Annotated in this window: 108 protein-coding genes and 2 tRNA genes (1 of these 110 cut by a window edge); 70 read left to right on the top strand and 40 right to left on the bottom strand. The window is 44.4% G+C overall.

Features of this window, described 5'->3' with window-relative positions:
* Positions 1-37: 37 nt before the first annotated feature.
* The 3 genes from coaD to MARME_RS18580 all read left to right on the top strand — a co-directional run bounded on the left by coaD (position 38) and on the right by MARME_RS18580 (position 1,497).
* The gene (coaD, locus tag MARME_RS18590) at positions 38-526 is read left to right on the top strand and encodes a pantetheine-phosphate adenylyltransferase (protein WP_013662809.1); all 489 of its coding nucleotides are present in this window, start codon (positions 38-40) and stop codon (positions 524-526) included.
* 59 nt (positions 527-585) lie between these two features.
* Complete coding sequence (locus MARME_RS18585) at positions 586-837, top strand: YfhL family 4Fe-4S dicluster ferredoxin (protein ID WP_013662808.1); 252 nt, start codon at positions 586-588, stop codon at positions 835-837.
* 120 nt (positions 838-957) lie between these two features.
* Positions 958-1,497 carry a DUF924 family protein gene (locus tag MARME_RS18580; protein WP_013662807.1) on the top strand — a complete coding sequence of 180 codons (540 nt, stop codon included), beginning with the start codon at positions 958-960 and terminating at the stop codon, positions 1,495-1,497.
* Positions 1,498-1,589: 92 nt separating this feature from the next.
* Here the strand turns inward: MARME_RS18580 and MARME_RS18575 are convergent, their stop codons facing one another.
* Positions 1,590-2,690, bottom strand: coding sequence for a potassium channel protein (locus tag MARME_RS18575; RefSeq protein WP_013662806.1), 1,101 nt, complete (start codon positions 2,688-2,690; stop codon positions 1,590-1,592).
* A gap of 8 nt (positions 2,691-2,698) precedes the next feature.
* Entirely contained in the window at positions 2,699-3,172 is a 474-nt protein-coding gene (gene trmL / locus MARME_RS18570) for a tRNA (uridine(34)/cytosine(34)/5-carboxymethylaminomethyluridine(34)-2'-O)-methyltransferase TrmL (RefSeq protein WP_013662805.1), read from the bottom strand.
* A 176-nt stretch (positions 3,173-3,348) separates the two neighbouring features.
* Between trmL and MARME_RS18565 the strand changes: the two genes are divergently transcribed.
* A tRNA-Phe gene (locus MARME_RS18565) sits at positions 3,349-3,424 on the top strand.
* A gap of 71 nt (positions 3,425-3,495) precedes the next feature.
* Positions 3,496-3,571 (top strand) — tRNA-Phe (locus MARME_RS18560).
* Between the two features lie 175 nt (positions 3,572-3,746).
* On the opposite strand, the gene MARME_RS21650 is transcribed toward MARME_RS18560, so the two are convergent.
* The 3 genes from MARME_RS21650 to MARME_RS18545 form a co-directional block, all read right to left on the bottom strand.
* Positions 3,747-4,148, bottom strand: a complete 402-nt coding sequence (locus MARME_RS21650) for a tyrosine-type recombinase/integrase (RefSeq protein WP_083799816.1) — start codon at positions 4,146-4,148, stop codon at positions 3,747-3,749.
* A 249-nt stretch (positions 4,149-4,397) separates the two neighbouring features.
* Positions 4,398-4,940: a hypothetical protein gene (locus MARME_RS18550; protein ID WP_013662804.1), complete on the bottom strand. Its 543-nt coding sequence runs from the start codon at positions 4,938-4,940 to the stop codon at positions 4,398-4,400.
* Between the two features lie 41 nt (positions 4,941-4,981).
* On the bottom strand, positions 4,982-6,064 hold the full coding sequence (locus tag MARME_RS18545; protein ID WP_013662803.1) for a hypothetical protein: 1,083 nt from the start codon (positions 6,062-6,064) through the stop codon (positions 4,982-4,984).
* Between the two features lie 128 nt (positions 6,065-6,192).
* Here MARME_RS18545 and MARME_RS21645 point away from each other — a divergent pair, with 128 nt between their 5' ends.
* Both MARME_RS21645 and MARME_RS18535 read left to right on the top strand, forming a co-directional pair.
* Positions 6,193-7,242 (top strand): pentapeptide repeat-containing protein, encoded by a 1,050-nt coding sequence (locus tag MARME_RS21645; RefSeq protein ID WP_013662802.1) that lies wholly within the window; start codon positions 6,193-6,195, stop codon positions 7,240-7,242.
* A gap of 18 nt (positions 7,243-7,260) precedes the next feature.
* Positions 7,261-8,211 carry a hypothetical protein gene (locus MARME_RS18535; RefSeq protein WP_013662801.1) on the top strand — a complete coding sequence of 317 codons (951 nt, stop codon included), beginning with the start codon at positions 7,261-7,263 and terminating at the stop codon, positions 8,209-8,211.
* 124 nt (positions 8,212-8,335) lie between these two features.
* Here the strand turns inward: MARME_RS18535 and MARME_RS18530 are convergent, their stop codons facing one another.
* Complete coding sequence (locus MARME_RS18530) at positions 8,336-8,842, bottom strand: DUF4875 domain-containing protein (protein WP_013662800.1); 507 nt, start codon at positions 8,840-8,842, stop codon at positions 8,336-8,338.
* 279 nt (positions 8,843-9,121) lie between these two features.
* On the opposite strand from MARME_RS18530, the gene MARME_RS22200 reads away from it, so the two are divergent.
* Together MARME_RS22200 and MARME_RS22335 are read left to right on the top strand one after the other, a co-directional pair.
* On the top strand, positions 9,122-9,349 hold the full coding sequence (locus tag MARME_RS22200; protein WP_148231056.1) for a hypothetical protein: 228 nt from the start codon (positions 9,122-9,124) through the stop codon (positions 9,347-9,349).
* Entirely contained in the window at positions 9,327-9,476 is a 150-nt protein-coding gene (locus MARME_RS22335; protein WP_013662799.1) for a hypothetical protein, read from the top strand. The genes MARME_RS22200 and MARME_RS22335 overlap by 23 nt, the downstream gene beginning before the upstream one ends.
* A gap of 58 nt (positions 9,477-9,534) precedes the next feature.
* Here MARME_RS22335 and MARME_RS18525 read toward each other — a convergent pair whose 3' ends face one another.
* The 6 genes from MARME_RS18525 to MARME_RS22915 form a co-directional block, all read right to left on the bottom strand.
* A complete protein-coding gene (locus MARME_RS18525) occupies positions 9,535-9,939 on the bottom strand; it encodes a hypothetical protein (RefSeq protein ID WP_013662798.1) in 405 nt (134 codons plus the stop codon).
* A 9-nt stretch (positions 9,940-9,948) separates the two neighbouring features.
* A complete protein-coding gene (locus tag MARME_RS18520; protein WP_013662797.1) occupies positions 9,949-10,572 on the bottom strand; it encodes a hypothetical protein in 624 nt (207 codons plus the stop codon).
* Between the two features lie 38 nt (positions 10,573-10,610).
* Positions 10,611-11,474, bottom strand: a complete 864-nt coding sequence (locus MARME_RS18515) for a hypothetical protein (protein WP_013662796.1) — start codon at positions 11,472-11,474, stop codon at positions 10,611-10,613.
* Positions 11,475-11,674: 200 nt separating this feature from the next.
* Positions 11,675-12,286: a DUF7217 family protein gene (locus MARME_RS18510; protein WP_418954018.1), complete on the bottom strand. Its 612-nt coding sequence runs from the start codon at positions 12,284-12,286 to the stop codon at positions 11,675-11,677.
* Positions 12,267-12,389: a hypothetical protein gene (locus MARME_RS22740; RefSeq protein WP_263053290.1), complete on the bottom strand. Its 123-nt coding sequence runs from the start codon at positions 12,387-12,389 to the stop codon at positions 12,267-12,269. Before MARME_RS22740 ends, MARME_RS18510 begins: the two co-directional genes overlap by 20 nt.
* Positions 12,390-12,391: 2 nt before the next feature.
* On the bottom strand, positions 12,392-12,706 hold the full coding sequence (locus MARME_RS22915; RefSeq protein WP_148231054.1) for an ogr/Delta-like zinc finger family protein: 315 nt from the start codon (positions 12,704-12,706) through the stop codon (positions 12,392-12,394).
* 352 nt (positions 12,707-13,058) lie between these two features.
* On the opposite strand from MARME_RS22915, the gene MARME_RS22735 reads away from it, so the two are divergent.
* The 32 genes from MARME_RS22735 to MARME_RS18350 all read left to right on the top strand — a co-directional run bounded on the left by MARME_RS22735 (position 13,059) and on the right by MARME_RS18350 (position 52,831).
* Complete coding sequence (locus MARME_RS22735; RefSeq protein WP_013662793.1) at positions 13,059-13,172, top strand: type II toxin-antitoxin system HicA family toxin; 114 nt, start codon at positions 13,059-13,061, stop codon at positions 13,170-13,172.
* A gap of 2 nt (positions 13,173-13,174) precedes the next feature.
* Positions 13,175-13,246: a type II toxin-antitoxin system HicA family toxin gene (locus MARME_RS22730; protein ID WP_263053310.1), complete on the top strand. Its 72-nt coding sequence runs from the start codon at positions 13,175-13,177 to the stop codon at positions 13,244-13,246.
* Between the two features lie 90 nt (positions 13,247-13,336).
* Positions 13,337-13,741: a type II toxin-antitoxin system HicB family antitoxin gene (locus tag MARME_RS18500; protein ID WP_013662792.1), complete on the top strand. Its 405-nt coding sequence runs from the start codon at positions 13,337-13,339 to the stop codon at positions 13,739-13,741.
* 401 nt (positions 13,742-14,142) lie between these two features.
* The gene (gene tssJ / locus MARME_RS18490; protein ID WP_013662791.1) at positions 14,143-14,601 is read left to right on the top strand and encodes a type VI secretion system lipoprotein TssJ; all 459 of its coding nucleotides are present in this window, start codon (positions 14,143-14,145) and stop codon (positions 14,599-14,601) included.
* A 121-nt stretch (positions 14,602-14,722) separates the two neighbouring features.
* Positions 14,723-16,060, top strand: coding sequence for a type VI secretion system baseplate subunit TssK (tssK, locus tag MARME_RS18485; protein ID WP_013662790.1), 1,338 nt, complete (start codon positions 14,723-14,725; stop codon positions 16,058-16,060).
* A 4-nt stretch (positions 16,061-16,064) separates the two neighbouring features.
* On the top strand, positions 16,065-16,838 hold the full coding sequence (locus tag MARME_RS18480) for a DotU family type IV/VI secretion system protein (RefSeq protein ID WP_013662789.1): 774 nt from the start codon (positions 16,065-16,067) through the stop codon (positions 16,836-16,838).
* A gap of 25 nt (positions 16,839-16,863) precedes the next feature.
* Positions 16,864-20,616, top strand: coding sequence for a type VI secretion system membrane subunit TssM (gene tssM / locus MARME_RS18475; protein WP_013662788.1), 3,753 nt, complete (start codon positions 16,864-16,866; stop codon positions 20,614-20,616).
* Entirely contained in the window at positions 20,616-21,671 is a 1,056-nt protein-coding gene (gene tagF / locus MARME_RS18470; RefSeq protein WP_013662787.1) for a type VI secretion system-associated protein TagF, read from the top strand. Before tssM ends, tagF begins: the two co-directional genes overlap by 1 nt.
* On the top strand, positions 21,668-23,230 hold the full coding sequence (locus MARME_RS18465) for a TssA family type VI secretion system protein (RefSeq protein WP_013662786.1): 1,563 nt from the start codon (positions 21,668-21,670) through the stop codon (positions 23,228-23,230). Before tagF ends, MARME_RS18465 begins: the two co-directional genes overlap by 4 nt.
* A gap of 56 nt (positions 23,231-23,286) precedes the next feature.
* Positions 23,287-23,808 (top strand): type VI secretion system contractile sheath small subunit, encoded by a 522-nt coding sequence (tssB, locus tag MARME_RS18460; protein ID WP_013662785.1) that lies wholly within the window; start codon positions 23,287-23,289, stop codon positions 23,806-23,808.
* Positions 23,808-25,331 (top strand): type VI secretion system contractile sheath large subunit, encoded by a 1,524-nt coding sequence (tssC, locus tag MARME_RS18455; protein ID WP_013662784.1) that lies wholly within the window; start codon positions 23,808-23,810, stop codon positions 25,329-25,331. The genes tssB and tssC overlap by 1 nt, the downstream gene beginning before the upstream one ends.
* A 176-nt stretch (positions 25,332-25,507) precedes the next feature.
* Positions 25,508-25,993 carry an Hcp family type VI secretion system effector gene (locus MARME_RS18450; protein WP_013662783.1) on the top strand — a complete coding sequence of 162 codons (486 nt, stop codon included), beginning with the start codon at positions 25,508-25,510 and terminating at the stop codon, positions 25,991-25,993.
* 103 nt (positions 25,994-26,096) lie between these two features.
* A complete protein-coding gene (tssE, locus tag MARME_RS21640; RefSeq protein ID WP_013662782.1) occupies positions 26,097-26,528 on the top strand; it encodes a type VI secretion system baseplate subunit TssE in 432 nt (143 codons plus the stop codon).
* A gap of 27 nt (positions 26,529-26,555) precedes the next feature.
* Complete coding sequence (gene tssF, locus MARME_RS18440) at positions 26,556-28,256, top strand: type VI secretion system baseplate subunit TssF (protein ID WP_013662781.1); 1,701 nt, start codon at positions 26,556-26,558, stop codon at positions 28,254-28,256.
* Positions 28,241-29,230, top strand: coding sequence for a type VI secretion system baseplate subunit TssG (locus MARME_RS18435; protein WP_013662780.1), 990 nt, complete (start codon positions 28,241-28,243; stop codon positions 29,228-29,230). Before tssF ends, MARME_RS18435 begins: the two co-directional genes overlap by 16 nt.
* Before the next feature lie 59 nt (positions 29,231-29,289).
* A complete protein-coding gene (gene tssH, locus MARME_RS18430) occupies positions 29,290-32,214 on the top strand; it encodes a type VI secretion system ATPase TssH (protein WP_013662779.1) in 2,925 nt (974 codons plus the stop codon).
* A gap of 2 nt (positions 32,215-32,216) precedes the next feature.
* A complete protein-coding gene (locus MARME_RS18425) occupies positions 32,217-34,283 on the top strand; it encodes a type VI secretion system Vgr family protein (RefSeq protein WP_013662778.1) in 2,067 nt (688 codons plus the stop codon).
* 131 nt (positions 34,284-34,414) lie between these two features.
* Positions 34,415-37,600, top strand: coding sequence for an ATP-binding protein (locus MARME_RS18420; RefSeq protein WP_013662777.1), 3,186 nt, complete (start codon positions 34,415-34,417; stop codon positions 37,598-37,600).
* The gene (locus MARME_RS21635) at positions 37,597-37,947 is read left to right on the top strand and encodes an Hpt domain-containing protein (protein WP_013662776.1); all 351 of its coding nucleotides are present in this window, start codon (positions 37,597-37,599) and stop codon (positions 37,945-37,947) included. The genes MARME_RS18420 and MARME_RS21635 overlap by 4 nt, the downstream gene beginning before the upstream one ends.
* A gap of 176 nt (positions 37,948-38,123) precedes the next feature.
* Positions 38,124-39,422, top strand: a complete 1,299-nt coding sequence (gene ugpB, locus MARME_RS18410) for a sn-glycerol-3-phosphate ABC transporter substrate-binding protein UgpB (RefSeq protein ID WP_013662775.1) — start codon at positions 38,124-38,126, stop codon at positions 39,420-39,422.
* Positions 39,423-39,524: 102 nt separating this feature from the next.
* On the top strand, positions 39,525-40,400 hold the full coding sequence (gene ugpA / locus MARME_RS18405; RefSeq protein ID WP_013662774.1) for a sn-glycerol-3-phosphate ABC transporter permease UgpA: 876 nt from the start codon (positions 39,525-39,527) through the stop codon (positions 40,398-40,400).
* A complete protein-coding gene (gene ugpE / locus MARME_RS18400) occupies positions 40,400-41,248 on the top strand; it encodes a sn-glycerol-3-phosphate ABC transporter permease UgpE (protein WP_013662773.1) in 849 nt (282 codons plus the stop codon). The genes ugpA and ugpE overlap by 1 nt, the downstream gene beginning before the upstream one ends.
* A gap of 1 nt (position 41,249) precedes the next feature.
* Positions 41,250-42,317 (top strand): sn-glycerol-3-phosphate import ATP-binding protein UgpC, encoded by a 1,068-nt coding sequence (locus MARME_RS18395; RefSeq protein WP_013662772.1) that lies wholly within the window; start codon positions 41,250-41,252, stop codon positions 42,315-42,317.
* A gap of 2 nt (positions 42,318-42,319) precedes the next feature.
* Positions 42,320-43,048, top strand: coding sequence for a glycerophosphoryl diester phosphodiesterase (locus MARME_RS18390; protein ID WP_013662771.1), 729 nt, complete (start codon positions 42,320-42,322; stop codon positions 43,046-43,048).
* Between the two features lie 2 nt (positions 43,049-43,050).
* A complete protein-coding gene (locus MARME_RS18385) occupies positions 43,051-43,818 on the top strand; it encodes a DeoR/GlpR family DNA-binding transcription regulator (RefSeq protein WP_013662770.1) in 768 nt (255 codons plus the stop codon).
* Between the two features lie 58 nt (positions 43,819-43,876).
* Positions 43,877-44,674, top strand: a complete 798-nt coding sequence (locus MARME_RS18380; protein ID WP_013662769.1) for an HAD-IIB family hydrolase — start codon at positions 43,877-43,879, stop codon at positions 44,672-44,674.
* A gap of 244 nt (positions 44,675-44,918) precedes the next feature.
* Positions 44,919-46,433 carry a bifunctional metallophosphatase/5'-nucleotidase gene (locus MARME_RS18375; RefSeq protein WP_013662768.1) on the top strand — a complete coding sequence of 505 codons (1,515 nt, stop codon included), beginning with the start codon at positions 44,919-44,921 and terminating at the stop codon, positions 46,431-46,433.
* Complete coding sequence (locus MARME_RS21630) at positions 46,430-48,373, top strand: GGDEF domain-containing protein (protein WP_013662767.1); 1,944 nt, start codon at positions 46,430-46,432, stop codon at positions 48,371-48,373. Before MARME_RS18375 ends, MARME_RS21630 begins: the two co-directional genes overlap by 4 nt.
* 55 nt (positions 48,374-48,428) lie before the next feature.
* Entirely contained in the window at positions 48,429-49,592 is a 1,164-nt protein-coding gene (locus tag MARME_RS18365; RefSeq protein WP_013662766.1) for a GAK system CofD-like protein, read from the top strand.
* 210 nt (positions 49,593-49,802) lie between these two features.
* Positions 49,803-50,813 (top strand): response regulator, encoded by a 1,011-nt coding sequence (locus MARME_RS18360; RefSeq protein ID WP_013662765.1) that lies wholly within the window; start codon positions 49,803-49,805, stop codon positions 50,811-50,813.
* A 12-nt stretch (positions 50,814-50,825) separates the two neighbouring features.
* On the top strand, positions 50,826-51,779 hold the full coding sequence (locus MARME_RS18355; protein ID WP_013662764.1) for a GGDEF domain-containing protein: 954 nt from the start codon (positions 50,826-50,828) through the stop codon (positions 51,777-51,779).
* A gap of 143 nt (positions 51,780-51,922) precedes the next feature.
* On the top strand, positions 51,923-52,831 hold the full coding sequence (locus MARME_RS18350) for a D-hexose-6-phosphate mutarotase (protein WP_013662763.1): 909 nt from the start codon (positions 51,923-51,925) through the stop codon (positions 52,829-52,831).
* Positions 52,832-52,935: 104 nt separating this feature from the next.
* On the opposite strand, the gene MARME_RS18345 is transcribed toward MARME_RS18350, so the two are convergent.
* Together MARME_RS18345 and MARME_RS18340 are read right to left on the bottom strand one after the other, a co-directional pair.
* Positions 52,936-53,748 (bottom strand): amino acid ABC transporter permease, encoded by an 813-nt coding sequence (locus MARME_RS18345; RefSeq protein WP_013662762.1) that lies wholly within the window; start codon positions 53,746-53,748, stop codon positions 52,936-52,938.
* A 152-nt stretch (positions 53,749-53,900) separates the two neighbouring features.
* Positions 53,901-54,695, bottom strand: a complete 795-nt coding sequence (locus MARME_RS18340) for a transporter substrate-binding domain-containing protein (RefSeq protein ID WP_013662761.1) — start codon at positions 54,693-54,695, stop codon at positions 53,901-53,903.
* A gap of 211 nt (positions 54,696-54,906) precedes the next feature.
* Here MARME_RS18340 and MARME_RS18335 point away from each other — a divergent pair, with 211 nt between their 5' ends.
* The 9 genes from MARME_RS18335 (at position 54,907) to MARME_RS21615 (ending at position 65,348) form a co-directional block, all read left to right on the top strand.
* Positions 54,907-55,812 carry a hypothetical protein gene (locus tag MARME_RS18335; protein WP_148231052.1) on the top strand — a complete coding sequence of 302 codons (906 nt, stop codon included), beginning with the start codon at positions 54,907-54,909 and terminating at the stop codon, positions 55,810-55,812.
* Positions 55,813-55,816: 4 nt separating this feature from the next.
* Positions 55,817-56,278: a GNAT family N-acetyltransferase gene (locus tag MARME_RS18330; RefSeq protein ID WP_013662759.1), complete on the top strand. Its 462-nt coding sequence runs from the start codon at positions 55,817-55,819 to the stop codon at positions 56,276-56,278.
* Between the two features lie 37 nt (positions 56,279-56,315).
* Positions 56,316-56,867 (top strand): DJ-1 family glyoxalase III, encoded by a 552-nt coding sequence (locus tag MARME_RS18325; RefSeq protein ID WP_013662758.1) that lies wholly within the window; start codon positions 56,316-56,318, stop codon positions 56,865-56,867.
* Between the two features lie 274 nt (positions 56,868-57,141).
* Positions 57,142-58,272: a glutamine-hydrolyzing carbamoyl-phosphate synthase small subunit gene (gene carA / locus MARME_RS18320; RefSeq protein WP_013662757.1), complete on the top strand. Its 1,131-nt coding sequence runs from the start codon at positions 57,142-57,144 to the stop codon at positions 58,270-58,272.
* Between the two features lie 17 nt (positions 58,273-58,289).
* Complete coding sequence (gene carB / locus MARME_RS18315) at positions 58,290-61,505, top strand: carbamoyl-phosphate synthase large subunit (protein WP_013662756.1); 3,216 nt, start codon at positions 58,290-58,292, stop codon at positions 61,503-61,505.
* Positions 61,505-61,981 (top strand): transcription elongation factor GreA, encoded by a 477-nt coding sequence (gene greA / locus MARME_RS18310; RefSeq protein ID WP_013662755.1) that lies wholly within the window; start codon positions 61,505-61,507, stop codon positions 61,979-61,981. Before carB ends, greA begins: the two co-directional genes overlap by 1 nt.
* 171 nt (positions 61,982-62,152) lie before the next feature.
* Positions 62,153-63,415 carry an Lcl C-terminal domain-containing protein gene (locus tag MARME_RS21625; protein WP_013662754.1) on the top strand — a complete coding sequence of 421 codons (1,263 nt, stop codon included), beginning with the start codon at positions 62,153-62,155 and terminating at the stop codon, positions 63,413-63,415.
* Complete coding sequence (locus MARME_RS21620) at positions 63,408-63,980, top strand: Lcl C-terminal domain-containing protein (protein ID WP_013662753.1); 573 nt, start codon at positions 63,408-63,410, stop codon at positions 63,978-63,980. Before MARME_RS21625 ends, MARME_RS21620 begins: the two co-directional genes overlap by 8 nt.
* A gap of 135 nt (positions 63,981-64,115) precedes the next feature.
* On the top strand, positions 64,116-65,348 hold the full coding sequence (locus tag MARME_RS21615; RefSeq protein WP_013662752.1) for a response regulator: 1,233 nt from the start codon (positions 64,116-64,118) through the stop codon (positions 65,346-65,348).
* Between the two features lie 22 nt (positions 65,349-65,370).
* Here the strand turns inward: MARME_RS21615 and MARME_RS22910 are convergent, their stop codons facing one another.
* The 6 genes from MARME_RS22910 to MARME_RS18270 form a co-directional block, all read right to left on the bottom strand.
* Positions 65,371-65,595: a helix-turn-helix domain-containing protein gene (locus tag MARME_RS22910; protein ID WP_083799810.1), complete on the bottom strand. Its 225-nt coding sequence runs from the start codon at positions 65,593-65,595 to the stop codon at positions 65,371-65,373.
* Between the two features lie 13 nt (positions 65,596-65,608).
* Complete coding sequence (locus MARME_RS18290; protein ID WP_148231051.1) at positions 65,609-66,100, bottom strand: DUF6597 domain-containing transcriptional factor; 492 nt, start codon at positions 66,098-66,100, stop codon at positions 65,609-65,611.
* Between the two features lie 228 nt (positions 66,101-66,328).
* The gene (locus MARME_RS18285; RefSeq protein WP_013662751.1) at positions 66,329-67,111 is read right to left on the bottom strand and encodes an alpha/beta fold hydrolase; all 783 of its coding nucleotides are present in this window, start codon (positions 67,109-67,111) and stop codon (positions 66,329-66,331) included.
* Positions 67,111-68,322 carry a 3-oxoadipyl-CoA thiolase gene (gene pcaF / locus MARME_RS18280; protein WP_013662750.1) on the bottom strand — a complete coding sequence of 404 codons (1,212 nt, stop codon included), beginning with the start codon at positions 68,320-68,322 and terminating at the stop codon, positions 67,111-67,113. The genes MARME_RS18285 and pcaF overlap by 1 nt, the downstream gene beginning before the upstream one ends.
* Positions 68,323-68,330: 8 nt before the next feature.
* Positions 68,331-69,149 carry a CoA-transferase subunit beta gene (locus MARME_RS18275; protein ID WP_013662749.1) on the bottom strand — a complete coding sequence of 273 codons (819 nt, stop codon included), beginning with the start codon at positions 69,147-69,149 and terminating at the stop codon, positions 68,331-68,333.
* Position 69,150: 1 nt separating this feature from the next.
* Positions 69,151-69,966, bottom strand: coding sequence for a CoA transferase subunit A (locus MARME_RS18270; protein ID WP_013662748.1), 816 nt, complete (start codon positions 69,964-69,966; stop codon positions 69,151-69,153).
* Positions 69,967-70,209: 243 nt separating this feature from the next.
* Here MARME_RS18270 and MARME_RS18265 point away from each other — a divergent pair, with 243 nt between their 5' ends.
* Positions 70,210-70,989 (top strand): IclR family transcriptional regulator domain-containing protein, encoded by a 780-nt coding sequence (locus tag MARME_RS18265; protein WP_013662747.1) that lies wholly within the window; start codon positions 70,210-70,212, stop codon positions 70,987-70,989.
* 70 nt (positions 70,990-71,059) lie between these two features.
* On the opposite strand, the gene MARME_RS18260 is transcribed toward MARME_RS18265, so the two are convergent.
* Positions 71,060-71,965 (bottom strand): LysR family transcriptional regulator, encoded by a 906-nt coding sequence (locus MARME_RS18260; protein WP_013662746.1) that lies wholly within the window; start codon positions 71,963-71,965, stop codon positions 71,060-71,062.
* A 96-nt stretch (positions 71,966-72,061) separates the two neighbouring features.
* Here MARME_RS18260 and MARME_RS18255 point away from each other — a divergent pair, with 96 nt between their 5' ends.
* The 3 genes from MARME_RS18255 (at position 72,062) to catA (ending at position 74,517) form a co-directional block, all read left to right on the top strand.
* Positions 72,062-73,189: a muconate/chloromuconate family cycloisomerase gene (locus MARME_RS18255; protein ID WP_013662745.1), complete on the top strand. Its 1,128-nt coding sequence runs from the start codon at positions 72,062-72,064 to the stop codon at positions 73,187-73,189.
* 11 nt (positions 73,190-73,200) lie between these two features.
* Entirely contained in the window at positions 73,201-73,479 is a 279-nt protein-coding gene (gene catC, locus MARME_RS18250; RefSeq protein ID WP_013662744.1) for a muconolactone Delta-isomerase, read from the top strand.
* 111 nt (positions 73,480-73,590) lie between these two features.
* A complete protein-coding gene (catA, locus tag MARME_RS18245; RefSeq protein ID WP_013662743.1) occupies positions 73,591-74,517 on the top strand; it encodes a catechol 1,2-dioxygenase in 927 nt (308 codons plus the stop codon).
* 69 nt (positions 74,518-74,586) lie between these two features.
* Here the strand turns inward: catA and MARME_RS18240 are convergent, their stop codons facing one another.
* The 7 genes from MARME_RS18240 to MARME_RS18210 all read right to left on the bottom strand — a co-directional run bounded on the left by MARME_RS18240 (position 74,587) and on the right by MARME_RS18210 (position 81,937).
* Positions 74,587-75,072, bottom strand: a complete 486-nt coding sequence (locus MARME_RS18240) for a MarR family winged helix-turn-helix transcriptional regulator (RefSeq protein WP_013662742.1) — start codon at positions 75,070-75,072, stop codon at positions 74,587-74,589.
* A 189-nt stretch (positions 75,073-75,261) separates the two neighbouring features.
* Positions 75,262-76,023, bottom strand: a complete 762-nt coding sequence (locus MARME_RS18235; RefSeq protein WP_013662741.1) for a class II aldolase/adducin family protein — start codon at positions 76,021-76,023, stop codon at positions 75,262-75,264.
* A 9-nt stretch (positions 76,024-76,032) separates the two neighbouring features.
* Complete coding sequence (locus MARME_RS18230) at positions 76,033-77,010, bottom strand: ketopantoate reductase family protein (RefSeq protein ID WP_013662740.1); 978 nt, start codon at positions 77,008-77,010, stop codon at positions 76,033-76,035.
* Between the two features lie 12 nt (positions 77,011-77,022).
* The gene (locus tag MARME_RS18225; RefSeq protein WP_013662739.1) at positions 77,023-77,802 is read right to left on the bottom strand and encodes an ABC transporter ATP-binding protein; all 780 of its coding nucleotides are present in this window, start codon (positions 77,800-77,802) and stop codon (positions 77,023-77,025) included.
* A complete protein-coding gene (locus tag MARME_RS18220; RefSeq protein WP_013662738.1) occupies positions 77,799-79,598 on the bottom strand; it encodes a branched-chain amino acid ABC transporter ATP-binding protein/permease in 1,800 nt (599 codons plus the stop codon). Before MARME_RS18220 ends, MARME_RS18225 begins: the two co-directional genes overlap by 4 nt.
* On the bottom strand, positions 79,598-80,632 hold the full coding sequence (locus MARME_RS18215) for a branched-chain amino acid ABC transporter permease (RefSeq protein WP_013662737.1): 1,035 nt from the start codon (positions 80,630-80,632) through the stop codon (positions 79,598-79,600). Before MARME_RS18215 ends, MARME_RS18220 begins: the two co-directional genes overlap by 1 nt.
* Positions 80,633-80,788: 156 nt before the next feature.
* Positions 80,789-81,937, bottom strand: coding sequence for an ABC transporter substrate-binding protein (locus tag MARME_RS18210; RefSeq protein WP_013662736.1), 1,149 nt, complete (start codon positions 81,935-81,937; stop codon positions 80,789-80,791).
* 783 nt (positions 81,938-82,720) lie between these two features.
* Between MARME_RS18210 and MARME_RS18205 the strand changes: the two genes are divergently transcribed.
* The 9 genes from MARME_RS18205 (at position 82,721) to MARME_RS18165 (ending at position 90,483) form a co-directional block, all read left to right on the top strand.
* On the top strand, positions 82,721-83,896 hold the full coding sequence (locus MARME_RS18205; protein ID WP_013662735.1) for an acyl-CoA dehydrogenase family protein: 1,176 nt from the start codon (positions 82,721-82,723) through the stop codon (positions 83,894-83,896).
* 27 nt (positions 83,897-83,923) lie between these two features.
* Positions 83,924-84,286, top strand: a complete 363-nt coding sequence (locus MARME_RS18200) for a hypothetical protein (protein ID WP_013662734.1) — start codon at positions 83,924-83,926, stop codon at positions 84,284-84,286.
* Position 84,287: 1 nt separating this feature from the next.
* The gene (locus MARME_RS18195) at positions 84,288-84,806 is read left to right on the top strand and encodes a nuclear transport factor 2 family protein (protein ID WP_013662733.1); all 519 of its coding nucleotides are present in this window, start codon (positions 84,288-84,290) and stop codon (positions 84,804-84,806) included.
* A 90-nt stretch (positions 84,807-84,896) separates the two neighbouring features.
* Complete coding sequence (locus tag MARME_RS18190) at positions 84,897-86,186, top strand: aromatic ring-hydroxylating oxygenase subunit alpha (protein ID WP_013662732.1); 1,290 nt, start codon at positions 84,897-84,899, stop codon at positions 86,184-86,186.
* A 2-nt stretch (positions 86,187-86,188) separates the two neighbouring features.
* Positions 86,189-86,671 (top strand): aromatic-ring-hydroxylating dioxygenase subunit beta, encoded by a 483-nt coding sequence (locus MARME_RS18185; RefSeq protein WP_013662731.1) that lies wholly within the window; start codon positions 86,189-86,191, stop codon positions 86,669-86,671.
* Between the two features lie 51 nt (positions 86,672-86,722).
* Positions 86,723-87,478 (top strand): SDR family NAD(P)-dependent oxidoreductase, encoded by a 756-nt coding sequence (locus tag MARME_RS18180; RefSeq protein ID WP_013662730.1) that lies wholly within the window; start codon positions 86,723-86,725, stop codon positions 87,476-87,478.
* Between the two features lie 169 nt (positions 87,479-87,647).
* On the top strand, positions 87,648-88,607 hold the full coding sequence (locus MARME_RS18175) for a PDR/VanB family oxidoreductase (protein WP_013662729.1): 960 nt from the start codon (positions 87,648-87,650) through the stop codon (positions 88,605-88,607).
* Positions 88,608-88,657: 50 nt separating this feature from the next.
* Positions 88,658-89,155 carry a flavin reductase gene (locus MARME_RS18170; RefSeq protein WP_013662728.1) on the top strand — a complete coding sequence of 166 codons (498 nt, stop codon included), beginning with the start codon at positions 88,658-88,660 and terminating at the stop codon, positions 89,153-89,155.
* A gap of 38 nt (positions 89,156-89,193) precedes the next feature.
* Positions 89,194-90,483 carry an amidase gene (locus MARME_RS18165; protein WP_013662727.1) on the top strand — a complete coding sequence of 430 codons (1,290 nt, stop codon included), beginning with the start codon at positions 89,194-89,196 and terminating at the stop codon, positions 90,481-90,483.
* A 154-nt stretch (positions 90,484-90,637) separates the two neighbouring features.
* On the opposite strand, the gene pgi is transcribed toward MARME_RS18165, so the two are convergent.
* The 8 genes from pgi to dksA all read right to left on the bottom strand — a co-directional run bounded on the left by pgi (position 90,638) and on the right by dksA (position 99,409).
* Positions 90,638-92,284: a glucose-6-phosphate isomerase gene (pgi, locus tag MARME_RS18160; protein WP_013662726.1), complete on the bottom strand. Its 1,647-nt coding sequence runs from the start codon at positions 92,282-92,284 to the stop codon at positions 90,638-90,640.
* Between the two features lie 26 nt (positions 92,285-92,310).
* Positions 92,311-93,162 (bottom strand): pantoate--beta-alanine ligase, encoded by an 852-nt coding sequence (gene panC, locus MARME_RS18155; protein ID WP_013662725.1) that lies wholly within the window; start codon positions 93,160-93,162, stop codon positions 92,311-92,313.
* Positions 93,163-93,165: 3 nt separating this feature from the next.
* On the bottom strand, positions 93,166-93,984 hold the full coding sequence (gene panB, locus MARME_RS18150; RefSeq protein WP_013662724.1) for a 3-methyl-2-oxobutanoate hydroxymethyltransferase: 819 nt from the start codon (positions 93,982-93,984) through the stop codon (positions 93,166-93,168).
* Positions 93,985-93,987: 3 nt separating this feature from the next.
* Positions 93,988-94,479 carry a 2-amino-4-hydroxy-6-hydroxymethyldihydropteridine diphosphokinase gene (folK, locus tag MARME_RS18145; protein WP_013662723.1) on the bottom strand — a complete coding sequence of 164 codons (492 nt, stop codon included), beginning with the start codon at positions 94,477-94,479 and terminating at the stop codon, positions 93,988-93,990.
* A 2-nt stretch (positions 94,480-94,481) separates the two neighbouring features.
* Positions 94,482-95,921, bottom strand: a complete 1,440-nt coding sequence (gene pcnB / locus MARME_RS18140; protein ID WP_013662722.1) for a polynucleotide adenylyltransferase PcnB — start codon at positions 95,919-95,921, stop codon at positions 94,482-94,484.
* 541 nt (positions 95,922-96,462) lie between these two features.
* Complete coding sequence (locus tag MARME_RS18135; RefSeq protein WP_013662721.1) at positions 96,463-97,866, bottom strand: sigma-54-dependent transcriptional regulator; 1,404 nt, start codon at positions 97,864-97,866, stop codon at positions 96,463-96,465.
* A 201-nt stretch (positions 97,867-98,067) separates the two neighbouring features.
* Positions 98,068-98,967 (bottom strand): tRNA glutamyl-Q(34) synthetase GluQRS, encoded by a 900-nt coding sequence (gene gluQRS, locus MARME_RS18130; protein WP_013662720.1) that lies wholly within the window; start codon positions 98,965-98,967, stop codon positions 98,068-98,070.
* Between the two features lie 7 nt (positions 98,968-98,974).
* Positions 98,975-99,409: an RNA polymerase-binding protein DksA gene (dksA, locus tag MARME_RS18125; RefSeq protein ID WP_013662719.1), complete on the bottom strand. Its 435-nt coding sequence runs from the start codon at positions 99,407-99,409 to the stop codon at positions 98,975-98,977.
* A gap of 165 nt (positions 99,410-99,574) precedes the next feature.
* Here dksA and MARME_RS18120 point away from each other — a divergent pair, with 165 nt between their 5' ends.
* Complete coding sequence (locus MARME_RS18120; protein WP_013662718.1) at positions 99,575-100,735, top strand: aminotransferase class I/II-fold pyridoxal phosphate-dependent enzyme; 1,161 nt, start codon at positions 99,575-99,577, stop codon at positions 100,733-100,735.
* Positions 100,736-100,788: 53 nt separating this feature from the next.
* Here MARME_RS18120 and MARME_RS18115 read toward each other — a convergent pair whose 3' ends face one another.
* The 3 genes from MARME_RS18115 to lptF are packed head-to-tail and all read right to left on the bottom strand — an operon-like array spanning position 100,789 to position 104,820.
* Positions 100,789-102,630, bottom strand: a complete 1,842-nt coding sequence (locus MARME_RS18115) for a sulfatase-like hydrolase/transferase (RefSeq protein WP_013662717.1) — start codon at positions 102,628-102,630, stop codon at positions 100,789-100,791.
* A 13-nt stretch (positions 102,631-102,643) separates the two neighbouring features.
* Positions 102,644-103,705, bottom strand: coding sequence for an LPS export ABC transporter permease LptG (gene lptG, locus MARME_RS18110; RefSeq protein WP_013662716.1), 1,062 nt, complete (start codon positions 103,703-103,705; stop codon positions 102,644-102,646).
* Positions 103,705-104,820 (bottom strand): LPS export ABC transporter permease LptF, encoded by a 1,116-nt coding sequence (gene lptF, locus MARME_RS18105; protein WP_148231050.1) that lies wholly within the window; start codon positions 104,818-104,820, stop codon positions 103,705-103,707. Before lptF ends, lptG begins: the two co-directional genes overlap by 1 nt.
* Positions 104,821-104,940: 120 nt before the next feature.
* Here lptF and MARME_RS18100 point away from each other — a divergent pair, with 120 nt between their 5' ends.
* The 4 genes from MARME_RS18100 to MARME_RS18085 all read left to right on the top strand — a co-directional run bounded on the left by MARME_RS18100 (position 104,941) and on the right by MARME_RS18085 (position 110,610).
* Positions 104,941-106,401 (top strand): leucyl aminopeptidase, encoded by a 1,461-nt coding sequence (locus tag MARME_RS18100; RefSeq protein WP_013662714.1) that lies wholly within the window; start codon positions 104,941-104,943, stop codon positions 106,399-106,401.
* Between the two features lies 1 nt (position 106,402).
* Entirely contained in the window at positions 106,403-107,188 is a 786-nt protein-coding gene (locus MARME_RS21610) for a phosphatase PAP2 family protein (RefSeq protein ID WP_013662713.1), read from the top strand.
* A 16-nt stretch (positions 107,189-107,204) separates the two neighbouring features.
* Positions 107,205-107,636, top strand: a complete 432-nt coding sequence (locus MARME_RS18090) for a hypothetical protein (protein ID WP_013662712.1) — start codon at positions 107,205-107,207, stop codon at positions 107,634-107,636.
* Between the two features lie 190 nt (positions 107,637-107,826).
* Positions 107,827-110,610, top strand: a complete 2,784-nt coding sequence (locus MARME_RS18085; RefSeq protein ID WP_013662711.1) for a valine--tRNA ligase — start codon at positions 107,827-107,829, stop codon at positions 110,608-110,610.
* A gap of 152 nt (positions 110,611-110,762) precedes the next feature.
* Here the strand turns inward: MARME_RS18085 and MARME_RS18080 are convergent, their stop codons facing one another.
* Complete coding sequence (locus tag MARME_RS18080) at positions 110,763-111,182, bottom strand: CBS domain-containing protein (protein WP_013662710.1); 420 nt, start codon at positions 111,180-111,182, stop codon at positions 110,763-110,765.
* A 205-nt stretch (positions 111,183-111,387) separates the two neighbouring features.
* Between MARME_RS18080 and tadA the strand changes: the two genes are divergently transcribed.
* Together tadA and purL are read left to right on the top strand one after the other, a co-directional pair.
* Positions 111,388-111,867 (top strand): tRNA adenosine(34) deaminase TadA, encoded by a 480-nt coding sequence (gene tadA / locus MARME_RS18075; protein ID WP_013662709.1) that lies wholly within the window; start codon positions 111,388-111,390, stop codon positions 111,865-111,867.
* 100 nt (positions 111,868-111,967) lie between these two features.
* Positions 111,968-115,343 carry the 5' portion of a phosphoribosylformylglycinamidine synthase gene (gene purL, locus MARME_RS18070; protein ID WP_013662708.1) on the top strand. Its footprint extends 524 nt past the window's final position, so 3,376 of the gene's 3,900 nt are visible here — the first part of the coding sequence; it begins with the start codon at positions 111,968-111,970; the stop codon falls past the right edge of the window.

Raw genomic sequence — 115,343 nt, 5'->3', positions numbered from 1 at the left:
CTCAACTTTCTTATTTATAATAATTCGGATGAGAGTTATGAGTACGATTGCGGTTTATCCTGGCACATTTGATCCTATTACCAATGGCCATGCAGATTTAGTAGAACGCGCTGCCAAGCTGTTTTCTAAAGTCATTGTTGCTGTCGCAGCGAGCCCCAAGAAGCGCCCAGCGCTCTCCCATGATCTACGTATTGAACTGGCTGAAAACGTGCTTGGTCACTTGCATAACGTCGAAGTGGTTGGCTTCGATAATTTGCTAACGGAGTTTACTCGCTCTGTAAATGGGCAAGTAGTGGTACGTGGCCTGAGGGCAGTATCTGACTTTGAATACGAGTTTCAGCTTGCGAATATGAACCGCGTTATTGCCCCTGACGTAGAAAGTTTGTTCTTAACACCTTCAGAAAAACACTCCTATATCTCATCGACACTTGTGCGTGAGATCGCCTCATTAGACGGTGACTTTGGGCAGTTTGTTCATCCAGAAGTGGAAAAAGTGTTAAAAGAGCATTATCAGAATGCTAAGTAAGAACGACTTTCAGTAAGTTTATGATAGGCTAGCGCCAGTTCAAATTTGAGGGGAGTATCATGTCTCTAATCATTACCGATGAATGCATAAACTGCGACGTCTGTGAGCCTGAATGTCCAAATGAGGCAATCAGTCAGGGTGAAGAAATTTATGTAATCGATCCTGCCAAATGTACTGAATGTGTAGGCCATTATGATGAGCCACAATGTGTGCAAGTGTGCCCAGTTGATTGTATACCTAAAGACAAAGATTACGTCGAAACAGAAGAAGAGCTCATGGAAAAGTATTTGGTATTAACGGGTCAGCTCTAACCGAACTTCGAAAAGCCATCTATAATTACGATCAAGCCAGACAGTAGTCTGGCTTTTTTGTGCCTACTGGTTTTGTGGTACTTTCGTTTAAAACCAACTTTACCGATAAAAGGTGACGCCATGTTAGCAAATGATGTGATTGAGTTGTGGTTCGAGTCTTGTACACCAGAGCAATGGTATAAAAAAGACGTTGAATTTGATCGTAAACTCACGGAATTGTTTGGTGAAGTGCTAGAAAAAGCCGCGAAAGGTGAACTTTATCTATGGCGGAGTTCTGCTATTGGTCGTCTGGCGGAGATCATAGTGCTTGATCAGTTTTCCAGAAACATTTACCGAGATACACCGCGTGCTTTTTCACAGGACCCGATGGCGCTGGTGCTGGCGCAAGAGGCGGTCTCATTGGCGTTAGACCAGCAGTTACCCCTAATACAGCGAAGTTTTCTATATATGCCCTATATGCACAGCGAGTCGCTGGTCATTCACGATGAGGCGATGAGGCTTTTCAGTCAACCGGGGCTGGAGCATAACTATGAGTTTGAATTGAAGCATAAAGTGATCATTGAGCGTTTTGGACGGTATCCGCATCGGAATGCGCTTTTGGGGCGACCAAGTAGCCTAGAAGAAGCGGCCTTCTTGAGCGAGCCTGATTCGTCTTTTTAAAAATAACAGCTTGGGGTTACGTGATTTTATGGGCTTAAAGCATACTTACTGCTCTATCGCTTAAACGAGCAGTAAGTATGTCAGAGCAATATTTAAAACAGGGCTTTTATCTTGGATCCTGATGGTAGGTTTGTATCGTCACCCACGAGTACAATTAGTGATCGTGCGGTAATGGAAGCATGTGTATCTGGATGCGTGACGATGTTGCCAAATTCATTTTCGTAGCCTAGAGCGGTACCGATATTCTCCTGAATTAACCGAGTCACGATTTCCGCCCAAGTGACATTGGATAAATTTACATCGATGCGAACCGTATGGTCTCCCTGATATCGAAATAAGTTCTCCAGAACTTGTTCGGTGCCAGGTGCGATTAAAGACCTTACCAACATCTCAGGGTATGCTCTGATAGGGCGTATAACCGCGTTTGCTCCCGCTTTTCTAAATCGATCTCTATTAAGGTCATTGACCGCTTCTGCTAGTAGAAAGGCGCTAGCGCCCGTTTCGTGAACTCTATGAAGTGTATCAAAGACGATACTGTCGCTGTGGTCGTTCTGACTGTCTGGTGATAAGACGATAATGTATTTGGCTTTGTCTACGCCAGCTGATTCAAGTTTCCCAGGTTCCGTTGCATCTCCAGTATGATGCACCACACCCATTTCACGTAGCTCTTCTGGGAGTCCGTCGGGGAAGTGCGGGGTCAAAATTTGGATGGGCGTATCTTCTAGCTCAGGAGTATTGCTTATTTGTGTTATGAGCAGTTTTAGATAACGCTCTGTATGTAATGCTGGGGTATTAATAATAAGTAAATGATCGCGCATAGTGCTCCACTCCATTTTGCCTTTGACACGCATATCGCGCTGAATCAAACGTAGTTCAACGTAATCACTGGCGATTTGGGCCAGCAGTGTGATGCCTAAACCATATATAAGAACAATGGTGGTCAGTTGCCCCCAGAATGTCGCCGCAGAGATGTCGCCATACCCTGTCGTACTGGCGGAGGTCATCGTTAGCCAAAAGGCTTGCCACCAATTTAAGTCTTCGAAGAAGACCATTGCGATGCTATGTATTACGATGATCGCTGCTAACATGACAAAGCGTCGTCGTAAGTCTTTTATTGCATGCTGATACACAATTTTTTTATAGCGTTGTCGGCCATGACTTTTCTTTTTTAAGAATAATCCGAGAGAATTCATACCATTGATTAATCCGTAGAAGACATTTTATAGTCAAGTTGACGCCAAGACTCGTACACCATAACAGCAACGGTATTGGAAAGGTTTAAGCTTCGCGAGTCCGCTTGCATTGGAAGTCTTAGGCGCTGAGGCTTAGGAAGCGCTTCAATAAACTCAGCAGGCAGGCCGCGCGTTTCTGGCCCAAACACCAACACGTCGTTCTCTTTAAACTCGGCCTCGCTATGGGTACGACTTCCTTTCGTGGTGAGTGCGTATAGAGTACCAATGTTCTCGTTTTGGGCGATAAAGGCGTCCCAATTAGCGTACTTTTTAACATGAGTGAACTCATGATAATCAAGCCCCGCTCTTCTTAATTTTTTATCGTCTAGATCGAACCCAAATGGTTCGATCAAATGTAGCTGATAGCCAGTGTTGGCGCATAGGCGAATGACGTTTCCTGTATTGGGCGGAATTTCTGGCTGGTACAGTACAATATGAAGCATGAATTAACTCTCTATAAAATTCATAGCATCATACCAGAGGGGATATAGGCTGCGAATAGTCAAGCTAAGAAAGCACGATGAAGACAGGCAGATTGCTTATTATTCCTAAGTGATTGTTAAAAAAATCGAAAAAAGTATTGACCCTGATAAAACCTTGTTTATAATACGCCGCACTTGCCCAGATAGCTCAGTCGGTAGAGCAGAGGATTGAAAATCCTCGTGTCGGTGGTTCGATTCCGCCTCTGGGCACCATTATTTAAAATCCAGCAAATTGCTGGTTTTTTTATGTGTGCTTTTTCACTAAGTAAGTGCATATCTTTTTTGCCCAGATAGCTCAGTCGGTAGAGCAGAGGATTGAAAATCCTCGTGTCGGTGGTTCGATTCCGCCTCTGGGCACCATTATTAGAAGCTCTAAAGCCTATATATAGTATGGCATTAGGGCTTTTTTTATGTCTAAAATTTATTACCCTTCCTGTCTGCAACTTGTGCCAGTGTCCACAAAGTGTCCATGAATTTTTGTCTACTTTGGTGCAACTTTCGTAAAGTGGCCATGATAGTTCATTTCTAAGCTAGTCTAAGAAAGAGAGATAATCACACGCAAAACATTTTTTTCAGAACCGCTCCGAGAATGAGCGGTGTCCAAAAGTGTCCATATTATTAAACTGCGATTTCGATCCCGTCTCGCTGCATTAAAGCGAGTCGGGTTCTTGTGAATAGCATCAGTGAGATAGTCTGGGTGGAACTTCGCATAGCGCAAAGTCATCTTTAGCGTTTTGTGGCCAAGAATCTTCTGTAGATCAAAGATCGAGCCTTTGTCTCGCATAAAATGCACAGCAAAGGTGTGGCGCATAACGTGAGTTAGCTGGCCTCTTGGCAAAAATATTTCAGCATCGGCGATCGCAGATCGAAATGCCCGCGAGCAGCTTCCTGCAAACATGTGACCAAAATTCGGGCGTGATCGGTCGCTTTTTATCATAAGCTCAAGCGCGACTGAAACTGGTACAGCACGAGCGTGTGAATTCTTCGTCTTGGTAAAGTGAATCAGTCCATTTGCGACTTGTCTGCGTCAAGCCCCATTGTCTCGCCAACTCGAACTACTCCGAGGTTCATTATTTATCCTTTAACTTTGTTTAGATTTTTTCACTATAGTGTATAAAATATTGATAGGGCGAGTTTAAGCGCAATGAGGGCTTTGTTGTGATTCAACTTTGTAAAAAAGTTAGCTTTAATCCCTTTCATCTTCTAGCTGATCTTTTAAGGAATAAAGATCAAGCACATGATCAACACCGCTCCACATAATGGCAATCAGTAATCTTATTTGAATACCTCCAAGAAACACCAATACTGAGAGCGACAAGCCTTTTAATTCAGACTTTATAGATTGAAAGAACGCGTAGTTCGAGAAAACATAGTAGGCAAAATTATAGATGATACAGATAAATAGAATCACACAGCTTGTTGTGATAATACCGCTTAAGTTCTCTGCTTTGTTGAGGATATCTTGCACGTTTTCGCGTTTAGGGACCTTTTCTTTGATTTGTTCTCGGTATTCGACTTTGACCAAAGATAACCACGCACCCATTATTCCAAAAATGATGGCAGATATAGTGATCATACTATTTGAAATGGAAATAAGATCCATTGCCTGAACATCCATGCCTGGCAGAAAGGAAAGGATAGCTGCGCCGAAAATCACAACCCAAGAAAGGCCAGATAGCCAAGCTACTCCTTTCTCACTTGCTAATAGCTGGACAATGAAATTCGTCATAGTACACCTCAATCTTCCCTGTTCATTATAGTGTTTTTTGACTAGCTCGCTAAGAAATTCTCCAGCTCGCTGAAGAGCTTTTGATGTAAATCTTTCAAAATAGGGAAGTCATTATTTTTAGGCTGCACCATAACCATCAATCGTCCATCTTTCTTTCGGTAGGTTTTGTCGAGCCAGTATTCGCGACTGTCTTTTTGCAGTTTGAAACCGACGTTGAAAGCTTGTGTTTTGTCGTATTCTTCGAAGTCTCGAACAAGCTCGTCTAATTCTTGTTTGCTGATGCCAGTAACAGGAATAATCATTTCAATCTCTCTACGGGGGTCTAGGTGTTTATCGTGATCTTTAACGTCTTGAACCGCTTGCTTTATACTAAATAAACGTTTGTTTGCTTTACTCTTAATTTTGTCTGGTTGATTGAATTTGTAAGTCAATTTGGTGACTGAACTTGCGTTGGCAAATACGGTTTCTAAGTCTGCATCATCTTTGACTTTCGTCCAATCTAGGCGAGGTGTTAAAGAACTGTGAGGCAGGCGATTTTTCGTACCTCGTGGTTTGTCTGAGAAAGTGTAACTGCCATTTTCAGACTTTATACGATATTCAGAATGGTCGCGAATATAATTGAGTAAGTATTGCTTCATGTTTGAGGTTGCTAGATTGTTCGCCGTTTCGCCAGGTTGACGTAGCTTGATTGGCAAGAACATATTGTTGTATTTGGGAGCGAATAAGAAATAGGTCATGTAACCTGGAATGTCGGACGGTGATATTTTTGCGTTGCTTGGTACTTGGTCTTTTACTGGCTTATCTTTAGGTAAAGTACCCACGCCACGCTTTCCTTTTGGTACTTCATTCCAAAAAGCTGCGAGATAGGTGCCATTGTACTCCGTAATGTCATAGCAAAAAACACGATTAGAAAGGCTCATCCCGTTAGGGCAGGTGTTGCCAAAGGCTTTGCCTGAATCAATCGCCCATTTCTTAATTTCAGCAAGCAGCTCTTTTATATCAAGGCAAAGAGGGCTAGAGTTACGAACCATCACTTGTTGTTCACCTTGATAAACAGATTCATAAAGCCCACATTTATCGACTAAGTAACGAATCGCTTCGTACTCAAAATTTGCTTGTGCCATAATCCGAGAACCCTCCTTGAGCACGTACACACAAAGTTGATTGTCTTTTATACCATAAACCAATCAGCCCTTGACAATATTTGATCAATTCAGTGATATAGGAAGTCTCCATAGATCAAGGACGTACCATGCCACGCTACACAAAAGAGCATCCATTTCTAAAAAGGCGCCAAGAGCAGTTGGCTCCGACTAAGGTGCAGAAAGTTTGCATTACGGAAGAAGAGCCGGAGAAAGGAAAGCTTCACCGCTTTGCCGATTGGTTAGACAGCTGGCACTTTACCCGCATATTCCAAGCCCTGAGTTCTTTTCTACTGATTGTGACATTAGTTGGCATAATCTTCGATTACCAAGATCGCCAGCGAAACATCGAGGCTCTAAAACTGGCTCGTGATGACATGAAGCTTTCTAAAGAGAGTGCGGAGCAAGGTCGCAAGGTGGCGGCGTGGCAACTTCTTACGACTAAGGCTCCTGGTAACAGCGGCAAAAAAGAAGCGCTAGAATATTTGAACAATATTAATGAACCGTTAACAGGGATAGACCTTTCGGTAGAAGAAGACCAGCAAGGAGCCTATTTGCGTGGGGTGGAACTCCAAAAGGCTAAGTTAAGAGGTTCTGATTTGTCTCATGCGAATTTGATGTATGCGGATTTGTCCGAGGCGAATTTGTATAGAGCGAATTTATCTGGTGCGGGTTTGTCTAGAGCGAATTTACCTGGTGCGGATTTGTCTTTTGCGAATTTATCTGGTGCGGCATTGTTTGGTGCGGATTTGTCTGGTGCTAGCTTTATGGTAGCAAATTTATCTGGCGCGTATTTGTCTAAAGCGGATTTGACTGGCGCGAATTTGTCTGGTGCTAGGTTTATGGCAGCAAATTTTTCTGGCGCGTATTTGTCTGAAGCGGATTTGATTGGCGCGAATTTGTCTAAAGCGAATTTGTTGTTAGCGCGTTTGTTTGAGGTAAAGTTGGGATCTGAGGTTGTGTCTGATGAAAATGTAGATCAGCTTTGCTCGAATCTTAAAAAAGCCAAAAACTGGTACCTAACTTACCGAGATAAAGAGCTAGCCTGTGGCAAACCTATTCTTGATCTAATGAAGTCTACGCAGAATAGACGCGCAGCTGTGAACTTACTAAACGGCGAAACTCCCGCTTTCCACTTTCTCCCAGAAACAATCAATTAACCCAACCAAGGATGCAGTATGGCGCACGATAAGACTCTTACGGAACTAAAGTGGTTCAAGTGGGCGCTATGGGGGCCGATAGGCACTGGTGTTTTAGTTGCAACTGCTATCGGCATTGCGGACTTTACTAATGAAGACTTGCGGGTGTGCTTCACATCGGCCTGTGTAAACGATGCTATTGGTCGTTTAAAGTTTCCTCTTGCTATTGCTTCGCTTGCTTTCCCTCTAGTGGCCCTTGTCGCCTCTCATCACCGCTCGGTTCAAACGGCTGCTCAGATCAGTCGTTCTGACAAACAAATAGAAGCAACAGATAAGAAGAACTCATTTGAAAATTGCATAAAACATCGCGGAATTTTTATGGATTTTTTATCTGATATAGAGAAGAGAGAAAAAATAAAATTCATATCAAAAGAGCATATTTACACAGATATATTCGCTCAAAATGATTATACGTATTTCTCATATTATTGTGATGATATGCAAGCTTCAGGTGATCCATCTATTCTTGATGATGGGCTAGTATCGTACGAAAATTTTTTCCATAAAATTTATTTTCATTTAGTAAGTTTAAATGATTTTTGGGATGAGGATTACATAATGCCTGATAGGAAACCCTATGCCTTTAAAGACAATATGTATAGCTTTTCTAGGCTTGTTTTTCCTGATTATTATGTGGGTGAAAGGCTGTCCTTTGACTATAGCTCTATAGAAGGCAGGTTGCAGAATGACTATTACCTTATGCTTTCAATACTAGATACTTTAGAATATTTTTGTTTGTCGAAAAAATATCTAGATGATAAATGTAATGTATTTAATAAGTTAAAGTCTGATTTCTATGACAGGCTTCACGGATATTCTCAACACCTTACAACAGAAAGAGTGAAAGTGAGGGCCATTCTGAATGATAAAGGTGAGACTACTGGATTTGAGCAAATTTTAGATGACGATGACGAGCTCATTCCTTTCTAAATTGTCTATTACCCCGCAGCTAAAAGTGTGAGCATCCTGCGAAATCTGAATTAGACTCCGTTGAAATACAAGTGACGCATCGTTGCGCCACGCGCTTTTTTGTGTGTTTGCCTTATGCCTAGCTTTATTTCTTTAGGTACGATTTTACGGCCATGTATTTGAGCGGATAAAGCTTACCATCTTCTTCTAACTGACCATCTATGATCTTGTTCGGGCTGGCGGTTACATTCCAAATGTATTCTTTCTTATTGCCCCAAGTGTCTTCTTTATGAGGGTGATAATTTATCAATCCGGCATGAATATATTTGGGTTTAATAGAGGGTAACGCGGAAAGCCTAATGACAACTTCGTATAGGTCTTTATCTTCCAATAAATCGTAAGCGGCCTTTATGAGTGTTTGGCCTCGTTTTTCGAAGGTATAAGAGTCTTCGGAATAGATTGTGAATTTCAGTCCTTTTTTGTCAGACGGCGTGGCGTATTCTTCAGAAGCTAATACAACGTAATCTTGAGCATTGGGCGCTAAGCTTTCAACTAACTCTTCTTGAGAGTCTCCGCCGCATGACTTCATGAACAATAGAACGATCGCAGCTAATACGATAAAGACTAAGCAACCTCCAGCGGCTTCGCGCATGCTTTTTCCCGGTTTTTCGATACCGCAATGAGGGCATGTTTTCGCTTTTGAAGATACTTTCTTTTTACATTCCTTACATGGTTTTAGAGCTATTTTGTTTCCTTAATATTATGAATCCTAGTTTGGTTAAAATTATCATAAGCTCACCAGCCCTTGACAGTAATCTAAAAAGACCCTACAAGCAGCCAGCAAAATCTGGATAAGGTTTCGAAGCCTGTCTTGGTACTAACGCCCATTTTTCGAACGGTGGAGGTAGCAGTAAGCTAAAAATACAAGCCCGTGTTACGAGGCGAACTGCGCCGCTCTGCATTGGACAGCCGCTGCCGTGCGGTACAGATCAACCTAGAGTATTACAGCACTGAGTGGATGGTGTGCGAACTACTCCGTCGTGACTGGCGATTGGTAGAGCACAACGGCGAAACGCTGGGGCCAACTTGCCCAGCATGCGTTCAACAACATAAGGAAGAGCTACAGGAGGCACCCCATGTTCAAGACGAAACCCATTGATAAAGACGCGGTCTTTCGACAAATGCGCATCGTCATTGTCTGCGAAGAGTGCCACACAGAAGGCTACTTTTACGACGCGGAAGGCGACGTGTTGTGTCCGCATTGTATTAAGAAGTTGGTGAGTTGATAAAAAAAGCCGCTAGGTATTGTCCATACCTAGCGGCTCTTATACAAGCGAGCGTCATTTAACTAATATCAGAGCTCTTATTGGTCTTTTCCTCCGATAGCATTTCTGCTTCCAAGTTGCTCTTTTTTATGTCTTTTAGGTGCTCTCTTAATGGTTCTTCTGTTTTCTCTTGGTTTTTATGTAGTTCATACCTTCTTAGTATGTCCATAGAGCCTGACGCAACTTTGGAAAGAAACTTGTAAGCAAGCGGTGCTAGACTTATTGAAGGAGGAGTTTGATTGTAGATCTCCTTCCTAAATAAGATCGAAAACACCACTTTAATTAGATATGCAGACCAAATTATAATATTGCAGCCAAGGATAAATGCTACCTCGAAAAAGCTCAATATAAGCATGAACTTAAAAAAGAGACTAAACTTTATGTTTGAGTCAATATATAATGATAGATCTGCGATGGTTTCCATTTTGATATCCTATGTTTGAAGAATGCTCTTGTAATTGTAGGCGAATAAATTTCTATCTTCTTCTCTTAATAATGACGTGAAAATGACGATCAAGTTTATAGACGCTTCATGAGCATCTGAGTAATCAAAAAAATCACTTAACAAATCGAATTTAATTTTTTCATACTTATTTAGTTTGTATGTGGTTGGTTTGTTTGTGGACGGGAAAAGCTCTTTGATATCTCCTCTCCGCAAACGTGAACAGTTTACGAACCTGTTTGTTTTGTTTTTACTGTTCATTTCAAATAGTTCTATATTATACAAGGTGTGCTTTTTTCGTTTATTTATTTTTTGATCTAGAATTGCTTTTTTGAATTCTGCTAATTCAAAGATTTTGTGGATCGATGTTTTAAATAGATCGGAGTCCTTTACCGAAGAAAATGTAGAGTTTCGCCTTAGATACGTTTGGCAAATTTCTAGCGCTTCACAATGATAATACCTTATTGATATATCGCCTTTGATTGGAATTACATTATTACTTCTTTGAATGTGTTCAAACGTCTCCTTTAATCCAGATGTAGTGCTGCTATCTGAGAAGGAACGTCTGCGACTCAGGTAAACAGGTTTATTCTCTGAACAATGCGTGTCTAACATTTCAAATCCCCTTACTATGTAAATTTTTAAAGAGCTTTTCAACGGTCTTTTATAACTACCTTGAATGGGTAGTAATCCAAGGGTGTCATGCTCGTATCGTGATACGAAACCATGAAACACGATAAATTTTTGTCTGGCATTTCGAGTTCCACATGAACAGCTCTAGGGTCGCTAGCCATGATAGTCTTGTTCGACTGTAGGATATCGAGGATATCCCTCTCCATGTTCTTTTGTTGTGTTGCTCCCATTAACTGCAACGCATTGACATTTGAGATGCGTATATCGTCAATAAGGTGGATGGTGTTCTCTCTCTTTAGTATATTAGACGTGTGACCTTTCTTTGTTTTTATGGCAACGTCTGCACTCAATTTTAACTCATTTCGCGTATCGAGATAGCTCGGGCATTTCGAAAGTATCGAGAGTAATGCAGAAGAATATAGTAATTGGTCTTCGCCAATGAAATCCATGGTAATTAGTTCTTTAGAAATCGATTTAGCTAATAGATGTCTAATTAATTCTATCTTTTTTTTGGATTCTTTTTCTGCAACTCTGATAGGGGCTTTTCTAATTATAGCGTCCGTAAAAAAAATTTTCTCGATAATGGATAGAAAGATTTGGTGCGTCGAATGGTGTTTATAAGTACATTTTGTGTCTTGGAATGAGTGCGTGATTATTTGTTGGTGCTTACGTGCAATTCTCATTATGCTTTTGGGAAATAACCTACTATCTAGATCGTCTTCGCTCAAAATGCTTAAAGGGTATTTAGAATGTAGTCGCTTGTGGATCAAAGTATTATGAACTACTTCATTAATGAAATGTTCTATATCTTTGATACTATCCATAGCATTAAAATTATCAAAAATGAATTTGGTTGCAGTGTTAGTGTTTTTACGTGAGTTCATGTTATCCCCCAAGAAATAATATAAGTGTCTTCGGTTAACTCAAGTACTACATGCAATATCCTTTGCGTCCTTTGAAATAAAGATTAGTAGGTATATTAAATATACGCAATAAAAATATTGTTTTTTTGTCTTTTTATATAAGTCTATGTTTTTCTTTATATTTTTCTACTTTTTGATAGACTTGTTTGAAAAATAAAATATCAAAAAAATTTCATTTCGTCTGTTAATAATGGAATGAGCTCAGCCCCCGCCACTCTCACTAACAACGGTCTAATACAGTCATCCTTAATCAAGGCAGGAACCGCCATGACCATCGCCATCTTTTTATGGGTTTCGTACATTTTGGCAAGTTCTTGGGTTTCGTTTGAGATGGTGCCGAGAATGGTCGCGGCATTGGCTTCTAATGTATTGGATACGCGATCCAACAGCGCTTCAAACTTATTCAAGGGTAAGGTACTGGCATCGTAGTTCGTTATGCCCTGGTCTAGCTCGGTTAATAGATCGTTGGTTGAATCCAACAGGGTATCGGTTGCACCGGCTAATGACCCCGCGATTGTATTGATGTTCACACAACTCGCAGGCGTTCCACTTATGTACGAATCAATCATCTTTGCTGTGCTGGCGATTTGCATGTCCTCCATAAAGCTGGCTAGGCGGCTTTGTACATGGGCATTCAGCACGTTTGCTCCTTCGCCGTAGTTGTCCAGCGCGGTCATGCATCGTTGTACCTTGGCTTCGTCAGGGAGGATGGTGGTGGCAGGGGAATCGTCCACGGGCTCAATAGGCAGGTACTTATTGAGTTTTATCTGCAACTGGGTTGCATAGCCGCCCGTCTGCGAGGCTTTTGTTGTTGTCGCGCTCTGTAGCATTTCCCGCACCGAATACCTCAAACAGGTTCTTGTCGAAGTTAAACACGCTTATATCCCTCCTAACTCAAGCTGTTCTTCATGTTTCTTTACCAAGGCTTTTGCCATGTCTAAGACGGAATTACGTGGCGGTTGTAGGTAATGCGTGTGCGCTGCACGCACGACAAACGACGCACAACAATCGGGATTATGACAGTGACAATAAAGATCCTTCACAAATAAGCCGTCGATGCCTCCAGAGACATCATTGCTGTGAGCGATCACGCATTTACTGTTGCAGTGTGGGCAGTTTATTCGAAAAATGTAGACTTCTCCGTCAAAGATGGAGAAACGATGTCTTGACCAATTATGAATTTTCTCGGACATCGTCTAACAACAATTGAAGAGCAGCTTAGAAATGAGACACCTTACATAGCGGATATGATTCAAGCAGAACTTACAAAGCAATCGTAAGATGAGCCTCTATCATAGAGAACGCTTGTTTTCTAAAGACCTTTTTCTCGATCGACAGTGGTGTTAAAGAAAGCTGCCTTTAAAGGAAAAGTTGGTGTTTATGTTAATTATAAGATCTGGAGTTATTGGGGTTATAGTTTCTGGTTTGAAGATTGCAGTGGATGATAGAATATTTTAATTCGATAGATGGGGTTATTAGGGTTGTATTTTTGTAATGGCATGGACTGCTTCTTTCTAAGATCAAGTGTTCATACGGGAGCTAAATATGAGAAGCCGTGAGGTGATCAAGGAATTAGAAAGGGATGGATGGTATGAAGTTGCGACTAAGGGTAGTCATGTTCAATTTAAGCACCCTGCTAAAAAGGGACGCGACGCGTAACGGTGCCACATCCGAAATCGGATATATCTATTGGAACCTTAAAAAGCATCATGAAACAAGCTCAACTCGATTGAGTTTGTTTTTTAATCATACAAAAACTGTTAAACCAAGCAGCTATTACGCATCTTAGAAATAGGCACTAGTAGCTGATTAGGAGTGGCATAATGAAATATCCGATCGTACTGCACACTGACGATGGTGACAGTTACAGCGTAACTGTACCTGATGTTCCTGGTTGTTTTTCTGCTGGTACCACGCTTAATGAAGCAATTGATATGGCGGAAGAAGCGATTTTTTTTCATTTGGAAGGAATGCTTGAAGACGGCGAAGATGTTCCCGTCGCAAGCGAAATTGCAGTTTATAAGGATAACCCTGATTTTGCTGATGGTATTTGGGCGGTGGCTAGTGTAGATATCACGCCTCTATTGGGTAAGAGTGAGAAAATTAATGTCACTCTTCCGCATTTATTGATTTCGAAAATTGATAAAGCGGTCGCGTCTAATCCTCAGTACAAAAATCGTTCTGCCTTTCTAGCTCAAGTATCCAGAAAAGAGTTGAAGTTGGCTTAGAGTATTAATCACCTAGGCTCTTTAAAAAATACCCGCCCTCGTGCGGGTATTTTTTCGTTTAGTGCCAGCCAAACTTTCTGTGCGACAGAGGGCTTCTGTGTCGTAGTAGATTCTCTTATGTTTTGCATATCCCCGAACCCGCCTGCGTTCATGGGCATGATGCTGGCCAGCGGCGCTAGTACTCGGTGCATGTTTAGCATGTCTTTCACTATCACCGCTTTGATCTTTTAGCATTTGTCGTTGCTGCTTTTATGTTCGTTGTAAAAAGTGATTTATAGCGTAATTCCGTCAGCAATTTTTACATTTTTTAAACAAAAAGCTTGACCTGACCGGAAAAATGCGCAAAATATCGCCGCGTTGATACTTATTCACTAACACGATGTTGGTTCAGGAAGGCTAGGATGCTCCCCATTCAAATCTGCAAATCTGCTGTCGCTATTTTATTGGTTTTTACTTTATTTGGCTGCTCTACTACCCGTTTGTCCTTAGATGTAAATGCTTCTAGTCGTTTAAATCCTGATGCCTTTGGTAATGTTTACTCCGTCATTGTACGTGTCTACCAACTCAGTGATGCCCGACTGTTTGAAGAAGCGAGTTACGATGAACTTTGGAAATCATCTGAGTCGGCGTTGCAAGACTCCGTTCTTTCAGTAGAAGAATATACGATTTCTCCCGACTACCACGGCGAGCTGGTTTTCGAACGGCTTGAAGCGGCTAAACACGTTGGGGTGATGGCGTTCTTTCGTTCAAGAGAGGGTGTCTGGAAAGTATATGACAAAATTCAATCTGGCTTGCTTAGCAAGACCGCAAAACTCGAAGTGAATATCGCAGGATATGATATTGAGATGGTGCCTCGTTAGGGTGTTGTCTATGTAATGTTGTGTTTTTGCAAGTAACAGGCAGTTCTAGTAAGAGGATACTGACTAGAAAATGCTGCCGTTACTCTATGTTTGAGTTATTTATCGGTCAGGGAAGATAGTTATGGGCGTTCAGGGTCTAAGGAAAGTCGTTTGGGCTGAAGGTGTCTTTTTGGGGCAGCAGCATTTTCAAGCATGGGATGCTTACCAAGAAAAAATTCAGTCTCTCAGAACCAAAATTTACGAGCCTCACTTTTGGGGTGTGAAAGATGTTAGCTGGGATAAAGCTGCTCTGGAGAATGGGCGTCTTGTTCTAACGCAGTGTTTAGCGGTTCTGCCAAATGGCCAGATCATTGATTACGACCGAAATAGAGATACGCCAGTCCACCTAGAGTTAGGTGACCTTTCCCGTCTTGAGCTTGATGTTCAGTTAACGATTGCCGACAGTGATAATGTTGACACTATTACTGGTTATAATGCGCAAGGCAATGCTGCTTGGAATTCCGAATATGTAGACGTCGCGGATTGTTTTGATAGCAATCGTAAGCGGGAGGTTCTACTTGCTCAACCGAATTTGAATCTTATCGAAAGTGGTACCCAATCTAATCGCGTTATTTCTCTTAATATTGCTCGATTAAAAAAAGACATGGGTGGTAGTTATACCTTAGATTCTGACTACATCCCACCGTTGGTAAGTGTTCATGCCGCCAGTGGATTGATGAATTCGCTTCGCAGTTTGACTGAACTTTTGACGGTACGTTTTAAAGAAATTAACGCTCGTCGTACCAATGTATCCGATGTTGGCAGTTACACGCCCTCAGAAATGGCAGACTTTTTGTTTGTGTCTGATATCAGTGACATACTCAGTGAATTGCGTATTGTTGAGCAAAATCCAAGCGCTTCTTCGCTTCAGCTCTATTCTACCTTGTGTCGCGCGCATGATAAGTTAGCGTTACACACGCAGCCAGATAAGGTGCCTTATACACAGCCTTATCAGCACGATAACCTTTCTACTACCTTCTCAGAGTTGTATGGTGCGATTCGCGATATCTTCGGACTAAGCAATGTCCGAATGGAAGCGTCTATCCAGTTTAATATGAAAGCACCGGGCCTTTACGAGTCCTCTGTTATAAATTCAGCGAGTTTAGAAAATTGTGATTTCTATCTTGCTGTTTATCTAGAACGTTCTGATTCTTCATGGGTAGACCAGTTACCCAGTTTGGTTAAATTGTCTTCTCCTTCCGATATACAAAACTTGGTGGCGAGTGGTATGTCGGGGCTGCCACTGCAGCACATTCAACGAGTTCCTTCCAAGATACGTATTAAATCGGGCTATGAGTATTTTCTGATTGATAAGCGTAGTGCGCTTTGGGAGCGAGTTCAAAGTACAAAAAAAATATCAGGGATTTTGTTCGGTGAGTTTGCGGATGCCGATGTTGAACTAATACCGATAGATGAGTAACAAGATGGACAATCAATTAAATATTCTTGATGCGACGCTGGTTGAAGGCGCAGCACCGATTTTTAGTTTGGTCGAAGCGCGGATCGCTAGCGCAAACAGCAAGGGAATCGAGCCAAATTCAACAGAGGTTAATCTGCAAATGCAGGACGTTGGGCAAGAGGCCGGTTCAGCTCAAGACAGTATCAGTTTTCGGAAATCCATAGAGCAAGCGTTTACAGATTTAGAGCGGCGCGCGTTTGAAATGGAGTGGGTTGCCTCTATGACAAGAGACGTTAAGTTTGCTCTTGCCGCGTATGTTGATGAAGCGGTTATGTCTTCTAATTTAGAAGAAAAATTAGAATGGATGAGCAAGCCTCTTTGCATTGAGTATTTTGGTGAAAGTAATGCTGGGGAAGCTTTTTTCACCAAGTTAGATCGACTCAGAGAAGATCTGAAAGATAATCAGGTCACCGTCAGTTTATATTATGTTTGTTTGCAATTGGGTTATCAGGGGATGTATCGAATCAAAGGATACGAACGTCTGCAAGCCTACTTAGCAACGTTTAGGGGGCAGCTAGATGATACGTTTTCCGCTGCGCCACGCACGTTAGGCGAAGCCGCAATACCAGAAAATAAGCTGATTTATAAAATCGGAACTCGGCAACCCTATTGGGTCATGCTGTCAGTAGGCGGTGCCGTTTTAGTCTCTATGGTGTTGGCGTACGGCGCGGTTATGAAATATTCGCTTAATGAAAGCGCTCACAGAATGGAGCAGGCTGAGTACGTTTTAGCTCAGTAGGTTTACTCTAAATAAGGTAACAAGGATGTTTAAAAATTCCATTGGCAAGCTGCTAAAGGGCTTGCTGCTATCTCGCTTGTTTGGCATGTCGGTTGGTATTGGCGCGATACTGCTTTTGATTTGGGTACTAGGAGGCAAAATTGGCCTTACTAGCGAAAAACTAAAGCTTCAAGTGATGGCTGCTATTCTAGCGTGCTTTCTACTTGGTTGCCTTATTCGCAAACTCGTATTCTTTTTACGTACTAAAAAGCTTAAGAGCCAATTAGATAATGCCGGTGGGAGTGAGAGCTCTGGCCTGTTTCAGGACAAAATTTCTGATGTGTTAAAGGCGCTTAAGTCATCGCAATTGGGCGCGCAGTACCGAGGTGATAAGGCCTTGTATGCGCTTCCTTGGTACATGGTGATTGGCCCATCTGGCGCAGGAAAAAGTACCTTATTTGCCCGTTCGGGCCTCGATTTTCCGTTGAAAGACGATCAGCGTTTCCACTTTCAGGGTATTGGTGGAACACGTGATTGTGATTGGTGGTTTTCTGATAAAGCGATCCTTATTGATACAGCAGGTCGCTACACACAAGATGAAAACAACGACGAATGGATTAACTTCTTAAGAGTGTTAAAAAGCAGCCGTTCCAAAGCGCCAATCAACGGTTTGATTTTGGCTTTACCGCTTGATGAAATTTTGACGACAGAGCGTGAAGCGCTAGAAGCGCATGTGAAGTATCTTAAAAATCGTCTGCATGAGCTGATTTCAGAATTAGGTGTGACGTTCCCTATTTATATTGTTGTTACGAAAGCCGATAAGCTGAAAGGCTTTGAGGCATTTTTTGATGACCTAAGTCCTAACGAAACTAAAAATCCGTGGGGGATATACACGCTAGAGGAAACTGAAAATAAGAACGTTAATATCGCGGAGGTTGTCGAAACGCGTTTGAATGAGCTGTATGAGCGGTTGCTAGAACAAACGATACAAAAAGTGAATTTGGCGACTGACACGACTAATAAGGTAGAAGCTTTTCAGTTTCCAAACCAGTTCTCAGGTGCCGTAGATAAGCTAAACGAACTGTTAAGGTTGTTGTTTAAAGACAACCCATATCACGAATCACCGTGGTTTGCGGGCGTCTATTTTACATCTGGCACGCAGGAAGGTGACACATTAGAACGCAGCTCCAATGCGCTAAAAAGTGTCTTTGCGAAAGTGGGCCGACGCTTTTCAAAAACCAAAAATAATGAACAGAGCTATTTCATTGATAGGTTGTTTTCAGACGTGATTTTCCCGTTAAAAGATGCGGTTCGTGGTAACCGTAAACGTCAAAGGATAGGACGTCTAGCCAAAACGGCGACAGTACTTTCAACGCTTACAATTTTGATTTTTTCAGGTATTGGCTTATTCACAACGTACACCGCCAATCAGTTGCTTATCTCAGATTATGAAGAGAAAGTGAAAACCTTGATGCTTCGTGTCAACGATAGTCGTTCCTCTGAATTGGATCGATTGAATGCGATAGTCGGAATGTACCAGCAGTATCAAAAGCTTGATAATATTCAAACGTACTCGCCACTTCAACTCGTGCATCAATATAGTTTTGTTGAGTCCCACGGCGAAGCCATTAAAAGGTTACTAGAGAACACGATAGCCGATACGATTCATCAAAAAGCGGTTCCTACATTATTGTCGTCATTAGATGAATACGTCACTGCTTGGCCTGAATTGGATGCGGCTAAGCGTAAAGAGATCCAAGATGACTACTATGTGTCGTTAAAAACGTATCTTATGTTGACGAGCAATCAAGATAAGTTTGACATGGCGTTTGTTAGTCAAGCGATTGGTAATCTATGGTATCGCTCGTATGAGGAAGCCGAAGTACGTTTGAATTTTAAAGAACGTCAGGCGTTATTCTCAGACATGGCTAACTTATACCTAAGCGAAAGCATGTCTGAAGCAGGAGAGGTCCGTTTTATTGGCCACCGCGATAACGTTTCTAACCATGAATCGCCAGGCTATAAGAACCCATGGCTATTACTAGAACCTTCTGATGGTTCAAAAGATATTGTGGCGACAGCTCAGGCGCAGTTAACCACGAAAGCAGATCCCGAAGCTCTATATCGCCGCTTGATTGCAGAAGCGAAAAATCGCTTTGAAGCAGTCGCATTATCGGATGTCTTGAGTCAATCCGGGCTTTCAGTGATGTACTCTGATGCGTCAGTCGATGGTATTTTCACACAGAAAGCGTGGTTCGATTATGTCTCTGAAAGGATTGATGAAGTTTCAGACATTGCGAGTAAGGGTGATTGGGTATTAGGGATTTCAGAAGCAGACTCTAACGACGTTGATGAATCCGTTTTATTGACACTTCGTAAAGATATTCGTAAACGTTACTTTCATCAATATACGCAGGAATGGTCGCGTTTCTTAAGTTCTGTCAAAGTGTCTTCGTTCAAAAACTTAGCGGAAGCGACACAAGGCCTTAAAGCACTGGGTATTGATCATTCGCCTTGGAAAGTTCTTTTCGATCGTGTTGCGACAGAGATTACACTTGTTGAGCCAGAGTATAAGGTGCAACTTTTAGCTCAATTTGCAAAAGATGAAACGCCAGAAGAGGCGCCGACAGGCCTGCTCGATAACGCTGGAAATGCGTTGGATCAATTGCCAATCGACATACCTTTGATTCCTAATTTTGAAATTGCAGCAACTGACTTGTTAGCACTTGTACAACCCGTAAAAGGCGCGTCTGCAAACGTAAACCTATCGTTATATCAAAATGCGATGCGAGCGCTGAGTGAGGAATTTGAATATATCTTAGCGTCTGCTGACATCAACCTAGAAGCGAAGTCTTATGCGCGATCTTTGATAACGGGTGATACGGCAGGCAAGCGTCAGCTGTACAGTACATGGATCGAAGTGAATAACATTTTATTAGAGATGTCTCCTCGGGAAAGTAAAGCGCTTAGCAAACCTTTCAAGGCGCCACTTAGCTATGCTTGGCGAACGATTCTGGCAAGCACCAGAACGGCTATTCAGCAAGATTGGGAAAGACGTGTCTACGGTTCTTATTTAGAGAAAGTGCATGGTCGTTTTCCTTTCAAAGACAATGTCGTTGACGCTGCACCACTTGATGTTCAGGGATTGCTACTACCGGAATCGGGTGATTTTTGGATGTTCTTTAAAGATGAAATTGAGCCATTTCTTCGCTACTCAAACAACAAATGGCGTAACCGCACTTGGTTAAAGCAAGGTCTTGGGGTTAACCGCCAATTTATTGAGTCTTTAGCGGGGGCGGGCCGTATTTCACAGGCGTTGTTTAAACAAGGCACAGCGGAGATGAAAATGTCCTATGCGGTATATCCGATCCCCGTTCCAGGGGTGACTGAATCTCTCTTTGAAGTGAATGGTGAAGGTTATCGATACCGCAACGAGCCACAGGAATGGCGCGAATTTGTATGGCGACCTGTCGATAATCAAGGTGGTGCGAAGGTTAGGGTGAAAACGGCGTATGAGGCCAATCCAGAGCTACTTGAAGAGTCAGGGCAGTGGGCGTTACTTCGACTATTGAAAAAGGCCATAGTTCATCATATTCGCGGAACGGAATTCGAATTAGAGTGGCCCATGAACGACGTTTCGAGCGCAGAGCTAAACGCTGACTTTGAAGGTGACACCACGGCGAATGCTTCTGGAACATCGGTAAAATATCGTATCAGAGCGGACCGTGAAGGAAGTGTTCTAAATACCAGTATTATCGGCGACTTTGAACTTCCTAAACGCTTATTTGGGGCGCGCTAATGTTCGGCTTTCGTTCAGATAAATCTAAAGCCAAGGCCGCTGCGAAAGGCGCACAGAAAGACAGCTTAGAAAAAAACAGCCTTGGTGCGGTATCTGTTGGCTTTCTTGGAAAGCTGCCAAGCGATCCTGATTTTTTAAGTCAAAACGTCGCTTCGCGAGAGGTTCAGGAGTTAGACGATTGTTTAAAGCAATGGGTGACAGAGTTAGATCAGAAGGTCAATGAAAACGATCCGAGTAAAAAGTTAAACAGTGTGGGCTTCGCTTTAGTCGGCGGGCACGGTCGACAAACGATAGTAGGGTCCATATACGACAGCTCTGATCGACTAGGACGACGCTACCCTTTTAGTTATTTTGTTCGATTAACGCTCTCTGACTTATATTTTCGTCCTGCATTGGCGTGGTTTGCTGGCGAGCAAGTGCTATCGAATGTACATGCTAGTGATCAGACTTCTTTAGATGCCGTATCTGATCACGATTCTGATGCGTTGGTGCGTTCTAAGTTGCCCTTTGATCTGCCAAATAGCAAGGTGTTGGATCGACTTAAGCAATTAGAGAGCATTGATGTTTCCGTTTCTGTGAAGCAACTTAAGTCAGCCACAATGGAAAACATGGTGTCGACGGCATTTACAGACTGGGCGAGCTTGATCTTCGATAGCGACGTTAATAGTCGTAAAGTGACGAAGTTAGCCATGCTACGTGGTGCGGTTGAGCGTTATATAGATCAGGGGGCAAATGGTGAATTAGTACTTCCTTTGGGGCCAGCTTCGACTGCGAAACTAAGTCTCTTATTTTGGTCTCATTTGCTTTCTCTTCTACTGGTAGGTAAGGAGTGGCGACCTGACTTAATTTGGTCCATGAACGAAAACGCTTGTTACCTCTATATCTTAGATCGGCCACTGACACCGAGCCGTCTAAATAAAGCCTTTATCGGTGAGAATTACATTGAGCCGGTGCCTTTTTCTCATAATGACTATCTTAGTTGGGCAGAAAAAATGCTGTCAGAGCCATCATTATTATTGCTTGATGCGGTCATTACATGGGGACATGGTAAGTGAGTGAAAATATCACTTCTGAAGACTCTGAGGTGAGATCTTGGGCTAAACAACTATGTGCGCCTATCGAAGGTCATGACTCATCGTCAGGGCAAGATCCACGTTACGAGGATCTTTTTATCGAATTAAAGGCAGAAGTAGAAAAGAAGCAAGATGTTGACTACAAAAAAATTGCAGATTTAGCGGAACGAGTTATCGCTGAAATCGGCAAAGATGTTAGAGCCGCTGGGTATTATTTACTCGCAGCGAGCAAGCTTGAGGGCATATTTGGCGTATATAAGGGCATGTTGTTACTTCTAACACTGCTTGAAAGCTATGGAGAGACGCTTTTCCCTTTGAAGGAGAAAGCCCGACGTATGGCCTTGACCTGGCCTCTCCAAAAGAAGGTGTTGTCATTCGCGCAAAATAATGGCGATGCACCGTCGCTGGTGTTAATACAAAATTTACAGCAAGTATTCGAAACACTCTGTGAGCAGGCAAGAAAACAGACCGAAGATTTCGGGTGGCCTGAACTATCAACTTGGTTGTCAAAAACGGAAAAGCAGCTTGCTGAGAAAGAAAGTAAGTCCAGCGGAGCGCCGAATACAGGAAAATCTGCTCCTGCTTCAATCGAGCAGAGTAAGACCCAGAATAACGCTGGTCAGCAGTCGGGAAATGCAAGACAGAATAGTTTACATGTAGAGGCCATCAGTTCTGATTCACAGCTTGCTCAAGTACATAGACAATTGCTTAAGCATTATCGTGGGAAGCAAGAGTACGGTGCGATGGTGAGTCTTGCTCGAGCGGTTAAATGGGGAGACCTTAAATTACCGACGAATGAGAATAATAAAACACGTGTGCCTGCGCCAAGGGATGCAAGCCTTAATAAAATTCGTGTGGCTTACGATAGCGAAAACTGGATAGAAGCATTTTTAGCGGCCGAAGATGCGTTTATGGAGCCGGGAGGCTTGTTCAGTTTCGACCTTCAGCGTTGGAGTGCTGTGAGTGCGCAAAAAGCGGGTTTGAAATCTGTGTTTATGAATATCGAGTCAATGTCACATTCATTGCTAAGTCGGTTACCAAATTTAAAAAAACTGAGCTTTGAAAATGGTGTGAGCTTTTTCTCTGGTTCGGGCGCGGCTTGGTACGAGCAAGTTGAAACTAAGTTTAAAGCCAGCTCAAGCAATACCGAGCAAGTAGATTATTTAGCGAAGGCGCGATCGATAAAGGAAGAAAAGGGATTGGCGTCGTCGCTTAGTTGGTTAAAGCAAGAGCAAAGTTCAGAGATTGCACAACAGATCTCAGTACAACTTGCGCAGGCATGTTTATGTCATGAGGAAGGTCTATTAGACGCGGCGCTTGCGTTACTAGAGGCTCTCGATAAGCAAACAGAAGAGACGAATGTCTCCGTTGTGTTACCCCATTTAGCGATGGGGGTATGGCGACAAAAGTATTTGGTTTTGAAAGATACGATTGCAAAGGCATCGGATCACGAGGCCATGTCGCGTATTGAAAAAGAGCGCTTGCGTTTACAGTCGCGTATGTGTGCGACGGACGTTGCTCTGGCAGTAGAGTGGTTATGATAGGCGGCTATTGAGCCCCAATTTGTTCAATGGATTATCATTAAAAGGAAGGGAAAATGTCGGATAGTTTTCAAAGCGAAATACCTCGTGCTCGCGTTAATATCGCGCTTGATTTAGACAGCGGTAGTGGCAAAAAGAAAAAGGAATTGCCAATGAAATTACTCGTTATGGGTGATTTCAGTAACGGACAATCTGAAGGAGAATTGTCAGAGCGAGAGCGGGTTAACATCAATGGCAATAACCTAGAAAAGGTGATTGCGAATATGGCTCCCAAAATGGAATTTGCGGTACCAAACAGAATAAAAGAAGGGGCAGGCGATATTGCCGTAAGCCTTACCGCAAAACGCTTTGATTCTTTCCACCCTGAGCAAGTTGCTGCCCAGATCCCTGAGCTAAGTGATCTTTTGTCTATGCGAAACCTGCTAAAGGATCTCAAGTCAAACTTGTTAGACAACGCGACATTACGCAAAGAAGTCGAACGCATTTTAAACACTCAACCCGATATGGATGCATTGAAAACGGAATTAAAAGCGTTGGTTGAAGAGCGCTCTTTGGAAACTGCTGAGGAGACTCAATAATGTCTGTACAAGAAAGTGTATCTACAAGCGCTGCGAGTGTTGAGTTTGCAGAAGATTCTGTCTATCAACGATTGTGCGGCTTGATTCAAATGGAACCTGTTGACGCGCCAGTTGATATCAACAAATTTCAAAACCCGAAACATATGGCTGAAGTGGAGACAAACGAGCGAATCACTGCGGCGTTGAAGGTGTTTTTTGAACTTGCGCTAGAGTCTGGCACACAGATAGAGAGAATTGATAAAACACTTCTTGATCAATATATCGCAACGATTGATGACGTTATTAGTGCACAACTTGATGAAGTCTTGCATCACAAAGACTTCCAGAAAGTGGAATCGTCATGGCGTGGTCTTAAGTTTTTAGTCGACCGTACTGACTTTAAAGCCAATATGAAAATTGAGCTACTGGACTGTACGAAAGAGGCGCTACGAGAAGATTTTGAAGAGTCTCCAGACACGACTCAGTCAGGATTGTTTGATCAGATTTACACACAGGAATACGACACACCGGGTGGCGAACCTGTGACATCTATGATTGCCAACTTCGAATTCGACCGTACTGGTGCGGATGTGGAGTTGCTAACAGAAGTATCGAAAGTGGCGAGTGCCGCCCACTGTCCGTTTATCAGCGCAATTGGCCCAGAATTCTTTGACAAAGAAAGCATAGAAGATATTCCAAAAATTCAAGATATCGGCACGTACATGGATCGCGCTGAGTACATTCGTTGGAAAGGTTTCCGAGAAACGGAAGATTCTCGTTACGTTGGTCTTGTTTTCCCTCGTTTTCTTTTACGCTTACCTTATGGTGAAGAGAACCCTATTCGCTCATTTAACTACCGTGAGGGCGTGACGGGTGAACAACACAATCGTTATTTGTGGGGTAACTCTGCTTTTGCTTTCGCCGCGAATATGACGCGCAGCTTTAAGAAAAATGGTTGGACAGTCAATATACGTGGTCCAGAGTCAGGCGGTAAACTGGATAAACTACCAATCCACTTCTATCAATCGGGGCGTGGAACAGAATCTAAAATTCCAACGGAAGTTCTGATTTCAGAGACGAAAGAGCTGGAACTAGCAGACCATGGTTTTATTCCACTGAGTTACTACAAAAACAGTGACTATGCTTGTTTCTTCTCTGCGAACTCCACTCAACGCCCATTAGAGTGCGATGAGGATGCAGACACAGCGAACGCAAGAATCAACTCAAGATTACCTTATATTTTCTTGGTGTCTCGTATCGCTCAATACCTGAAAATTTTGCAACGTGAAAACATTGGTTCATTAAAGTCGCGTCAAGATTTAGAGAACGAATTGAATGCGTGGTTGCAGAGTCTTGTGACTAAAATGAACAACCCTGAACCAGAACTAGCGGCGACACACCCTCTAAAAGATGGACGTGTGTTTGTTAGCGAGTCCGAAGACAACCCAGGCTATTACTTTGTGAACATGCACGTGCAACCGCACTTTCAAGTTGAAGGTGTTGATGTGAAGCTTTCGCTTGTGTCTCAAATGCCAGAAGTTTAATGGATTAAATGTTTTGAGTACCGCGGCGTGACCTTGTGAGCACATGAGCGCACGCCCTTTACTCACCAAAGAATTCTCACTCGTTGGCGCGCAGCTTAGGCTTGCGCGTTGGGAATGTGTCTCTATTCGAGATACGCAACATACTTTTTTGGAAATTAATATAAGGAGATATTTAAATGGCAATTCCTGCTTACATGTGGCTAACCGATGATCAAGGTAACGACGTACAGGGTTCTGTAACGGTTGCTGGTCGTGAAGGATCTATCGAAATTCTGGCATTTGACCACGAGCTTCGTATTCCTACGGACCGAGATACAGGGGAACTAACAGGCACTCGTAAACACGAACCTTTGATTATCACAAAGGCGTACGACGCAGCGACTCCATACCTTTATAAGGCATGTAGTAACGGTCAAACGCTAAATAGCCTCGTGCTTAGCTGGTACAAAATCGATGAAACAGGTACAGAAGTCGAGTACTTCCGCCACACTCTTGAGGGTGTAAAAGTGACATCGGTTAGCCCAACTATGGCGAACGTTAAAGATCTAGATAAAGAGCGTTACCCTCACCTAGAGGAAATCGCAATTCGTTATCAGAAGATTACTTGGACGTTCCTAGACGGTAACATCGAGTTCTCTGATTCATGGATTGAAGGTCGATAAGATTCGACGTTCTTTTCCTTGAGTCCATTGCTTGGGGGTGCGTGAAAACGCACCCCTTTTGCACGTTAAGATAAACACAGAGTTCTTATTACAGGGATGTAGTATGTTGTCATTGTATGAAGTATTGAGCCAGCAACATATGGGTGGGGCGCAGTTAAGTGATTTTCCTACTTACGAAGATTATTTAATGAGCATTCACGATCATCTTGTTAGGCTCTTGAACGCTAGGCAGGGAGGTTTGTCCCACTTACCCGATTACGGGATGCCTGACTTAAATAAGCTTTATCAGGCGTTACCTTACTCAGAAGATGACATTGCGATTGCGGTTAAGAAAATCGTTGAAAAGTACGAACCTAGGCTGACGGGCGTCCATGTTATTCCTCTTCCAAGAGATCTAAATTCCGGTGTGGTGTCGATTCGAATAACTGGAAAAACACATAACGGTAATGCGATTTCTTTTAAAACGAACTTTAAAAGTAGCGGAACCGCAGAGGTCGCTGGACCATCGAGTGCCTCAAATCAATATGGATATTAATGTAAATGTTTCATCGCAGGAGGCGTTGTGAAGGAATATTTTGAGGCGGAACTGCGCCTGTTAAAAGAAGAGTCGCAAGAGTTCGCAAAAGCGTATCCAGAACAAGCGGCTATGTTGAACCTCAATGCGGTTCGAGATCGCGACCCGTATGTGGAACGACTGCTTGAAGGGATGGCGTTTTTAACGTCAAAAATACGCGAACGATTAGATGATTCGGTTCCTGAACTTAGTCAAAGCTTACTAGACCAGTTGGCGCCATCGTTATGTCGGCCCTTTCCATCGCATCTCGTCTTAGAGTTTTCTCCGTCTGCGCTTTCGGGCGGCCTAACGAACATCCCAAAAGGAACGGTTGTCTCTTCTCCTTACAAAGGGCCAGACTCGATCAAGTGTCATTTTCAAACCACATCCAACATTGAATTGTTGCCTCTACACGTTCACGACATTTCTGCGACGGACGTGCTTGGTCGAGGGACGAAAGTGACCATAGAGTTAGAAAAAAGTGCGGACATCGCCTGGGCCGATTTACAGAATCAGAGCCTTCCTATTTTCTTAAATTGCGATCGCTCTCTTGCCTATGTGCTTTATGAAGCATTAACAAACTCGACTGCCACCTACGCCACCAATCTAGATGGTACGTTAGGTAAAGCAAAAATTGATCCTTGCAGAATAAAGGTAGAGGCGAATACATTGCCCGCCTTCGAGCAGGGGCATGATGCCTACAACATTCTTTTTGACTACTTCAATGCTCGTGATCGTTTTATGTTTGTTGAGCTTTGCGATATTGATTATTCCTTGCTCTCTGAAAACGCTCAAAGGCTGTCCATTACGATAGAGACGGCATTATTTTTACCACCTACTCATAAAGTGGATAGTAAAACTCTTCGTATCAACAGTGTTGTCGGAATTAATACTTTTCCAGCTGAGTCAGAACCGATTAAGGCCAGTTCAAAATATCCAGATTTTTTAGTGAAAGTGGATAGTGAGTACGGTAATCAAGCAAGTTCTTACTGGATATCGGAGGTTGCCAGTCGGGACTTAAAAAACGGTGATGTGACAGAGTATAAGTCGCTTCATAAGCTTGATTATCGCTCTGAGTCTGATCCCACGTTTATGGCACAACTGAAGAGAAGTCCAACTGGAAAGTGGCAGCATTATCTCTCGTTGAATGGCTCAAAAGACATAGATGAGCAGACGTTGAGTGTTGGCCTGATTGCAACGAATAATAACTATCCAAGAAAATACTTGGACTTTGGCGATGTGTGCGAGTTGCCATCGGAGATAGAGCAAACAATATCGGTTCGTAATATTTCAAGACCAAGTAAGGTTTCATTACCGCCCTCAAATCAAGACTTTGGTTGGCAGTTGGTTTCTATGCTCTCTCAAAATCTGACGGTGTTGGACAGTGCGAATAAACTTCGCGCTCTGCTGGGTTTGTTCGATTGGAGTGGGCTTGAAGAAAATAAGAATAGAATTCTATCGATCGATAGTGTGACACAAAGCCGCCAACAGAAGATAAAGAAAGGTGTTTTATTTAATATTATTCAATTTGATTTGACGGTCAGTGAGACGGGCTTTAGTTCAACGGCAGATATTTACTTTTTCGGCTCTATTCTCTATGCCTTTTTGGGCGCGTATGCGGACATATCAGAGCGTATTGAGATGAAAATCATGACTCTACCATCAAATAAAGAGTGGTTCTGGGAAGCAAATTTATGCACAGAGAGTTAGATACTCATTCCCTTAAAGCGTCCGCCTGTGAGTACCACTATCATCAGTTGCTAAACGTACTGCTAAAGATGAAGGATCAAACGCAAGTCAGGGACAAACCTTCTTGGCTTACGTTGAAACCATCTGACTGGTTATCCTTTCCTGCCTCTGATGTTCATAAGTTAACTCAAGGTCATAATGACAATTGGCAGTTAGAGGCGACTTTTTTTGGTCTTTATGGGGTGGATGCTCCGACACCCCATTACTTTCTTCAAGATGTGACGCAGAACTCAGAAGCCGGAAAGTGTATTGCGGCTTTCTTAGATATTTTTAATCAAAATGCCTATTGGTTGTTGCACAAGAGCTGGCAAAAATTCCAGCCTCTCGCGAATGCAGGAAACGATAACCTCTTTATTAAAATGTGCTTGGCAATATCCGGTCGATTGCCTCTTCCACGCAGTGAATATAACAAAGGCAGTGATGGCGATGCGCCTTCAACAGTAGGGCAAAAAGGTTTTTCGGTTGGGGCGCTTTCTAACCGGAAAAAAAGCCTATGTGTTGTCGAGAATATGCTTAGGCACGCTTTGTCTCTACCTAATTTAATGGTTTCTTCTAATTTAGTGAAAACCGTCGATACGCATCAAGCGTTGCCTTTAGGGGAGTTGTTATCGTTAGGTGACAATACCTTACTTGGAAGCAAAGTCTCGGTCGTTGGGCAGGCTATAAAGATCAACCTAGGTGTGATTAGTTTAGAACACTTGGAAGACTTTAAGCCTGGGGGAGAGAAGGCGCGCTATTTGGCGTCTTTATTGGAAGATTACTTGCCGACTCTCGTTTCATACCGGATAGGGGCGAGTGTGGTGGTTGAAGGAATGCCGCCAATGGAACTAAGCACCAAAGGGCAAGCGCTTAAACTAGGCGCGCCATTGGTGTTAGGGGAAGCGGGGCAAAATATAGAGTATGAGTTCAGCGATCAAAGTTACCAGAATTTTTAATAACCTATTCAAGTAAAAAATTAACGCTAAGTTTGGGAAGATAGAAGGAATAATAAGCTATGGACAGTCAAACACTGAAAGTCTTGATCGACAAGTTAAGCCCATTATGTGGTCGAGCGCTGGAAGCCGCCGCCGGTTTTGCAAACTCTAGAGGACACAGAGAAATCGTTCCGGAACACCTGTTGCTAAAGCTACTAGAAGAAAGCGAAGTAAAGGGCGAAGCCAGTCATCTATCGTGTGTATTGAGCTACTTTTCAGTCGATCAAAATACGTTATGGCAGCAGCTTGTTGATAATGTGAATCAGCAAAGAGTGCTTCATGACAGTAAAGCCGTTTTGTCTTCCGAGCTATATGAACTACTCGAACGCGCTTGTTTGAATTTTACACTGCGCATGCCATCAAAAGCTTCTTGGGTTCGCCAAAGCGATACCGTCGGTATTGATTCATTGAGCATTCTTGAAAGCTTTATTCAAATCTCCTCTAACTGGCCTCACTATAGAAGTTACGATGCGCTGAGAAGCATTAACCTAGATATTCTGAAAGCAAATGTCAGTGAGATCACTGTACGCTCAAACGAATACGAGGTGGACCATTTCGATCAAAGTATCTCTAACAGTAACGATGTGGGGAATGTGAGTTTAACCGAACATGGTCAGGGCGTAGGTTCGGGTTCTGCTCACTCTCCAAGAGCCATCGATCGATTTACAACAGACCTGACGATCAAGGCTAAAAACGGTGAATTAGATCCCATCAGCGGCCGCCATAAAGAGATTCGAAAAGCCATTGATATCCTCTGTCGTAGGCGAAAAAATAACCCTATTTTGGTTGGTGAGCCGGGTGTCGGTAAAACGGCGGTCGTTGAAGGGCTAGCGCAACGCATTGTCGACGGAGATGTGCCTGAGTTCTTAAAAGGTAAGCATATCCACGTACTTGATTTAGGTTTGTTGCAAGCGGGTGCAAGCGTTAAAGGAGAGTTCGAAAAGCGTCTAAAGCAAGTGATTGACGAAGTGGGAAGCTCCGATGAGATCATGTTATTCATCGATGAAGCTCATACTTTGGTGGGAGCCGGCGGTGAAGCTGGGCTTGCCGATGCCGCAAATCTATTAAAGCCAGCCTTAGCTCGCGGTGAGTTGAGAACCGTTGCGGCGACGACGTGGTCTGAATATAAGCAGTACTTTGAACGAGATCCCGCTCTGGCGCGCCGCTTCCAGATGGTTAAAGTGGAAGAACCCACATTGGATGCTGCCAAGCACATGCTGACGCAAATTAAAGAGAAGTACGAGCAGCATCATGATGTCAGCATTACAGACGAAGCAATTGAGGCGGCAGTCGAACTGTCAGATCGTTATGTGAGTGGACGTTTTCTTCCAGATAAAGCGATCGATTTAATTGATACTGCCGCTGCCCGTGTGAAAATGGGTCAGGCCGTTTTGCCTCAAACCCTAGAAGGACTTCAAGCAAAAGCGCTTTATATTGAAGACCGAATAGCAGGGCTAGAGAAGGAGCTCGACCAAGGGCTCGAAAGCAATATGGATTTACACCACGAGTTAAAAGATGAACAACAGCAAGTCCTGTTGGAAATATCCGATCTAAAAGAAAGTTGGGATAAGCAAAACCACCTTGTCGAAGAAATTCAACGCTCAGTTGAAAATGCGGAAAACGACGAGGAAAGTAAGCATCGTGCATACTCTTTGAGAAAGCTGTTACAGGAAGAACAAGAGTCGTCATCGGCAGGCTTATGTATACAGGCGGAAGTCAATGCGACGTCCATTGCGGATGTAATTGCCGACTGGACTGGAATCCCTGTCGGTAGCATGGTGCGAGATGACCTTCAAAATCTACTGACCTTTGACGCGGCTTTGGGTGAAGACATTATTGGGCAAGACGGTGCGATCAGAGCGATTGGTCAGAGCCTTAGAGCGAATAAAGCGAAGCTTCGATTTACGGAAGGGCCGCAAGGTGTCTTTTTATTGGCTGGCCCCAGTGGTGTTGGTAAAACGGAAACCGCCAAAAAAATTGCAAAACACTTGTTTGGTAGTGAACGCTCACTTATCACGATTAATATGAGTGAGTACCAAGAAGCTCATACTGTTTCTCAATTAAAAGGCTCGCCTCCAGGCTATGTCGGTTATGGACAAGGTGGTTTGTTAACGGAAGCGGTGCGTCAAAAGCCATATTCTGTCGTTTTACTCGACGAGGTAGAAAAAGCACACGTTGATGTTATGAACGTCTTCTACCAAGTGTTTGATCAGGGCATTATGCGTGATGGTGAAGGAAGGGAAATCGACTTTAAAAACACCATTATACTCATGACTTCTAACTTAGGCTCTGAGCTTATTATGGAGGCAATGTCAGACAGAAACGAGAATTCAGAGAGCGATGATGTGGATTTGAGTTTCTCTGAAAATGAGACGCTAAAATCCGACGATTCAGTTGCTAATTCAGCAATCACTGACGTGAGTGGCGGTGGCAACGAACGCGATAGCTCTGACGATGACAAAGGTGAGAATGATGACGGAAAAATAGAATACACACCACCTTCAACGTTGGAACTGGAAGCACTGATTCAACCTACTGTTGCTCAACACTTTGCTCCCGCATTAGCTGCTCGAATGCAGATCGTGCCCTTTGTTTCGCTTAATGAAGAGTCATTAAAAGCCATTGTGACGCACAAGCTCGATAAGCTTGCTGAACGCTTAATGTCAGAGTACAAAATGGAATTGCGTTGTGACGAGTCTGCGCTCGATATGTTGTTGTCTTTGTGTCAGGAAAGTCACGCAGGGGCGCGTTTAATCAACCAACGTATTGAATCCCTCTTATCCTCACGAATCGCCAATGAAATACTTCATTATCTAGTCGAATCCGATTTGCCAGACATTCTACAAATGACGGCATCAGAAAATGGCACGATCGATGTGGTGTTTCTCGATAAGCAAGCTGGTGGTCAACAAAACGCCTTGCTTGATGATTCAATAGAGGCATAAAAATGGACTTTTCTGTTTCCGATATAAGGCAAAAATTTAAAGAGTATGGTGCTGCTGATGCGAGTCAATACTTCTTGTCTCTTGCAGACCTTCCACAAGATCAGTTTATGGTGTTGTCATTTGCACTTGATGAGTGGGGGTTTAATCAGGGCTACCAAATTACGGTAAAGGTCGTGAGTGTTGAGGCGATTGATGTCGCGCTGGTGATGAATAAAAAGGCTAGGTTCCACGTTTTCAGTAATGGGATGTTACGTCCTGTTCATGGCCTAGTGTCCGCGTGTCGGCTGACGGGAACTTTAACGACAGGGTTTACGGAATATACTCTGACTATCTCATCGGTCTTATCGTTATTGGCGGAACAACAGCACAACCGAGTCTTTACTGACAAGAGTGCATTAAACATCGCGAAAGACGTTCTAAAGCAAGATTTAAATGGCGTTGCTCAGGTCGAGGCGCAATGCTCTGATACAGAGGTTTTGTCACTTTGTATTCAGTATCAAGAAAGCGATCTAGACTTTGTTATCCGAATTTTAGCGAAAGAAGGCGTGTTTCTGAATGTCATACAAGGAGAAGGGCTAACGCAAGTTCAGTTGTGTGACCGAGTGACGCAAACGTCGCAAAGTGACAGCGCATTAGTCTTGCCGCTATTAGAAAATATCGGCGCAGCAAAAGAGCGTGATCACATCTATAAGTTAGACAGCCATGCTAGAAGAATGCCGACTAGCCTAGAGTTGAATGATTCCTACCCTTGGCATAGTCAGAATCTCCTTGTGAACGAATCGGTCAACGCTCATTCGTCGGATGAGAGCAGCTCGCTTAAAACGGAACTTTGGGCGTTGAACTATTCGACGCCGAATAAAGGCAAGCAACTTGCTAAACGTTTTTTAATGGCAAAAGAGAGCCAGCATAATTACTTTCTGTTTGAATCAAATTGCCGAACCATTGCTCCAGGCGTCTTGGTCGATGTACTAAGCCCATCGGGAGACGCCGCAGGTCAATACCGCGTTTTGGAAGTGTCGCTTTCAGGTTCTCAAGGTGATTTGATTGCCAACGGTTCTGATTCCAATTCAAAAGGGTTTCGCTGTCGATTCATTGCCGTCAAGGCAGATTCAGAATTCACACCTGAATTTGTTCCTCGTGCACCAGTGCACTTAGCGCTGAGTGCGATGACAACCAGTGAGCTTGACGACAAAGGTTGTTACCGAATTCGATTTGGGTTTGATCGACGATCAGAGTCAGAGGGCGCATCAAGTCCCCCAATACGGCTCGCTCAGCCGCTGGGTGGGAAAGAGCAGGGGATGCATTTCCCTCTTGCTATTGGCACCCTTGTTTCTGTGCAGTTTGAGAATGGAGACATAGAGCGCCCAATCATTCAAGGTTGTATTCAATCGCAGGACTCGGTTGTGTTGGTGAACAGTGAGAATGCCAATCACAATATGATCCAAACTCGTGGGGGACACTCTCTACTATTTGACGATAGTAGCGACAATGAAAAAATTCAGTTGGCCACACCCGACCAGAAAAATTCGCTCGTACTCGATGCTTCGAGCAACGGTCATCGCGTTTCTCTTGATTCGAGCGAGGGAGATATCCAGCTCAGTGCTGGCAAATCTACATTGATTAAAAGTGGAGAGGCGCAGACCTATGAAGCAGGACAAAACTTCTCTATTAATGCTAACACCACGTTTGAAGTGATGACGCAAGAGTCCGACGTTGTGATCCAATCCGCCACGACGCTCGAACAAACATCCGCTCAAAGTATGCGATTGCAAAGCCGTGAAGGTGCTGTATCCATTACCAGTGAAGGTGCCATGTCGATGCAAACTGCGAATGGTTTAAATCAAATTGTGGACGAAGGTAATTATCAAATCCAAGTTCAAGATGGCAGTTATCAGCTCTCAACGGAAAATGGCATCACGCTAAATAGCCAAGGCTCGACGATTAGCTTAACCCAAGGCGACGCTGCTATTGAGCTGAATGGCTCGGGTAGTCTTGTCTTAAGTGGCTCTCAAATTGAAATAAGTGCCGACAGTGTGTCAGTCAAAGGGGGAAGCATCGCCAACAATTAACGGGCAGTAAGAGAATCGAATACGCCATGTATTAACAAAATTCAAACGAGAAAAATTGGCGCTTTTGGCATTTACCCACTTAGCTAATAAAGAGTGGACGTAGATCTCAATATAAGGGTATTTCTCAAAGGATGTTAAAGACGTTACGAGTTGTTCTCGCTTCTTCTGTACTGTATTTCTTGCTGGGTTTTCTCGGGCAGTATTTTTCAATATCGCCTGAGTACGCAGCTATTGTGTGGCCAGCCACTGGCTTTGCTGTCATTGCCGTATTGATGTTTGGCAACCGAGCACTATTTGGATTAGTGCTCGGTGACTTTTTATTGAACTTGTATGTTTCTGCCATTAACTATGGGAGCAGTTCTGTTGGGTTGTCGTTGTGTATCGCCTTGGGTGTGCTCGTTCAAGCTAAGGTCGCGCAGCACTTCACAAAGAACTTTTACAAAAGAGCGTTTTCGGATGCACGCTATACGCTCAAATTCATTGTCATTGCTGGCCCTATTTCTTGTCTCATCAGTTCTCTGGTGGCCACCTTTTCTTTGCGCTTTTTTGGTTTCATTGAACCTCAGTCTCTTTTTATCAACTGGTTCCAGTGGTGGTTGGGAGAGGTTATTGGGGTTGCATTTTTAGTACCTTGGGTCGCGATTTCTTTTTCTAAATTTTCGGGGACGCGTTTTTCTAATCCAAGGCAAATTGCCAGTGCGTTTGTTTTTATTACGGTCTTAACGGTCTTTGCCTCGTATTTGATTTATGAGGCGGAATACACCAAGCAACAAACTGAGTTCAATGACAATGCGAAATTTTCAGCGGCGACGTTAAAGAGACGAGCGGAAGGTTCTATTAGCGCCATTAGCTCGATAGCGAGTTATGTTAAAGGCAGTGAAAATGTTACTCCTGACGAGTTCGAAACGTTTGCTCGGGAAACCCTAAAATACGAAAATTCAATGCAAGGTCTGTCGTTGAATTTAGTGATCAGTGGCGATGAAATTGAGGCTTTAGAGGCGCGATTCTCCCCATATTACGACAATACATCATTTATTGTGACGCGACGCAGTGCGTCAGGAAATCTCGTTCCGGTTACGCCGTCAGAGCGGCATGTTGTTGTGTCTTATATTTATCCTTTACAAGAGAACCAACGAGCGTTGGGATACGATGTGTACTCTCAAGCCGACCGACGGTATGCGTTGGATAAAGCGAGAGAGATCGATACAGCATTTCCAACGCCTGCTTTGGATCTGGTGCAAAATGACTTGGCTGTGTTGCTATTTTTCCCCATCTTCTTGAAAAATGAGCAAAATGAAGCGTTTCTTTATGCTTATGCGACGGCGGCGCTTAGGGTAAAAGAACTAACAGAATTGGCGATTACGCAAAGTCAGCTGGTAAGTTCTGAATTCTATTTAGTGGATCGAAAAGCGGATGGTTCACCCTATATTTTAATCCGTCAGGGAGAGAGCTATTCAGATGCAAGTAAGCTGTTGGAGGATGAAAAGAACGGTCTGATCCAAACGGTTTATTCTGCCGATATTCCGATTGGTGGTCATACGTGGCGAATGATCAAAATTAATAGGAATTCCTTTATTCACCCTCCTTGGAATTTACATACGGCCATTGCAGGCGGTTTTCTTATTTCTGGCCTTGTCGCTTGGCTGATTATCTTAATTTACAGTCATACCGCCCAAATTGAGCACCAAGTTTTAGAACGGACTAGAGCTTTAAGTAAAAGCAATGAATCCTTGAGTCAATCACGTGAAAAACTAAGGCTCGCAAAGGCGGAAGCGGAAGAGGCGAATCGTGCTAAAAGTGATTTCTTAGCGAATATGAGCCATGAAATCCGTACTCCCCTCAATGGCGTCATAGGGTCTCTTACCCTTGTTCTTCAAAGCGCTTCAATTGCTAAAGAGCAAAGAGGGTTATTGGACATATCGCGACAAAGTGCATTGACCTTGTTGGAGATCATTAATGACATATTAGATTTGTCGAAGATAGAGGCGGGTAACCTTATTTTGGATCGGAAACCTGTTTCTCTCACGGAGCTTACTAAAGAAACGGGCGAGCTACTTAGAGCAAAAGCGCTTGAAAAAGGTCTTGTGTTTAATATTCCTTCTACTCCGCTTCCTGCGATCGAAGTGATTGGTGATCCGCTTCGGATTCGACAAATCCTTCTTAACTTGCTGGGCAATGCGTTGAAGTTTACCCATGAAGGGGAAGTCAATTTAGCCATTCGCGCCAGATTTGAAAACGAGAAATATTGGCTCTCTATGGCCGTTTCTGACACTGGCATTGGGCTCTCAGAGGAGCAAAAGAGGCAACTTTTTCAACGTTTTAAACAGGCTGATAGTTCTACCACTCGACTGTATGGTGGCACAGGGTTGGGTTTATCGATTTGTAAGGAAATTGCGGCCTTGATGGACGGAGAAATACATGTAGAGAGTGAACTTGGTAGCGGTTCAACGTTTACCTTTGAAGCCCCTTTTGATGGGCGAGTTCTTTTTGAACCCGTGCGATCACTGAACTATCAGTCGGTTGTTGTTTGTGTGTCTAACAATACGCTGGCGAATTACCTTGCCAGTATTTTTGAGTATTGGAAAGCGCCCAATATTCGTGTCGAAGTTCAGCCTGAACTTGAAAACATTCTTTCGAAAGGGTCTACACTGATTGTTATCGATGAAGAAATATGGGGGCAATGGCAAGGTGATTGGTCGAGTCTAGCGACACCTGATTTGTCTGAAGGCACGGATAAGTTGGCTGGGGTAATTGTGCTTTGTGCCAAAGAGCTGAAAACAACCAATACGATAGGGGTTAATCAGATGTCACTGTTAAAGCCAGTGCAAGAAAGTGTACTTTGGGACAGCATTTGTTTATTAGACCGTAAAGATCAATCGACGCGTTCTCAGAGCAGCGAAAGTATGAAGCGCACCGAGTTAAGTGGAGATGTATTGTTAGTAGAGGATAACCATACGAATCAAATCGTAGGTAAGGGAATTATTGGCTTGTTTGGAGTATCAGTCGATATCGCCCAGAATGGTCAAGAGGCGTTGGAAAAAGTGCAGGATAAAAAATATCAGCTTATTTTTATGGATTGTCAGATGCCCGTGATGGATGGATACGAAGCCACAAGGGAGATCAGAAAGCTACCAGTAGACAGCGCTACAAGTGCGTCCGTCCCCATCGTAGCATTGAGTGCTAATGCGATGAAAGGAGACGATGAGAAGTGCATTCAGGCAGGAATGAATGGTCACGTAGCTAAGCCAATTTCGAAAACGAGAATAGAGGAAGTACTAGAGCAATGGCTACGATCTGGCGATGAGGAGCAGGTATGACGAGCACAGCAAAACAATTTGATTACCATGATTTTAAGTGGAGGTTAGGCGAAAATACCGAACTAATGAAAGTGGTTGTCTCCGAATTTTTGAATGAGGCTTATTCTTTTCTGGAGGCGATTGAAGACGAGGTAACCGCGAAAAATTGGAATCAGGTCGCTCCTCTTGCCCATAAAGTAAAAGGTGCGAGCTCTGAGGTATCGAGCCTTTATCTGCCTAGTTTAGCAAAAAAGTTAGAGCTTGCAGCCAGAGACGAGTTGGTTGACGAGGTACTATTGTACAAGGCAGATTTAAAGAAACACTTTGACGCACTTGCAGAGGAAATGCGGGTAGAGTTCGACCTTTAAGTAAGGTTGCGTAGACTTGTTTCGTTATGCCTTTTCTATATAAACGAAACCTTCTTTGTATTTTATTCACAATAATTTGTTTCAAATGAAATAAATAAAACACAAAAATGAAACATCCGTTCATTAAAGTAGCTGTGTTTTCCAACAACTCAGCTACTTTAATGAAGGAACCTCTCATGCGTAAATCAACATTGGTGTCGATCGCAGTTGGTATGGCAGTATCAGGCTCAAGTATCGCAGCTACTCAAATTGAGTGGTGGCATGCTATGGGTGGTGCAAATGGCGAAAAAGTAAATGAAATTGCGGCTGGCTTTAATGCTGCGCAAGATGCATACGAAGTGAAGCCTGTCTATAAAGGTAACTACTCAGAAACGATGACGTCTGCGATTGCTGCGTTCCGTGCGAAAAAACAACCTCATATTGTGCAAGTATTTGAAGTGGGCACAGCAAGTATGATGGCTGCGGAAGGCGCGGTGTACCCAGTTTATAAATTGATGCGTGAGAATGGTCAAGCATTCAATAAAGATGACTACCTAAGCTCGGTAACAGGCTACTACTCAGATGAAGAAGGCAACATGCTTTCTATGCCTTTCAACAGCTCAACGCCTGTTTTGTACTATAACAAAGAGTTGTTTGCTAAAGCGGGTGTTCAGGCGCCTTCTACTTGGGAGCAAGTTGAAGCGACCTCTAAGAAGCTTATGGATAATGGCGTGAAGTGTGGCTTTACGACCTCTTGGCAGTCTTGGGTTCAACTTGAGAACTTCAGCGCTCGACATAACGTTCCTTTTGCTTCTAAAGCGAATGGTTTCGCGGGTACGGATACAGAGTTGATGTTGAATGGCCCTGTTCAAGTAGCGCACATCTCTAAATTAGGTGAATGGCAGCAAAATGGTATTTTCAGCTATGGTGGACGCCGTAGTGATTCAGCTCCTAAGTTTTACAGTCAAGAATGTGCGATGTTTATGCAGTCTTCTGCAGGTTACGCAGGTATCCGCCGTAACGCCAAATTTGAATTTGGTGTAGCACCGCTTCCATACTGGAAAAAAGACATTTCGACGCCTAAGAATACCATCATAGGCGGCGCGTCTCTTTGGGTTCTTCAAGGTAAGAAAACGGAAGAATACAAAGGCGTAGCATCATTCTTAAGCTACTTATCTCGTGCTGATGTTCAAGCGGATTGGCACCAATTCTCTGGTTACTTGCCGATCACTCATGCGGCCTACGATCTAACTAAGGGTCAGGGTTTCTATACTGCAAATCCAGGTACTGAAACAGGTGTTATTCAGATGACGTCTGGTAAACCAACTGAGAACTCGAAAGGTCTTCGTTTGGGTAACTTCGTTCAAATTCGCGATATTATTAACGAAGAACTTGAAGGCGTTTGGTCTGGTCAGAAAGACGCTCAGACAGCATTGGATGATGCGAAAAAACGCGGTGATGTATTGCTACGTAAGTTTGAAAAAGCCACTAAATAAGCTTTTTCGGTAGATCTCAGTTGGGCTGGGGCAGCGGTGAAAAGTTTTCTCCGTTTTCCTAGGCCTGACTGAGATATTTTACGTTTCTATTAGAGCAATACTATGACCGTATCTTTCCCTCAAAAAAAATTGCCGTACCTACTCTTATTGCCTCAGTTGGTCGTAACCTTCATCTTTTTCTTGTGGCCTGCTGAGCAAGCTTTTGAGCAAGCGCTCTATCAAGAAGATGCCTTTGGGTTAAGTCGAGAATTTGTCGGCTTAGACAACTTTATTTATATTTTTAATGACCCTCAGTATTACACATCGATTGGCGTCACCATGGTGTTCAGTTTTTCGGTCGCCTTTTTGGGCATCGCGATTGCCTTGTGGTTAGCCGTCATGGCTGATCGAGTTATACGTGGCCAAATTGTGTATCAAACGCTGTTGGTTTGGCCATATGCCGTGGCGCCGGCGCTTGCGGGTGTGCTGTGGTGGATTCTACTTGATCCAAGTATCGGCCCGGTCGCATTGTGGCTGAAGACCATTGGTGTTCAATGGAATCACTTTCTAAATGGTAATCAGGCGATGACGCTTGTGGTGCTGTCCGCCACATGGAAGCAAATTAGTTACAACTTCTTATTTTTCCTCGCAGGCTTGCAAGCGATTCCTCGCTCTTTGATTGAAGCTGCTGCGATCGACGGAGCGAGTCCATTGAAACGATTCTGGACCATTGTCTTTCCGTTGTTATCTCCAACCAGCTTTTTCTTACTGGTGGTGAATTTAGTGTACGCCTTCTTCGATACCTTTGGGATTATTGATGCCACGACACAAGGCGGCCCTGGTGTGAGTACGGCAACTATGGTTTATAAAGTATTTAATGACGGCTTTATCGGCCTAGACCTTGGCAGTTCAGCCGCTCAATCTGTGGTCCTGATGGCACTGGTCGGAGTTATGACCGTGATTCAATTTCGATACATTGAACGTAAGGTGGAGTACTAATGATTGAGAACCGTCCTTGGTTGACTTTTGTTAGCCACCTTTCGTTGTTATTGGGTATTGCTATGGTGGCATTGCCTGTCTGGGTGGCGCTTGTCGCGTCGACGCATGCTTCTGATGCCTTTGGGGCTGGCCACATACCTCTTTGGTTTGGGGATCAGGGGCATGAAAATTGGTCACAGGTTTTATTTTCTAAAGCTGGTAACGGAATTGATGTGCCCGTTTGGTACATGATGATCAACTCTTTCATCATGGCGTTAGGCATTACGATTGGTAAGCTGGCGATTTCTATTATTTCTGCCTACGCGATCGTATTTTTTCGATTTCCGTTTAGAGGATTAGCCTTCTGGACGATCTTCATTACCCTCATGTTACCTGTTGAAGTACGCATCGTTCCGACTTACGAGGTCATTGCGAAACTCGATATGCTAGACAGTTATACGGGATTGATTTTGCCGTTGATTGCGAGTGCGACTGCTACCTTCTTATTCAGACAGTGCTTTATGACGGTGCCGGGTGAGTTGGTCGAAGCGGCAAGAATAGACGGTGCCGGGCCGATACGATTTTTCTTCGATATTTTATTGCCGCTGTCACGAACAAACATCGCAGCACTGTTCGTGATTATGTTTATTTATGGTTGGAACCAGTATTTGTGGCCGTTAATTGTGACGACAGACGATGCGTATTATACCTTGGTCATGAGTATTAAGCGTATGTTGTCGGTGGAGCAGGGCGAGGTGGAGTGGAATAAGGTCATGGTGACAACCTTGTTGGCTATGTTACCTCCTATTTTGGTGGTTGTGGGTATGCAAAAATTATTTGTTAAAGGCTTGGTAGACGCGGAGAAGTAATATGTCGGACGTTGTATTAAATAATATCGGTAAAACGTACCCTAACGGCTATCAGGCGATACCCAGTGTGGATCTTACTATCGAGGAAGGTGAGTTTATTGTGCTCGTCGGCCCCTCAGGTTGTGGAAAGTCAACCTTGCTTCGTATGGTGGCAGGACTTGAAACGATTACGCAAGGCGACTTGTTGATTAAAGGGAAACGTGTAAACGAGAAGGAGCCTGCTGATCGCGATATTGCCATGGTATTTCAAAACTATGCGTTATATCCGCACATGACCGTGTACGGCAATATGGCTTATGGTTTGAAGAACCGAGGTGTTTCTAAAAGTGAAATAGAGACCAAGGTCAATAACGTTGCAACCATGCTGGGGCTGGAAGCCTTGTTAGAGCGTAAACCTCGCCAATTATCTGGCGGGCAAAGACAACGTGTGGCGATGGGAAGGGCGATGGTGCGTAACCCTGCTGCGTTCTTATTCGATGAACCCTTGTCAAACCTTGACGCTAAGCTGCGTGTGCAAATGCGCGTCGAAATTCGTGAATTGCAACGTAAGTTAGGTACAACTACGCTATACGTGACCCATGACCAAGTGGAAGCGATGACATTAGCCGATCGTTTGGTGGTACTGAACAAGGGGAAGGCAGAGCAAATTGGGTCACCAATGGAGTTGTATGAAGCGCCGCAAACAACGTTTGTTGCGTCATTTATTGGCTCTCCATCCATGAATTTGATTCCAGCAACGATGGAAGAGGGGCGATTGCGAGTAAATGATCAGGTGTCATTACCTTGCCCTTTTCACTATCAAGGTAGTGTGATTTGGGGCATTCGACCAGAACATCTCGCATGGGTATCTGAAGAGGAAGCAAGTTTTAGTGCTACGGTGAAAGCGATCGAATCCTTGGGTGCTGAAACGCTTATTTATGCGAATTTGGAGACTCATTCGGGCGGAGAAACACTGGTGATTCGAATGCCGGGCGCGCATAATCCACACATTGGCGAACGTATCTGGTTAAAAGCACCGACTGAAAAATGGCATGCGTTCGATTCGCTTACTCAACAACGTGTGGAATAACTATGCAGTTAACAAAGGTTATCGGGCATCGCGGTGCTGCGATGCTTGCGCCAGAAAATACTCTTGCTTCTATTAAAGCGGCCGCAGAAGCGGGGGCAAAATGGGTCGAAATCGACGTGTCTCTGATTGCCGATGGCGGTTTGATTATATTTCATGATGAGACACTAGATCGCTGTACAACGGGATCAGGGAAGTTGAGGTTGGCGAGTCCGTCATTGGTCGCCAGTTTAGATGCAGGTCGCTGGTTTTCTTCGGAATACGAAGGCGAAAAAGTACCGACACTCGTTCAAGCGTTAGATTATATTCAATCGCTTGGCTTAGGACTAAACCTAGAAATAAAACACGATGCCGATGATGTTGAAAACATTGTCCCCGACGTTTTAGAGGCGTTAAAAGAGCATTGGCAAGACAATGAAAAACTGATTATTTCGAGCTTTAACCACGCGGCGCTCGCACTCTGTTATCAAATGGACTCTAGTCGCTACCTTGGGCAATTGTATGAAGACATCCCTGCTGAGTGGCAAGCTCAGTTAGCTGCGATCGAGGCGTACAGTTTACATTGTGATTATGAGCGTTTGACACAAGCTCAAGCGACAGCGATTAAACAAGCGGGCTACAAGCTTCTATGCTACACCGTTAATGAGGCTCAGTTAGTGGAATCCCATTGGCGCTGGGGGATGGACGCTGTTATTACGGATGATCCCAACTTATTTGTGCATTTGGAGAAGTAAGCGTGTCATTAAATGCTCGTCAGAATGAGATTCTAAATTGGGTTCAACAGTGCGATTTGCTTAAAGTTGAGGAAATGGTCGATCGTTTCGGTGTCTCTTCTCAGACGATAAGAAAAGATGTGAATCAATTGGCTGAACGTAACCTTGTGCGACGACAGCACGGTGGCATTGCGCCAGTGTCTACCGCTGAGAACATACCTTTCTCGCAGCGCCAGCATTTAAATGGACTTGCTAAAGAGCAGATCGCGAAGAGAGTCGCAAACGCGATTCCTAATGGCAGCTCAATTTTTTTGGGCATTGGCACAACGGTTGAGTATGTTGCAAAGGCATTGCAAAAACATCAGGGTTTGCAAGTGTTTACTAACAATATTACCGTGGCGACCATTCTTGGGCAATGTGATGGCATTGCCGTAAGGATGACAGCAGGTAAGCTTCGTCACCAACATCATGATCTAGTAGGTGATGAGACTCTTGAATCAATACGTCGGTATTATTTCGATTACGGCGTGGTTGGGTGTGGGGGGTTAAGTGAAACTCAAGGCGTGCTCGATTTTGATCCAGATGAAGCGACCGTGAGCCGAACTATCATTGATCAAAGTCGCCATGTTTTTTTAGTCGCGGATCAGCATAAATGGTGTCGAAAGGCGGTCGCGGTAGTCACGCCTTTTTCAAGAATTGAGCGGTTGTTTACAGATCATCTTTCCGATACAAGCTCTGCTTGTCTTGTGTCTAATCAAGTGTCGGTTGAACTGTGCACTTCGTCTCTATAGCTCGTTTTTATTGGTGTTAAGCTAGTAAAGACGGCTCTATGAGTAAGCGAGTATTTTCATGTTACCCATTTCAAGTTTAAGTCAGAAAGCGCTAGCGGATATCCAATTTATTCTTTCTGATTTTGATGACACCCTAACGTTCAACGGCGGACTGCTTTCGACCACCTTAAAAGCTTTGGAAGAGCTAAATGCAGTGGGTGTTAAGGTTATTCCAGTTACCGGAGGTTGTGCAGGTTGGTCGGATATGATGGCGCGTACGCTGCCCGTATCTGGAGTGATTAGTGAAGGTGGATCGATTTTTATAGAGAAGAAAACGAACGGTAGAACACAATACCACTTTTGCGTTCCTGAACATGAAATTCGTGCGTTTCAGAAAGCGACGCTTGAAACCGTTCAGCGAGCATTAGGCGAAGGAAGCACCTTAAAATTGGCAAGCGATCAAGAATTCCGAATTTCGGATGTCGCGATCGATTTTGCGCAAGATGTCGTTCCGCCTGCTCACAAAGAAAAGACGCAATTGTTGGATAGGCTAAAACGCAGTGGCCTCAATGCAAAAGTGTCATCTATTCACATTAATATTACTCACCCTGAGGCGGATAAGTGGCGAATGTCGAAAAGAGTCTTAACGGATTTTTACTGCCTTGCTGAAAGCGATTTTAGTAACGACGTTTTGGCTGTTGGCGATGCACCGAATGATCAAGCACTGTTTGAACGGTTTTCAAAAAGTGTGGGAGTGGCCAACATTGTACGCTATGAAAAAGAACTGATTACACCTCCTAGATACGTCACCCAATTCGAAGGGGGTCATGGGTTTGCTGAATTGAGTAAACTTATAATCGCAGCCAAGAGTACATAGCGCCGCTTTTTAGCAACGAGCTCAGCATTGGAAGGTGAAGCTTGCCTCGAATAAAAGCTTGTCCCGAATAATAGGAAGTGATCCACATTCTGTCACTCGAGGATGTGTTTACGCCTTTCTAAGTAACGCAGTGAAATAACCTATAATAATTACAATAGTTTACCGAGTGTTTCCTGTCTGTTGTTTTAATAGGCAAATAGGCGGTTTAAACTGGTGTCTAAGTCAGCTCAGTTAGGGGGCGCACATGATACGCTGTTTAAAAGACATTAAACGTACCACGCTAGTGATCTCGCTCCTCTTAGGTGTATTGGTCTCTTCAAAGAGTTTTTCGCTGACTATTCTCTTCACTTCCAATATTCCTAATGTATTCGAAACTGATGGTGCTTACTCCATTGGCAAGCTCGGATCTTATATAAAGTCCTACCGTCGCGATTCTGATGAAACGGTCATATTTGTGCATGGCGGCGACAGTCTCTTTCCTAATGCGCTCTCTGTTTATGACAGCGGCGTACATATGGTGGATATGTTGAACACGATTGGCACCGACATTTTTGCGGTTAATCAACGTGAGTTTCAGCAAGGGATTGATCAGCTCACGTTGCGTACATTTGAAGCAGGCTTTCCTATGCTACAAAGTAATCTTATTGATGAGCGCACGGGAGAACACATTGAAGGCACTGTGGATAAGTATTTGCACCCAACTCAGGAGGGCATGATTGGTTTTGTGTCTGTCTTAGATGAATCAATTACCGATATTTATTTAACTCGCGATGTGGCGGTAAAGCCGCCAATGGAAACGGCGAAGAAGCTCGCTCTCGATTTAAAGCGTCGGGGTGCACAAGCGGTGGTGCTGATTACCGAGCGTTCCGCATTGCCTGATGATCTTTCTGAACTCAGTGATACGATCGATTTAATCTTAGTCGCTGCTGAAGTAAAGGACAGTGTTGAGGACGCAGAGACGTTGATGGTATCAAGTGGTGGCGCGGACGGAGAGATTGCCGTGATTTCGTGGCAGCTTGGTCAAAAACCATCGGCTAAAATTGATTCGGTTTCCTCATATGAAGAAGATACAGCAATACGAGTCTCGTTAGATAAATATCTTGGTCGATTGGAATTAATACTAGAGCGTGAGCTGGTCACCTTGCAGGTTGATGCGAATACCACAAAATCTAAAATACGTTCGGGAGAGTCTGCGTTAGGGAACGTATTTGCTGACGCCATTAAAGAAGAAGTACAAACCGATTTTGCGGCAATAAACAGTGGGGCGATCCGAGGGAATAGAGAGTATCGAGCAGGTGACATAATAAAGTATAAAGATATACAAACAGAGTTACCGTTCGGTGGCAGCCTATATGTGATAAACGTGATAAAAAAAGAGCTCAGTGCGCTGATGGAGCATTCGGTTAGTCGAGTAAACAAACTCCACGGTGCGTTCTTTCAAATTTCAGGTTTTGAAGTTTTGTATGATTTGTCGAAGCCTGTTGGCAAGCGGATCGTTCGTTTAACCAAAAATGGAAACGAACTTGAGCCTGGAAAAAGCTATACCTTGGCCATACCAGACTATATACGTTATGGTGGTGATGGTTATCAGATCCGCGAAGAACAGGTTGTGAACAAGGTGTCTGTACGCGAAAGATTAATGTGGAACGTTGTATCCGAGTATCTAGATAGAAAAGGTCAGGTTACACCAAAGTTAGAAGGGCGGTTAGTGGATATTTCCACTCCCTTAAGGTCGAATATTAAGGCAAGTACCGAATGACTCAGGAGAAGCGCTTTTTTCACAGCCTCAGATGGCTTATTGGTTTTGTTTTTTCAGTGATCTTGTTGTTCCTTGTGGCGATAAGCGGCTTGCTTATTTATCAGATGGAGAAGTTCAATACGGTCGCGCGGGAGCATGCTGAGTCCCATATCCCTATTCTTGAAGTGCTGACAACCACTCAATTATCTATCACACGCCTGTCTTCGATTGGTGTTGAACTGGTTGCCAGTACCTCGGGCGCTAAATCGAGAACGTTAATTACCCACGCCAATGAACTAATTGCTGAAATTGCATACAATTTAAGCCTGCTGGAAGAGAGTAAGGAGGTTTACGAGCTTCGAGAGATTCTAGACAGTGTGCGACCCGGTATTCAGTTATTGATTGATAAAAAGCAGCAAACCTTTGAACTAAAAGAGCGATTTGATGCGGATATTTTACTTGTTAAACATTTGCTTACTGGTGCCTTTGTTGATGAAGCGAATATGGAAGAAGGCAATTTATGGCGACAACTTCTTTTAGAGGTGTCTAATCTTCAATCGGTCGGGAAGGTTTATGAGCTTAAGCGTGGTCTAGGGAAAATTCATTTCTACCTCGAACAGTTGGACGATATTGTTTCTCCATCTGGTGTGACGCTACTGGATGATGTGGAGCTTATTTTAGCTGGCGAAGACGGCTTGGAGAGTATAATCAAGCAGCGAGAAATACTACAAACTGAGCTTGTGAGTTTAGATACGCAAAACCGAATATTAATGGGAAGCATTGTTGATTATGGTCAAAGAATTTATAGCCAGCGAGAAAAAAGAGTCGCTCAACAAGCCCAAGAGTTACAAAGCAGTGCAGGCTTATCACGAAATATTTTGATTTTGGCGATCGTGGCTATGATCGTTATTACGTTTGCTTCTTACTTAGTGTTAAAACGGCGTTTATTTTCGAAGTTAGTCAATCTACAAGGCATCGTCTCGTCTAAAGACTCGATTACTGACGAAGACCTTCTTTCATTTGATGAGCGAAATGAGATCGGTAGTTTGGTCTATCAGCTCAAGGACTATCTAGATACGATTGAGCTGCAAAAAGCCCAACTTGCACAAACAGGCAGCCAGTTGGAGTCGATGCTTCGTTATTCCCGTCTTTGTGTCGCGGTAGTCAAGCGAGATAAGATTCTCTTCCATAATGATATGTTCGCGGATCTCTTTCATATCAGTCAACTGACATTCTTGAGTGAACTGCCTCATAACGTCGCTAAATTGGCGAAAGAGCCTCGTAAGTTGAGTGAGGGTAGTGTTGTTTTGTTAAGTGGATATCACGACATTGTGCGAGACAAATGGTTTGATATGCGTGCTGCCAATATTTTATGGGACGGTGAAAACTGCAACTTTATTATGTTCCTGGATGTCACCGACCGCGAAAAAGCAACGCAAGCGTTTGAAAGAAGTTTGTCCGATGCGGAGAAAAAAGCACAAATCGATGGCTTAACCGGACTGTATAACCGCAATTACTTTGACGCTGTGATGAGAGATTTAAACTCAGAATCTGACGGAGTTTCCTATGCGTTTGTGGTCATCGATATCGATCAGTTTAAAGAATACAATGATGCTTTCGGGCACTTAAAAGGCGACGCGGTTTTGTCTAAGGTTGCTGAAACCATTCAATATTGTGTGAGTGAAAACGCCAACGCGATTCGTTATGGTGGAGAAGAGTTTGTTATTATTATCCGAGATGCGGATCAGGCGTCGACAAGACAATTAACAAACCAGATACTTCAACGTGTGTTAGAGTTGGATATCGCCCATCCTGCTTCAGCACACAAAGTAGTGACAGTAAGTGCGGGAGGTGCGATTAGTCAGGTGGATTCAAATAGAACGCCTATTGCGTACTTTGAAGAAGCGGATAAGAAGTTGTATCAAGCGAAAGCGGCGGGAAGAAACTGCTCGGTTTTTTAGCTCCTTGAATACCTTCGGGCCTTAATAAAGAAAATCTAAGGAAGATCGCGATAATATGAACATTACAAGACGTTTGAAGTTACCTGATTCTGTGAGGCTTCATCGTTATAAAAGCCTGCCGGAGCAAGGCCCTAAACTTCTGTTTTTTAGTGGCGGTTCCGCGTTAAATAAAATTAGTCGCGTCCTTAAATCCTATACACACAACTCTGTTCATTTAGTGACCCCTTTTGATTCCGGTGGCAGCTCAGCCCATCTTCGAAATGAGTTTGATATGCCTGCAGTAGGAGATTTGCGCAGTCGACTCATGGCCTTGGCGGATGAAACTGTGCTGGGGCAGCCTGAAGTATATGAACTATTTACCTATCGATTTTCGAAGTGTGCTAATCAAGAGGACCTAGAAGACGAATTTAATAATCTTGTAAGTGGCACTCATGCTCTTATAGTGCCCATTACCGATCCAATGCGGTCGCTAATTCAAACTCAGTTGGCGGTGACGAAACGAAGAATTGGCGCCCAGTTTGAACTTAGAGGGGCGAGTATTGGTAATTTGATTATTGCTGGCGGTTACCTGAATAACCAACAACAGCTTGATCCCATCGTCTTTTTGTTTTCTCGACTTGTTAAAACGTTGGGACAGGTGAAAACAGTCGTAGATACGTCATTGCATTTGGGGACCCACCTTGAAAGCGGTGAAACCATTCTGGGGCAGCATAACCTGACAGGCAAAGAAACCGACCCGTTGCAAAGTCCTATTCAGAATATCTGGTTAAACGATGGTCTCGATGACGTCTGTCACGCGTCGGTGAGTCTGTCTCCAGATAGGGAAGCTGATATTTTGGACGCGGATCTAATATGTTTCCCTCCGGGCAGTTTTTTTTCTAGCTTGGTAGCTAATTTGCTTCCTGATGGCGTTGCAACGGCTATACGAAGTAATCCCAACCCTAAAGTCTATATTCCTAATTTAGGCATCGACCCTGAGCAACTAGGTTGGCCTCTCATGAAGCGTGTGAGTTGGCTGGCGTCATTGCAAGACAAGCGAGAAATTAATGAAAAAGCCCTAGATATCCTCTTGTTAGATGAGCATCATAATTACGGAGAGTTGGATATCGCGCGACTGGAAAGGCTTGGCGTCGAGGTCATCAAAACACGATTGATTTCCTCTAATGCGAATAGATATGATGAGATACTGGTAAATGAAGCGTTGCTCTCGATGACCTAATGTAATGATAAATTTGTTACAATAAATAACGGCACTCTTGGGCGGATAAAGGTAACCTTGCGCAATTAGAGTTTTAATCTTGAAAGGTAAGCTGGAATTTTACCTTGGAAAGTGACGGATTAGTCCATCAGATTCAGTGTTTGGATAGCGTTTTTATTCTAGTGAATTCCGGCAGTTGTACCTTTGATCAAATTTCCAGAGAGATAATTCATGAGCGTCAATATATTGATTTGCGATGATTCCAGTTTAGCGAGAAAACAGCTAGCGCGAGCGCTGCCTAAGGACTGGGATGCAAATGTGACATATGCGCAACATGGCCAGGAAGCCCTTGACATCATCAACAGTTCCTCTGTTGATATTATGTTTCTCGATCTCAATATGCCTGTTTTAGATGGCTATCAGACCCTTCAGGGGCTTCAGGGTAAGGCGAATGCTCCTGTTGTTGTAGTTGTTTCGGGTGATGTTCAGCCACTGGCGATTAAGCGTGTATCGGACCTTGGCGCACTCGATTTTCTGAAGAAGCCTGTGTCCTCGGATATATTGCTTGATACCTTGTCGGATCTGTCTATTTTTAAAGACAGAACGTCAGACGGGAATAACGGTCTGAATCTTGGTGATTTAAAAGAAAAGTTGACGCTTACAAGTGGCCTGCAGGAAGTCGCGAATGTATCAATGGGGCGAGCCGCTAGCGTGCTTGCTGACATGCTGAATGTCTTTATAAAACTGCCTGTTCCACAAGTGAATGTTTTAGAAGTCAGTGAATTGCAAATGGCATTGTCTTACGGAGGGAAAGAGCAGGGACAATGTTCAGCAGTGACTCAAGGCTTTGTGGGTGCCGGTATATCAATCGAAACCCTGTTGATTTTCTCGGATTCCAGCTTTCCTGACATGGCGAAGTTATTGGGTATGTCGGAAACCATTGATCATACGATGGAACTTGAGTTACTGATGGATATTTCATCGGTGTTGGTTGGCCCTTTTATGGCGGCATTGAGTCAGCAGCTTAATATTGAATTTAGTCGGAGCCATCCCGCGGTACTTGGTCAGCACATTAAAGTGCAAGACTTAGTTGGAGTGAAAAAGAGCTCCTTGAAGCAAACGCTCGCTGTCGAAATTGTTTATGAGGTTGAAAACTATAAAATAAGTTGTGACCTACTGTTACTATTCACTGAAGATTCGCTCGAACCGTTAGAGCGCCTACTTTCCTATCTTATTGATTAGAGCTTAAAGAATATGTCTACTGAATCGTCGGAATTAGCTGAACTGCATTGGCTTTTTGATATGTTGCAACATATCGATGTGGGTCTTGTTGTCCTGGACAGCCAATACCAAGTTTCTCTTTGGAATGGTTTTATGGAGAATCACAGTGGAAAAAGCTCGACGACAGCGAAAGGCAAGTCTCTTTTTGAACTGTTCCCAGATATCAATGCAGATTGGCTAAAAAAGAAAGTCGATACCGTCCTTGCGCTTAATACACCGATTTATATCGCGTGGGAGCAACGACCTTACGTTTTTAAGTTTAAACCGTATCGTTCCATAACAGGAACATCCGAACACATGTATCAGAATGTGGTCTTAAGGCCCATTACTGACGTTCGTGGAAATGTAAGTCATGTATGTGTCGTCGTGTACGATGTCACGCCTGTTGCCATGAACAAGCTATCATTGGTCGAAGCGAACCGTAAATTAGACCAAATGAGCAAAACGGATGGATTAACGGATCTCAATAACCGAGCTAATCTAGATCGCGCATTAGGAATGATTTTTTCGTCTTATACCAAGAATAAAGGCACGCATTGTTTGGTCATGGCTGACATAGACCATTTCAAAAAGGTCAACGACACCTATGGTCATCCTGTAGGAGACGAAGTGCTGAAAGATGTTGCAAAAATATTGGGAGGCTCTTCTAGACGAGGTGATTTTGTTGGACGCTTTGGCGGTGAAGAGTTTGCCATATTGTTGCCTAATACGGGCAAAGAAGGCGCGTTTAAATATTGCGAAAAAATTCGTGAAACCATCGCTAAGCGCGATATAAAAACGGCTCAAGGGTCGATTAACATTACGATTAGCTTAGGCGTTTGTGAGTTAAGCGATGCCGAAAAAGACGTATCTGCGTGGCTATCTAAAGCGGATGATGCCTTGTATAGAGCAAAATCTGAAGGCCGAAATAAAACCTGTACCGCTTAGCCTGCCCTAAAAAACACTTCTTTTTTCTTCTTATTCAGGCTGCTTTACAAAGTAGCCTGAATACTCATCATAAAAACAAACTATTGTAATCATCTCATCTGAGGCTAATATGTTCCTATTATTATTGGATTCTGGAGTGATGAATGAACGGCCAACTAATTAAAGAGTTGGAAGAAGTCGGTGGCGAAATACTGCCTTCTAATATACGAGATTGTGATGAGATTGTGATTAATCAACCAAGCTTTACTGCTCGTATCGCCTTATGGGGAGGTCATTTAGTTAGCTTTACCCCCACTGGCCAAGAAGACTGGCTATTTCAGTCTGAAAACGAAGGTGCAGACAACCGTTTTGGACGCCGGCACTTTGGTGTCCCTGTATGTTGGCCGTGGTTTGGTGCTCATGACTCAGAATCCGATTACCCTTCTCATGGTTTGGCAAGGTATTTCCGTTGGAAACTGATAGAAGTGGGGCGCTTTAAGAATGGCGATATAAAAGTTGTTTTGCGGTTAAGGTCTGAGGATCATCCCCTTGTCGAAGAAATGTGGCAGCAGCCGTTTGAACTTAAACTAACCTTTCGGCTTGGAGAGGGCTTTTCTGTTTCTCTCAATGCGGAAAATATGTCGGATAAGCCTTTTACGGTTTCTGAGGCATTTCATACGTATTTTAGAGTGTCAAATAATCAAAAGACCCTTATATCGGGGTTGGGCGGCGTTTCTTATATCGATAAGATTGATAACAGCGGTACTAAGGTTCAAGACGGTGTTGTAACGCCATGTGACTCTATGGATAGGGTTTATTTAAATGCGCCTAAACTCACGGAAATACACGATAAGAAACTAAAGCGGAAGTTTATTGTGGAGAGTAAAGGCAGTCACAGTACTGTTCTTTGGAATCCAGGCGAAGCATTAGCAAAAATGCGAACCGACATAGAAGACCACGAATATAAGTCATTTGTGTGTGTTGAAACCGCTAATGCGCTTGCAAACAGCTATGTATTGGAGCCTGGTGACAGTCATAAACTTAAGCTTTCAGTCTCTTGCGAGTCCTTGTAGTTCGTTTATTTACTTGGCGACGCGACAACGTCATACGTCGCTTTTTGAATCAGTCCACAGAGTAACGCTAGTGGGCTGATTCATGGCGTTTCTACTGTATCTTTCTATTTTTGCCTATCGTGGCGGCGCAGATAATATTCGAAGCCTCTAATTAAAAGCGACAGCCCTAATGTCAGTACGAGATACATAAAGGCGACGACGTTGTATGTTTCGAAAAATTGAAAGGTTGACGCGCTGTATACCTTGCCCAATTGAGTAATGTCTTGCACACCCAATACAGACACCAGAGCGGAGTCTTTTATCATGGCGACGAAGTCGTTGCCAAGAGGCGGCAGTATTTTTCGCATGGCTTGCGGTAGGATGATTAATCTAAACCTTTGCCAACCCGATAAACCTAATGCTTGCGCTGCTTCTATTTGGCCTTTGCTGACTTCTTGAATACCTGCACGAAAAACTTCTGCAATAAACGCGCTGTAACTTATTGAAAGCGCAAAGATGGCACGCCAAAGCAAGGTGAAATCACGGGTTCTCGCTTTCTCTAACCAACCTTGCTCTATAGGGTACTGAAGCGACCAGTTGTACAGTTTAATGATTTCTGGCGCACCGACGAATGCAATATAGAACAGAAGAACTAAGACGGGAACACCACGAATTATTTCGATATAAAAGCGGGACATTTCTCTTACGATTCGATGGCGAGAAAAGCCTGCTAAAGCGATGAAAAGGCCGGCGATGGAGGCAATCGAAAATGCGGCAAACGTCACACCAACAGTCGTTAGCAAACCTTGGCTAAGCGTATTGGCGATTTTTTGATAACTTTCATCCGCAATGATATGCCAGCCTAGCAGCAAAAATAAGGCAATAGTGGCGACCAGCCACCAAGGCGTTTTATCAAGAGTGTGTTTTACTGATTGCATTGAAAAGGAGCAGTCCTATGAATCGAAGCAGTGTTAGACAGTGATCACACTAATTAGTGACGACTTTAAAGAGAGAGCGAGAGGCGACAGGTGTTGCCTCTCAATAGCCGCATAGCCTTTAGCCTATGTGTCTATTCGTTATAGGTGGTTCTTTATTGGTTATAGTCAAAAAACCATTTTTTGTTTAAAGAATCGATCGTACCGTCTTCTTTCATCGATTGAAGTGCGGCATTTACAGGTGCGACTAAGTCTGAATCTGGCGTGAAAATAAAGCCAAACTCTTCCGTGCCTAAGGGCCCACCAGTGACTTTAAATGCACCTGGGTTGGCTCCTATGTAACCACGGGCTGAGGTCGCATCCATCAAAACAGAATCAACATCAGCGGATTTTAGTGCTTGAACGGACGCGCCAAACGTTTCAAAAAGACTAATTCGAGCGTTTGATTCGTTTCCGTCTAGTACGTTGTAAACCGCAACATAAAAGTTAGTGGTGCCAGGCTGCGCGCCAAAATAGAGGTCGTCGTCTTTCGCGAATTCTTTAGCGTTAGAAAAACGATCCTCTTCTGCGCGGACGAGCATAAATTGCTCTGAAACCATGTAAGGTTCGGAAAAGTCGACTTGTTTCTTACGTTTATCGTTAATGGTAATACCGTCCATGCCGACGTCGTATTGACCTTGTTTAACGGCTTGGATCATGGTGTCCCAGCTGCTTAGTTGCCAATCAACCTTGGCATTTAAGCGCTTAGCAATTTCGTTAAAGGCATCGTATTCCCAGCCAATACCTTTGCCTGTACTTGGGTCAGAGAAGTTAAGAGGTGCGTATGCGTTTTCCGTTACTGCAACAATAGTGCGTCCTTTAAGGTCTGGTAAATCCGCCGCGTGTGTTAAGTGGGGTAGTATTAGTCCTGTAAATACCGCGGTGATGGTTGCTAGTAAAGATCGCTTCATAAAATTCCTCTATTGTGGATGTTCTGACATGTAGCAGAATATAGGTATGTGCACCTATTATACCTTTTGTTGATATCAGGCTCTACGAAAAACTCATCGCTGTTTGTTTTTTATTCAGTAGTGCTTTTTAAAATCACCTGAAAGGGATTTTAGAGCGTTAACGAAAGCGCTATAATGCAGGCTTTAACGTCATTGTCTTTGAGACATTCGAGTGCAAACATTGTCCGATAGTACCTCGTCAGCGAGCCAAGAAATGGCGCCTTACCATGCCTATCAAGTAGAGTGCCTTTCTTTAATGGGTTCGACAGTGTGGTTGACTAGCCATTCAGCCAATCAAGGAACGGTGTATCGCCCCGCATTGCCTTGGAGTATCCAAACTGGCATAGAGCCTGAACACGCTGCTTCGCAAGCGAATCATACTCAAGTTGAGTTTCAGTCCGGCGTGCCGGAACGTAAGCCAAAAAGCGTGGTATTAGGCTCAGCAACCAATGGTCACTCCGAACCGATCTCTTCATCTGTATTGAACTTAAAGAATGAGTTGGCATCTGGCCCTGAGCTGATTGTTGAGGATTTGCAGCCGATTGAAGAAAAATCAGTGCAAATCGAAGCGCCAAAAGAGGTTGTGACAGGTTTGCCAGCTCGCGTTGTCATGACGGGGTATTGGTTAGCCTCAGATCTATTTATTCTGACAGATGTGCCTTTCTCGTTTAGTGAGCAAGGGGCGCTAGATAAGCTTGCGTTGAACCTAGGTAAAGCACTTTTGAAACGAGAAATTACCGAGTGGCGATCGAGTGGGTTCTCATGGCCTGATCAGTTGAGAAATCCTTACTTTGCTACTCGCCAAGATTGGCAAATTGGTGCATTTGAGTCATTTCTGAGTACGCTTTTTGAGGTCGATAAAGGGGGTGGCTCGTCAGGTACTGCTCCAGTAAAAAGTGCCTCTGGTCGACTGATTGTCGCAGGCGTGAACGCCCAAAAAATGATAAAAGCATCGAGCGTAGACGTTGACTCATCTCTACTGCGTATCGCCGAAGTGGAAAGCTTGCCTCAAATGCTTAAAATACCCGAGCTTCGAAAAGAGGCTTGGCAAGTTATGCAAGCCGCTTTTAAAGGGTAGCGCTATGACCCCTATTCTTCGTACGACAGAGCTTATCGATATTGATAAGATTACCGCATTAAATTGTATGTCAAACCCTTTCCCATGGTCCGATCGTTTAATCAAAGAATCTATTTTAAATAGAGTGTCGTGGGTGTTAGAGAGTACATCTAACGACAGCGATGACGGTAAGGTCGTAGCATGGTTGGTGGCATCCAGTATTTGTGGGCAGTCTGAACTAGAGTTGGTATTAGTGGATAAAGCCGAAAGGCGTAAAGGTTATGCTGAGTCATTGTTATTGGTTTGGAAGCAGTGGGCGCTTGAGCATCAACACGACGAACTTCAATTGGAAGTGAGAGAATCGAATAACGGGGCCATTAGGCTTTATAAAAAAATGGGCTTTGAAGAAGTTGGGCGTCGTAAAAACTATTATACCAATGACTCTGGTAAGGAAGCGGCGTGTCTTATGAGTTTGTTTTTAAAATGAAAATACAACGAGAAACCTTTTATAGTCAGGAGAATGTATGTCTAAGGTGCTGGTGCCCATTGCCAATGGTAGTGAGGATATAGAGGTAATTACGATTATAGATGTGCTCCGAAGAGGGGATATCGAGGTTCATCTTGCGAGTGTTCATGATTCAAAATCGATTGTGGCTGCTCGTGGAACGAAAATCGAAGCGGATGTTTTAATCGACGATGTGACCGACACTCTCTATGATGCCATTGTATTATCTGGCGGTATGCCGGGAGCGGAGCACTTACGCGATAGTAAAACCTTAGTCGACTTGCTTGAGAAGCACGATATTCAAGATGCATTATTAGCCGCAATCTGTGCATCACCGGCGTTGGTTTTTGGTACGCATGGTTTTGTTGTGGATAAACAGGCAACCTGTTATCCCGGTTTTGAGTCGAATCTTAAAGGCGCAGAGTATCTGCCTGATCAACCTGTGGTGATGGATGATAATATCATTACGGCACAGGGACCTGCGATGGCGATGGCATTTTCGTTGGCGGTGCTGGCGAATCTTGAGGGCTATGAGAAAGCACAGGAAGTGGCAGATGGGCTGCTTTGTTAGCCGTTCTTGGTGTTTCAGATAATACTGACTAAAAGGTTAGGAAAAATACACTAAAAAAGGCGTGATCTTTGCTGTTTTTCCGGGATTTTCTATGGACGAAAAAAGTGTAAAAGAGTAAAATTGTACAGATTTTTTACTGCGGTCCCCTGCTTATCGGCAGTTGATTCAGAAGCAGTAAAGTAGCGTATTTTAAAAGCGAGATAAACCAATGGTTTGTCTCGCTTTTTTGCAACCATTTTTTGCAACCACAAGTTGGCTCTAACGGGAGGTTCCTTTGGCAACATCAGCGATTCTTGCTCTGGAAGACGGCACTATATTTAGAGGCGTCTCAATCGGGGCAGATGGCTCCTCGACCGCAGAGGTGGTATTCAACACCTCAATGACCGGTTATCAAGAAATTCTTACTGACCCTTCCTATGCTCGACAAATGGTCACTTTGACCTACCCTCATATTGGTAATACTGGCGTAAACTCTGAAGACGAAGAGTCGAGCCAAGTATGGTGTTCGGGCCTTATCATTCGTGATCTTCCATTGTTGGCGAGCAGCTGGCGTCAAGAAGAAACGCTGTCTGATTACCTTAAGCGAAAAGGGGTAGTGGGCATCGCTGATATTGATACACGTAAACTCACTCGAATTCTTCGTGAGAAAGGCGCGCAAGCAGGTTGCATCATGGCTGGCGATGACCTAAACGAAGAAGATGCTGTAGCGGCCGCTCGTGCATTTCCAGGTCTGAAAGGCATGGATTTAGCAAAGGAAGTGACCGTAAAAGAACAATACGAGTGGACAGAATCTACTTGGGATTTAGTTGATGGGCATACAACGCCTGAAAAATCTGATTTCCATGTAGTGGCTTATGACTTTGGTGTAAAACGTAATATCTTGCGTATGTTGGTTGAGCGAGGCTGTCGTTTGACCGTAGTGCCAGCTCAGACTCCTGCAAGCGATGTGTTAGCGTTGAATCCTGACGGTATTTTCTTATCGAATGGTCCTGGTGACCCAGAGCCATGTGACTACGCAATCACGGCGATTAAAGAGATTCTAGAGACAGAAATTCCGGTATTTGGTATTTGTCTAGGTCACCAACTGCTTGCGTTGGCGTCAGGTGCACAAACTAAGAAAATGAAGTTTGGTCACCATGGAGCAAACCATCCTGTTCAGGATATCGCTAAAGGTATCGTTATGATTACCAGCCAAAACCACGGTTTTGCTGTTGACGAAGACAGTTTACCTGCCAACTTAGAAGCGACTCATAAATCCTTGTTTGATGGTTCTCTTCAAGGAATCGCGCGAACGGATAAGAAAGCCTTTAGTTTTCAGGGACACCCTGAAGCGAGCCCAGGCCCACATGACGTTGCGCCTTTGTTTGATCAATTTATTGAAAACATCAAAGCTACTAAAGCCTGAACGGGAACAAAGAGATTATGCCAAAGCGTACTGATATAAAAAGCGTCTTAATCCTTGGTGCTGGCCCGATTGTTATCGGTCAGGCCTGTGAATTTGACTACTCAGGTGCTCAAGCCTGTAAAGCCCTTCGTGAAGAAGGCTTCCGAGTTATTTTGGTTAACTCGAACCCTGCAACTATCATGACTGACCCTTCAATGGCGGATGCGACTTACATCGAGCCGATTGAATGGAAAACAGTCGAAAAAATCATCGAGAAAGAACGTCCTGATGCGGTATTGCCAACAATGGGCGGTCAGACTGCACTTAACTGTGCCTTGGACCTAGAGCGTCATGGTGTTCTTGAGAAGTTCGATGTTGAAATGATCGGTGCAACTGCCGACGCAATCGATAAAGCAGAAGACCGTCATCGTTTCGACGAAGCGATGAAAGCGATTGGCCTTGAGTGTCCTCGTGCTGGTATTGCTCATAACATGGAAGAAGCGCTTAAAGTTCAAAGTGAAGTCAACTTCCCATGTATTATTCGTCCTTCCTTTACAATGGGTGGTACGGGTGGCGGTATCGCTTACAACATGGAAGAGTTCGAAGAAATTTGTACTCGTGGTTTGGATTTGTCGCCAACTAATGAGTTGTTAATCGATGAATCATTGATTGGCTGGAAAGAATACGAAATGGAAGTGGTTCGTGACAAAAATGATAACTGTATTATCGTTTGTGCCATTGAAAACTTCGATGCAATGGGTGTTCATACTGGTGACTCAATCACCGTTGCTCCTGCGCAAACGCTGACTGATAAAGAATATCAGATCATGCGTAACGCTTCTTTGGCTGTATTGCGTGAAATTGGTGTAGAAACAGGTGGCTCTAACGTTCAGTTTGGTATGGATCCTAAAACTGGGCGCTTGGTTGTGATCGAAATGAACCCTCGTGTATCACGTTCTTCTGCATTGGCTTCTAAAGCGACAGGCTTCCCAATTGCAAAAATTGCGGCGAAGCTGGCAATCGGTTATACGTTGGATGAGCTTCAGAATGACATCACAGGTGGTTTGACACCTGCGAGCTTCGAGCCGTCGATCGATTATGTTGTTACTAAAATTCCTCGCTTCACCTTTGAAAAATTCCCAACGGCGAATGACCGCCTAACGACTCAAATGAAGTCCGTGGGTGAGGTGATGGCCATTGGTCGTACTTTCCAAGAATCTGTACAAAAAGCCTTACGTGGCCTAGAAACAGGTTCCGATGGATTCAATCCTCAATTAGATTTTACGAAAGAAGATTCGAAAGAGAAGCTTCTTGGTGAACTGAAGTCACCGGGCGCGGATCGTATTTGGTATATTGGCGACGCATTCCGTCAAAATATGAGCGTAGAAGACGTTTATCAGGTAACGGGTGTGGATCCTTGGTTCCTTGTTCAAATTGAAGATTTGATTAAAGAAGAAGCGAACCTTTCGGATAAAGGTTTGGCGGATCTTGATTACGATTATGTACGTCGCTTGAAGCGTAAAGGCTTCTCCGATGCTCGCCTTGCTGATTTGCTAAGTGTGACTGAAAAATCATTGAGAGAGCGTCGTAATCTGGTCAACGTTCACCCTGTTTATAAGCGTGTTGATACTTGTGCTGCGGAATTCGCAACGAACACTGCTTACATGTACTCAACGTATGAAGATGAATGTGAAGCCGCGCCAACAGATAAAGACAAAGTTATTATCTTAGGTGGCGGTCCGAACCGTATCGGCCAGGGCATCGAGTTTGATTACTGCTGCGTACACGCTGCATTAGGTCTACGTGAAGATGGTTTTGAAACAATCATGGTTAACTGTAACCCTGAGACCGTTTCTACAGACTACGATACCTCTGATCGTCTGTACTTTGAGCCTGTGACGCTTGAAGACGTACTTGAAATTGTGCGTACAGAAAAACCGAAAGGCGTGATTGTTCAATTTGGTGGTCAAACACCACTGAAAATTGCACGCGCATTGCAAAATGAAGGTGTGCCAATTATTGGTACAACACCAGAAGCAATTGACCGAGCGGAAGACCGTGAGCGCTTCCAAAGCATGATTCAGCGTCTAGGCTATAAGCAGCCTAACAATGCAACGGTTCGCAGCACTGAACAAGCGATTGTTAAAGCCGCTGAAATTGGATACCCATTAGTTGTACGCCCATCTTATGTATTGGGTGGCCGAGCAATGGAAATCGTTTATAACGAAGCGGAACTAAGCCGTTATATGACCACTGCGGTTAAAGTCTCTAATGACAGCCCTGTCTTATTGGATCACTTCCTAAAAGCCGCTATTGAAGTGGATATTGACTGTGTATCTGACGGTAAGCAAGTTGTTATCGGTGGTATTATGCAGCATATTGAACAGGCAGGTGTTCACTCTGGTGACTCGGCTTGTTCATTGCCTCCATACTCTTTGCCAGCGGATATTCAAGACGAAATTCGCTCGATGATTAAGAGTATGGCACTGGAGTTGGGTGTTATCGGTCTGATGAATACTCAGCTTGCAGTACAAGACGGTGAGATCTTTGTTATTGAGGTGAATCCTCGTGCGTCACGTACTGTACCGTTTGTCTCTAAATGTATCGGTCGTTCTTTAGCGCAAATTGCAGCGCTTGTGATGGCGGGTAAGACGTTAGAGGAAATCGGCTATACTGAAGAAGTTATTCCTTCTTACTACAGTGTTAAAGAAGCGGTATTCCCGTTCAACAAGTTCCAAGGTGTTGACCCTATTCTTGGGCCTGAAATGAAATCAACGGGTGAAGTGATGGGTGTTGGTGATACCTTCGCTGAAGCCTTTGGTAAAGCGGTATTGGGTGGTGGTACATTGCTACCAACGTCTGGTCGTGCTTTCATTTCTGTTCGTGATCAAGATAAAGCTGGCGCAGTTGATGTCGCTAAGCGCTTAATTGAAAACGGCTTCGAAATTGTTGCAACTGGTGGCACGGCTAAATACTTGGCTGACAGTGATGTTGAGGTTGTTAAAGTGAATAAAGTCACCGAAGGTCGTCCACATATTGTAGACATGCTGAAAAACGGCGAAATCGACTACATAGTGAACACAACATCGGGTACTCAAGCTATCTCAGATTCTTCTGTGATTCGTCGTACAGCATTGCAGCGTAAGGTTTGTTACACTACAACATTGGCTGGCGCAGAAGCAACAAGCCTAGCGATTAGCTTGGACGAAGAGACAAAAGTAAGAAGACTGCAAGATTTGCACTTGGGGAAATAATGAAAAAAGTACCAATGACGCTAGAAGGCGAATCGCGTTTACGCGAAGAGCTTAATCACCTTAAATCTGTTGTTCGTCCGCGTGTTATCGCGGACATCGCGGAAGCGCGTGAACACGGCGATTTGAAAGAGAATGCGGAATACCACGCAGCTCGCGAAGAGCAGGGCTTTACGGAAGGTCGAATTAAAGAGATCGAAGGTAAGCTTGCGGACTCTCAGGTGATTGATATCAAATCAATGCCTCACACAGGGAAGGTCATCTTCGGTGCGACGGTTACATTGTATAATGTAGATACTGAAGAAACGGTGACGTATCAAATCGTAGGCGATGACGAAGCAGATGTGAAACAGAAGAAAATTTCTTATGCTTCTCCAATTGCTAAAGCGATCATTGGTAAACATGAAGAAGATGAAATATCCATCAATGTGCCAAGTGGTGAAGTGGTCTACGAAATTGAAAAGGTAGAGTACATTTAATCACTCGTATAGGTGATATAAAGAGTTTTCTTTAGAAAACGCCAGTTTGGTAAAACAAGCTGGCGTTTTTTTATGTTAACTATTTTAATTAAGATTATAGTTATGTAACCGATATAAAGGGAATTACTCGGAAAAATACATTCATTTTATAGTCTAAACGGTTCATTCAATATGACGCTCAGAAGAATCAATGCGATTTTGATGTGCCTCGCGCTGTTAACGGCGTGTGGTTCACCTGAGCCAGCGGAAGGTGATAATTCGGCAGGAAGCGGTACATCCAGCAGTGATAGTAGTGGAGATAGCACTAGCAATAATGGCGGCTCTACTACCACTGATTCGCTTACTGTACCCACAGGTTTGGCTGCGACGGTATCGAGTCAAACGATCAATGTGACTTGGAACGAAGTCTCTGCTGCCACGAGCTATAACTTGTATCATGCAACAGAAAGCTTTGCCTCGCTTTCTGACATTAGCAACTATGCAACGCTTGCGGGTGGAACGTTGATTAATGATATTACAGGTGCATCCAGTTCGATTACCGGCTTAGCTAATTCAACAACGTATTTTATTGTCGTCACGGCAGAAGATAGTTCAGAAGAGACTGCGGCAAGCGCTGAAATATCAGCCACACCGACAACAATAACGGCAGACTTATCGAATGTAGTTGAGCTGAATGATACAGGGGTGAGTCGTGCGTTAACCACTGAAACGCATCAAAGTAACTGTGGCTCGGGGAATCTTGTATCGAGCCAACAAGATTGCGCCTTTGGCAGAGATGTCACTTCGTCTGATGATCTTGATGGTGACCTTGGTTTTAGTTTTACCAAAGTAAGCAGTGATGGTACTTCCTTAGCGGCGACTGCCACAAGTTGGAGTTGCGTTAGCGATAATGTCACGGGGTTGATGTGGGAACTAAAACAAGGAGGTAACGGCGTTATTGGCGATGAAGGCTTGCATGATATGGATGATACGTTCACATGGTATGAACCGTCGCTTGCTGGTTCCAGTGCTGATGCCGGAACGGAAACGCACAGCACCTCTCCTAGTACCTGCGATACGGCATTGTCTTGTAATACCAGTGCCTATGTAGCTCGCGTCAACGCTGCCACTTTGTGCGGTTTTTCTGACTGGCGATTACCGAAGACAAATGAGTTATTGAGCTTAATTTTCTACGATACATTTGGTACATCTGGTGCGGCGGACGTGATTGATGAAGATTTTTTCCCTCGTCCAAATTCTACATCCGTTAGGAAATATTGGACGGGCAGCCATTATTTCGATGTGGATACAAACAAAGGAGATCAAGCGTGGGGGATTTTCTTTCGTGGTAGCGGCCTTACAGGTCAAGCGGGTAAAGCCTCTGGAACGATCGATTCCAGTACAAAAGGTTCGCTCTTAGGCGTTATGTTAGTGAGGGATGCGTCTGATGATTAGAAAAATAATAGTGATGATGATCGGTTTTATAACGGTTGGAAATGTATCGGCGTCTTGCCGAGCGGCAATAGCTGAAACAACCCCCACGAGTAACTTTGAAGTAAGTGCCAGTGATGAAGTGGTGATTGATAAAACAACGGGCTTAATGTGGAAAAGGTGCTTAGAAGGTTATTCAGGGACCGATTGCAAGACGGGGGATGCGATTCAGGCTACCTATGTAACGGCTTTGCAAAACATTGCTTCAATAAACAGTGGATCAGGCTTTGCAGGTTTTACCGATTGGCGGATGCCCAATATAAAAGAGCTTAGATCGATCGTTGAGGAGCAGTGCAATGGGCTCGCACTCAACGAAGATGTGTTTCCATACGAAGACGATGGTACAGCGGAAGACGATATTCGGCTTCAGTTTTCAAATACTCCCCGTCCGTATCGAGAAGCTGGAGCAACATGGGTTCTGGGGGTCGACTTCGATGATGGGGCAATCGTACCTTTTAGTGTCGGATCAGTAGAAACGGATTCTGCTTCCTTAGTAGGCAGTTATCGCTTGGTTAGAAATGCTCAGTAGTTCGTTATGCTTAAACTGAGATTGCAATGGAATAACAATTAGATAGCAGGGGCATTTACGATTTGAGTTTATGCTGAATTGCGGATACCGACTATACTGGATTTCAAGGATGAAGAACTTTAGAAGGTAGTTGTAATGAGAAATGTTTTGCTCGTTGATGATGAAAATCAGATTTTGATGGCATTAAAGCGTGTTCTGCGCAAACAGGAATATAATGTCATAACAGCTCAAGGCGGCGAAAATGGCTTGGCCGTTTTAAAAGAAACCCCCATCGATCTTATTCTTTCTGATTATATGATGCCTGGCCTATCTGGCACAGATTTTCTTGAAAAAGCGGAAAAAATGCAGCCTGACTCCATTCGCATGATTTTGAGTGGGCATTCGGATTTCGAAAGTGTGATGGAGTCTTTAAAGTCTGGGGTCGTGCATAAATACTTGGTAAAACCTTGGAACAACGAAGAGTTAATTGATCAGATTAACCAGTCTTTAGCGGGTAAGCTTGAGGGTGATCAAGAGTCTGATGAGAGCGTCGACAGTATTGAGTCTTCTGACGTTAGCCCGTTAACCTCTTCTTCGATGCAGATAGAGTCTACCCTTGAGCATGAGATCCTTTCCGTCAATGAAACCCTGGCTGGTTCGCTAGGGTACACCGCAGACGAACTGGTAGGCAAACCGATTCAGTCTCTTCTAGCAGATCGTTCATATCAGCAGCACCTTGCATCGATAGAAGACAAAGCTAATTTGCAAGAAGACTGGGAGGTTCCTGCACAAACGCGAATTGCGCAAACCTCTCAAGATACCTTTTTTCCAGTCTCATTATGTGTCAAACGATATGGTGATAAGCTCATATATGGCCTTGATGTTATTGAGATGAATACCTCCCGCAACGATGAACTAAAACAGAGTTTGAAGGCGATCGAAGGCGCTTACATCGTTGTAAATAGGAATGGGAAAATTATTCGCTGTAGTCAGGCAATGCGAGGCTTGTTGGACAGCTCGTTACGCATCCAAGTAGGTGAGAGCTTATCTGATTTTATTGGGAGCCTACAATTTCATGAGTTACTCCAAGGCATGAGTAAGGCTCTGGATCTAAACTTGAGTTTTAAGTGTTTGGATAACGGGCTAATCGTGATTGTATGTGAGGTGCCGCCTTCTAAAGAGAAAGCGACACAAGATGACGCACTTTCAGGAGCACAAGTACGTATAAATGAGGAAATGGTCGCTTTTATGAGGGAAACAGTTCTGTCGCCTCTAAGCGCCTTAGCTGCGACAGAATTAACGGAGGATCAGAAGCAACAGCTGAGTGCAGCCACAGAAGCGTGTAATCGTATGTTGACTGCTATTACCAACATAGCTTGTCGGGAATAGCTTTCTAAGAGGGCTATGGTGATTAAGAGACATTGCGAATGCGACGCTGGTAATCATCTTGGCTTACATGACTTTGATACTGGCACGGGGTCGTACTTAACAGGCTTTTGAATTCGCGAAGTAGGTGAGGTTGATCACTAAAACCTAACATATAGGCTAAATCCGAGAAACGAGTGTGACTGCTATCGTTTATTGTGAATAAAGCGGATTGAAAGCGGATGATGCGACAAAATGCCTTGGGGGTAATGCCAAAATCTTGCTTAAATTTTCGTTGTAGAGTACGACTTGAAACCCTCTGTTAGAGATTCCGACTCTGGCAGCCGAATATTGCCACTTTTTTGGCGGATATAGAGTGCAGCGTGGTGGGTGATTGAATCATCAGCCTGTACTTTTTCATCAAGAAAGAAGATCTCGACCAAATTAGCTTGATTAACAAAGATAGTTTCTGTCGACAGCTTCTCAGCCAGTGTCGCCATTTTGGGTATTGCATCAAGCAGATCAAGTTGTTGATTGATTAACTCCCCCGATGCGATATCAATGTTATGAGGAATGACGCCAGCGGCAAAACGCACACCGAAATATCTGTGATTCGGTTCGAATAGGGCGTCTTGAGCGTCTAGTGTCGTACCACAAACCAACGCTTTAACCTTGTCTTCACTACAGTCGAAAAACAGATCGATACAGCCATCCGGAATGGCAAAGCTGTCTTGGTAATCTGGTCGTACTTTGAAACTGTAGCAGTGTGAGACCAATGGGTTTTGAGACGGGCGTATAAAAATGTGTCTGAGGAGCTTAGTACAAACCAAGGTTGCTTAGAATGTACAAGACGACTTGAAAGTGCGTGATCACTCATAAATATAACCTATTGATGGCATGGCCAAAGAGCGCCCGACATCTTTCTTATTTTGGGTTAATTCTAGGTTAGGTCCGTAGAAAGAGAGCGTAACTGAAAACGTTACACACTCTTTCTACGGAAACGCCTAAGAGTTCTGACGGACAAATTTTAATATGTCAGCGCTTAACTCTTTAGGGCATTCGACAGAAGGCACATGGCCAATGCCTTCTAACAAAGAAACGCCTTGAACACCCAACAGCATTGATAGGGTGTGCATTAACTCCGGTGTGGTGGCAACATCTTGAGTGCCGCCGATTAGCTGAATGGGCGTGCCTTGTTTGGATGAGCTTAATGCCGAAGACATATCCATTTCACCTAACCATGCACATAATAAACCATAGCTGTGATCGTCAACTAGTGAAAGCTGGCCTTCCCAATGAGTTTTAATTTCGGGATTTGAGCGTACGCTTTCATCACTAAACCAACGCGCTACAAAGGTGCTTGCAAGTTCAGGGAGACCTGTTTCTGATACGGTTTTTTGACGTGTCAGCCAAGCTTCGCTTGTTCCGATTTTGGCGCCAGTATTCGTCAGTGTCGCGCTCAGTAGTCGTTTACTATGGTGGGCAACTAATTGTTGACCAATCATGCCGCCGATTGAGGTCCCAACATAATGGAAACGATCTATTCCTAGTGCGTCACATTCCGCTAAAAGCGGGTCAATAAGGTCGTTTACTTGAAGTGACTCGACGCTTTTTTCTATCGCAGGACTTAAGCCGTGACCAGGTAGATCCCATCGTATTACACGGAACTGTTCAACCAAGTATGGCATGATAGAGTCCCATGCTTTCAGGTTCATCCCTAGAGGGTGACCTAATACAATTGCAGGATTTTTGGCATTCCCTTCAATAGAGAAAAACAATGTATTCATTAAATATCACTCCGCTCGATAAGCATTGCTATGCCTTGACCAACACCGATACACATAGTGCACAGTGCGTAACGTCCGTTGGTGTTTTTAAGTTGTAGTCCAGCTGATTGTAACAGCCTAGCACCCGACATGCCGAGAGGGTGACCAAGTGCAATGGCGCCGCCATTTGGATTAATGCGCGGGTCATCAGGAGAAAGGCCTAGTTCCTTCATACAAGCTAGACCTTGCGCTGCGAATGCTTCATTCAACTCAATCACATCGATGTCTTCGAGCTTAACACCTGTTCGTTTAAGCAATTTTTTTACGGCAGGAACGGGGCCGATACCCATCACAGTAGGTTCAACACCGGCGGTTGCCATGCCTACAATTTTTGCTAAGGGCTCGAGTTGATTGCTTTTTATCGCATTCTCATTGGCGATGAGCATTGCGGCAGCACCGTCGTTTATCCCAGAGGCATTGCCTGCGGTCACTGTACCATTTTGACGAAACGGTGCCTTGAGTTTTGTTAGACCTTCTAGTGTCGTTGACGGACGAATGTGTTCGTCTTGGTCAACAACGATCGGTTCGCCTCGTTTTAGCGTAATGACAATCGGTGTGATCTCTTCGGCAAATCGACCCGACTGCTGAGCACAACTGGCTTTTTGTTGAGATTCCAATGCAAATGCATCTTGCTCTTGGCGAGAGATTTCATAGCGCTCGGCGACATTTTCAGCGGTCTCTGGCATGGTTTCAGTACCATATAAACGCTGCAATTCAGGGTTTATAAAACGCCAGCCCATTGTCGTATCTTCCATCTTTTGCTGGCGATCAAACGCCTGTGATGGTTTGCCTACAACGAAAGGAGCGCGAGACATAGACTCAACACCACCCGCTAGAATTAAATCCGCCTCGTCTGCTTTAATCGCTCTAAAGGCAGCGCCTACTGCATCCATACCGGAACCACACAGTCGATTAATGGTGGTTGCAGAAACACTGTTTGGCATGCCAGATAACAGCGTGGCCATGCGACCAACATTGCGATTGTCTTCACCAGATTGATTCGCACAACCAAAAATAGCGTCGTCAATCATAGATGGGTCAAGTTTTGATGCGTCCGCTAGCACAGCTTTAATCACTTGGGCCAAAAGATCATCAGGACGGACAGGGGCAAGCGCACCACCATAGCGACCGATTGCAGAGCGTTTAGGATGACATATGTATACTGAACTCATGGAGACTCCTAAGCGCTATGCGCTTTTGCTGTACGTTCTTTTAGTTCTCTTAGAATGATCAACTCTTTTTCCGAAGGTGCTGGTGTGCTTTCTAAGTTTTCCGCAAACTTAATTTCCCATCCGGTAGCTTCGATAACTTGTTCTCGGGTTACACCTGGGTGAAGGCTAGTTACAACTAACTCTTTGGTATTCGCGTCAGGTTTTAAAATACACAAATCCGTAATGACGACCGTTGGACCTTTGCCAATATTAGGAGCGTTGTCTCGACCCTTACCGTCTCGTCCAAAACCAATGGTCGTGACGAAATCGACTTGTTCGACAAAGGTGCGCTTTGAGTGTTTTACGGTGATGAACACTTCTTTTGCATTGGTTGAAATCTCAGGAGCACCGCCGCCACCAGGTAGACGTACTTTAGGGTTCGCGTAGCTATGCGCTCCTTGTTTACCGCTTTCTGGATGATTCGCGGCAATGACGGTTGTGTTCAAGTTTGCGAAGCGATCTATCTGTGCAGTGCCTAGGAAACCGACGTCAATGTGCCCGCCTTGTAGCCAGTAGCGGAACATTTCAGGAACGGAAACGGTCGTTAGTGCTGATTCACACAGTTCACCGTCGCCAATAGAAAGAGGCAGTATATCCGGTTTCGTTTGTACCGTACCGGATTCATAAATAAGCGTTACATCCGGTGCATGTGTCATGCGAGCTACGTTTGCCGCTTCGCTTGGTAGACCAATGCCAACGAAGCAGGTCATGTCGCTTGTTAATGCTCGGGCAGCCGTAACCGTCATCATTTCTGAAGGGGTGTATTGAGTCGTTCCTGAAACTGTCATATTAAGCGTCTCCCTTAGCAAAAACGTGTGATTCTAGCCATTGATTAAAGCTGTCACGATCGCGACTGATCGCATCCCATTGTTTGTAATAGTTGTTGTCTCGTGGGTAATACCCATGTGCGTATGATGGGTGAGCACCGCCTTCTACTACGGCTACAACGTCGATGGTCCAAGCAGGAAGAACACAAGCATTTGGCGTTGCTTCTAATGAATCAACGATTTCCTCGACAGTAACAATGCTGCGTTTTGAAGCAAGTACAACTTCTTTTTGAACGCCCACAATACCTTCAATTAGCACGTTTCCAGCGCGATCGGCTTTTTGTGCATGAATGATACCTACGTCAGGTTTGATGGCGGGAACCGCTGAAAGCTCTTCGCCAGTAAACGGACAAGTAACCCAAGCGATGTCATCATTGGCTTGAGGTAGCTCGCTGCCCACGTATCCACGGAAAAGTGCCATTGGTAGACCTGCCGCGCCTGCTTCATAAGCATTCGCCATCGCCGCGTGACTGTGTTCAACCGTTTCTATCGGGCATGGGTAAGCGTGTTCAATAGCGTCTCTTACTCGATGAAGTGAGCCGACACCTGGGTTGCCACCCCAAGAAAAGACCAATTTTTTGACGCAACCTGCACCAACTAGTTGATCGTAAATTACGTCAGGTGTCATGCGAGTTAAGGTTAAGCTTTTACGTTGCTGTCGGATGATTTCGTGTCCTGCAGCAAAAGGAATAAGGTGTGTAAATCCTTCTAAAGCGAGGGAATCACCATCGTTTACCTGGGTCGCTATGGCTTCGCTAAGAGTCATGAATTGCGTCATTTTATCCTCTATCTTGTTTTGTTTTTTTATGCGAACATATATGCGCAATACGAACAAAATAGTATAAAGGATAATAATTGGTCAAGCTTTCATGACAGTTTTTTTTACTCCAAGGTTATTTGGTAGGTTAAAAAACGTCGTAATTTTGGCCATAAAAATCATCCTAAATGTGGATTCTAGTGGCGACACGCTGCGGAATCAGAAATAATGATGCGGTAAATCAATACGATGAAAAGGCAGAGAATGAGCGAAGAAAAGTTGTCACCAGATCACAGGGACTATGTAGGTGCATTGGCGTCGGGGTTAGATGTTTTGAACGCGTTTGACTCTTCGCACAGTACGATGACCTTGTCTGAAGTCGCGGAACAGGCCGGAATGGATCGAGCTAAGGCGAGACGATTTCTTCTGACATTGCATTCTTTAGGTTACATTGATCGTGATGGGCGGCAATTTAGACTGACGCCTAAGGTGCTTGGCCTAAGCTCTGCTTATGGTGCGAGTAACGATCATATCAGTGTGGTTGAACATTACTTGCGGGATGTAACGACGCGGCTAGGTGAGTCTTCTTCGTTAGGTGTTTTGGATCAGCATGATATTATTTATGTGGTTCGCTCTCCTGCAGCGCACCGTTTGATGTCTATTTCTCTGAGTGCTGGTACGCGCTTACCGGCTGCCTACACTTCAATGGGGCGCGTACTCGTCTCGCGTATGCCCAAAGTTGAGCAACGAATTTGGTTGGACAGCTTAACCCTTGAAGCCTTTACCGAACACAGCATTACCGACCCAGTTAAGTTTGAAGCGATGCTCGATCAGGTTCGTGCTCAGGATTATTGTGTCGTCGATCAGGAACTTGATTTAGGGTTGCGTTCACTGGCGGTCCCTGCGGTGGCATACAATGGTGACGTTCTGGGCGCGATAAACTTAAGTACCAACGCATCAAGAGTCAGTCATCAAGCACTCGTTGAAGAGTGTTTACCCGTCCTTAAAGACGCGGTAGAACAAATACGATTACATACCAAGTAGCGTCAATTGACGCTACTTTTTATCGAATGAGAAGCATCCAGTTTGGGTAATTTCGCGGTTGAGTCGGCTGCTAAGGGAAGCGGCCTTGTAATCGATTTTCGACTAGCTCTGATAAAATTTTCATTGTTAATTCTAAAACGGGGTCGGAATCGTCTTTGCGACGACTAAAGATAACCGGGCAGGTTATCGATTTGTCTTTCAACGGAACAAACACGACGTCTTTTCGGCCAATTTGTTTTACTTGCTCTGAGACGAGAGCAAAGCCCATTCCAGAAGCTACTAACCCCAATGACGTTTGTAAGTCGTCGACTTGTTGCGCAACGTTGATCTTGAGCCCTCTGCTGGTGAAGAGGGAAGTGCAAATGTCTGCAAAGGTCGGGTTGATGGGGTTATTCCTAGGGTAAACCACCATAGGCAGTTTAGTTAGCTCCTCGAGTGTTGTTTCACTGTCCGCCAATGGATGGTCGGCAGGCAAGACGGCCAGCATCGGTTCTTGAAATAAAATTGTTTGCTCGATGTGGTCATCTGGGATCAATAGTCGGCCGAAACCGATGTCGATTTTCCCTGTTTTTAACGCCTCGATTTGTTCGCCCGTCTTTAGATCTTGAAGTTGTATCTCAACGTGGTTCTTCTGTCGCAATTCGCGAACCAAGGTCGGCAACTGCCCATAAAAAACGGAAGGAACAAAACCAATACCAAACAAGGTCTTTTGACGCTCAGCGATACGACGAGTGTTTTCTATGGCAACGTCTGCTTTTTCAAGAATTTGTTTAGCATGTTGCCAAAAATATTGTCCAGCGGGTGTTAACGTTAAGCCTCGAGCATGGCGTTCGAATAACTGAGCGCCAATGTCTTCTTCGATTTGTTTGATTTGTCGCGTTAGAGGTGGCTGGGCGATAAACAGCTTTTCGGCAGCACGCGTCAGGTTCTTTTCTTCTGCGACGGCACAAAAATATCGTAAATGGCGTAACTCCATCTATACCTCCAAGGTATTGCTTGCGACCAAATTGATATTGGTACTTAACTGAATCAAAGCCTAGTGTAGAAAAAACAATAACGGACGCATTAGAGAATGACACCGAAAATTACACAAATCGAAACTTTGTTGGTCGACATACCAACAATTCGACCTCATAAGCTCTCTATGACCTCAATGGCAGTACAAACGATGGTCATTGTTCGTCTAAAAGACGATCAAGGCTGTGAAGGTCTAGGTGAAGGCACAACCATTGGTGGGTTGGCTTATGGTCCAGAAAGCCCCGAAAGTATTAAAATGAACATCGACCGCTATCTAGCGCCTTTGCTCATCGGTCAGTCGACAGACAGTGTTCGTTATCTTATGCAGCGTTTAAATGTTGCCGTTAAAGGTAACATGATCGCCAAGTCTGCACTACAGACAGCATTACTTGATTTAAAAGGTAAGCATCTAGGTGTGCCTGTTTCCACTCTATTAGGCGGTGCGATTCACAGCCATATTCCATGTCTTTGGGTGTTAGCGTCAGGCAATACTGAAAAAGACATCGCGGAAGCAAAAGAGCTGATTGCTGCTGGACGCCACTGTGATTTCAAACTGAAGATCGGTTCTCGCCCTGTTGAAGAAGATGTTGCGCACGTTGCTGCGATCAAAGCAGCGTTAGGTGACAGCGCAAGCGCAAGCGTACGCGTTGATGTCAACCAAGCGTGGGACGAAGCGACAGCCGTAAAAGGTATGGCGGCATTACAGGAAGCGGGTGTTGACTTGGTTGAGCAGCCTACCCCTGCAAAAGACATTGATACCTTGGCACGTCTCTCAAATAAATTTGAAATACCTATTCTTGCCGATGAAGGCGTGGCTGACGCGAAAGACGTCTACCAATTCGCTAAACACGGTTTTAATGGTGGCATCGCTTTAAAAATTGCTAAAGCGGGTGGTCCTATTCCAGCGTTAGAAGCAGCAGTCGTTTCAGAAAGTGCGGGCTTTGGTTTGTACGGTGGGACCTTGTTGGAAGGTTCTATTGGAACCGCTGTAGCGATTCATGCTTGGTCAACATTGCCAACCCTGCGATGGGGAAGTGAAATGTTTGGTCCGCTGCTCCTGCAAGATGACATTATCAAACAACCATTGCGTTACCACAATAATGGAGTGGATGTGCCGAATTTGCCCGGTCTAGGCATTGAATTGGATGAGCTCAAATTAGCTGAATATCAACGTAAAGATTAAGAGGTAGAACCATGCTATTTAAAGTAGAAATGACGGTAAACATTCCAAAAGATATGCCTGCAGAAGAATTTGAGGCGATCAAGTTAAAAGAAAAGAATTATGCACAGAAGCTTCAAGAAGATGGCATCTGGATGCATTTGTGGCGTGTCGTTGGTCAATATGCCAACGTCAGCATTTTTGATGTTAAGGACAATACTGAATTGCATGACCTTCTTATGGGTCTGCCTTTATACCCTTTTATGGAGATGTCGGTAACGCCTTTGTGCCCGCACCCGTCTTCCATTAAATAAGAGGAAAGCTAGTCGCTCTAATCCTCTTTGAGGTTTTTCCTCATTGTATAGTTATACCGTTAACTAAAATAATAATTATGTCTCGCGAGACATTAAAGCGGAGAAAACAAAATGACTGTTAAAACAATGCAAACAGAAGCAGTGAAAGCGTTATTACACAAAGTGGCAGGCTTTGATAATAACGAAGGAAACCCACGAGCTAAGGAAATTGTTGCTCGCCTCGTTACCGATATTTTCCAAATGGTTGAAGATTTAGACGTAACGCCGGAAGAGTTTTGGCATGGCGTTAACTACCTAAATGAGTTGGGAAGTAACATGGAAGCCGTACTTTTGGCTCCAGGTTTAGGTTTCGACCACTTCCTAGACATTCGTGAAGACGCGAAAGACGAGCAAATGGGTCTATTAGGTGGTACGCCTCGTACAATCGAAGGACCATTGTTTGTTGAAGGCGCTCCAAAAGATCAAACGGTTACACGCATGGACGATGGCAACACTCCTGGCCAAGGAATGTGGTTGCATGGTCAAGTAACAGATGAAACGGGTGCGCCTGTGGCTGGTGCAGTGGTTGATTTGTGGCATGCTGATAAAAAAGGTGCGTATTCATACTTTGACACGACTCAAAGCGACTTCAACTTGCGTCGTAAAGTGGTAACGGATGAAAACGGATACTACTACGCTCGCAGTATCGTACCGAATGGCTACGGTTGCCCTCCAGGTGGTTCTACAATGAAAGTGTTAGATCTTCTAGGTCGTCACGGTAATCGCCCAGCGCATATCCACTTCTTCGCTGCGAAATCTGGCTACAAGCATCTCACAACGCAGATCAACCTAGCAGGTGATAAGTACACGTTTGATGACTTCGCATTTGCAACACGCGACGAGCTTGTTGTAGAAGCGACTTCTGTATCAGACGCAGCTAAAATTGCTGAACATGGCTTTGATGGCGAATATCTTGATGTTGAGTTCAACTTATCTATTATTAAGACGGATAAAGAAGAGCTAGCAGACAAGCATGTACGTGCTCGCGCAGCGGTATAATAGATAAAAGAGCGGTATGAATTAAAAAAGCCACGACGGGTATCTATCGTGGCTTTTTAGTAGATCGGCTTACATCGGCTCAGGAAGGTTATGAAAGAGTTGATCAAGCAGTTTATTGAGGCGTTTTATTTGTGCCTCGGTCATGCCTTTAAAGCTTTGCTTAAATAAACCTTGAGTGGCTTCCTCGATCACATGGACGGCATTCCAGCCTTTTTCAGTGAGTGTCACACGAGTTACACGGCCATCGTCATCGCACACTTGGGTGTCGAGTAAGCCGTCGTTCTTCATTCGGTATACCGTTTTCGTTACGGTCGGTAGTTTCGCGATAGCATGTTCGGCAATTTGAGACATACTAGAAACGCCTTCTTCTTTTAGAATAAAGAGAATACGCCAGCTAGGAATGTCCAAGCCTACTTTTTTTAGCGCTCTTTCCATCGCAAACTGATAGCGCCCATGTACTCGCGCAAGCCAATAAAAAGGAAAATCTTCTTTGTGAAAATCTTCGCTGGCGGGGTTGTATCTCTGACTGCGAGGTAAGCGCTTTACACTGGTCATAGAAAGTCAAAATTCCTTGAAAAGTTAAGTAATTGCATTCATACGTTAAAGGCTATCATCTGGACTACAAAGCGAGAGGTTAACGGTTTCTAGCGCATAGTATGAACGCTTTAATCCGATTGTCTTTAGATTAAAGCGTTCGCATTATAGTATGATTTTATGCAAAGGTGACAGGATGTATGGCAATGATTACCAACAAGGCCCGTTCTCTAATTCCATTTTTCGAACCATGGCATTGAAAAATTTATCCGCAAAGCCACTGTCTTTTATAAGCATTTGGGTCAGATCGGCACATTTTGTTTGTACGTCTTCGCCAAGTAAAACGTCCGCGCCACCAAGTGCACCAGATGTGACTTGGATTTCGGCGGCACGTTGTACGGTCCAGAGTAAGAAAAAGGTACGTTCAATATCGAATTCACCGACGGCAATGCCGTGATTTCGCAGTACTAAAATATGTTTATCTCCTAAACTTTTTAGCATTCGCTCTTTCTCGTCATCAAATAATGTGATGCCTTCGAAATCATGATAACCAACGCGTCCATAAAGTTGCGCGCCATAGAAGCTATCGTGCGAAAATCCTGCTTTTTTCATCGCCACAGCAGACACTTCATTCGTGTGAGTGTGAATCACACAATGGACATCTTCTCTAGCGGCATGAATCGCACCATGCAAGGCAAACCCAGCTGGGTTGCCATCATAAGGTGAGTCGTCAAGTTTGTTGCCTTTTACATCGACTTTTATGAGATTCTTAGGGGTTATCTCCGTGTAGTTTAGCCCGAAGGGGTTAACTAAGTACTCTCCATCAATGTGTGGCAAACGTGCCGAGATATGGTTAAAAATGGTTTCTGTCCAACCAAAGAAATCAATTAAATGATAACAATGTGCCAGCTTTACTCTCAGTTGCCATTCTTCTTCTGAGCAGTGATCGGGTTTCGTTACATGAGACGACATATTCTCTCCTTACGCCACCGAGCGTTGTTGTTCAGACATAAATTCAGCGAGGTTTATAATGTGCTTTGTGGTGGGCATAGAAAGGTCCATTTTAGAGGCCAGCTCTAAGACGGAGTTCCCAATCGCGTCGGTTTCTAATGGAAGCCCTGCCTCGTAGTCCTGCAGCATAGAGGTCTTTATGGCACCCATTCCCGCGCCGAGTTCCATAAAGGTCGGGGGATCAAAACGTATTTTGGCACCAAATGCCGCTGCCGTTAGCATAGTTTCGTCCAAAATACTCCGCACTAAAGGGGTTAACCTTGGATCAGAATAGATTTGCTCTAGTGTGCTTTGTGTGACGACAGACAGCGGGTTTGACGTCAGGTTAGCAGCGACTTTGGTCCACAGTTGATCTCTAATATTGTCCGTTGAGCGAGACTCGATTCCTGCTAGTTCAAAAACAGTGCGTATTGCTTCCAACCGATCAGTCATTTCATGATTGATTTCACCCAATACGATTAAGTGTGGGTTATTTGCTTTCACGTTTCCCAGTCCCACTCGTGACGCTGTTAAAAAGATGACGCTGCCAATTATCTGGCTGTGAGGGAGCAGTGTCTCTAATTGGTCTTTAGGATCAAGAGCGCGAATGTTTTCGCCGCCAAAGCGGCTTTCGATACCTTTAAAGTACCACCAAGGAATGCCATTAACGACTGGAATGACCACAGTGTTTGAGTGAATCATTGGTTGGATGCTGGTTAAAATAGTTTCAAGAGCCATGGTTTTAGTGCATACGAGGATTAGATCTTGAGGGCCTAAAAAGTTTGCATCATCGCTTGCACGGACGTGAACGTGATGTTCACCGTCCAAGTCGCTTAAATGGATTCCTTGCTCTTTGATCCTAATTAGGTTGTCGCCTCTGGCCAGTAAGCAAAGTTGTTTGTGTACTTTCGCCAGCCTCGCTGCCAAGGCGCAACCAATAGCGCCTGCCCCCGCTATACAGATTTTCATTTGTTTCTCTCCTTAATTAGATAGTATATCTTGGTGTTTACTGGCTAACCCCAAATAGGCATCAATGACTCTCGAGTCATTTGCTAAATCTGAAGCGACACCGTGCATGGCGATTTTGCCGCCTTCAAGTACATAGGCGTAATCGGCAACGTTCAAAGCGGCGCGGGCGTTTTGCTCTACGAGTAAAATCGAGACACCTTTGCTGCGTAGATCATTAAAAATGCGAAAAATTTCCCGAGTGATGAGAGGCGCCAATCCGAGGCTTGGTTCGTCTAACATAAGTAAACGAGGTTTCCCCATCATCGCTCGCCCAATGGCTAGCATTTGACGCTCTCCACCGGAAAGCGTACCTGCTTGCTGTTTGCTGCGTTCCTGTAAACGAGGGAAAAGCTCATAAATCTCATCAAGAGACTGTAGATAGGCTTTATCTCCTCTGCGATATCGTTGAAATGCACCCAACAGTAGGTTGTCTTGCACACTCATCGTGTTGAATAGCTCGCGCTTTTCCGGCACAAGCCCTAAGCCTCTCCCCACGAGGGTTTCTATTCCTGGACTGGTATAGTGCTCACCGTCAAATAGAATGTCCCCCGTTGAGGGAAGTAAGCCCATGATGGCGGAAAGAAGAGTGGATTTTCCCGCTCCGTTTGGCCCAATGACTGTCACCAGTTGGCCCTCTTTAAGTGATAATTGAATATCACTTAGCGCTTCTACTTTGCCATAAGAGACATGTAAGTTGTTTACGTCCAGTAGAGAGTTCGGCGCTACATGATGTGCGGTTTGTGACTGGTTCATTCCACGCCTCCTAAATAAGCTTCCAAGACTGCTGGATTAGTTTGAATTTCGTGTGGCAGGCCTTCTGCGATCAGCTCTCCAAACTCCATCACAACGATGCGGTTGGCAAGGTTCATAACGAAATCCATATCGTGTTCGACGAGTAGAATGGCCAAGCCTTCTCCACGTAGCTTCACCAGCAGTTCCGCCAAGGCTTGTTTTTCAAGGAATCTAAGTCCGGCGGCTGGCTCGTCAAGCAGAAGTGCACACGGGTCGGAGCACAGAGCGCGCGCAATTTCTAGCAGTCGCTGCTGCCCTAAAGCGAGATTGCCAGCTTCTTCGAAGACATATTCACCTAAGCCGACGCGTTCGATTTGCAGCTTCGCTTCTTTTAATAAGCGCTGCTCCTCTTTGCGTTCGAGGTGCAGAGAAGCACTGACAACCCCTTTTTGACCACGCATGTGTGCACCAAGTGCCACATTTTCAAGCACACTCATCGTCGGAAGCATCTTGACGTGTTGGAATGTTCGGCTCATACCCATTTCGGCAACCTGACGTGCATTTTTGCCTTTTAAACTTTTTCCTCTAAAGATGATTTCGCCTTCAGTCGGCGTATCGACCGCAGACAGCTGGTTAAACATGGTCGATTTACCTGCGCCGTTAGGGCCAATAAGCGCGAGTATTTCGCCTGCATGCAGAGATAAGTTCATCTTATTGTTGGCAATTAATCCACCAAAACGTCGTGTTACGTCTTTGGCTTCGAGTAGTAATGACTCTCTTGCAGGCAGATCTCGGCGGTCGAGCGTCTTGGCGTTATCATCGATAGTGAGATGATTATTACTGCGCCAGGAGCTTGGGGTTAGTTTGACTAAAAATGGCCACAGTCCACTCGGCGAGCGTTGCATTAACAAGACAATAAGAAGGCCAAAAACGATGCTTTCATATTGGCCGTCACTGCCTAGAATGAGGGGTAATAAATCTTCCAGCCACTGTTTCATAATAGTAAGCGTACCAGCGCCTAATAAAGCGCCCCAAACGCTGGAGACTCCGCCAATTAACGCCATAAAGAGGTAATCTATCCCCATGTGTAAGCCAAAAGGCGACGGGTTGATAAAGCGTTGTGTGTGAGCGTAAAGCCAGCCAGAAAGCGCGGCGAATAGAGCGGATATAACGAACGCAATCATTTTGGATCGAAACGTATTTACTCCCATCGCTTCCGCCATGAGCTGACCGCCTTTTAAGGCGCGTATTGCTCGACCCTCACGTGACGATAGAAGGTTGTGTGTGATAAACATGGCTGCGGCAAGAATCACCCAAATCACGTAAAACATCTCTTCACCCTGATCAAGGATGAGCCTGAAGAAGGTTAAAGGTGGAATGTCGCTGACCCCAGTATGCCCACCCATTGATGTCATGGTGCCGAAGAAATAATACAGTGAGATACCCCAAGCGATCGTGCCTAGTGGCAGATAGTGTCCAGACAAACGTAAGGTAAGTGCGCCTAGAATAAGTGCTATTGCAGCGGTAAGGAGTAAGCCAAACACTAAACCGAACCAAGGGGAGCCGTTTGTCCAGCTTAACCAGTCTGGCAGAGCGGCGGTTGTTGTTAAATAGGTTGTCGTATAGGCACTTAATCCTACAAATGCAGCTTGCCCGAAACTGGTCATTCCGCCTACACCGGTTAACAGTACTAATCCAAGGACAACAAGCGCGTAGAGACCAATATAGTTTAATAGCGTGATCTGAAAACTAGGTAATACAAGCGGTGCAAGTAACGCCACACAAGCGACTAAGATAATTAGGATACGAGGTTTCATTATTCATCCTCCACATGTGAGGCCTTCATTGAGCGCCAAATAAGAAAAGGAATAATCAGTGTGAACACGATGATCTCTTTATAACTGCTGGCCCAGAACATAGAGAAAGCTTCTATTAGGCCAACGACGACAGCGCCAAACGCGGCAATGGGGTAACTTGCTAGTCCGCCAATGATCGCGCCAACAAACCCTTTAAGGCTGATAACAAAACCAGAGTCGTAGTAGAGCGTTGTAATGGGGGCGATAAGAATGCCCGACGCGCAGCCTATAAAGGCCGCTAAAGCAAAAGTGGCCTTACCTGCGAATACGGGGGAAATGCCAAGCAAACGTGCTCCAACTTGGTTCACAGCGGCGGCTCTGAGTGCTTTACCGTATAAAGTGCGCTCAAACGCGAAGAAAAGTGCGAGGATGAGAAATAGGGCGCTAAAAATAACCCATAAAGCCTGACTTTTTATGAAGATATTGCTTATTTGAAGCATGCTATTTGAGAAAGGCTTGGTGTGTCCTCCCTCTGGCCCAAAAAGAAGCAGTCCTATTCCTACCATAGCGACATGCACCGCAATCGACACAATGAGCAGAACCAAAGGCGCTGCATCCGCCAATGGTTGGAAAAATAGTCGATACATAATTGGGCCCATTGGAACAATAAGGCACAACGTCAAGATGGATTGTGCCAGCATAGGCAGTTCAGAAAGAGTAAAGGTTTGTGTAACAAACAATACGACAGCAAGGTAAGCGGCCTTTAAAGCGATCATTTGGTACTGCTTTCGACTTACTGTCCTGTCCCTTCGTGAGTAAACATCCAATGCAATGTCGATTAGCATTAATGCCGCCAGAAGCCATTCTAAAGCCAGCGGCTTACCTGTTTGAATGGCGGCCATTGTGAGCGCCCCAAAGGTAACAAATTCGCCTAAAGGGATTAATAAAATTCGGGTAACGGTAAAGACTAACAAAATGGACAATGACAACAGTGCGTAAATCGCGCCATTGGTTAGTCCATCCTGTCCAAGTAACGCAGCGACTTGAACATTCATATCCTTTTCCTTGTAACTTCTCAATCGTATAGGTGCCTTAAGTGGCACTCTTGTCGTTAAAACGGTATGTCTGAAACCAACGTTTTCACGTAGTCGTATAGAAAGCCGCGCTGTCGTCTAGGGGGCGCCAGCGCGTATCACGTATTTATCTACACGTTATTCTTCTAGAAGTTGCCATTTGCCGTTCTTAACAGTGATGAGCACACGGCCTCGTTCATCAAAACCACTGTGATCTTCAGGCGTGATGTTATAAACGCCTTGTGTGCCTGACAGCTCCGTTGTGCTTTCTAATGCATCGCGAAGTGCGGCACGGAATTCAGGTGTGCCTGGTTTTGCTGTTTTTAAGGCAGTAGGAATGGCGGTTTCTAGCAAAAGCCCTGCGTCAAAGACGTTACCGCCAAACGTGGCAGGCTTTTTGTTGTAGAGGGATTGGTAGTCTTCGACATACTTAGTCGCGATTGCTTTTGATGGCGTTTCTGGCGCTTGGTCAAGAACCAGCATTAAGCTTGCAGCCAATATCGTCCCCTCAACTGCGTCCCCGCCAAGTTTTAGGAATGGATCAAGTGCTGCGCCGTGAGTTTGGTAGATCTGACCTTGATAGCCCGTACTTTTCAATGTTGTTTGCGGTAGAACTGATGAGCTTCCTGGTGCGGCTATTAATACGGCGTCTGGGCTTGCTAATAGTAGTTTTAGACTTTGGCCCGTGATCGAGGTGTCTTGGCGTTGAAAAGACTCGTTGGCGACGATTTCAATGTTGTTATCGCTCGCAAGTTTCTTCATTACCTTTGACCAGTTTTCTCCAAATGGATCAGCTGTGCCAATTAGACCTAACGTTTTCACACCAGTGCGCTTCATATGATCGACTAATGCGGACGCGATTAAGTCATCATTTTGAGTGGTTTTAAAAACCCACTTTTTTTGTTCTGTCATTGGCAAGACCACCGCAGCGGTACCTACTGGCGCCAGCATCGGTGTTCCAGATTCCGCCGCAAATTGAATGACGCCCATTGCGTTTCCTGAACCGGATGGTCCGATAATGGCGTCTACTTTTTCTTCATCGATTAATTTCTTGAAGGCTTTAACGGTTGCGGTTGGGTCACTGCTGTCGTTTAGAGGAATGTAGGTGATGCTTTCTCCCGCTGCTTCTTTTGGAAGTAGAGGAATGGAGTTTTTTTGTGGAATGCCCACTAAGGCAATGGGGCCAGTGCTTGATGATATGACACCCACTTTGATCTCTGCAAAGCTTGGGGCGGACATCGAAGATAAAAGACAACCTAACAATAAAAATCTACTTTTTAGCGACATAATTTGCTCCTTATTTACTTATAAAAACAATGTTTTACTTGTTGTTTTAGCGCTGAGAAGAGCTTTCTTTTACTCCTCACCTTCGATCGTTGTTTACGGTTCGTTCTTGTTCTTCTTATATAGGATCCTGCCAGTAAAGAAGAAAAATATTATTATTTATAATGGCTTGCTGTTTTTTCTGTCTTGCAAGTTGCGTGCAAGCTTTTTGTTTTCTAGATCAACCTCCATATTTTGTACATAAAATGTACTTAATATGAAAATCCCCTTATTCAATTGAATTGTCAACTAATATTTCATATGAATTTTGAGGGTATTAATCTTGTGTTTTTTCGGGTAATTTGATTTTTAGACTCGCAAATTGGTGCTATTTTTCACTCGGTTTCAGTGGGTGGGTTCTCTTGAAATTAGTTGAAAAATAAACTTTTTTTAACGTTTTTTGTAAAGTTTGTAATTTATTTTTATGTGATTTGGTTTATGTCTAAGTTATTGTTTTTTAATTATATTGAATGATTTTTTGGTTGTTTTTCAATCTTTTTTATCCGATTTCTGGCTAAATAATTAGTTGACAAGTAAAGTAAATAGGGCCAATTTAAATAAAAACGTCATCTGTTCATTTTCTTTTTGAAGTGTTGCTGCATAGGGGTGTTATGCCTGCGCTTCAAAAAAAAGACTGAAATGAAAGCGAGGTGTTGAGCCAGTGTTAGAGGCAATCCAGCCGTCTCTATCGGAGAGTGAACGAGTCTCAAATTACTGAGGCGCACTTTAATAAGTCAGGAGATAATAATGATGCCAGCCTATGAATCAGCGCAGCGTAGCACTATCTACGATGCGCTGGGCACAAGCGAGTTCCAGCAATTATTAAGTGAGATTAGCGAACGTGCACGCGCAAACGAATTTGATGAACAAACTTTCATTAGCCAAGACATAATCGATAAATTTAAAGCGTTTGGATTGTATCGTTCACTGGTGCCTAAATCGTTAGGTGGTGACGAACTAACAGCGGCTCAGTTCTGTGAAGTTATTGAAGAAATCTCCAAAGCGGATGGTTCTGCGGGCTGGGTTGGAAGCTTTGCTATGGGGGTTGTATACCTTTCAGCATTGCCGATTGAGACGCTAAAGAAAGTATATGCTAAGACTCCGGATCTGGTTTTTGCTGGTGGTATCTTCCCTCCGCAAGCGGCTGAGGTCTCTGAAGAAGGCTTTACCGTAAAAGGTCGCTGGAAATTCTCTAGCGGTTGTATGGGCGCGGATGTTGTCGGTGTTGGTATTGCGCCAAAAGAGGGCGACAAAGTAGGCTTGCCACGTATGGCTGTCATGAGCGCTGATAAAGTTTCTATCGATAAGACTTGGAATACCGTGGGTATGGCGGGCACAGGAAGTCACGACTTAGTTGTTGATAACGTGACTGTTCCTGAAGATTGGTCGTTTGTTCGTGGTGGGGCTTCGAACCTTACCGAAAATATGTTCCGTTACCCTTCTCTTTCTTTTGCGACACAGGTATTAGCGGTCGTTGGTTTAGGTGTTGCGAGAGCCGCACTGGATGAATTGCAGGCGATGGCTGCTGGACGTGCTTCTGTTACTGGTGCTCCCAATATGGGGCAGCGACCACTGACACAAGTCGAAGTTGCAAAAGCGGAAGCAGAGCTACGTGCAGCTCGCTCTTTCTTTTACGAATCAATTGATGACGCTTGGGCGTCACTTGAAGAGGGAGGAGAGGTAAGCAAAGAGCAAACTAATCTGTTGCGCCTTTCTTCTACTCACCTTACACGCGTTGCTGCGGATGTAGCACGTAAAGTTCAAATGCTATCTGGTATGACTGGAATCTATAAAGCGAGCCCTCTTGCTCGTTTTGTTAATGACGCTCAGGTAGTGACTCAACACGCCTTTATGGGCGATATCACTTGGCAAAATGCCGGTGCCATTTTCTTTGGGCAGGATCCTCTGCCTGGTTATCTTTAATTATTGCGGTGAATGGAGAAGATAGTTATGAGCGATAAAAAACCACTTCGCGTTTTGTTTTGCATGGGTATCAACCAAAACTTCATGGATGCTGCGAGAGATGAGCAGCTAGATGTATGGGCTGCGTTTGGTGAAATGTGGAATGGCATTCACGATATGGAAGGTGTGGAAGTAATCGGCAATATGGATGACGACCAAAGTATGGTCGGACCTTCTGATGGTTACCCTTGGACAACGTATTTGATGGCTGATGTAGCAGACTACGACACCGTCGTCGCGTGCTGCAACTTGTTCCGATCTACAGCAGTTGGCGACACACCTTACAAGCTGTGGCGTTACGCGAAAGTAGATGCCCGCGTTGGTCGTGAGCTAATCGTACAGCGTGCCTAATATGATGGCTACTGACGAAATATTGAAACGTTTAGATGCACTTGAGAGCGAGAATAAAATTCGCGCGTGCATCAATCGTTATATGGATTTGTGTGATCACCTTAATCCAGAAACTCCTTTAGATGAACTTGGGCAGTTGTTCACAGAAGGGGCTATTTGGGAAGGCAAAGGTGCACGATATGCGAAGAGCTTTGGCGGCTTTAAAGGGCGTAAGGCTATTGTCGATATGCTAGCGAAATATACGGCAGAACCTGCTCATTTTTCGCTTAATGTGCATTATTTGACGTCGGAAGTGATACGTGTGGATGGCGATTGTGCATCCGCAAGCTGGAATATGCTGCAGGTATCGTCTTTTTCAGAAGATGGGTCTCATCTAAACAGTGCCCGACTGACAATCGATTTCGAACGTCAAAGTGACACATGGCAGATGTCTCATTTCCAGACCGAAAATCGATTTAGCCGTCCCGTCAGCAGTTGGAACGACGACGCTCACTTACCTGTTCCAGGTTCCGAAAAATAGTTGAACATCTTCTTTTGAAGGTGGCTCTTCAGAGCGCATGTGCTGCTGGTTAGCCAGTCACTTAAGCAGACAGAATTAAGCGAGAAAACCATGAGTGAATTGATTTCATTAGAAAATATTAGTTTAAAAGCAGCAGATATGGTTGAAGAAGGTCGAGTACATAAAGACCTATATTCTGATCCCGCGATTTACGAAGAAGAATTAGATAAAGTATTTAATAGCACTTGGGTTTACATTGGCCATGAAAGTGAAGTGCCAGAAGCCGGGAGTTTTAAAACCTCTTATATCGGTCGTCATCCTGTTATTTTAAGTCGTGATCGTAAAAAGAACACTCATGTTTTGCTTAATCGCTGCCGCCACCGTGGTGCGACAGTTTGTGAGCATCGCAAAGGTAAAACGAAAGCCTTTGCTTGTCCTTACCATGGTTGGGGTTATGGTCTAGATGGCAGCCTACGTGGTGTGCCAAAGCTTGAAGAATACGATGGTGTTCTTGATAAGAATGAGTTGCCATTAGAGAGCTTACGTCATGAATCTTACCAAGGGTTGGTCTTTGCAACCTTTAAAGACGACATTGAGCCGCTTGAAGATTTTTTAGGTAAGGCTAAAAAATGGATCGACTTGTTTATTAAACAAGGCGGAGGTTTCCCTCTTAAAGTATTGGGTGAGCATCGTTTCAACTTTCCGGGTAACTGGAAAATTCAGTTGGAGAACACAACAGACGCCTACCATTTCCCGATAGTCCACAAGTCATTCGTAAGCTCGCTTGATGATGCGACCGCAGACATTTTCGATTTTTTGGATGGTGAAGGTTTTGTTGAAGATCTAGGCAATGGTCACAGTGTTATGGTGATGATTCCTGAGCTAATTGATTTGGAAGCAGATCTAGATCAGCCAATCCCAGCACGATTCGAAGAACTTGCTCAAGCACTTCGTGAAGAAGGTCAAAGCGAAGAGCAAATCAAACGTTTAGTACGTGCGTCACATGGTACAGGCTTTAACCTAAACCTATTCCCGAACGTCTCTTGTTCAATGGCGTTTTTCCGTGTTCTTCGTCCTGTGAACGTGAACGAGACTGAAATTCAGCACGTTGCCTTAGGTGGTGAAGGTGCTCCGGCTGTCTTCAACCAAAAACGTATGCGTCTACATGAGCACTTCCAAGGGCCTATGGGCTTTGGTACACCAGATGATGGAGAAGCTTGGGAGCGTGTTCAAAAAGGATCGATGGCCGGTCAAGACGGCTGGATTCTTGTAAACCGAGGCATGGGTAAATTGTTCACAACACCTGATGGCAATACAGCAGGCGCGGTATGTTCAGAAACAGGCATGCGCAGTGCTTATCAGCACTACAAGAAAATGATGGCAGCAGGTGAGGAGAAGTAGTCATGACGGTTGATGCAAATTTGGTAAACAACGTTACCGCGTTTATTTGGCACGAAGCCGATCTTCTTGATCATAAAGAATACCAAGATTGGTTGACTCTTTGGAATGACTCTGGACTTTACATTGTTCCAACAGACAGCAACGAAACGGATTACGAGGCGACTCTTAACCTTGCTTTAGATGACAAAGACATGCGCCGTATGCGTGTTACTCGTCTAGAAAGTGGTGAGTCTGTATCTGCAGGAGCTGCAAGCATGACGGTTCGTATGATGTCTCGTGTACGCATTGTTGAACAAAATGAAGAGCAAGTGACTGCACGATGCGCAATGACGCTAAACGAGCTGCGTCACGGTAAATTGATCACGTATCCTGCGGACGTTGAGTATATTTTAACGCCGAAAGGGAGCAGCTACAGCATTCAGCGTAAAGTGGTCAAACTGTTGCACGCTGACGGTTATTTAAGAACCGTCAGCTTTATTTTCTAACACCATGTTATCGACGTTTTTTGAGCTTGGAATTTATGAGAGGAGTGTTGCATGACTGGTGAAGTGAAACTGCAGACAGCATTAGTGACTGGAGCGGGACAAGGGCTTGGTTTCCATATTGCCAAAAGTCTAAAGTTGGCGGGCTATCAATTAGTTGTCACAGATAGAGATCCCATCGCAGCGGAAAATGCGGCTATGCAGTTGGACGCGAGTGGTGAAACCGTATTGTCACTGAGCTTGGATATAGCAAACAAGTCAGACTTCGAGCTGGCCCTTGAAAAGACGATCAAACGATTCGGTAGCTTGCAGGTATTGGTAAACAATGCATCGATTACTAGAGCGACGCCGGTGATGGAGATTTCGCCTGAAGAGTTTAATGAAGTCGTCAACGTAAATCTTGGCGGCACGTTCTTCGGTTGTCAGGTCATTGGAGCTTACTTTGCTGAACAAGGCTATGGCCGTATCGTTAATATGGCCTCGTTAGCAGGACAAAATGGTGGCACGTCAACGGGCGCGCACTACGCGGCTTCTAAAGGTGCCATTATTACGGTGACGAAAGTCTTCGCGAAAGAGTTGGCGTCGAAAGGGGTAACCGTCAACGCGGTTGCGCCGGGGCCGATCGAGTCGCCAATGGTGAGCGCGCTGGTGCCTGAAGAGCGTTTAGCAACGCTACTGGATGCCATTCCTGTCGGTGAGTTGGGAGACGCTGATTTTATCGGAGATGTGGTTGTTCAATTTGCCCGCCCTGAAGCGTATTTCACTACAGGCACCACTTGGGATGTCAATGGTGGATTGTTTATGCGCTAGGGTATTCCCTAACGTTTATCAGCGTACTGTGTGTTTATTGTCGTTATATAAAGCCTTATGCGGAACCGTTTAACAAAGGCCCGGTTTTATAACCTAGCCACTGCTTTAACGTGCCTTTCGTACCGTAATAAGAGCATAAAGAAATAAGAGAGAATTAGGGGGAGAGGACATGTCTGACGAGTTATTAAAAGTAGTTGTCCAGAAAAGAGAGATGCACACGGATACTGTAGTGGCATTGGAATTAGCGGATTTAGAGGGCAATGCCTTACCTGTGTTTGACGCAGGCGCACACATTGATCTCCACCTATCAGACGAGCTTATTCGTCAATATTCACTATGCGGCGACCCTGCCAACGATAAAGTGTATCGGTTAGGTGTTCTTAAGGATCCTAATTCTAGAGGTGGGTCGATCGCTGTGCATGAAAACTTACTCGAAGGTAAAGAGTTGGTGGTGAGTAAGCCGCGTAACCTTTTTCCTTTGGATGAGGGAGCACAACATTCTATTTTAATCGGTGGCGGTATTGGTATTACGCCTATGATCGCAATGGCGTATGAATTGACACACGCTGGTCGTAGTTTTGAGCTTTGGTACTGTAGCCGATCTCCAGAAACCAGCGGTTTCTTAGATGAACTAAAATCGGCGCCATTTGCAGATAAAGTGAATTTGCATTTTGATTCTGAACAAGGCGGAAAGCCATTAAATCTAGATAGTGTGCTACAAGACAAACAAAGCAATAGCCATGTTTATGTCTGTGGTCCAACAGGGTTTATGGAGTGGGTGATCGATACATCGCTGAAAAAAGGCTTTGCGGACGAAGCGATTCACCGAGAGTTCTTTACGGTTGATGTTGAAAAAGGCGGTAACAGTTTCGAAGTGTATGCGGAGCAAAGTGATATTACTGTTACCGTGAAAGAAGACGAAAGCGTTGCTGACGCGTTAAAAGCGGCAGGCGTTAAAGTTCAGGTGTCTTGTGAGCAAGGAACGTGTGGAACGTGTTTATGTGATGTTTTGGAAGGCACGCCCGAACACCGCGATGTATACCTTACTGATGACGAAAAAGATGATAACGATCAAATGACACTTTGTTGTTCTCGCTCTTTATCGGATCGTTTGGTTCTGGATATTTAGTCAGCTAGAAATATAACAAACAACGCTAAATCATGATCGGGAGAGCGTAAATGGTTGATGTGAAATTATTTCGTGACGGCATGTCACTATTAGGAAGTGCGGTTACTGTCATTACAACAGACGGTGAAGCTGGGCGTTTTGGGTTTACTGCGACGGCAGTAACAAGTGTGACAGATGAACCACCTACTCTATTGGTGTGTATGAACCGTAATTCATTCGCTTACCCGCATTTTCAAAAGAACGGTGTGTTGAGTGTGAATGTCTTGCAAGGTCATCATCAAGACGTGTCTTGGGATTTCGCAAACCGTGATTTATCAAGTGAAGAGCGCTTTGCAAAACATAAGTGGTCAACATTGAAAACGGGCGCGCCAATTTTGGAAGAAGCGTTAGTGAGCTTTGACTGTGAAATACATGAGTCCCATGAAATGGGTTCGCATTCTATTTTTTATTGCCGAGTAAAAGATGCAGTGGTTGGAGAGAATGGCGAAGGTCTTGTGTACTTTAATCGTGCTTATCACGCCTTAAATGAGCAATCTAGCGCACGCTAATGCTTCCTATGACCTTTGTTTTGGAGTCTACCTGAAATATGACGTTACCACTTAAACCGAATACGTTGAGTTTAAGCCAGATGTGTCGCTCTATTGAAAAGGGAGAACACACTGCGGAGGCCATCATTAATGCGTGCTTCGATCAAATTGAAGCACGCGAACCTGATGTGCGCGCGTGGCAATACCAGTTAGATCGCGAAGCGTATTTGAAGCAGTATCGCGATAATCAAAGCTTTTATGAAAGCAGCCTTCTAAAAGGCCTTCCTGTTGGCATCAAAGATATTATCGATACTAAAAACATGCCAACTGAAATGGGGTCATCCATTCATAAGGGGCGTCAACCGATTGATGATGCGACTTGTGTTGCCTTGATTCGTCAGGCTGGTGGGATTATTCTTGGAAAAACCGTCACGACTGAGTTTGCCTATTTTAAGCCTGGTAAAACCTGCAATCCAAAAGATTTAGCCAGAACACCAGGCGGGTCTTCAAGTGGTTCTGCTGCAGCAGTAGCCGATACGATGGTGCCTGTTGCATTAGGATCACAAACCGCCGCTTCTGTCATTCGTCCTGCGGCATATTGTGGTTCAATTGGCTACGTTGGCAGTCGAGGAGAGTATTCTTTGAGAGGAGCGCAGCCACTGGCTCAGTCGCTTGATTCTCTAGGTTTGTTCTCTCGTCATGTCGAAGATATTCAGTTATTGCGTTCTATTTTAATGCGTCAGAACTTGTCTGATGCGCCGAATGAGTCGGTTAAGCCGCTTAGAGTCCTAGTATGTCAGGGTGCTCTAATTGGCGACACTTCTGTCGAAATGGCGCAAGCCTTGTCTGCACTGAGTGACAGACTTCTGAATCAAGGTGTTGATGTTGTTGATTTAGAGGCGGGTGGTGAGCTGCTAGAGATGGTGGATCATCATGGTCACATTATGGCGTGGGAAGTGTGTCGTAATTTAGCGCTAGAATCTAATTCGCCGGAAATGCTCAGTGATCCACTGAGTGACTTAATGGAGCAAGGTAAGTCGATGAAGCGAGCGCGTTATCTGGGCTCGCTGAAAGCCGCGGAAGAGACGGATAAATGGCTTTGGTCACTGTGTGATGATGTCGATGTAGTACTCGCCCCTGCGGCGGCTGACATAGCGCCATTGGGGCATGATAAAACCGGCTCACCCCATATGAGCCGTCCTTGGCAAGCAATGGGCTTGCCTGTTATTACATTGCCAGGAATGCAAAATTCAGCGGGTTTGCCTTTGGGTGTTCAGTTGATTGCTAGGCATCGTGATGATGATCGACTGTTACAAATCGCCAAATGGTTTGAGACTGTCTTAGCGTGATTGCAGGTACGGAATTTAGGATACGTGATTGGAAGGTATGATGGTGAGGTGTTAGAGGTCTTTCAACTTTTCTTAAAACTAATTCCTCCATCAAACTGAAAAGAACAGCGCGATGGTCGTTCATTTCAGTTTGATGGGGGAATAAAAAGCTGCGTTAGTTTTGCGCTGCTTTAAACGCGTTAATCAAAGCTTGTGTTGATGCGTCGAGCTTACTGTTATCTGAATCCGATGTGAGTCGATCATAGATATCCGTACCGAGTACTTTTCCTAGTTCAACACCCCATTGATCAAAAGAGTTAATTCCCCAAATAGTACCCTGCACAAATGTCCTATGTTCGTATAGCGCTATGAGTGCGCCGACGGTTGAAGGAGTCATTTTTTCAGTGAGTAGAGTGTTACTTGGACGGTTGCCTTTTATCACTTTATGAGGGGCAACAGCAGCGATTTCCGCTTCACTCGCGCCCGCGTCACGCAGTTCTTTCTCTGCTTGTTCTAGAGTCTTACCTACCATGAGCGCTTGCGCTTGGCTAAGGCAGTTTGCAAAAAGCTGTGCGTGGTGATCTGCGACCGGATTGTGACTTTTCAAAGGTGCAATGAAGTCGACAGGTACAAGGCGAGTGCCTTGATGTAATAGCTGGTGATACGCATGTTGGCCGTTTGTACCCGCACCGCCCCAAATGATAGGACCTGTATCTGTTTCTACAGCCTTGCCATCAACTAAGTTCGCTTTCCCGTTGCTTTCCATGTCCAGCTGCTGAATGTGGGCGGGTAAGGCGCGTAAATAGTGATCATAAGGTATCAATGCATGGCTTTGAGCATTATGAAAACTGCTGTACCAAACGCCTAAAGCACCCATAATAACGGGTAAATTTTCTTCTAGTGGGGCCGTTTTAAAATGAGTATCCATTTGATACGCACCGTCTAGAACGGCATTGAAATTTTCCATGCCGATTGCGACGGCAATAGGTAAGCCAATGGCTGACCAAAGAGAGTAACGTCCACCGACCCAGTCCCACATAGGGAAAATGTTTTCTTCTGCGATACCAAACTGAACGGCTTTTTCCACATTGGAGCTCACAGCCGCAAAGTGTTTATGTACTAGCTCTTCAGGACCTCCGTTGCGCAAGAACCAGTCTCGCGCTGCGTTGGCGTTGTAGAGGGTTTCCAGTGTACCGAACGATTTTGATGAAATAATAAAAACCGTCGTTTCTGGATCTAAGTAACGTAGCTTTTCGGTAATGTCTGAGCCGTCGATGTTAGCAACGAAGTGAACATCGATGCTTGATTGCTTGTACGGGGTTAGCGCTTCTGCAACCACCTTTGGTCCAAGGTATGAACCACCAATGCCAATTGAAACAACATCTGTGATCGGAAGGTTGGAGTAACCGCGCCATTGTCCGGTTTGCAGTTGCCAAACAAACTTTTCCATTTGTTTCAGTGTCGAGCGAACTTCTGCTAGGACGTTTGTGTCATCGACCATTAAACTTTCTTGAGCATGGCTTGCTCTAAGTGCAGTGTGCAGGACAGAGCGGTTTTCCGTATTGTTTATTTTGTCGCCGTTGAACATGCCTTTAATAGCATCGTGCATGCCGACTTCAGTGAGGAGCTGATTTAAAAGAGATAGCGTTTTTTCATTGGCTCTGTTTTTTGAGTAATCCAATGTCCAGCCAGCAGCTGAAACCGTTAGCTTTTCTGCGCGATTGCTGTCTTCATCGAAAAGAGTGGCCATTTTAACATTGGACATTTCTTCTTTGTGTTCAGTCAAAGCCTTCCAAGCTGGAAGTCCGGTGGGTGAGCTCATTACAATCTCCCTAGGTTGATATTGAATTAGGTAAGCTCGACGGTAATATTATCAATTAGTCGTGCTTTTCCTAGATATGCCGCAGCCAAGATGACTAGGCTTCTCTCTTCCTCTAACGGTGTTTGTAAGCTATCTTGCGCACGTATTTCAAAGTAGTCACGTTGAAAGCCCACCGCTTCAAGCTTCTGTTGAGCTTGTTCGCGGATTTCTTCGTGACTCGTGCTGCCTATCATAAGCTGATCTTTTGCCCATTTTAGTGTGGCATATAGGTTTGTTGCAATGTCTCTTTCTTCTTGGCTTAGGTAGCCATTACGAGAGCTTAGTGCCAGACCTGACTCAGATCGAGCAATATCAACGCCAATAATGTTGATGTTGGAGCTTAAATCTCTGGTCATGTCTTCTATGACTTTTAATTGTTGATAATCTTTGTTACCAAAAATCGCACAGTCAGGTTGTACTATGTTAAATAGTTTGGTGACGACCGTTGCAACACCAATAAAGTGTCCTGGACGGCTCGCGCCACAGAGAATATCAGACAGACCTGTTACTTCAATTTGTGTTTGACTACGTTTGCCATCTGGGTACATTTCGAGGGCATCAGGCGCGAATAAATAATCACAGCCATTGGATTCGAGCAGAGTTTGATCGTCTTTTAGTGTTCTTGGGTATCGCTCCAAATCCTCGTTTTTACCAAATTGCATTGGGTTGACGAAAATTGAGGCGACGACGATCTCACTTTCTTGGCGGGCTCTTCGGATTAGATCCATGTGCCCTTCATGCAAGTTTCCCATTGTTGGAACAAATGCGATGTGTTTTTCTTTTAGTCGATCTTGATAGAGTGTATCTCGTAATTCTTTTACGGTGTGAAATGTTTTCATAAATCAGAAACCGTGCTCAGGGGCTGGGAAAGTGCCCGATTTTACTTCGTCAGAAAAGGCCTCAAAAGCCTCCTGAATGCTGCGTCCGTCTGTTAAAAAGTTTTTAACGAAACGAGGTTTTCGGCCTTGAGTGACGCCAAGCATGTCATGCATAACTAATACCTGACCATCTGTATGAGGGCCTGCGCCGATTCCGATCGTCGGAATATTGACTGCTTCTGTCAGTGTTTTTCCGAGTTCGGAGGGAATGCATTCATACAGTAAAATATCAGTGCCTGCGGCTTCTAATTCTAGAGACTCTTTAAGAAGGAGTGCCGCTGTCGCTTCATCCTTACCTTGAACCTTATAGCCACCTAGCTTGTGAACCGCTTGAGGGGTTAAGCCTAGGTGTGCACATACTGGGATGCCTCGCTCTGTCAGAAGGCCAATGGTGTCTTTTAGCCAGCTTCCTCCTTCCAACTTGACCATATGCGCGCCAGCTTGCATTAACTTCGCAGCATTATCTAAGGCTTGTTCAGGTTTGGAGTAGCTCATAAAAGGCATGTCTGCGAGTAGGAACGCGTTATCGTTGCCGCGCTTCACGGCCGCGATGTGATAACACATATCTTCAATTGAAACGGGCAGAGTGCTGTCTTGGCCTTGAACGACCATTCCTAATGAGTCACCTATTAGTATGGTTTCAATGCTTGCTGCGTTCATTGCGCCTGTAAAAGTCGCGTCATAGCTGGTTAGGCAAGTAAACTTTTCTTGCTCTTGCTTCATCTTTCGAAGCTTGGAAAGCGTGACTGGGCGCGTTAATTTTTTATTAGTATCTGAATACATAACCTACTCTTTTTCAATCGAGACCAAATCGCTGGTATCAAGTTGCTTTACATGCTCTTCGACGGATTTGCCGTTAGAAAGAAGCAGTTCAGGTGCTAGGTCAGATAGGGGTTGGATCACAAACCCTCTTTCTAGCATAAATGGATGAGGTACGTTTAATCGTGGATGGGAGATGGTTTCTCTGTCGATTAAAAGGATGTCTAAATCAAGTGTTCTCGGGCCCCAGTGTCTTTCGCGTACTCGGTGATGATTCTGTTCAACACTTTGTAATAAGTCGAGTAGCTCGATAGGGGGGAGTGTTGAGCTAAATCGGGCGACGGCGTTGATGTAGTCAGGCTGATCCTGAGGGCCAACGGGCTTGCTGGAATACAGTCTAGAACACTCAAAGGATTCTATGCTTGGATGAGCACTAAGGTAGCTAATCGCGTCTTTTAATTGTGTCAGCGGGTCGTTTAAATTGCTACCTAGTCCAATATATACAATATGAGCTGTCATTATTAACTGTCCGGGGTTTGCTTTTTAACAGCGTTGCTTTTGCGGCGTCTTCTTGGGCGACGCTTTTTGACATCGGCCGTGTCAGATTTTCGTGGGTCCGCCTCTGAAATGAGATTGCGCTGTTGGTTTTCTGGCGCATGCTGGAAGTTTTCCCACCACGCTCCTAGTCCATCAAGTTGTGTGCCGCTTAGCTCTCTAATAAGAAGGAAGTCAAAGGCTGCTCTAAATCTAGGGTGCTGTAATAATACAAGCGCGCGCTTACCGTAGCGTTTTGGCAAGCGGAATTGTAAATCCCAAATTTCTCTCATTGGAGTAGAGAACCGACGAGGGATTGCTGTGGACGCGACTTGATTGTCGAGTACCATGGTCGCGGCTTGATGCAGTGCTGGCGTAGCAGGTAGTCCCTGAGATTCAAACTCTTCATGGCGTAGGCATACACTTGGCCAAAGCATAATCGCATATAAAAAGTATGGAGCTGTGCTCTTGCCATCCTGAATGCGTCGGTCTGTGTTCTCAAGACCTTGTCGGATAAAGCGTTCTGGATTAATGTCTTTTCGCTTCCAGCCACTGTTTAGGATGGCGTCTGTATCGGGAAATAGGTATTTGAAGAGGCCGTATTCACGAAGTAAGTAGAAGGTCGTAACACCTTGTCCGCTGCCTAAGAGTTTCAATACTTCTTCAAACAGGCGTGCTGGCGGAATGTGATCCAAAAGATGTGCCATCTCTTTAATGGGGGCGGCGGTTTCTGGTTCTATATCGAATCCTAGCTTTCCTGCGAAACGAATCGCGCGAAGCATCCTGACGGGGTCTTCTTTGTAGCGCTCTCTTGGGTCGCCAATTATGCGAATTTGTTTGTTTTCTATATCTTGAAGACCGTTACAGAAATCATGAATCGAGCGGTCTGCGATATTGAAATACAGGGCGTTAAACGTGAAATCGCGACGTTGAGCGTCTTCATCTATGCTGCCCCAAACGTTATCGCGTAGGATAATGCCGTGTGATGAGCGAGCTGTGTCTTTATTTTTTAGAGATTTGTTCTCGTCATGCTTAGGAATGGGCGGCGGATTATTCGCAGTATTTGCTCTAAACGTCGATACTTCAATAATTTCGCGCCCAAATGTTACGTGAACAATACGAAAACGTCGGCCGATAAGTCGTGAATTAGAAAATAGATCGTTTACTTCTTCTGGTGTCGCGTTAGTGACGACATCAAAGTCTTTTGGACTCATGCCGATGAGGTGGTCTCGTATGCAGCCGCCAACGAGATAGGCATCAAACCCAGCGCCATTCAATCGATGGAGTACTTTAAGTGCGTTTGGACTGATTCCACTATCAGATAGCGAATGTTCTTCTTTAGGGATGACCAAAGGCAATTCCATTGAGTTTTCGGATGTGAATAGCGCAGTTGCTTTACGAACCAGAGTCTTAAAACCTGTCAGCATTTGAAATTAATTTGTAATAAGTTAATGAAGCAGACATTCTACACATGTAATGAGGAAAGTAACATGAGCAAAGTGTGTCAGTATTTGGGGCGCTGAGTATTTAGTGAAGGTATTATGAAAGGCGAAAAGAAAATAATCGCTTTGGATACTTTGAAGATACTAGTTCAGAAAATATTGTTGGTGCTGCTTCTGCAGTTCTACTCAAATTTTATTTTTATTTTTTCAACATTTTCATCGCCTATTTAAAGGCTGGCATATCTAAAAAAATCAACTATCCAAAGCGATTTCTCATTCCAAGGTCTCAGGTTTTATTTTTATTTTCAGAGACCTCGGTGCTCCTTTAGTATTATTGTTATTGGTAAGGAACTCTACGACGATTAACTTATTTTTATTATCAGTCAATCTTGTTATCGTTGTGACACTTATAAGGCATTTGTTGTGCCAAAAAAGTTAACTTGTTGAAAATGTTTAATTAATTTGTTTTTCTGTGCATTTTTTTTACAATATTGGATGTTTTTTATGTGTTGTTTAGTAACAGTTGTTACTTATCTGCTGTTACTTTTTTGGGTATTCCTAACTTTTGTCGCCTTTCCCACAGGCTTTTTCGTGAGATGCCCAAGGATTGGGCGATTTCTGTCTCTGTGAGTTCTTGCTGGTGCGACAAAACAAAGTGTTTTAGGTAGTCGTCTAGCGTTGTTCCACTGAAGGAGGGCGAGTTGTCTCCTGTGGTTTCGTTGCTAGGCTTGCTTTCAGTTAGTGACTCAAGTTTGAGGTTTTGAGGCTCTAAGTGAGAGTTAGGGCTCAAGATAACGGCACGCTCTATCGCATTTTCTAATTCCCTAACGTTGCCAGGCCAGGAGTGGCTTCGGATGGCTTTGTCGAAGGCTTTCGAGTATTCATATTGGTGTGTGCTGTATTTTTCGCAGGTCGCTCTTAAGAGTGTTTTAGCGATCAGGGATAGATCATCACCTCGATCACGAAGAGGGGGTAAAATGAGTTCCATAACGTAAAGACGATAGTATAAATCTTCCCTAAATTGTCCTTTGCGTACCATCTCTTTTAAATTTCGGTGTGTTGCTGTTACCAATCGAATATTTACTTTGGTGGATTGGACCGCGCCGACGCGTCTTATCTCACCTTCTTGAAGTACTCTAAGGAGCCTTGCCTGAGCTTCTAATGGCAGCTCGCCTATCTCGTCGAGAAACAGTGTGCCGTTGTCAGCGGCGATAACCAATCCATCGCGTGCGCTAGCGGCTCCGGTGAATGCGCCTTTTTCGTGTCCAAAGAGCTCTGATTCTATTAGGTTTTCTGGAATGGCGGCGCAGTTTACACTTATCAGTGGTTCTGCATGTCTGCTGCTGAGGTTATGAAGTGCTTTCGCAACGAGTTCCTTACCGGTTCCTGACTCCCCTCTGACAAGGACGGTGACATCCGTAGGGGCTACTTTTCGTATGTCCTTGAACAGTGATTGCATCTTTGGGCTTTGTCCGATGATGCCGCTTTCTGGTGATCCTAGCTTTCGGCTTTCCTCTGCCTCAGGGCTCAAAGGGAAAAGAATGACGTCTTCTTTATTTTGTGATTGGGCTGAGTTTAGTGAAAGCGTTTTAGGGCGTTCTAACGCGTCGATGACGTGATTTAGTATTTGATCTGCTGTGGAGGGCAGTGATAAGTAATATAGCGCGCCTTTGGCCATTAAATTAACCGCGGTGCTTAAGCTGGCTTTGTCGTCAAACACAATGCATGGGTGCTTGAGGGTGTTATCTATTTCTAGAGGTTCAAGAGAGCTCGTATCGAGCAATATGAGGTCGAAATCAGAAAGTTCGTAGTATTTGTTGGCTTGGCTGACAGAGTGACTAACGTTAACGTGAAAGCCATTTCTAGAGAGCCATTTCTCCGCATAAATAAGCTCAGATGCTTCTGGGCAAATGATCATAATATGATGCATAGTGTCACCTCTTGTAACTAGTGTAACGATTATACACATAGTGGCGAGCGTATGAAGAGGTTATGGTTGCTTCTGTATGGAGGGAGTTGATGGGGGGCAAACGAGTACGAAGCAGATCAAATGGAGCGTTGGTGATTTTTGTGCTGTATCGTCAAGCTTGTGTTGCGGGTCTTGTTAATGGTTTGGGGGATTAGCTAATCGTCATGATACTAGCCAATAATCCTCGGGCTTAAGTGGTATCGTCTTTGTCCTTGGAAGGCGGTTTATGTCCCACTTGTTTACGGCTTGAAGGATTATGTCGTTGATAGGAAGATAGGCCGAGATATCTCGAATCTCGAGATATTGTAAGGCGGTAAGGAGGGTGTTTGTGTCTGCCTCTTGTATCGCTTTTGCGTGATTTTGCTTACTTATCTTATTTAAATTCTTATCTAAAATGACGGGAATGTGGCACATTTTAGGTGCCTCCCAATTTAGGAGGGTATACAGGTAAAGCTGCTCTGTTGTGGTGTCGAGCAAGTCTGAACCTCGAACTAGGTGGTTGATGCCTTGGTCATGATCGTCGACAACAACGGCCAGTTGGTAAGAAAAATATCCGTCCTTGCGCTTTAAAATTGGGTTGTTTTTAAGACTCGCTAAATCAAAGATTAAATGGCCTTGTATCGGGTCGTCGACATTGAAAACCGCTGTTTCTTCAGTTAATAGTCGCCAAGAATAAGGGCTGCTTGGTAGAGGGGCATTGTCAGACGAACAGATGTGTGGGTGCTTTCCCGCATAGTGTTTTAACGACTGACGTGTGCAGACACAACGAAATACTTTGTCTTGTTTATTGAGTGTTTGCAAGCAGTGCTCATAGGTATCTGAACGATGGGACTGATCTAGGATAGGAGTGTCTGAATAAAGGCCGTAGCTTTCCAGAGTCGTTATAATAGACTGGCTGAATTCAGGTTTGCAGCGCGACCCATCGACGTCTTCGATCCGTATGGTCCATCGACCCTTGTTCTTTTTTGCGTCTAGATAGCTTGCTAGAGCGGCTACTAGGGAGCCAAAGTGCAGCGGGCCAGTTGGCGAAGGCGCGAACCGACCATGATAAGTAGACTGCATGAGTCAACTAGCCGCCGACTTGTTTCTCTTTCATTTCTGCAAGGGTTTTGCAGTCGATGCACATGGTTGCTGTTGGACGTGCTTCGAGACGGCGAATGCCTATTTCGATGCCACATTCGTCGCAAAAACCGTAGTCATCATCATCGATGCGCTCAATTGTTTGATTAATTTTCTTAACCAATTTTCTTTCGCGATCGCGGGCGCGCAATTCTAAACTGAATTCTTCTTCCTGACTCGCACGGTCATTTGGATCAGCATAGTTAACTGCTTCTTCTTTTAAATGATGAACGGTGCGATCCACCTCTTCCATCAAATTTTGTTTCCAGTTGACTAAGATGCTACGAAAGTGTGCCAACTGCTTTTCATTCATGTACTCTTCACCAGCTACTGAAACGTAGGGTTCGAAGTCTTTCATTAATGATTCTGGATTCATCTTTGGCATACGCATTGCCTCACTTCACAGGCGTTCCTTGTGGTACCCTGTACTGATTAAGTTTAGGAATTAGAAATTTTTCGGGCGGAAAGTTATCAGATATTCCCTTACATAACCACTTTTTTATGCAAATTTTCTGGAGTATCCAGCTTTTTTATATTAATAGGCTGAAAAATGAATAAGTTAGCGTCAAGAGTCGAGAAAATAGCCCCTTTTCAGGTGATGGCTGTTTTGGAACGTGCCAAACAATTGCAAGCGACGGGGTTGGATGTCATTCACCTCGAAGTGGGTGAGCCTGACTTTGTTGCGCCCCAACAAATAAATGAAGCGGGGCAAAAAGCCATTGCCGATGGGAATACAGGCTATACACCTGCAAACGGATTGCCGGAATTAAAAACAGCGATTAGTCAGCATTACCGAAAGCAATACGAAGCGGATGTTCATCCAGATAGAATTATTGTCACCCCCGGCGCCTCTGGTGCCTTACTGCTCATGGCATCCTTGATGGTTGAGTCAGGGTCGAATGTACTGATGCCAGACCCTTGTTACCCATGTAATAGACACTTTTTGATTCAGTGTGGCGCGCAGGCGAAGTTAGTCGAAACTCAAGCGTCCGAAGGCTTCTCAATTAATCTATCAAACCTAGATGATTGGTGGGATAAGCATACGTCAGGGATGTGGCTTGCGTCACCTTCAAATCCGACAGGAGCGGTGCTTTCAAAAGAATACGTAACGTCTGCATGGCGAGAAGTGAGTGCGCGCGGAGGGCATCTTCTCGTCGATGAAATATACCAAGGCTTGGTCTACGATGGAGACGACTTCACGGCATTGAGTATTAATAGTGATATTTTTGTTATCAATAGCTTTTCGAAGTACTTTGCGATGACTGGCTGGAGATTGGGTTGGATTGTTGTGCCAGAGTGGGCGGTAGAAGGTGCGACGAAGCTTGCTCAAAATTTATTTATATCCGCGCCTAGTGTATCTCAATACGCTGCGATTCAAGCGTTTGATACCGCATCGTTAGAGCAATGTGAAAAACGTCGTCAGGAATTTTCGGAGCGCCGCAATACTTTGTTAAAAGGGTTGGCTGAAATTGGCTTGCCAGTGGTCGCGCCAGCACAAGGGGCATTTTATGCTTTCGTTGATGTGTCGGAAATTACTGATGATGCAATGAAGTGGTGTCTAGATTTATTAGAAGAAGAGCATGTCGCGCTTACCCCCGGCACCGACTTTGGCGTAAAAGATTCGCATAAATATGTGCGTTTTGCTTATACGTGTAATCAGGATCGTTTGCGAGAAGCACTGTCTCGCATAAAGCGTTTTATAAATCGTTGATGCTATTGCGCTCATTACTAGACCTGTGAGGGGCGATGCTTGCCCCCTCGGTTTTATTTATAAAAGCGACTTATTTCCTTTAGTACCGCCAGTGTTATGTTTGCGGGCATTTCTTTGGCTGTTTTATTCAAGTCTAAGTCGGTCACTTCATATTGCCCAGTCGGGAAGGTGGTGATGATCCTATCCTTCATGATCACGCCGTAGTTAAAGTAACTGTGTACGAGTAGCCACTCTCTATCGTTATTGTCGAATAAAGAGTGGCCGCTGCTGTAGCTGTCCATTGGTGCCTTGATGCCGAGTGCTTCAGTCATAATGGTTGGAACAATGTCATAGTGACTGGTTCTTTGATTGAACACTTGGTGCTTTTTGCCGGGCCATAATATGACCAATGGGACATGGGTTTGGTTTTGGGAGAAGTTGCTGCCGTGCCCCCAGTAATTTTTGTGTGTGTCGTTAAACTCTTCCCCATGATCTGATGTGATGATGACGATGGTGTTATCGAGCTTGTTGGTTTCTTTTAAAGTGTCGATGATGTGCTTAATCTGTCCGTCAATGAAATGCAGAGCGGTGCGGTAGCGGTTTCGGTATGGCGTTGGATCAAAGTCTTCATTTAGGGCTAGATGATCGACACGTTCCCAATAAGGTTGAAATCTTGGTTGGTAGTCTTCTGGTGGTGCATACCCATGTGCGGCATCAAAAAAGAGAAAACTAAAAAACGGGGATTGAGCTTCCTTTGCTAGTTTAACGAAGTTGTCGACTATCGTTTTATCTCTTTCATAGGGTGCGGCCCCCTCTGTTTTAGTTGCTAAGTTGGGAATGCTGCTGAACACGTTACGGTGAAACGAAGGGTTTATTATTGGGCCAGAGCTCCAAATGCCGGTTTCATAATTGGCTTTTTGTAGGGATTGAATAAACACGGGAGGGCGTTGTGCTGCGGTGAAAGCATCCCAATAGGTTCCAGGAAGGCCATAAAATAAACTGAAAATCCCTCCTTTGGTGACATTTCCGCCACTTTGGTGGTCTTTAAAGTACAGAGCGTCGTTTTGTTTTGTGAGGCTAAACGTAAAAGGCGTGACCGTTTCGTTGAACATGTCGCCCCGCCAAGCATCAATGGCGATGAACAGAATGTTTGGTTTTTTGTCTGCCTCGATTTTATAGCCTTCAGTGGGATAGTTAAGTTGGCCACCTTGCTCTTTCGCTAGAGGCGCGCGCTGACTGACTGTGTCTGGATCAATCCAACCTTGCTTCGCCATAAATCGTACCGCTGTTGCAGGTTCGTAAAGAGGCAGATGGCGTGTCATTGCTCTTATCTCGGTATTGCCATGTGCATCATACCAAGCGTGCATTGCATTTGCTGTGAGGAAGGAAAGTACTATGAAGCTATAAAAGCCTAATCGTAGGTGTTTTAGTCGCTTGGTCGTAGTAAGTCGAATGCTAAGCCAAAGCAATGCGGCACAAACGCTTGCAATTAGACTGATGACGCTCGTTATCAATAATTGCGTGACCCATGAGACAGAGACAACTTGGCTGCCGCCTTCGCCAAACACAAGGCTCCAGACAAACCCACCAAGATGAAAGCGGTACAGTTGATAGACTTGTGTGTCTGCGAATATCAATATTGAAATGAGTGTGCCCGTTCCCCACAAAATAACAATGTTTAGGTGCTTTTGCTTTAGTAAAGTGACTAACAGTGTTGAGCTAATAACCCCAAGAAAGCACAGTAAGCCGATCTGTCCTACGAAAGCGAAAGAGAGGTAGGTAGCACCTAAAGCACTGTTTACTTGAATAAACGGAAGATAGCTCAGTCCAATGGCGTAGATGAATAGAGTATAAAATAGCCCAAAGAGAAGGCTAGATTGCGCCCATTGAAGACGGGATAAAGCGTGTTTTTTCATGTTGTTTTGACTGTTAACCTTTTCGGCTCATGAGTAGTAGACCTATTGCAAAGCAAAGTGCGATTGGAATAGCGACGCCAATTAAGGGGGAGAAGCTGAGTGCAAGGCTCATTTTTCCGAAAAGGTTTAAGCCGTTTTGAAACATAATTCCGATGAGTACACCAGAGAAAATCCTGCCGCCCATGGTGGAAGAGCGCAATGGGCCAAAGACGCTGGACAGAGCGACAATCACAAGCGCGAAGCAGGCAAACGGCATCAGAGATTTGGTCCAAAACTCGAGCTGATAAAGTCCCGCGTTTAGTTCTTGGCCAGTTAGGTAGCTCTGATACTGATGCAATTCACTTAGTGACAGTGCTTCCGGCTCTTGAGAGGCTAGGAACAAATGGCTAGGTTTTAATGAGGCAGTCCATGGTACGGTTTCTTTGTAGCCCGTTTCGATTCTGTCACCTAAAAAATGCGTTTCTGTTACTTGCTCTAGTCTCCATTGGTTATCAGACAAGTGTCTGGCAAACTTTGCTTTTTGTATTTTTTCTAGGGCTTGTCCGTTAGGCGTGAATATTTGAATGTCATAGAGAACGCCTTCTCTATCAGCGGCATTAATGTAAACGAAATTACCGTCCGATTTGATCCAAACGCCGCCTGTTAGCGCGAACCTTCCTTCACTTTGTCCTCTTAATCGCTCAATTAAGTCGGCTTGTTGTGTTGCGTAAGGAGACACGTACTCCGAGATGCCAACGCCAATCAGCGAAATCAATAATATGGGTTTGCAGGCGGCAAAGCCTATTCGCCAGATGGGTACGCCTGTTGCTCTAATGACCGTGAGCTCTGAGGTGGATGCGAGTGCGCCTAGTCCAATTAGAGTACCAATTAGTGATGCAACAGGAATGTATTCTGCGAATTTGATCGGCGCCCGATATGCAAGAACCTGTAGCAGTGCATTCGTAGTGTAGCTGTCGTTTACTTTTTTGACTTGATCAATGAAAGTTAACGCAAAGTCTAGGCCTAAGAGTACAAAAATAACAGCAGCGAACGACCAAAGTACACTGCTGCCGATATAGCGGTCGAAGCGACTCATTAGATATTCTCCTTAGTGGTCGGAATTTTCGCTTTTTTGCGGGAGAATGTCTGATTGAATTGCAGGAATAGAAGATAGGCGATTATCGCAAAGGTACCGTGTGCCCACCATAGCCCTAAGTGAAGCGGGATTTTACCTTTTTCCAGTGCGGTTTTTCCCCAAATAAGTAAGCCTAAATACACAATCATAAGTAAAATTGCTGGAAGCATTTTGAAGAAACGCCCTTGGCGAGGATTAACTTGGCTCAATGACACGCCAATAATGGCTAGTATTGGAATCATGATGACCAAGGCGATGCGCCAATGTAATTCGGCGATGTATTTAGGGTTGTCTGAATTGAATAGTGCGGTCGTTGGAACGGCATATGCTTTATCAATGGTTCCTGGAGCTTTGTCTTCTAATCGAATGGCGTAAGTATCAAATTCCATAATTCGATAATTCGCTGCTCCTGGTGTGCCTTCATATCTCACGCCATCTTTAAAAATCAAATAGTTGAGCCCGCCTTCTGTTTCCAAACGAATCTGCTCTGCATTTTTTGCAATGGTTTGCACTGGGATGTCACGGCCGTTCTTGCGGACGAAATCTGAAAGGAAGATATTGTTCATCCAGCCTTCTTCTGGCGTAAAGCTGGCAACATAAGTAGTTTGTTGCCCTCGACCTTGAAAACGACCTGGTTGAATGAAGTCAAATGCGGTCAATTGGTCTTGCTCTTGGCGAGCGAGTTCCGCCTGATACTCAGAGTAAGGAGATAGCCAAAAATTCACAAAGGCACTGGTTAAGGTTAATAAACCTGCTATTCCTAATGTATAGACGGTAAGTTTTACTTTGCTTATACCGCTTGAGAACAAAATAGACATTTCATTTTCAATATACAGGCGTCCATACGCAAGCAGCAGTGATAAGAAAAAGGCGAGCGGAAGAATCATTTGTATGAAGCTGGGGACGTGAAAACCTAGAATTATGAAAAGGAACTCAAACGACATCTTTCCTTCAGCAGCTCGTCCTAAATAATTGACGAAACGACCGCTTAGAATGATAAGAAGGAGAATTAGAGTGACCCCAGCTGTTGACACGAGCACTTCTTTCGCCAAGTATCTGAATAGTCTCAAATTCACCTCAATGGATAGTTAGTTTATTACAAAGTGTTGATAGCAAATTATAGAGCCCCCATTATCTCGCGATAAAGTAGTGATTATCCAGTGTTTTATAAAAGTTATTAGAGAGAGGAAGTTTACATGAATACGGCATTGTTCGATCGTATATCCGCAGTAGAAGCAGACTTGTCGGTCGTTTTTGTACCAAGTGAAGGAGAGTTGCCGGAATCTACCGCATGGGTTGATGCGAAATCATCAGGGCAGATTTTGCAACTTCGAGAGTCTGAGGTGTTTAAAGGTTCGGTTGCTCAAACGCTACTGCTTCCTTCTATTTCTGAAGAGTTTGCATCCGCCGTTTTATTAGTAGGTATTGGCAAAGATGCGCTTTCTGACGCAAAAGCCAAAAAAGTGATTGCCGCTGTCTCTTCTCAGATTAAGGGGTTGCCTTTTGCAAAGGTTGCTGTCGCTCTGAGTGGTCTTACAATCGTTGATCGTGAAGCCGCGAATGTTCTTACACTGGCGGCTCAATGGCTAAATGAAGGTTTTTATGAATTTATTGGTTTCAAGCAAGACGATAAAGAAAAAGTAACAAAAGTCGAAACTTTGTTGCTAGAAGGCTCTGATGAATCCGCTATGTCGATCGGTGTTGCTACAGCGGCAGGATCTGCATTCACTCGTCAACTAGGCAACTTACCAGGTAATGTCTGTACTCCTAGCTATTTGGCATCTAAGGCTCAAGAGCTAGGTGAAGATTACGGTATTGATGTTGAGTTGGTTGATGAAACCAAAATGGACGAGTTGGGCATGCATTGTATGCTGTCAGTAGGTCGCGGTAGTGACCAACCTAGTTACTTGATCGTCATGCATTATCGAGGAGGTGCAGAAAATGAAGCGCCTCACGTGCTGCTAGGTAAAGGCATCACCTTTGATACTGGTGGTATTTCCTTGAAGCCCGGTGCCAAAATGGACGAAATGAAGTACGACATGTGTGGTGCTGCGAGCGTGTTCGGTACAATGAAAGCAATCTGCGAATTAAAACCTGCATTGAATTTCACGGCCGTTATCGCAGCGGCTGAAAACATGCCGAGTGGGCACGCGACTAAGCCGGGTGATGTCGTTCGTACTATGTCAGGTAAGACTGTCGAAGTGCTAAATACCGATGCAGAAGGTCGTTTGGTCTTATGTGATGCGTTGACTTATATTGAGCGTTTTGAACCACAATCCGTAGTGGATATCGCGACATTAACTGGCGCTTGTATTGTAGCGTTAGGTAGTGTTAATTCCGGCATGTATTCAAACAGTGATGTGGTCGCTGAGAGCTTGAAGTCAGCCAGTAAAGGCGCGGCGGATAAACTATGGCAGATGCCATTGGACGAAGAGTATCAGCAGCAACTTGATAGCAATTTTGCGGATATCGGTAATATCGGTGGTCCAGAAGCGGGCTCAGTGACGGCGGCATGTTTCTTGTCTCGCTTTACTGACGCGTATCCATGGGCGCACTTGGATATCGCGGGCACTGCTTGGACAGGTGGTGCTGCAAAAGGTGCTAGCGGTCGTCCTGTCGGCTTGTTAACTCAATATCTATTAAGCAAAGTGAGCTAATATGAAGAGCATCCAGCATTATTGGATGCGTCTTGCAGGAGTGCTGATCGTTCTGATTGGTGCTCCATCTGCTTATGCCGAGGATGGCTTTTGGGGACAATTATATGGAGAAGTAGTGCAAGACTATAAATCCTTTTATACCACTTCCACCCTTGGTGATCTTGCTCCAGGTCTTCTTGTTGCTGGCGTTATGGCGAATAGCAATATGGACGGATATATACAGGAAGAGATTCCTCATCATGATGATAATTTCAAATACGATTCACGTCAGGTGAATTATTTCGGTGATTCCACCAGAACCATTCCTAGTATTCCTATTTATTTGGGCGTGATGGGGCTTGATCACTGGTTGAATGACGGGCAAGAAAGTATTTATGGTGAATGGGGGCGATATTCTTTCCGTACTTTTATGGTTGGTGCGCCGTCTGGCTTCTTAGCGGCCAATATTCTTGGTGGGAGTCGGCCTACAGAAGGGCGCGATAGCGATTGGCGATTATTTGATGATGTGAATAGCATTAGTGGTCACTCATTCTCTGGAGCCGTACCCATGATCAATGCGGCTATGCTGGCTGATGGTACAGGCATGAAAACTTTGTTTTATGGATTGTCAATTCTACCGGGTCTTGCTCGCGTTGCGATGGATAAACATTACGCTTCTCAGGCATTATTAGGCTGGACTTTTGCTTATGTGAGTGCCAAAGTTGTACATCAAAATCGTGCAGATATCGGTGTTAGCTTAAGTTATTATCGAGATGCGCCTGTACTGACACTGATTAAAAAGTTCTAACTGGTTGGTTTTCTCTATGTCTGACATTGCTATACAAACATTAAATACTGAGCCTGATGAAGCTGTCTTAACAAATGCATTAAGAAATCAGGATGATATTCCGATTTTAATGGATGTCGTGGGTGGAAGCGATGCTGACGACTCTGCTGCTAATAGCGAATCTGACGTTTCTTCTTTAAACGATGCTAAGGGTGTAGAGTTCGTCGCTAGTACGATTGAGGAATTGCAAACGACAGGTGAAGTGAAAACGACGGCGGTTAAAAATCAGCCACTTTCTCAAGAAGCGTATTTCTCTAAATCTATGGACGGAGAAGCGTTAACCTCTACAGCAGCAGATGATAGTAAAGATAAAGAACATCTAGAGGCTGCAATTAAAACCGTATTAGAGCAAAAGCTACCTGAATTAATCACCGATGTTTTAGTCGAGTACGCCAAACGCAAGGGCTAATTTACACAGCGATCTCCGTTTCAATTATCTTTTTCTTTAGTAAGGAACGGCGTCCGATGCTTGAATGCAATCGCCCTAAATTAATCAGATCTCTCAATTGTGCGCGAGTGGGTTCCTCCATCCGTGCTGACACGCTATAATCCTTCGATTATTTATCAACCGCCATTCTATAGAGTTTTAAGACAGCATAATGGATAAGACTTACCAACCTCAGAGTATCGAAGCCCCAATTTACAAGCGTTGGGAAGAAAACAACTATTTCGCACCTAGCGGAAACGGCGCACCATTTTCCATTATGATCCCGCCCCCAAACGTCACTGGGAGCCTTCATATGGGGCATGCATTCCAACATAGTATTATGGATGCCATGATTCGACGTGCTCGTATGCAAGGGAAACAAACTCTTTGGCAGCCGGGTAGCGATCACGCTGGGATTGCGACTCAAATGGTCGTCGAGCGTCAGCTTGCGGCTCAAAATACGACCCGTACCGAGTTAGGTCGTGAAAAGTTCCTGGAGAAAGTGTGGGAATGGAAGGGTCAATCTGGTGGCACGATCTCTGATCAAATGCGTGTTTTAGGTGACTCTGTCGACTGGTCTAAAGAGCGCTTTACAATGGACCCTGGCATGTCTGAAGCAGTTCAGGAAGTGTTTGTACGCTTGTATGATGAAGGCATTATTTACCGTGGCCAACGTTTGGTTAACTGGGATCCTAAACTTCATACCGCTATTTCAGATCTCGAAGTTATTTCCGAGGAAGAAAATGGATTCCTTTGGCATTTCCGTTATCCATTGGCCGATGGCGCTAAAACGGCAGATGGAAAAGACTATATCGTAGTTGCGACAACACGCCCAGAAACGATGCTAGGTGACTCTGCGGTGGCGGTAGCGCCAGATGACGAGCGTTATCAAAATTTGGTTGGTAAAAAGATCGAGCTGCCATTAGTGGGACGAAAGATCCCAATTATTGCAGACGATTACGTAGATAAAGAATTTGGAACTGGCTGTGTAAAAATTACGCCCGCTCATGACTTTAATGACTATGAAATGGGCAAGCGTCATGATCTTCCAATGATCAACATCTTGACTGATGACGCGTCGATTAATGAAAACTCCCCAGAGAAATATCGTGGAATGGATCGCTTTGACGCTCGTAAGGCGATTGTTGCTGATTTCGAAGCGTTAGGCCTTCTTGATAAAATTGATGATCACAAGTTGAAAGTGCCTCGCAGTGAGCGAGGAAATACGGTTGTTGAGCCTTATCTAACAAACCAATGGTATGTGGCTGTTGAATCGCTGGCGAAACCTGCCATTGAAGCGGTAGAAAATGGTGATATCCAGTTTGTTCCAAAACAGTGGGAAAACACCTACTTTTCATGGATGCGCGATCTTCAAGATTGGTGTATCTCTCGTCAGCTTTGGTGGGGGCATCAAATTCCTGCTTGGTATGATGCGCAGGGTAAATTCTACGTCGGAAAAGATGAAGCATCTGTTCGTGAAAAGTATAACTTGGGTAATGATGTTGAGTTAACTCAAGATGAGGATGTTCTTGATACTTGGTTCTCTTCTGCATTGTGGACGTTTGCCACTCAAGGTTGGCCTGAAGAGACAGAAGAATTTAAGCTGTTTAGTGAGTCTGATGTATTGGTGACGGGCTTTGATATCATCTTTTTCTGGGTCGCTCGGATGATCATGATGACGTTGAAGTTCACAGATAAAGTGCCTTTCAAAACAGTCTATATTACGGGGCTTATTCGTGATGAACGTGGCGACAAAATGTCGAAGTCAAAAGGCAACGTCATTGATCCACTAGATTTGATCAATGGTATTGATATCGAGTCTTTGGTGCAAAAGCGCACTTACGGCATGATGCAACCACGTCTTGCAGAGAAAGTTGAGAAAAACACGCGTTCTGCTTATCCAGAAGGTATTCAAGCTTACGGAACAGATGCATTGCGTTTTACGCTATGTTCTTTAGCATCGGGTGGTCGTGATATTAAATTTGACCTAAACCGTTTGGAAGGTTATCGCAATTTCTGTAATAAAATCTGGAATGCGACGCGCTATGTGTTAATGAATACAGAAGAAAAGGACTGTGGTCAGTCTGGCTCTGATGTGGAGCTTTCATTGGCAGATCGCTGGATTATCAGCCGTTTACAACAAGCAGAAGCGGCGGTAAATAAAGCCTACGATACGCATCGTTATGACCTTGCTGCACAGGCGCTTTATGAGTTTATGTGGCACGAATATTGTGATTGGTATCTTGAGCTTTCTAAACCTGTACTATGGGATGAGAATGCAACGGAAGCTCAGCTAACTGGTACACGTCGCACATTGGTTCGTGTTCTGGAAGCCTTTTTACGTCTAGCTCACCCAATGATGCCGTTCCTAACGGAAGAAATTTGGCAGCGTGTTGCACCTCTAGCAGGTGTTGAAGGTGAAACGATCATGCTGGCAGCGTATCCTGAGACAGATGAGTCGAAACTGGATAGCGCGGCTGAGGAAGATGTTGAGTGGCTGAAAGGGGTTATCGAGGGAATTCGTAATATCCGTGGTGAGATGGATATCGCTCCGTCTAAGCCTCTAAATATCTTATTCCGTAATGGCTCAGAGCAGGATAAAACTCGTATGTTGGCTAATACTGCTTTCTTGCAGAAATTGGCTAAACTTGAGACGCTGACTTGGCTCGAAACTGGTGAAGAGGCACCAATGTCTGCCACTGCGCTAGTGGGAGATATGGAAGTGCTTGTGCCGATGGCGGGTTTGATTGATAAAGATGCGGAGCTGGCTCGACTTCAAAAAGAAATCGATAAAGCGACAAAAGACCTACAGCGTATTGAAGGTAAGCTTTCTAACGAGAGTTTCGTTGCTAAAGCGCCAGAAGCGGTCGTCGCGAAAGAGCGCGCTAAATCAGACGACCTAAAGCAAGCGGTTGCTAAGCTTGAAGAGCAAAAAATATCAATTGAGTCGCTTTAATTCTATGTGAGCCTGCATTTGAATGCAGGCTTGAATAGCGACTTAGTACGATGTTAATAAAATAGTACGATGTTAATAAAAATGCCAAGACACATAGTGTGCTCTCGGCATTTTTTATACTGGGGTTGACGAAAAGAATTTGAGAGTGCCGCTTAAGCATCCTTTAAATAGGTGTGAGCGAGCTTTACGAAGTCGACGGGAGTAAGGATGCCGACGAGTTTATCATTGTCGACAACCGGAAGGCTTCCGTATTTGTTAGAGATAAAAAACTGGGCGGCAATGTCCAAATCAGTATCAGGGGTGAGTGTTAGGATATCGGTATTCATTGCGTTTTTTACGGGTGTTTGTGCTTCTTTTTTACTAAGTAGCTGTGTGCCAAACTGACTAACCAGATAAAAAGCATGCTTTAAATATTCACGTTGCGTTAGCATTCCTAGACACTGTCCGTCATTGTCGACAACAGGTAGGTTTCTGATGTTCTTTTCGGCCATCAGTTCTTTGGCTGTCGCTAAAGAATCCGTTTCTTTGATTGTTACTAGGTCGGTAATCATTAAATCTACAACTTTTTTCACACCTATAATCCTCACTAATCATTGAACTCAGTGTAGGGGAGAAAATGGAAAGCCTGCAACTTTTTAGTATGAGATTAGTTTGAGATAGATCAATGCGATAGAAGTAAGCGTGCGTATAAGTGGTATATGGTATTCTCTGTTACGAAGCCGGTGTCGTGTAAGCAGCTGGTAAAAGTAAGGCATAAAAAGTAAGAAGGTAAATGTTTTGGGTGATAATGACTGGATGAAAGCGGCATTGGCGTTGGCGGAAGAGGCCGCGCAGGAAAGCGAGATACCTGTTGGCGCCATTGTTGTGCAAAACGACGAGATTATAGGTCGTGGCTTTAATCGTCCAATAACAACGTGTGACCCAACTGCTCATGCAGAAATACAAGCGATCCGAGATGCGTGCGCTAATGTAAACAATTACCGCCTTCCAGGCGCCACTTTGTATGTGACGCTGGAGCCTTGTTCTATGTGCGCCGGAGCGATTGTGCATGCACGTATCGAGAAGGTTGTGTATGGTGCCACTGAGCCTAAAAGTGGCGTAACGGAAAGCCAAGGACGCTTCTTTGAGCAAGCGTTTCTCAATCATAAAGTTGAGGTCGTAGGTGGCGTGCTAGCGGAAGAGGCGTCACAGCAATTAACGGCTTTTTTTAAGTTTCGAAGAGAGCAAAAGAAGAAATTAAAACGATTGGTCAAATAAAACTGCTTAATGACATCCTGCAGCTACTATCACTCACTTACTCATTCATTTAAAATACCCCGCAAAATCCCCGAACTAACCATATGAGGTAACACTCGACATGCTAACCCTGCATGGCTCCGCAGCTCTTTCTGCGTTTCGTAAGGCTAAACTCCTTTCTAATGTACAAGCCGTTGCTCCAGGTGTAACGGATATTGATGCGCAATTTCTTCACTTTATTGAGCTAAATTCAGATGATGCGTTGTCTGAAAAAGAGCAGCTAATATTGGAACAAGCGTTGACTTACGGAGCTAAGACAGATGCCGTTAAGACGTCTGATCAAAGCGTGTTGGTTGTGCCTCGTATTGGAACCATTTCACCTTGGTCTTCAAAGGCAACGGATATCCTTCATAACTGTGGTTTGAACCAAATTGCACGTGTAGAGCGTGGCGTTCAATATTTTGTTCATGCTGATGCTGCTCTGTCGGATGAGCTTCGTCAAACGGTTGCTTCATTATTGCATGACCGTATGACTGAAAGTTTACTTGAATCAACAAGCCAAGCGTCTCAACTATTCAGTCATGCAGAACCTGCTCCAATGAGTAATGTTGATATTCTTGGTGGCGGGCGAGACGCATTAGTTGCGGCAAACCAAACATTAGGTTTGGCCTTGGCTGATGACGAAGTTGACTATCTAGTTGAATCTTTTGTTGAGCTAGGTCGTAATCCAAACGACATTGAATTGATGATGTTTGCACAGGCAAACTCTGAACACTGTCGTCACAAAATCTTCAATGCGTCGTGGACTATCGATGGCGAAGAGCAAGACCGCTCTTTGTTCCAAATGATCAAGAATACGCACGAGCACAATAGCGATGGCACTTTGTCTGCCTATAAAGACAACGCCGCTGTGATGGAAGGTCATCACGCTGGTCGTTTTTATCCTGCTCCTGGTTCGCAAGAATATGACTTCAGTCAGGAAAATATTGATATCCTGATGAAGGTAGAAACTCATAACCATCCTACTGCGATTGCGCCTTTCTCTGGTGCCGCGACAGGATCCGGCGGTGAGATTCGTGACGAAGGTGCGACTGGTATTGGTGCCAAGCCTAAAGCGGGCTTAACGGGCTACACGGTATCGGACCTTAAAATTCCTGGTTTTGAACAACCTTGGGAAAGCCAATATGGCAAGCCTTCTCGTATCGTAACGCCTTTGGATATTATGATCGAAGGGCCGATTGGTGGCGCTGCATTTAATAACGAGTTTGGTCGTCCAAACCTTCTTGGCTATTTCCGTACTTACGAGCAAAAAGTAGAAGGTGCAAACGGAGACGAAGTTCGTGGCTACCATAAGCCGATCATGTTGGCGGGTGGTCTTGGTAATATCCGCCGTGACCATGTAGAAAAAGACGAGATTGATGTTGGTGCGAAGCTGGTTGTATTAGGCGGACCTGCAATGTTGATCGGTCTTGGTGGTGGTGCTGCATCTTCTATGGCGTCTGCTGATGGTAATGAAGATCTTGATTTTGCTTCGGTTCAGCGTGGTAATCCTGAGATGGAACGTCGTTGTCAGGAAGTAATCGACCGTTGCTGGCAGCTAGGTGATAACAACCCAATTAGCTTTATCCATGATGTGGGTGCTGGTGGTCTTTCTAACGCATTGCCGGAACTTGTTAAAGACGGTGAGCGTGGTGGTGCATTTGATTTACGCAAAGTGCTAAACGACGAACCGGGTATGTCTCCGTTGGAGGTTTGGTGTAACGAATCTCAAGAACGTTACGTTCTTGCAGTACCGGCTGATCGTATTGAAGAGTTTGAGGAAATCTGTGCTCGCGAGCGCTGCCCATTTGCGGTTGTTGGTGACGCGAAAGAAGAGCTTCATTTAGAGGTACAAGACCCTCATTTTGATAATAAGCCTGTTGATCTACCTATGTCAGTATTGTTTGGCAAGCCGCCAAAAATGCATCGTACAGCCGAAAAGGCAAGCGTCAAAGGTGACAACTTCTCAGGCGAGAGTCTAGATCTAGCGGATGCTGCCAATCGTGTTCTTAGCCTTCCTACAGTTGCTTCTAAAAGCTTCTTGATTACGATTGGCGACCGCACGATTACAGGTATGGTTGCTCGTGATCAGATGGTTGGCCCATGGCAGGTTCCTGTTGCTGATGTTGCCGTGACGACATCCAGCTTGGACAGTTATACCGGTGAAGCCATGACAATGGGTGAACGCACTCCATCGGCTTTATTAGACGCTCCAGCGTCTGGTCGTATGGCGGTTGGTGAGGCTTTGACTAACCTAGCGGCTGCAAAAATTACTAAGCGTAATCATATTAAGTTGTCTGCTAACTGGATGGCGGCTGCGGGTCATACTGGAGAAGACGAGAAACTTTATCAAACGGTAAAAGCGGTAGGCATGGAGTTGTGTCCAGCGCTTGATATTGCTATTCCTGTTGGTAAAGACTCCATGTCGATGAAAACGGTATGGAAAGAGGATGGCGAAGACAAGTCTGTTACGTCACCTCTATCACTTGTTATTACTGCATTCTCGCCTGTAGAAGATGCGCGTAAGACATTAACGCCTGAATTGACTAACAAAGCAGACACCCAGCTTCTACTGGTTGATCTAGGTGCTGGCAAAAACCGTCTAGGTGGTTCTGTTCTTGCTCAGGTTTATAACCAAGTCGGTTCGACGGTGCCTGATGTTGATAGTGCGGATGCATTAGCTGGGTTCTTTGATACAACACAGGCATTGAATGGAGAGGGTAAGCTGCTTGCTTATCATGATCGTTCAGATGGTGGTTTATTTGCTTCCTTGGTTGAAATGTCATTTGCGAGCCATTTAGGCTTAGATGTAAACCTTGATTCGATCGCGTCAAATCAGCTTGAAGCAGTATCTGCACTGTTTACTGAAGAGCTAGGAGCGGTGATCCAAGTTAATAATAGCGATGCGCAAGCGATTGTAGATGCTTACGCTGCTAAAGGCGTGGCTGTTCATAAAGTGGCGACGATCAATGACAAGGATACGTTAAACTTTACTTTGAACAGTGATGTTATCTTGTCTCAAGATCGTATTACTTGGCAGCGTACATGGTCTGAAACAAGTTACCGCATTCAGGCTCTACGTGATAACCCTGAATCGGCACAGCAAGAGTTCGATAATTTGTTGGACGCTAAAGATCCGGGGTTATCAGCTTCTCTAAGCTTTGATGTAAATGAAGACATCGCGGCACCTTATATTTCTACTGGTGTTAAACCTCGCATGGCAGTGTTGCGTGAGCAGGGTGTTAATGGTCAAGTAGAAATGGCAGCAGCCTTCCATAAAGGGGGCTTTACGCCAGTAGATGTTCACATGAGTGATATTCTGTCTGGCCGTATTTCTCTAGAAGAATTTAAAGGGCTAGTCGCTTGTGGCGGTTTCTCATACGGTGACGTATTAGGTGCTGGTGAAGGCTGGGCAAAATCCATCCTGTTTAACGAGCGAGCTCGCGAACAGTTTGAAG

Source organism: Marinomonas mediterranea MMB-1 (assembly GCF_000192865.1).
GTDB classification, from domain to species: Bacteria; Pseudomonadota; Gammaproteobacteria; order Pseudomonadales; family Marinomonadaceae; genus Marinomonas; species Marinomonas mediterranea.
This window is presented reverse-complemented; position numbering and strand designations above follow the sequence as displayed.

Bases quoted from the DNA above. Each gene is read 5' to 3' on its own strand.
- coaD (WP_013662809.1), top strand. From the start codon at position 38: ATGAGTACGATTGCGGTTTATCCTGGCACATTTGATCCTATTACCAAT.
- MARME_RS18585 (WP_013662808.1), top strand. From the start codon at position 586: ATGTCTCTAATCATTACCGATGAATGCATAAACTGCGACGTCTGTGAG.
- MARME_RS18580 (WP_013662807.1), top strand. From the start codon at position 958: ATGTTAGCAAATGATGTGATTGAGTTGTGGTTCGAGTCTTGTACACCA.
- MARME_RS18575 (WP_013662806.1), bottom strand. From the start codon at position 2,690: ATGAATTCTCTCGGATTATTCTTAAAAAAGAAAAGTCATGGCCGACAA.
- trmL (WP_013662805.1), bottom strand. From the start codon at position 3,172: ATGCTTCATATTGTACTGTACCAGCCAGAAATTCCGCCCAATACAGGA.
- MARME_RS21650 (WP_083799816.1), bottom strand. From the start codon at position 4,148: ATGATAAAAAGCGACCGATCACGCCCGAATTTTGGTCACATGTTTGCA.
- MARME_RS18550 (WP_013662804.1), bottom strand. From the start codon at position 4,940: ATGACGAATTTCATTGTCCAGCTATTAGCAAGTGAGAAAGGAGTAGCT.
- MARME_RS18545 (WP_013662803.1), bottom strand. From the start codon at position 6,064: ATGGCACAAGCAAATTTTGAGTACGAAGCGATTCGTTACTTAGTCGAT.
- MARME_RS21645 (WP_013662802.1), top strand. From the start codon at position 6,193: ATGCCACGCTACACAAAAGAGCATCCATTTCTAAAAAGGCGCCAAGAG.
- MARME_RS18535 (WP_013662801.1), top strand. From the start codon at position 7,261: ATGGCGCACGATAAGACTCTTACGGAACTAAAGTGGTTCAAGTGGGCG.
- MARME_RS18530 (WP_013662800.1), bottom strand. From the start codon at position 8,842: ATGCGCGAAGCCGCTGGAGGTTGCTTAGTCTTTATCGTATTAGCTGCG.
- MARME_RS22335 (WP_013662799.1), top strand. From the start codon at position 9,327: ATGTTCAAGACGAAACCCATTGATAAAGACGCGGTCTTTCGACAAATG.
- MARME_RS18525 (WP_013662798.1), bottom strand. From the start codon at position 9,939: ATGGAAACCATCGCAGATCTATCATTATATATTGACTCAAACATAAAG.
- MARME_RS18520 (WP_013662797.1), bottom strand. From the start codon at position 10,572: ATGTTAGACACGCATTGTTCAGAGAATAAACCTGTTTACCTGAGTCGC.
- MARME_RS18515 (WP_013662796.1), bottom strand. From the start codon at position 11,474: ATGAACTCACGTAAAAACACTAACACTGCAACCAAATTCATTTTTGAT.
- MARME_RS22915 (WP_148231054.1), bottom strand. From the start codon at position 12,706: ATGTCCGAGAAAATTCATAATTGGTCAAGACATCGTTTCTCCATCTTT.
- MARME_RS22735 (WP_013662793.1), top strand. From the start codon at position 13,059: ATGAGAAGCCGTGAGGTGATCAAGGAATTAGAAAGGGATGGATGGTAT.
- MARME_RS18500 (WP_013662792.1), top strand. From the start codon at position 13,337: ATGAAATATCCGATCGTACTGCACACTGACGATGGTGACAGTTACAGC.
- tssJ (WP_013662791.1), top strand. From the start codon at position 14,143: ATGCTCCCCATTCAAATCTGCAAATCTGCTGTCGCTATTTTATTGGTT.
- tssK (WP_013662790.1), top strand. From the start codon at position 14,723: ATGGGCGTTCAGGGTCTAAGGAAAGTCGTTTGGGCTGAAGGTGTCTTT.
- MARME_RS18480 (WP_013662789.1), top strand. From the start codon at position 16,065: ATGGACAATCAATTAAATATTCTTGATGCGACGCTGGTTGAAGGCGCA.
- tssM (WP_013662788.1), top strand. From the start codon at position 16,864: ATGTTTAAAAATTCCATTGGCAAGCTGCTAAAGGGCTTGCTGCTATCT.
- tagF (WP_013662787.1), top strand. From the start codon at position 20,616: ATGTTCGGCTTTCGTTCAGATAAATCTAAAGCCAAGGCCGCTGCGAAA.
- tssB (WP_013662785.1), top strand. From the start codon at position 23,287: ATGTCGGATAGTTTTCAAAGCGAAATACCTCGTGCTCGCGTTAATATC.
- tssC (WP_013662784.1), top strand. From the start codon at position 23,808: ATGTCTGTACAAGAAAGTGTATCTACAAGCGCTGCGAGTGTTGAGTTT.
- MARME_RS18450 (WP_013662783.1), top strand. From the start codon at position 25,508: ATGGCAATTCCTGCTTACATGTGGCTAACCGATGATCAAGGTAACGAC.
- tssE (WP_013662782.1), top strand. From the start codon at position 26,097: ATGTTGTCATTGTATGAAGTATTGAGCCAGCAACATATGGGTGGGGCG.
- MARME_RS18435 (WP_013662780.1), top strand. From the start codon at position 28,241: ATGCACAGAGAGTTAGATACTCATTCCCTTAAAGCGTCCGCCTGTGAG.
- tssH (WP_013662779.1), top strand. From the start codon at position 29,290: ATGGACAGTCAAACACTGAAAGTCTTGATCGACAAGTTAAGCCCATTA.
- MARME_RS18425 (WP_013662778.1), top strand. From the start codon at position 32,217: ATGGACTTTTCTGTTTCCGATATAAGGCAAAAATTTAAAGAGTATGGT.
- MARME_RS18420 (WP_013662777.1), top strand. From the start codon at position 34,415: ATGTTAAAGACGTTACGAGTTGTTCTCGCTTCTTCTGTACTGTATTTC.
- MARME_RS21635 (WP_013662776.1), top strand. From the start codon at position 37,597: ATGACGAGCACAGCAAAACAATTTGATTACCATGATTTTAAGTGGAGG.
- ugpB (WP_013662775.1), top strand. From the start codon at position 38,124: ATGCGTAAATCAACATTGGTGTCGATCGCAGTTGGTATGGCAGTATCA.
- ugpA (WP_013662774.1), top strand. From the start codon at position 39,525: ATGACCGTATCTTTCCCTCAAAAAAAATTGCCGTACCTACTCTTATTG.
- ugpE (WP_013662773.1), top strand. From the start codon at position 40,400: ATGATTGAGAACCGTCCTTGGTTGACTTTTGTTAGCCACCTTTCGTTG.
- MARME_RS18395 (WP_013662772.1), top strand. From the start codon at position 41,250: ATGTCGGACGTTGTATTAAATAATATCGGTAAAACGTACCCTAACGGC.
- MARME_RS18390 (WP_013662771.1), top strand. From the start codon at position 42,320: ATGCAGTTAACAAAGGTTATCGGGCATCGCGGTGCTGCGATGCTTGCG.
- MARME_RS18380 (WP_013662769.1), top strand. From the start codon at position 43,877: ATGTTACCCATTTCAAGTTTAAGTCAGAAAGCGCTAGCGGATATCCAA.
- MARME_RS18375 (WP_013662768.1), top strand. From the start codon at position 44,919: ATGATACGCTGTTTAAAAGACATTAAACGTACCACGCTAGTGATCTCG.
- MARME_RS21630 (WP_013662767.1), top strand. From the start codon at position 46,430: ATGACTCAGGAGAAGCGCTTTTTTCACAGCCTCAGATGGCTTATTGGT.
- MARME_RS18365 (WP_013662766.1), top strand. From the start codon at position 48,429: ATGAACATTACAAGACGTTTGAAGTTACCTGATTCTGTGAGGCTTCAT.
- MARME_RS18360 (WP_013662765.1), top strand. From the start codon at position 49,803: ATGAGCGTCAATATATTGATTTGCGATGATTCCAGTTTAGCGAGAAAA.
- MARME_RS18355 (WP_013662764.1), top strand. From the start codon at position 50,826: ATGTCTACTGAATCGTCGGAATTAGCTGAACTGCATTGGCTTTTTGAT.
- MARME_RS18350 (WP_013662763.1), top strand. From the start codon at position 51,923: ATGAACGGCCAACTAATTAAAGAGTTGGAAGAAGTCGGTGGCGAAATA.
- MARME_RS18345 (WP_013662762.1), bottom strand. From the start codon at position 53,748: ATGCAATCAGTAAAACACACTCTTGATAAAACGCCTTGGTGGCTGGTC.
- MARME_RS18340 (WP_013662761.1), bottom strand. From the start codon at position 54,695: ATGAAGCGATCTTTACTAGCAACCATCACCGCGGTATTTACAGGACTA.
- MARME_RS18330 (WP_013662759.1), top strand. From the start codon at position 55,817: ATGACCCCTATTCTTCGTACGACAGAGCTTATCGATATTGATAAGATT.
- MARME_RS18325 (WP_013662758.1), top strand. From the start codon at position 56,316: ATGTCTAAGGTGCTGGTGCCCATTGCCAATGGTAGTGAGGATATAGAG.
- carB (WP_013662756.1), top strand. From the start codon at position 58,290: ATGCCAAAGCGTACTGATATAAAAAGCGTCTTAATCCTTGGTGCTGGC.
- greA (WP_013662755.1), top strand. From the start codon at position 61,505: ATGAAAAAAGTACCAATGACGCTAGAAGGCGAATCGCGTTTACGCGAA.
- MARME_RS21625 (WP_013662754.1), top strand. From the start codon at position 62,153: ATGACGCTCAGAAGAATCAATGCGATTTTGATGTGCCTCGCGCTGTTA.
- MARME_RS21620 (WP_013662753.1), top strand. From the start codon at position 63,408: ATGATTAGAAAAATAATAGTGATGATGATCGGTTTTATAACGGTTGGA.
- MARME_RS21615 (WP_013662752.1), top strand. From the start codon at position 64,116: ATGAGAAATGTTTTGCTCGTTGATGATGAAAATCAGATTTTGATGGCA.
- MARME_RS18285 (WP_013662751.1), bottom strand. From the start codon at position 67,111: ATGAATACATTGTTTTTCTCTATTGAAGGGAATGCCAAAAATCCTGCA.
- pcaF (WP_013662750.1), bottom strand. From the start codon at position 68,322: ATGAGTTCAGTATACATATGTCATCCTAAACGCTCTGCAATCGGTCGC.
- MARME_RS18275 (WP_013662749.1), bottom strand. From the start codon at position 69,149: ATGACAGTTTCAGGAACGACTCAATACACCCCTTCAGAAATGATGACG.
- MARME_RS18270 (WP_013662748.1), bottom strand. From the start codon at position 69,966: ATGACGCAATTCATGACTCTTAGCGAAGCCATAGCGACCCAGGTAAAC.
- MARME_RS18265 (WP_013662747.1), top strand. From the start codon at position 70,210: ATGAGCGAAGAAAAGTTGTCACCAGATCACAGGGACTATGTAGGTGCA.
- MARME_RS18260 (WP_013662746.1), bottom strand. From the start codon at position 71,965: ATGGAGTTACGCCATTTACGATATTTTTGTGCCGTCGCAGAAGAAAAG.
- MARME_RS18255 (WP_013662745.1), top strand. From the start codon at position 72,062: ATGACACCGAAAATTACACAAATCGAAACTTTGTTGGTCGACATACCA.
- catC (WP_013662744.1), top strand. From the start codon at position 73,201: ATGCTATTTAAAGTAGAAATGACGGTAAACATTCCAAAAGATATGCCT.
- catA (WP_013662743.1), top strand. From the start codon at position 73,591: ATGACTGTTAAAACAATGCAAACAGAAGCAGTGAAAGCGTTATTACAC.
- MARME_RS18240 (WP_013662742.1), bottom strand. From the start codon at position 75,072: ATGACCAGTGTAAAGCGCTTACCTCGCAGTCAGAGATACAACCCCGCC.
- MARME_RS18235 (WP_013662741.1), bottom strand. From the start codon at position 76,023: ATGTCGTCTCATGTAACGAAACCCGATCACTGCTCAGAAGAAGAATGG.
- MARME_RS18230 (WP_013662740.1), bottom strand. From the start codon at position 77,010: ATGAAAATCTGTATAGCGGGGGCAGGCGCTATTGGTTGCGCCTTGGCA.
- MARME_RS18225 (WP_013662739.1), bottom strand. From the start codon at position 77,802: ATGAACCAGTCACAAACCGCACATCATGTAGCGCCGAACTCTCTACTG.
- MARME_RS18220 (WP_013662738.1), bottom strand. From the start codon at position 79,598: ATGAAACCTCGTATCCTAATTATCTTAGTCGCTTGTGTGGCGTTACTT.
- MARME_RS18215 (WP_013662737.1), bottom strand. From the start codon at position 80,632: ATGAATGTTCAAGTCGCTGCGTTACTTGGACAGGATGGACTAACCAAT.
- MARME_RS18210 (WP_013662736.1), bottom strand. From the start codon at position 81,937: ATGTCGCTAAAAAGTAGATTTTTATTGTTAGGTTGTCTTTTATCTTCG.
- MARME_RS18205 (WP_013662735.1), top strand. From the start codon at position 82,721: ATGATGCCAGCCTATGAATCAGCGCAGCGTAGCACTATCTACGATGCG.
- MARME_RS18200 (WP_013662734.1), top strand. From the start codon at position 83,924: ATGAGCGATAAAAAACCACTTCGCGTTTTGTTTTGCATGGGTATCAAC.
- MARME_RS18195 (WP_013662733.1), top strand. From the start codon at position 84,288: ATGATGGCTACTGACGAAATATTGAAACGTTTAGATGCACTTGAGAGC.
- MARME_RS18190 (WP_013662732.1), top strand. From the start codon at position 84,897: ATGAGTGAATTGATTTCATTAGAAAATATTAGTTTAAAAGCAGCAGAT.
- MARME_RS18185 (WP_013662731.1), top strand. From the start codon at position 86,189: ATGACGGTTGATGCAAATTTGGTAAACAACGTTACCGCGTTTATTTGG.
- MARME_RS18180 (WP_013662730.1), top strand. From the start codon at position 86,723: ATGACTGGTGAAGTGAAACTGCAGACAGCATTAGTGACTGGAGCGGGA.
- MARME_RS18175 (WP_013662729.1), top strand. From the start codon at position 87,648: ATGTCTGACGAGTTATTAAAAGTAGTTGTCCAGAAAAGAGAGATGCAC.
- MARME_RS18170 (WP_013662728.1), top strand. From the start codon at position 88,658: ATGGTTGATGTGAAATTATTTCGTGACGGCATGTCACTATTAGGAAGT.
- MARME_RS18165 (WP_013662727.1), top strand. From the start codon at position 89,194: ATGACGTTACCACTTAAACCGAATACGTTGAGTTTAAGCCAGATGTGT.
- pgi (WP_013662726.1), bottom strand. From the start codon at position 92,284: ATGAGCTCACCCACCGGACTTCCAGCTTGGAAGGCTTTGACTGAACAC.
- panC (WP_013662725.1), bottom strand. From the start codon at position 93,162: ATGAAAACATTTCACACCGTAAAAGAATTACGAGATACACTCTATCAA.
- panB (WP_013662724.1), bottom strand. From the start codon at position 93,984: ATGTATTCAGATACTAATAAAAAATTAACGCGCCCAGTCACGCTTTCC.
- folK (WP_013662723.1), bottom strand. From the start codon at position 94,479: ATGACAGCTCATATTGTATATATTGGACTAGGTAGCAATTTAAACGAC.
- pcnB (WP_013662722.1), bottom strand. From the start codon at position 95,921: ATGCTGACAGGTTTTAAGACTCTGGTTCGTAAAGCAACTGCGCTATTC.
- MARME_RS18135 (WP_013662721.1), bottom strand. From the start codon at position 97,866: ATGCATCATATTATGATCATTTGCCCAGAAGCATCTGAGCTTATTTAT.
- gluQRS (WP_013662720.1), bottom strand. From the start codon at position 98,967: ATGCAGTCTACTTATCATGGTCGGTTCGCGCCTTCGCCAACTGGCCCG.
- dksA (WP_013662719.1), bottom strand. From the start codon at position 99,409: ATGCCAAAGATGAATCCAGAATCATTAATGAAAGACTTCGAACCCTAC.
- MARME_RS18120 (WP_013662718.1), top strand. From the start codon at position 99,575: ATGAATAAGTTAGCGTCAAGAGTCGAGAAAATAGCCCCTTTTCAGGTG.
- MARME_RS18115 (WP_013662717.1), bottom strand. From the start codon at position 102,630: ATGAAAAAACACGCTTTATCCCGTCTTCAATGGGCGCAATCTAGCCTT.
- lptG (WP_013662716.1), bottom strand. From the start codon at position 103,705: ATGAGTCGCTTCGACCGCTATATCGGCAGCAGTGTACTTTGGTCGTTC.
- MARME_RS18100 (WP_013662714.1), top strand. From the start codon at position 104,941: ATGAATACGGCATTGTTCGATCGTATATCCGCAGTAGAAGCAGACTTG.
- MARME_RS21610 (WP_013662713.1), top strand. From the start codon at position 106,403: ATGAAGAGCATCCAGCATTATTGGATGCGTCTTGCAGGAGTGCTGATC.
- MARME_RS18090 (WP_013662712.1), top strand. From the start codon at position 107,205: ATGTCTGACATTGCTATACAAACATTAAATACTGAGCCTGATGAAGCT.
- MARME_RS18085 (WP_013662711.1), top strand. From the start codon at position 107,827: ATGGATAAGACTTACCAACCTCAGAGTATCGAAGCCCCAATTTACAAG.